This is a genomic window from Leucobacter triazinivorans (assembly GCF_004208635.1).
GTDB classification, from domain to species: Bacteria; Actinomycetota; Actinomycetes; order Actinomycetales; family Microbacteriaceae; genus Leucobacter; species Leucobacter triazinivorans.
In genome coordinates, this window is the sequence record NZ_CP035806.1 from 3,090,295 (window position 1) to 3,204,048 (window position 113,754).

Sequence of the window (113,754 nt, forward strand, 5' to 3'; positions counted from 1 at the left end):
GCGTGCGCGCAGCTCTCCTCTGAAGACGCAGCCGAGCGGGCTGACGGACGAAGGCGGCTCGAGGCGATCGCCGACTACAATCGCTACGACTGCCTGTCGACGCTGCGGCTGCGCGACTGGCTGCTGCGCCTCGCTGCCGAGCGCGGCGTCGCCCCCTACCCGCCCAACGAGGTCGCGGAGCGCCGCGACCCGGATCTCGAGCTCAGCGCGGTTGCCGCGGCACTGGCCCGGCGCAGCGGCGACGCGCTCCCGGAGCGGGATCGCACGGCCGCCGCGCTCGCCGCGAGCGCGATCGACTACCATCAGCGCGAGCAGAAGGCGTTCTGGTGGGCGCATTTCGCGCGGCTCGTCGATCCGGTCGAGGACTGGGCCGATGCCCGCGATGTGATGCTCGTCGATCCGGTGCTCAGCCGGATCGAGGACGACTGGTTCGTGCCGCCGCGAGCGCGCGCCGAGCGACGCCGTCTGCGCCTGCGCGGTGAGATCGCCCCGGGCAGCAGCCTGCGCGCGGGCGACGCCTTCGTGCTCTACGAGCACCCTGCGCCGTTCAGGCAGCCCGGGGCGGCGCCGGGCGCGCGCGGCGCCCGGCGAGTCAGGATCGTCGAGCGTTTCGACGACGGTGTGACGGTGGAGGAGTCCGCAGGCCCCGCCGATCGCACCGACGCGCTGCCCAGTGCGCTCGTTCCCGGGCCGCCCCCGCCCGCGGGCGCGCAGAAGGGTGCGATCGAGGAGTGGGGTGCGACGCTCTCCGAGGCGCTCGGCCGCGGCGGGTTCCCGGCCGACCCGGTCGTCGACCTGCTGCGGCGGGCGCCTCCGCGGCTTCTCGCGCACGCGCCGCTCGTCGCCCCCGATGCGCCGGAGGCGATCGATGCGGCGGGAGCTGCCGGGCCGGCCGGGGCGTCGGGCCTCGCGGGGGCCGTCATCGCGAGCCTGCGCCGGCTGGATCGCAGCTACGTCGCGCTGCAGGGGCCGCCCGGCACCGGCAAGACCTATCTCGCGGCCCGGGTGATCCGGACGCTCGTCGAACGCGATGGGTGGCGGATCGGGGTGGTGGCCCAATCCCACCGGGTGGTCGAGAACGTGCTCGACGGCGTGGTCGCCGCGGGTCTCGATCCCACGCTCGTGGGCAAGGTGCCTCAGGGCGGGTCGCTCGACCCGCACGCCGCCGAGCCGGTGTACACCGTGCTGCCGCGCAACGGTCAGCTGCGCTTCGCCTCCGGACACCGCGCCGCGGGGCGGGGGTGCGTGATCGGGGGCACGGCCTGGGACTTCAGCAACGAGGGCCGCTTCGAGCGCCGTGGCCTCGACCTGCTCGTGATCGACGAGGCCGGACAATTCTCGCTGGCGCCCACCATCGCGGCGTCGGTCGCGGCCGAACGGCTCCTGCTGCTCGGGGACCCGCAGCAGTTGCCGCAGGTCTCGCAGGGCACCCATCCCGAACCCGTCGACGCATCTGCGCTGGGCTGGCTGCTCGGCGAGCACGGCACGATGCCCCACGACCTCGGGTACTTCCTCGCCGAGACCCGGCGCATGCGCCCGGAACTCGCCGAGGTCGTGTCCGAGCTCGCCTACGAGGGGCGGCTCCGCGCGCACCCCGACGCGTCGGAGCGGCACGTCGAGGGCGCGGGCCCGGCGGGTCTCGTGTGGCACCCGGTGCGCCACGCAGGCAACGCCACGAGCTCGCCCGAGGAGGCCGCCGAGGTCGTGCGCATCGTGCGCGAGAGTCTGAGCGGCCGGCTCCGAAACCGCGCGCGGGAGCCGGGGGTAGGGAGAGGGCTGACCGAGGACGATCTGATCGTCGTGGCCGCCTACAACGCGCAGGTCGAGTGCATCGCCGAGGCGCTCGCCGCCGAGGGGCTCGGGCGCGTACGCGTGGGCACCGTCGACCGCTTCCAAGGTCAGGAAGCGGTGATCGCCATCGTCTCGCTCGCGGCCTCCAGCCCGGACGATGCGCCGCGCGGTCTCGAGTTCCTGCTCATGCGCAACCGGCTCAACGTCGCGATCAGCCGGGCCCAGTGGGCCGCGCATCTCGTCTCCTCGGACCGACTGGGCGAGGGACTGCCCAGCAGCCCCGAGGGACTCGCCGCGCTCTCGGCGTATCTCCGGCTCACGGAGCGGGCGACGCCGCCGCCGCGGTGACGCGACGAGCCCGATCGGCGCGGCGCAGGGGGAGCCGGCGCGGTGCCGATCGCACCGGCTCCCGCGCCCCGGGGGCTCGGGCGCACGAAGCGACGCGACCGCTCATCGGGGCGCGTGTCCGGCTAACGTGGAGGCATGATGAGACCCGGAGGACCGTTCAAGACCCCGCCGTCGCGCCGATTGGGTCACGAGACGCGCGTGTCGCCGCTCGCCGCCTCGAAGCGATCCCGCATCCCCGCCTTCGAGGTGATGCGCATCACCGACGAGATCGCCCGGCGCCGCGCCGCGGGGCACGATGTCGTCTCCCTCTGCGCGGGCGAGCCCGGTGCTCGACCGGCACCCGGCACCCTGCAGCCCGCCGGCTACACCGGCCCGCTCGGCACCGCCCCGCTGCGCGAGGCGATCGCGGGTCACTACCGCTCCTGGTACGACGTCGAGGTGGATCCCACGACCGTCGCCGTGACGACGGGATCCTCGGGGGCGTTCCAGCTCGTCTTCCTCGCGGCGTTCGATCCCGGCGACCGCGTCGCGCTCGCCAGCCCCGGCTACCCCGCGTACCGCAACATCCTCACGGCGCTCGGCGTGCACGTCGTCGAGATCCCCACCGGTCCGGCCACCCGCTACCGGCCGACGCCCGAACTGCTCGACGCGGCGGCCGCCGAGCACGGCCCGCTCGCGGGGCTGGTCATCGCCTCCCCGGCCAACCCGACCGGCACCATGCTCGGGCGCGGCGAGCTGTCGGCGCTCGTGACCTGGTGCACGGATCACGGAGCGCGCCTCATCAGCGATGAGATCTATCACGGCATCACCTTCCCCGCGGCAGGGGCCTCGGATCCGCGCGGCGTCACGGCGCGCGAGCTCGACCCGAACGCGGTGGTCATCAACTCGTTCTCGAAGTACTGGGGCATGACCGGTTGGCGGCTCGGGTGGGCGATCCTGCCGCCGGAGCTCGTCGGCCCTCTCGAAGCGCTCGCGTCCAATTTCGCGCTGTCACCGCCGGCGCCGGCCCAGGAGCTCGCGCTGACCGCGTTCACCGACGAGAGCTACGCCGAGCGCGATGCGGTCGTGGCCGGTTTCGCCCGCGCGCGGGCGCTGATCCTCGACGCCGCGCCGCGGCTGCAGTGGGGCACCGCCGCGCCGTCGGACGGGGCCTTCTACTACTACTCCGAGCTGGGGCCGCAGCTGGAGCGGTTCGGGGATTCCGTGCGGTACGCGCGGGCGCTGCTCGAGCGCGCCGACGTGGCGGTGGTGCCCGGTGTGGACTTCGACCCCGGCGCAGGGCCGAGTCGCGCCGGGGGAGGCCAGGCGGTGCGGCTCTCCTACGCGGCGGGTGAGGCCGCGGTCGCCGAGGCGGTCGACCGCATCGTGCGTTTCCAGGGCTGAGGACGCCCGCCGCCCGCCGCCCGCTGTCCGCCGCCCGCCGCCTGCACGGGAGGGCGCCTCTCGTGCAGGAGATCGGCGTTCGGACAGGACGGTATCTTGAAGAGGATCCTGCGCGAACGGTGATCTCCTGCACGGGCGGCGGGAGCTGCACGGGAGGCACGGTCGCCCCGAGGGTCAGTACTCGATGACCGTGCGGATCCCGCGGCCGCTGCGCATCTCGTCGAAGGCCTCGTTCACGCCCTCGAGCGGAATGCGCGCGGTGACCATGGAGTCGAGATCGACGCGGCCCTCGAGGTAGAGGTCGATGATCCTCGGGAAGTCGATCGACTGCCGGCTCGAACCGTAGTTCGAGCCGATCAGGCGCTTCTCCTGGTCGCTCATCACGAACGGATCGATCGAGATCTTCACGCCATCGGCGACCTGACCCACCACGACGGTCGTCCCACCGCGGCTCGTCGCCTCGTAGCAGGCCTCGATGGTGACGGGCAGGCCGATGGCTTCGAACGCGTAGTCCACGCCCCGCCCGTCGGTGAGCTCGTGCACGGCCGAGACCAGATCGACCTCGCGGCTGTTGACGGTGTGCGTCGCGCCGAATCGGCGGCCGAGTTCGAGCTTCTCCTCGCTCACGTCGGCGACGATGATCTGCCTCGCGCCGGCCAGGCGGGCCCCCTGCACCACGTTCAAGCCCACACCGCCGCAGCCCACGACGAGCACGGTGCTGCCCGGCTCGACGCGGGCGGTGTTCACCACCGCGCCGATGCCGGTCGTCACGGCGCAGCCGACCAGTGCGGCCTGCGCCAGCGGGGCGTCCTTCCGGATCTTGATCGCGGCGGAGGCGGGAACCATGGCGTGATCGCCGAATGACCCTACGGCGAGGAAGCTCTTCACTCCCTGATCGCCGTCGCGGAGCCGCGGGCGACCGTCGAAGAACACGTGCTGGTAGGCCGTCTCGTTCGCCAGCTGGCAGAGCACGGGCCGGCCCGAGACGCAGAACTCGCACTTCTGGCACGAGGGCGTCCACGAGAGGATCACGTGGTCGTCCACTTCCAGGTCGTCGACCTCGCTGCCGACCGCGACGACGACGCCGGCCCCCTCGTGCCCGAGCACCAGCGGGGCGGGAGTCGCCCATTCGCCGTCCAAGGCATGCAGGTCGCTGTGGCAGACGCCGGAGGCGGCGATCCGCACCAGCACCTCGTTCGGGCCGGGCTCCGAGTCGATCTGCAGCTCGCGGATCTCGAGGGGCAGTTCGGGGCCGACGAAGACTGCGGCCTTGACGTTGATCATGGGGGTCCTTTCAGAGGTGGAGAGGCATGCGGCGGGGAGCGATGCGACCTGACGACCGGACGACCGGACGCGGTCGGTCGACCGGACCCGACCGGAGGCCCGGACGGGGTCGAACGGCCGACGGACTAGGCGGCCACGGGAGCGGCCGAGCCGGCCCGCCACGAGGCCAGCGCTCGGATGAGGTCGAGGATGCGCTCGGGCTCGCCGGCGGGGAACGCCGTCGCGCTGAACACCGGCGGGATGAGCACCCACACGTACGACCCGCCCATGGGGGTGAGCACGACCCTGCGGCGCCCGCCTGCACCGGTGATCTTCGAACGGATCAGGTCGATCCCATCGAAGTGGGCCTGCAGCTCGCGGTTGAGCGCGTCGAGCTGCGCCCCGCCGGCCGCTGCGGCGCCCGAGCGCGCGTAGTGCGGGCTGCCGCCCCGGTGGGAGAGCACCACCTCTCCGGGCACCGCCGAGTCGGCCGGGAGATCGACCGCGATGGTGAGGTTGTACACCCGGGAGAAGATGTAGTTGCCCGGATCGTAGCTGAGTGCAAGCCGCAGCCCGTCTGCGGTGCGCACCTCGACGGACACGTCGTCAGCGCTGGTGATCTCTCCGAATTGCGCGGCGACTCGTCGGAGCGCCGCGCGGGCGCGGGTGACGATGACTCCCTGCCCCTCGAGCGCGTGGCGCCGCGGTCGCGACCTCACCGCAGGCCTCCCTCGGGCGCACGGGCCGCGGAGTCGAGAGCGATCTCCGGCTCCTCCTCGAGGCTCTCCGATCGCACCACGATGTTGTTCTGGGTGTGGACGAGATCGGTCGGCGCGAACAGCGGCAGGCGATTGCGCTTCAGCCAGATCACCGCGAACAGTGCGATGGCCCCCAGGATCACGCCGGCGCTGGACCAGACGATCAGGCGCTGCTCCATGTCGGGCACGATGAAGATGATCAGGTACGCGCAGGACGCGATGCCGAGGATCTGGGGCAGCGGATAGAGCGGCGTCTTGAAGGGGCGACGGGCGCGCGGGTACCGGCGCCGCAGCACGACGACGTCGATCTGAGCGATGATGTAGCTGATCAGCCAGGTCACGCAGGCCACGCTGATGAGGTTGAGGATCAGGTCGATCCCGCCCTGGGCGAAGGTCGAGTAGAGCAGCACGGCCGCCATGCAGCCCGCAGTGACGAGCATGCCCGCCCACGGCACCCGGCTGCGACGGCTCACCCGCGCGAACCACCGGGGCAGGAGCCCCTCGTTGGCGAGGCCGTAGAGCATGCGCGGGATCGCGGCGAGGTATGAGTTCCCGGTGGAGAACGACGCGAGAATCGTCACGCCGGTCATCACGAGGCCGCCGGTGGCGCCGAAGATCGCGGTGGCTCCCACGACGTGGGGAATCGAGGACGCGGCCATCTCGGCGAGATCCGCGTAGCGGGTCGCGCCCCACCCGAAGAGCACGTCGACGACGAAGATGGTCGAGACTCCCAGGATCATCGCCATCGGAATGGTCTTCCAGGGGCGCTTGACCTCCTCGGCGAGCGGTGCGACGAACTCCATGCCGATGTAGAGCCAGATCGCCACGGCACCCATCGACGCGAGGGTGCCCCAGTCGGTAGCGAGCAGCGGGTTGTCGACCCGCTCCTGCCCGGTGAATCCGAACACGCCGGCGAGCCCCATGATCGCGAGCACGGCCATCATGCCGAACACGATGGGGATCTGCACGCGCGCGAAGATGTCGACGCCGGAGATGTTGAGGACGAGCAGGATCGCGAGCAGGAGGAACGAGAAGGCCGCGGCGGGGAAGCCGGTGAGCGACTGGAACGATTCTCCGGCCACGAGCAGCTGCGTGCCGCCGTCTGCCGAGACGAGCACGAGGTACCCGCCCAGCACCGCGATGATGGCCATCAGGCGTCCCAGCGCGGGCAGCGTGTACTCGCCCACCATCCCGCCCCCGGGGAGCATCGACGCCAGCTCGCCGTAGGAGATCGCCACCATGACGATGATGACGAGTCCGATGAAGGCGGGGATCGCGAAGGCGAGTCCGCCCGTGCCGAACCCGTTGCCCAGCGAGACCATTGCCGTGCCGGAGACGACGAGCCCGGTCGAGGCGGCGTAGGCGGCCCCGAAGCCGAGGCTTCTCTTGAGTTTCGTCATGGTTCAGCTCCCTTGCTCATGACGGTCGGGGGTGTGGTGCTCCCCATCATGCAGCCTCGAGAGCGACCGGTGCATTCGACGAAATGGTCGGTGAGGCGACGGTATGCGACACTTCGATCACTGGCTGCGCGGCCACGCTTCGGCAGAATGTCGAAACGGAGTGAGGGAGATCGACGGTTTGCTAGGACTGGTAGTAGCGCAGAGCCAGAGCGAGCTCTGCCCGCGCCTGGAAGTCGTCGAGATCCGATGCGGTGAGCATCGAGATCTGCTCGAGGCGATGCGCGAGCGTGTGCCGGTGGATCTCGAGTTCTCGAGCCGCGGGGAGCGGACGGCCGTGGTGCCGCAGCCAGACCGCGAGCGTGCGGACGAGCTCGGTGCCGCTCTCGCGGTCCTGCGCCCCCAGCCGCCCGAGCAGGCGGCGGGCCACGTGCGCCGCGTCCGACGCGTCGATGAGATCTGAGACCCCTTCGCGCCAGATGTCCGGAAAGGCCGTGACCCCCGCGACACCGCGGCGCAGCCCGAAGTCCGCCGCCTTCTTCGCCTCCTCGAGCGCTAGGGCGAGGCCCTCCCAGCGCTCGCATCGCGAGCTCCCGAGCACCAGGGAGAACGGGCGCAGGTGCTCGATCAGCAGGTCGACGTCGCGCTCCTGCACCAGCAGTGCGGCGTCGCTGCGGTAGCGGGCGAAGAAGAGCGGGAACTCGGTGCCCGCCTGGAGGCCCTCGAGCGCCGGCATGAGGCGTTCGGCGTCGAAGTGCTGCGGGACGCCGATGAGCGTCACCAGCGGGGGAGCGGGGAGCGGCCCCCACACGCTCTCGACGATGTGGCGCGTGACCGAGACGCTGCCCGAGAGTACGAGCTGCAGCAGCGCCTCGCGGAGGGTGAGGTGCAGCGAGGCCAGAGCCTGGTTCTGCTCGAGCGAGACGCTCACCAGCGCCAGCACGCTGGAGAGCACGTTGCGCGACAGGTCGTCGAAACCTCGGCTCAGCGTCAGCACCAGCATGCCGCTCGGCGCGCCGGGCTCGCCGAGCATCTGCAGCACGGCCTCGACCTCCGGCGTCACCTGCGCCGAACGGAAGCGCTGTTCGCCCTCCAGCGTCGTCTGCACGATCGGCGTGAGCTCCGCCTCGCCGATCCGCGGGCCGTCGGGAGCCTCGACGACCGTGACGGGGCGCCCGAGCGGATCGTAGAGCGCGACGCCGCATCCGAGTTGACGCGCGGTCTCGCGCAGCGTGGCGTTGAGACCGTCGCGCCGGGTGGCGGCGTTGGCGATCGCCTTCTGCGCGCGCAGCGAGCGGGTGTACCGCTCGGTCTGGTCCCGCTGCAGCACGCGCGCGGCCTCCTGCAGCAGATCCATGAACGAGATCTCATAGGGCACGTCGAAGAGGATCAGGCCGTGACGGCGGCACGCGAGCGCCAGCTGGTGCGGCACCCCGCGGTGCACCACGTCGCTCCCGAAACCGATCCCGATCACGCCGTGCGCAGCGACGAGCGCCGCGTAGTCCTCGTAGATGCGCTCGAGCCGCTCGGGGGGAACACGCACCTCGGGCACGGAGGGGTCCGCCGAGTGCACCACCGGGAACTGCCAGCCGAGCGTCAGGATGACCTCCGCCGGCCCGAGGAACGGCGTGGGATCGATCATGTCCGTCGCGTGCAGCCACTCGAACTCCTGATCGAAGCTCTGCTCCGCGGTGGCCTCGTCCTCGCCTCCGACGATCAGGCGCAGGTGCAGCGAGGGGTTCTGGAGCAGCTTGCGCAGACTGAGAGACACCCGACCAGGTTACGTCACGGCTCCAGGCGGATCGGCGTGCCCGCGGCGATGCCGACGCGGCGCTGCAGGGCCGCATCCACCGCGGCCGGTTCGGCGGACGAGATCCCGAACTCGCCGAGCACCGCGGGGCCGTCGGCTCCCAGCCCCAGCACCACCGCGCTCACGGATTCGGCCAGCGGTCCTTCGAGTCCGGCGACGGCGCGCGACAGCGCCGAGCGCGTCGCTCGGGCGAGCGCGGCGGGATCGTCTCCCGCCGACACCTCGGCGTCGCAGTAGACCACACCGTCGCCCGACACCGCCTCTGCCACGAGCGCGCCGCCCGCACGGCGCACGCGCACCTCGAGCACGCTGCTCGTCGACGCGAGCGGAACGGTGGAGAACGGCAGCGGAATGCCCGAAGGGGCGTCACCGTGATCATGGGCCGCATGGCCTCGATCAGGTGACGCCCCTCCGAAGGTGAACTTCAGATCCATGGGATCCAGCGTACGCCCTGGTGGTTACGCGTTCGCCGCGAGCACGTCCTCGACGCTCGAGTAGGCGAGCTCGGGGAAGGCGTCGGCGACGCCCTTGAAGGTGAGGACCCCGTCGTGCGCGTTGAGGCCGAGGGCGAGTGCGGGATCGGCCTGCAGTGCGGACACCCACCCCTTATCGGCCAGTGCGACGACGTAGGGGAGCGTCGCGTTGGTGAGCGCCGCGGTCGAGGTCTCGGGCACGGCGCCGGGCATGTTCGCCACGCAGTAGTAGATCGAGTTGTGCACCGGGAAGGTGGGGTCGTCGTGCGTGGTGGGGCGGGAGTTCTCGAAGCAGCCGCCCTGGTCGATGGCGATGTCGACGAGCACCGAGCCCGGCTTCATCTGGGCAACCATCTCGTCGGTGACGAGCTTGGGGGCCTTCTCGCCCGGGATCAGCACGGAGCCGATCACGAGATCGGCATCCTTGAGCGCCTCGGTGATGTTGTGCGCGTTCGAGGTGCGGGTCTGGATGCGGCCGTCGAACTCGTCCTCGAGCTGCTTGAGGCGCGGGATGAAGATGTCGATGATCGTGACGTCGGCACCCATGCCGTAGGCGATGCGCGCGGCCTGCTCGCCGGCGGCACCGCCGCCGATGACGACGACCTTGCCGCGACGGGTCGCGGTGACGCCGCCGAGCAGCACGCCGCGGCCCCCGTTGGCCTTCATGAGCGCGTACGCGCCGACCTGCGCGGAGAGCCGGCCCGCCACCTCGGACATCGGGGCGAGCAGGGGCAGCGCGCGGCCCACCTGCACGGTCTCGTAGGCGATGGCGGTGGTGCCTGATTCGAGCACCTTCTCGGTGAGTGTCTTGTCTGCGGCGAGGTGCAGGTAGGTGAACAGCACCTGGCCCTTGCGCATCTTGTCGTACTCGGCCGCGATGGGCTCCTTGACCTTGAGGATCATGTCGGACTGCGACCACACCTCGTCGGCGCCCGCGACGATTGTCGCGCCGGCGGCCGTGTACTCGGCATCGGTGATGGCCGAACCGAGACCGGCGCCGGCCTGCACCAGCACCTCGTGGCCGCGGCGGGCGAGCTCGAAGACACCGGCCTGCGTGATGGCGACGCGGTTCTCGTTGTTCTTGATTTCGGTGGGAATACCGACGCGCATGATCTGCTCCAGAGATGTTGAATGCGGGGGTGTGCGTGTGCCCGGCAGCCGCCGCCGCGTGGCAGCGGGCGATGTCAGGATGCCTCCGATTGTGCAGCATATTCGCTTTCCGTAAAAAAAGCACGAATTCTCTTCGGATACAGTCGCTATTATGGAAGAAACTGAAGCGAAAGGTGGTGTTCGATGTCCGAAGGATCGAAGAATCTGCGCCCGGAGGCGGACCTCGACGACGTCGATCGGAAGATCGTGGACGAGCTGCAGGCGAACGGTCGCATCACCAACGCCGAACTGGCAGAGCGCGTGGGTGTCGCCGCATCCACCTGCATCGCGCGGGTGCGGAGCCTGGTCGCGCGCCGGATCATCACGGGGTTCACGGCGAGCGTGGATCCGAGGGCGATGGGGCTCGGGCTCGAGGTGCTGGTGAGCGTGACCGTGCGTTCGGGCGCGCGGCAGCGCATCGCCGAGCTGAGCGACGAGCTGCGCTCGCTGCCCGAGGTGATGCAGCTCTTCTTCCTCGGCGGTGTCGAAGACTTCATCATCCATCTCGCGGCCCGGGATTCCGACCACGTGCGCGATTTCGTCATGGAGCACCTGTCCGCGCACCCGGCGGTCTCATCGACCCGCACGAGCATCGTCTTCAGTCACCATCAGAACCCGGTGCGCGTGGAGCGCTGACCGCCGAGGAACGGCGCTCCGCTCCTGCTCGCTGCGCTCCTGCTCGCTGCGCTCCTGCTCGCCGGCGGGTGACCGGCCCGCGGTCAGTGCGGCGCCGGAGGGCTCAGCCGCGTCTCGTAGGCGTCGAGCGCCAGCTCGGCCGCCCGCAGCGACCGCGAGCTGTAGCGCCCGATCGCGCGCTCCTCGAGCAGCGCCTCCCGCTGCGCGTCGAGCGCGACCCGGGCGAGGCGCCGCTGCAGCTGCCCGGGGGACTCCGCACCCGGCAGGCCGACCGGCGCGGTCGGGTCTGCGGCCGGCGCGATGGGGAGAAGCGCGTGGCGTGCTCCGATCCTCGCCCGTCGCGCGGCTTCCTCCGTGATCGTCGCCCCTCGGGCGGTGCCGTCGCTGCGCGCCCCCTCATCGGCCTCGGCTCCGCTGGGCGCAGCGGGATCGCCGGCACGCGCCCCCTCATCGGCCTGCGCTGCGTCGCCGGGCCCGACGGGGGTCGCGGTCCGATCCGGCGCCTCAGCCCGCTCGGCGAGCGCCTCGTCGATTGCCTCGTCGGCGGCCGCGTTCAGATCGCGGCTCAGTGCGGTGAGTTCGGCGTGCTCGCCGCCCGTGCCGGCCCCGTGCGGCCAGAGCCTGCGGATGAGCGCCGGGAGCGTCAGGCCGTGCAGCAGCAGCGTGACGACCGCGACCGCGAAGGCGGCGAGCACGAGCTGCGGACGGTAGGGCACGGTCGTGGGGATCGACTGCGCCGCGGCCAGGGTGACCACGCCCCGCATGCCGCTCCACGACAGCACGACGCCGTCGCGCCAGCCCAGGCGCTGTTCCCGCTCGTGCGCGAGGTCGGCCGCCGACCGCCGGGCGCGCATATCGAGCCTGCGGAGGCGATCGATCATTCGGCGGTCGGCGCGTTCGGCCGCGCCTGAGCGCTGCACGCGTGCGTTGAGCTGCGAGTAGCCGGCGCTGCGGCGCTCGTACTGCCGGGTGGCGCCGCGCATGCCGGCGACGAGCGGGGTCACGAATGCGGCGCGGCACGCGATGAGGACGGCCACCAGCACGAGCGAGAGCGCCCCGATGTGCTCCAGCTGCAGCGTGCTCTCGCTCACCTGCTCCACGAGCGAGTGCAGCTGCAGGCCCATCACCAGGAATACGCCGTTCTCCAGGATGAACTGCACGGTGCGCCAATTGAGGCGCTCGTTCATGCGGGCCGCGGCGTTGAACCTGCGGGAGGCGTGATGCCCGGTGTAGAGGCCGGTCACGACAACCGCGAGCACACCGGACGCCTGCAGCTGCTCGGCGGGCACGAAGGCGATGAACGGCACGGTGAACGAGACGATCGTGTCGTGCACCGGGTTCGTGAGCTTCGATCGGACCCAGACGGTGATCACGCCGATGAGGAGGCCGATCGCGATGGCCACCGCTGCGGCGAGGGCGAAGGTTCCCGCCGCTGCGGACAGCGCGAAGCTCCCGGCGGTGGCGGCGATGGCCGTCTTGAGCAGCACCAGCGACGTGGCATCGTTCACCAGGCTCTCGCCCTCGAGGATCGTCACGACCCGCTCGGGCATGCCGAGCCGCTTGCCGATCGAGGTCGCCGCGACCGCATCGGTCGGACTGACGACCGCGCCGAGCGCCATCGCCGCCGGGAGCGGCACGACGGGCACGATCCAGTGCACCAGGAAGCCCACGGCCACGGCCGAGATGATCACCAGGATCACCGACAGACCGACGACCGGCCGGACGTTGCGCCGGAAGTCGACGATCGGCACGTTGACGGCCGCGGCGTAGAGCAGGGGAGGGAGCACGACGACGAGGATGACCTCGGGATCGATCTCGATGGGGGGTACGAAAGGGAGGTACCCGATGCCGATCCCGAGCAGCACGAGCAGCAGGGGAGCGGCGATACGGATCCTGCTGCCGAGGATCGAGGCGCCGACGAGGAGGATGACGGCGGCCACGGCGACGAGCTCGTATTCCATGACCGTATCCTAGAGGCCGTCGCGGCCGGCGGACGCCGCGTCGGCGTGCCGGATCGGGCCCGGCTCGAGACCGTGGAAGGCGGCCCAGCGCCCGGCCTCCGGAGCGAGCGCCTCGAGGTCGATGCGGGCACCGGGGAGCGCGGCGACCTCGATGCCCCCGCCCGCCCGCGCCGCCCGCTTCCACGTGCCCGCCACGCGCCCCCGGTGCAGCACGGTCGCGAGGAACATGCCGTTGCGCCCCGGCACGATGCGCTCGAAATGCGCCGGATCGAGCTGAGGGTCGCGCAGCGCGTAGCCGAGCAGATGCTCGTCGAATGCCGGCAGCAGCAGCCACTCGGGAACGGGACTCCCGGTTTCGAGTGCGTCGGAGGGCGCCCAGAGCGCGCCTGCGGCGCCGGTCGTATCTGCCAGACGCATGCGTGTCAGCCGGCCCTGCTCGACCGCGGCGTCGAGCCCCAGTGCCGCGTCGGCCGCGGGGATACCGGCCCACCAGGCCAGATCCTTCGCGCGCACCGGTCCGCGCCCCGCGGCATAGCGGGCGGCGAGCTCGGCCGCCGGATGCTCGGGCGTGCGCGCGTCGCGGATCCACTCCTCGGCGAGCACGAGCCGGGGCTCCGCGACGCCGTCGGTCGGCCCGAACACCGCGACGCCGTTCTGGCACAGCCACCAGATGACGTGGTAGCGCCAGTTGCTCCGCCACTCGATGCCGGCGTCCGTCCAGGTCTCGGCGAGCTGCCCGCGCGAGAGCCCGTCACCGCCGCGGAGCGCCTGCACCGAGACCTCGACGAGGCGCTCCAGCAGGGCATCGCTCAGCCCGAGCACGGCACGGCGCTTCGCAGCCCCGGCGAGCGGGCGCGCTCCCGCGATCGACTGCACCCACCCGATGTCCTCCGCGGGGACCACGTGGATGGTGCCCCGCATCGGCCAGGTGCGCACCACTCGCCCTTCGGTGAACGCGGCCGCCACGTGCGCGAGTGTCGTCTCGTCGCCGGCGAGGTGCGCCGCGCGCACGCCCAGCGCCCAGCGCGAGGAGCGCCAGTCCTGGCCCTGGAGCGCGAGCATGTGCCGTGCGACGGCGGCGATGCGATCGGCGCCCGAGTCGCTGCCGGATCCGGCGTCCGTCCCGGTCGCGCCGTCGGGCCCGGTCGCGCCGTTCGTGTCGGAGCCCGGCCGGCGTTCGACAGGTGCCCCGGGGACGAGCCCGAGCGCGCGCATGCGCATCGCCAGGACGTCTGCGGAGGTGAGCACCGGATTCATGCGGTCAGTGTAGCGACGGCCACCGACACCGTCCCGGCGCCGACACGCTCCCGGCTCCCGCCGCGCTTCGACTCGGGCGCTCTCCGATCCCGCATCGGCCGCCGGGCGCCGCGATCCCGCGCTGCACGCAGGAACCGCGCGCGTCAGAACCGCGCGCGGCGGTACTGCGGCGGCACGAGCTCCTCGGCCGTTGCAGCGCGGAGCTCGTGGGCCCAGCGGATCGGCAGGTGCGGGTCCGCGAGCAGCGGGCGCCCGAGCGAGACGACGTCTGCCTGACCGGTCGCGAGGATCCCCTCGGCCTGCGCCGCCGAGGTGATGAGCCCGACCGCGCTCACCGGCAGCGGACCGCGTCCCACGCGCTCCGCGAGCGCGACCTGGTAGGAGGGGCCGACGGGGATGCGCGCGTCGGGCACGTTGCCGCCGGAGGAGACGTCGAGAAGGTCGGCGCCGTCCTCCGCGAGCCACTCCGACACGACGGCGGCCTCCTCGACATCGAAGCCGCCGGCCACCCACTCGGTCGCCGAGAGGCGCACCACGAGGGGCAGCCGGGGATGCCGGCTCCGGATCGCGCGCACCACGTCGCGCAGCAGCCGCGCGCGTCCCGCGAGGTCGCCTCCGTACGCGTCGTCGCGCCGGTTCGACAGCGGCGACAGGAACTCGTGGATGAGGTAGCCGTGGGCGGCGTGCACCTCGACGAGGTCGATCCCGGCCTCGACCGCCCGATCGGCGGCCTCGGCGAAGGCGAGCACGACCCGTGAGACGCCCTCCGCGTCCAGAGCCCGAGGCGTTGCGAGGTCGCCGAAGGGAATCGGCGAGGGGGCCAGCGTCTCCCAGCCCCCCGACCCGACGGCCACCGATCCTTCGGAGAACCCGGGCAGCCAGGGCTGGGTGGAGGCCTTGCGGCCCGCGTGCGCGAGCTGCACGCCGAAGCGCGCGCCGTGAGCGTGCACCACGTCGGCGAGACGCGCGAACGCGGCCGTCTGCGCCGCGTTCCAGAGCCCGAGATCTCGCGGAGAGATGCGCCCCTCGGGCACCACGGCGGTCGCCTCGGCCATCACGAGCCCCGCCCCTCCGCGGGCGAGACCGCCGAGGTGCTGCACGTGCCAGTCGCGCGGCACGCCGTCCTCCTCCGCGACCGAGTACTGGCACATGGGCGCCACCCACACCCGGTTGCGCAGTTCGAGGTCCCGGAGGCGGATCGGGCGGAAGAGCTGGGGGTCGGCCATGGGTCGCGAGTCTACTCCTCTAGACTGCGGGGAAGAATCTGCGCTCGAAGACGTTGCACCCCGTGACGGCACCCCGTCGAACGCAGCCGCCCCACACCACTCGGAGCGGCATCTCCCGGAGGCACGACGCATTGAGCACGCTACTGCGCATCCTGAGGTTCACCCGATCCCTCACCCCGTACTACATCGGCATCATGATCGCGGCCGCGGTGGTCACCGCCGCAGGGCTCGCCGTGCCGTTCATCACCGGTCGCGCCACGGACGTGATCGTGAGCGCGGTGGATTCCTCGGTCTCGGGGCAGGAGACGGTGGCCGATGTCGCGGGTGAGGCGACACGCATCGTCGTGCTGCTGGCGATCGCCCTGCTGGCGGTGAGTCTCGTCGAGGCCGGCATCGGCAACGTGGGCGGCTACTGGGGCGACGTGATGAGCGCGAAGATGCGCACGATCCTCTCGACGCGCTATTTCGAGCAGCTCCTCGCACTGCCGCAGCGCTACTACGACAACGAGCTCACAGGCACGATCGTGGCGCGGCTCAACCGGTCGATCTCCGAGATCACGAACTTCATGAAGACCTTCTCGAACATGTTCGTGACGCTGCTGCTCACGACCGTCTCGGTGCTGGTGATCAGCGCCTGGTACTACTGGCCGCTCGCCGCGCTGCTGATCATCGCCTACCCGCTCTACCTGTGGCTGACCACGCTGACGAGCCGCAAGTGGCAGCGCCTCGAGGGCGAGAAGAACGTGCACGTCGACGTCGCGTCCGGGCGCTTCGCCGAGGTGGTCGGGCAGATGCGCGTGGTCAAGTCGTTCGTGCGGGAGCGCAGCGAGCTCGACGCCTTCAGCCGCCGCTTCGCGAGCACGGAGCAGCTCACGTCCCGGCAGTCGCGCCACTGGCACGTGATGGACGCGGTGCGTCAGGGCGTGCTGCACCTCATCTTCTTCGTGCTGTACGCGATCATCTTCGTGCGCACCGTCACAGGGCACTTTACGCCGGGCGAGATGGTGATGCTGATCCAGCTCATGGCCATGGCCCGGCAGCCCGTCATGAGCCTCAGCTGGGTGGTCGATTCGGCGCAGCGGGCGATCGCGGGATCGAAGTCGTACTTCGAGGTGATGGATCTCGATCCGACGCGGGTCGACGGCGGCGGGGCGCGCCCTGTCGCACCTCAGGCGTGGCGCAAACCCGAGTCCGAGGGCGCCCCGGATCGGCCGGCGGTGTCGTTCCGCGATGTGCACTTCGGCTACGACGACGGCGGGGATGTGCTCGAGGGCATCTCCTTCGACGTGGGGCCGGGGGAGCGGATCGCGTTCGTCGGCGAGTCCGGCGGCGGCAAGACCACGATCACCAATCTGTTGATGGGCCTCTACGGGGTGCGCTCGGGGCGCATCGAGGTGGTGGGCGCGGGCGACGACCTCGAGGCGCTGCGCCGCAGCGTCGGGGTCGTGTTCCAGGAGCCGAACCTGTTCTCGGGAACCATCGCCGAGAACATCGCCTACGGGCGTCCGGACGCGACGCGCGAGGAGATCGAGGCCGTGGCGCGACGCGCGGCGGTCGACTCGTTCGTCGAGCGCTTCCCGAAGGGCTACGACACGGTGATCGGCGAGCGCGGGATCAAGCTGTCGGGTGGGCAGAAGCAGCGGATCGCGGTGGCGCGCGCCATGCTGAAGGACGCGCCGATCCTCGTGCTCGACGAGGCGACCTCTGCGCTCGACACCAAGTCGGAGCGTCTCGTACAGGCCGGCCTGGAAGACCTGATGCGCGGGCGCACCAGTCTGATCATCGCGCATCGGCTCTCGACGATCGCCGAGGTGGACCGGATCGTGACGCTGCGCGACGGCCGCATCGACGAGATCGGCACGCCCGCGGAGCTGGCCGCGTCGGGCGGAATCTACGCCGAGCTGCTCGAGCTGCAGCACTCGACCGCGAAGGCGGATCGCAAGCGTCTGCGCGAGTTCGAGGTGGTGGGGTAGGCGCCCTGCCCTGCCCTGCCCTGCCCTGCCCTGCTGCCGCCGCTTACGCAGGAGAAAACCGTTCCCGCAGGAGGGCAATCGCGGATGCCTCCTGCATGACTGGCTTTCTCCTGCACGGGCGGCGCGGGATCGGCCGTGGCGCCGATCGACACCGATGTCCGAGGTCTGTGCCAGGGTTGAAGGGTCGCGCCGCGAGTTCAGGAGGAGGCCCCGATGCACGAGATCAACTGCCCGCACTGCGGGAGGGCGTTCGCCGTCGACGAGGCGGGCTACGCCGAGATCCTCAAACAGGTGCGCGACAGCGAGTTTGAGCAGCAGCTGCACGAGCGCCTCGAGCTCGCGGAGCGGGACAAGCTGAACGCGCTCGAGCTGGCGAAGACCGCCGCCGCGGCCGAGCTCGAGCGCGCGGCCGCCGCGAAGGACGCCGAGATCCAGCATCTGCGCGCCGAACTCGACGCGGGTGCGACCGCGCAGCGGCTCGCCGTCGCCGAGGCCCTCGGCACCGTGGAGAAGGAGCGCGACGCGCTCGCGAACGAGCTGGAGCAGGCTCGGCAGGACTCGCAGGCCGCGGGTGAACTGGCCGAGGCGAAGCTGGCGGCCGAGCTGCAGCGGGCGGCCGCGGCGAAGGACGCGCAGCTGCAGGAGCTGCGGGCGAAGCTGGAATCCGTCGAACTCGCTCAGCGGCTGGCGCTCGCCGAGGCCGTGGGCGCGGTCGAGCGCGAGCGCGATGAGCTGCAGAGCGGGCTGGCCCGGGCCGAGCTGGAGAAGCGGCTCGCCGAGCAGGCGCTGAAGGAGCGATACGAGACCCAGCTGCAGGACCGCGAGGTCGAGATCGAGCGGCTGCGCGACATGAAGGCGCGGCTGTCGACGAAGATGATCGGGGAGACGCTCGAGCTGCACTGCGAGAACACCTTCAACCGCTCCCGGGCGATGGCGTTCCCGAACGCCTACTTCGAGAAGGACAACGACGCGAGCTCCGGCAGCAAGGGCGACTACATCTTCCGCGACTACGATCCCGAGGGCATCGAGATCGTCTCGATCATGTTCGAGATGAAGAACGAGGCCGATACCACCGCCACGAAGAAGCGGAACGAGGACTTCCTGCGAGAACTCGACAAGGACCGCACGGAGAAGGGGTGCGAGTACGCGGTGCTCGTCTCGCTGCTCGAGCCCGACAGCGACTACTACAACGACGGCATCGTCGACGTCTCGCACCGGTTCCCCAAGATGTACGTCGTGCGCCCGCAGTTCTTCCTGCCCCTCATCACGCTCCTGCGCAACGGCGCGCTCAACGCCCTCACCTACAAGGCCGAACTCGAGCAGGTGCGGGCGCAGAACATCGACATCACGAACTTCGAGGACGAGCTCGACGCGTTCAAGGGCGCCTTCGGGCGCAACTACGAGCTGGCGTCGCGAAAGTTCCACAGCGCGATCGACGAGATCGACAAGGCGATCGCCAGGCTGCAGAAGGTGAAGGACGAGCTGCTGGGCTCCGAGCGCAACCTGCGTCTGGCGAACGACAAGGCGCAGGGCGTCACGATCAAGAAGCTCACCCGCAAGAACCCGACCATGGCGGCCAAGTTCGCCGAACTCGAGGCCGGCGCCGGCGCCGGCGCCGGCGCCGCTGCCGACGGGCGAGCAGAACGGAACACGCGCGCATGAATCTGGGATCGATCCTCGACGCCGGCTCCTTCGACGAGGCCGACGAGGCGTTCGCCGCCTTCGAGGAGTGGGCGTGGGAGGATCGCGGCCTGCGGCTCTACCCCGCGCAGGAGGAGGCGATCCTCGGTATCGCCCTCGGCAGCAACGTGATCCTGGCCACGCCGACGGGCACGGGCAAGTCGCTCGTGGCGATGGGCGCGCACTTCATCGCGCTCGCCGAGGGGCGCCGCACGGTCTACACCGCCCCGATCAAGGCGCTCGTCAGCGAGAAGTTCTTCGATCTGGTCGAGGTGTTCGGGGCCGAGAACGTCGGCATGGTGACCGGCGACACCTCGATCAACTCGGAGGCCCCGATCCTCTGCTGCACCGCTGAGATCCTCGCGAATCTCGCCATTCGCGATCGCACAGCCGGCGGCGTGACGCAGGTGGTGATGGACGAGTTCCACTTCTACGCCGAACCCGAGCGCGGCTGGGCGTGGCAGGTGCCGCTGCTGCTGATGCACGAGGCTCAGTTCCTGCTGATGTCGGCCACGCTGGGCGACGTGACGGAGCTCGCCGCAGATCTCACGCGGCGCACGGGGCGCGACACCGCGCTCGTCACGGGCGTCGAACGGCCGGTCCCGCTCAGCTTCGCCTACCGCGTCGCGCCGGTGCACGAGGTGGTCGAACAGCTGGTCGAGGATCGGGAGACGCCCGCCTATCTCGTGCACTTCAACCAGTCCCACGCGGTCGAACAGGCGCAGGCGCTCGCGAGCATCCGCATCGTCGACCGAGCCGGGCGCGACGAGATCGCCGAGGCGATCGGCGGCTTCCGATTCTCCACCGGCTTCGGCACCACCCTCTCCCGGCTCGTGCGCGGCGGCATCGGGGTGCATCACGCGGGCATGCTCCCGCGGTACCGCCGACTGGTGGAGCAGCTCGCCCAGCGCGGCCTGCTGCGCGTCATCTGCGGCACGGACACGCTCGGCGTCGGCATCAATGTGCCCATCCGCACCGTCGTCATCACCGCGCTCACGAAGTTCGACGGCGAGAAGATGCGGCGGCTCTCGGCACGAGAGTTTCACCAGATCGCCGGCCGTGCCGGTCGTGCCGGGTTCGACACCGAGGGCGACGTGATCGCCCTGGCCCCGGAGCACGAGATCGAGAACGCCAAGGCCTCCGCGAAGGCCGCTGCCAAGGCGGCAGGGGCTGGGGGCGGCAAGAAGGCGAAGCCGGCCAAGAAGAAGGCGCCGCCCCAGGGCTTCATCGCCTGGAGCGAGCAGACGCTCGAGAAGCTCGTCGCCGCTCAGCCAGAGCCCCTGGTCAGCCGCATGCGCGTCACGCACGCGATGGTGCTCGGTGTGATCGGACGGGGCGAGGAGCACGAGGGCGAGGCGCTGGCCACCATGCGCACCCTCGTGTTCGACAGCCACGAACCGCGTGCCGCCCAGTACGCGCACGCCCGCACGGCCATCGAGATCTTCCGCACGCTGCGCCGCGGCGGCATCGTCGAGGTGCACGAGGACGCGCGCGGGGAGCGCCGGCTGCGCCTCACCGTCGAACTGCAGGCGAACTTCGCGCTCAACCAGCCGCTCTCGCCCTTCGCGCTCGCGGCGATCGAGCTGCTCGATCCCGAATCCGTCGACTACGCCCTCGACGTCATCTCCATCATCGAGGCGACGCTCGAGAACCCGCGTGCGATCTTGCGCGCCCAGGAACACCGTGCGCGCGGAGAAGCGGTTGCCGCGATGAAGGCCGAGGGCATCGAGTACGACGAGCGCATGGAGCGCCTCGAAGAGGTGACCCACCCTCAGCCCCTGAAGGGGCTGCTCGACGAAGCGTTCCACGAGTACGCCCGCGAGGTGCCGTGGGCGCGCGACTACGAGCTGCGACCCAAGTCGGTGGTGCGCGACATGATCGAGCGCGCATTCGGCTTCCGCGACCTCGTCTCGTTCTACCAGCTCGGTCGTGCCGAGGGTACGGTGCTGCGCTACCTCAGCGATGCCTATCGCGCCATCGAGCGCACCGTGCCCGAGCACTCGAAGACCCCGGAGCTCGAGGAGCTCATCGACTGGCTCGGCGAACTGGTGCGGCAGGTCGACTCGAGCCTCATCGACGAGTGGGAAGAACTCGCGCACCCGGATCCCGAGGCGCATCGGCGAGCGCGAGAGCTGCTCGGGCTCGGCGGGGAGGGCGAGGTCGCCGCGCCGCCGACGCGATCCGTGCTCACCAATCAGCGCGCATTCCTGGTGATGCTGCGCAACGCGCTCTTCCGAAGGGTGCAGGCCGCTGCGTTCGAGCGCTACGACGAACTGGCCGAGCTCGACGGCCAGCACGCCGCGGCGCTCGGAGGGGCGACCGCATCCGGATTCGGGGAGCAGCGGTGGCGCGACGCGCTCGCCGGCTACTTCACCGAGTACGACGAGATCCGCATCGACGCCGACGCGCGTGCGCCGGGCCTGCTCGAGATCGACCGCGGCGCCGAGGCGGTCGCGGCAGGAGTGTGGCGCTTCCGTCAGGTGCTGCTCGATCCGCAGGGGGATCGGGACTGGGGGATCGAGGGCGCGGTCGACCTCGCGGCCTCCGAGGCCGAGGGCGAGCCCGTCGTGCGCGTGGAGCGGGTCGGCCCGCTGTCGTGAACCGTGCGGGCCGCTCGCGTCAGGCGTGCGAGCGGGCCGCACGTCCGTCCGCGTCGGCCGTGGGCGACCGCTGCGCCGCCGCCCGCCCGCCGTGCGTCGGGCCGATCACTCGCCCGACGGGTCCTCCGGATCCTCGTCGCCGCCGAGCACGGCGAGCACCTCGGCATCGGTGAGCTGGCGCCACGGGGAATCGTCGGGCCGAACGAGCGCCGCGTCGGGGCTGTCACCCTGTGTCCACCACTTCGCCACGTAGCCGGTACCGGCGAAGACGACGTGGCTTCCCCGCTCGTACTCCGTGGATTTCTGCCAGGCCGGATACGCATCCTCGGGGAGCTCCGGCCGATCCACCGGCGTCTCTCCCGGAAGCACCGGGCCGAGCAGACGCCACGGCTGGGCCCCGCTCTCGACCGGCATGTCCGGCTGCTCGCCCTGCGTCCACCACTTGGCCTCGTAGACGCTCCGGTGCCACACGACCTTGGTGTCGGCCGGATAGGCCGCATCGGTGTTCCAGATGGGGTAGGGACTCGTCTCGGGGTCGTCCTCGGGGATCTCGTCCGGCCGCACGGGCACCGCCTCCGCGAACTGGCTGATCTCGCCGGGGCGCTCTGTGCGCAGCGTGTTCGCGAACTCGCCGACTTTCTGATCGACCCCGCTGCACGAGTCGGAGATCACCTTCGGATCGGGCCAGTTTCCGCCGCACTGGCGGTCACGATTCTGCGACCACATGGACATGCGCACCATGCCGCGCTCCGCGGCGAACTCGGCGAGGCGCTGGGCATCGGCAAGGCCGAACACCTCGTTCCGCACGTCGTTCTGCCCGATCATCGGGGTGGCCGACACCCGGCTCCACGCGGTGGCGTCGCCGATGGGCGCGCCGACCTCCTGGTAGAGCGAGCGGATCTGGCCCTGCACAGCCTCGAGGCTGTCCTCGATCGTCGCGATCAGGCTCCTGCTCGAGCCGGAGTTGTAGTTCATGGTCATCGCGTTGATCCCGGCGAGATCGACCCCCGCGGCCAGATACGTGCGCACCGTGCGCAGGCCCTCGAAGGTGAGCCCATCCGGCGCGACCGGCAGCGTCAGCCAGACATCGAGGCCCCCGTCGGGTCGGCGGGAGTCCTGGACATCGGCGATGGCGGCGGCCTGGCGGGTGACCGCCTCTTCGTCTGCGAGCAGTCCGCCTTCGATGTCCATGTCGATGCTTCCGAGCTCGTAGCGCTCGACCACACTGGCGTATCCGTCCACGAGCGCGTCGTGATCCTGGCAGGTGAGCGAGAGATCGGAGTTGGCCTGGCCGCCGAACGACACCATCGCCGATCCGCCGAGCAGGCGGAGTCGAGCCAGTCGGCGATCGAGGTCCAGCGCACTCTCGGCCTCATCGAGCTGATACACGCCGCCCCATGCCGGTGCGCAGACGTCGTCGTGCGAGGCCACGATGAACGCGAGCACCACGTTGCGCTGCTCGTCGGTGTCTGGGGATTCGAAGGCGTAGCTCGGCGTCGCGGTGACGTCGACGTAGGCATCGAACCAGTGCTCCCGCTCGGTTGCGGTGCGCTCGTCCTGCCATCGCGTCCAGCCGTAGAGGCTGCCGCCGACGAGTCCCGAGATCACCACCACGAGCACGCTCAGTCTGAGCCACGAGAGCCGCCGTCCCGGAAACCACTTCGCCATACACTCCCCGTCCCCGAAAATCCCGCGAGCGCCCATCGATCGTCGCGACATAGCTATGCTATAGGACAGGTGGGAACTCGAAGTTCTCGACGTCAGCCTTCGGAGAGCGCAGCTCCGGGGCGTGAGCATGAATGGCTGTGGCCGTTCTCAATGGGGAGGCAACTGGTGTCGACACCGGTGAATGGGGAATCTGCGGCGCGCGAAAGCACGCGTCGTCGACAGTGGGGCGCGGAGCGGCGCGCCGAACCGCTCGCGATCATGCACTCCCGCCCGAGCGCGGCGGCGGTGGTCTGGGCGCGAGCGGCGATCGCGATCACCGTGGTGTCGTGGTTCGCGTACATGGTGACCACGATCATGCGCATGTCGATCGAGGGGCCGCGGGAGTCGTTCGCCTTCCACGTGCAGACCTGGATCTACGGGTTGACGGTGACGGCCCTGACATTCTCCGCCGTCATGTACCTCACCGCGCGGTACGGAGCACTCGTGCGTTTCAGGGAGCACCGACGCGTGGAGCGGGCGCTCCTCGACAGCCACTTCGCCGACTCGGACTCCACCGTGACCGTGCTCATCCCGAGCTACGACGAGGAACCGGAGGTGGTGCGCTACACGCTCTGGTCGGCCGCGCTGCAGGAGTTCCCCGCCGTGCGCGTGGTCCTGCTGCTCGACGATCGCGAAGAGGGGCTGACCGGCGCGGCACTCGAGCGGCTGCAGCGCACCCGCTCGCTGCTGCCGGAGATCTCGGAGGCGTTGCAGGAGCCGTTGGCGGCCGCACTGCGGGCGCTCGACGAGTTCCAGACGCGTACGCCGGAGCGACCGACGCCGGAGGATGCGAAGCGGGCGGCGGACGCCTACGGCGAAGCGGCGGCCTGGCTCGACCGGTTCGCGGCCGAGGAAGCGATCCACGACCACATGTCGGAGTTCTTCGCCGAGCAGGTGCTCCTCGGGCTCTCGAACGACCTCAGGCTCACCCGCCTGGCGCTCAACGCCGCCTCCGAGCAGGGCACCTCCCCGGATCGCGAGCGGCTGGAGCAGTTGCACCGGCGGCTCGTGTGGATCTTCGACGCCGACATGGACAGCTTCGAGCGCAAGCGCTACGCCTCGCTCTCGCAGGAGCCCAACAAGGCGATGAACCTCAATTCCTACATCTCGCTGATGGGGCACAGCTACCGCGTGTCGAGCGAGACGGGGGAGCGGTTGCTCGAAGAGCTCGCACAGCACGAGAGCGGCGACGCCGATCTGGTGATCCCCGACAGCAGGTACCTGCTGACGCTCGACGCCGACTCGCAGCTGCTGCGGGACTACTGCCTGCGCCTCGTCTACCTGCTCGAGCAGCCGGAGAACTCGCGGGTCGCCGTGACACAGACCCCCTACTCCTCGTTCAGGGGCGCGCCCACCCGTATCGAGCGCATCGCGGGCGCCACGACCGATTTGCAGCACATCCAGCACCAGGGACTCACGTACTTCAACGCGACCTTCTGGGTCGGCGCCAACGCGGTGATCCGCAAGGAGGCGCTCGCCGACATCGCGGTCACCGAGACCGTCGGCGGCTTCGAGATCACGACCTACGTGCAGGATCGCACGGTCATCGAGGACACCGAGTCGAGCATCGATCTCGGCGTGCACGGCTGGAGCCTCGAGAACTACCCCGAGCGTCTGAGCTACAGCGCGACGCCGCCCGACTTCGGGTCGCTCATCGTGCAGCGGCGACGGTGGGCGAACGGCGGCCTGCTGATCATGCCGAAGATGCTCGAGATGATCCGGATCAGGCGGGGGACGCCCGCGCGGGTGCGCATGACCGAGCGCATGTTGCGCACGAACTACATGGCTTCGCTCTCGTGGGCGAGCTTCGGCCTGATCTTCCTCCTGTTCTTCCCCTTCGACTCGCGGCTGCTGAGCCCGCTCGTGATCGCGGCGGCGCTGCCCTACTTCCTGTCGATGGGGCTCGACCTGCGCGCCAGCGGGCACCGCTACGGCGATATCTTCCGTATCTACGGTTTCAATCTCGTGCTGCTCCCGGTGAACCTCGCGGGGGTGCTGAAGTCGATGCAGCAGGGGGTGACGGGCGAGAAGATCCCGTTCGCGCGCACCCCGAAGGTCACCGGGCGCACGGCCGCACCCGCGCTGTACGTGGTGATCCCGTATCTGATCATCGGCTTCTCGGCGCTCACCGCCTGGCGGGACTTCACCGTCGGCAACTGGGGCAACGCGGCCTTCGCCGGCTTCAACGCGGTGATGGCGACGTGGGCCACCGTCTCCTACATCGGCGTGCGCGCCTCGATCGTCGACGCCGTGCTCGGGGTCGTCGGGTGGCTCTACGTTCCGGTCAAGCCGGTGAAGGCCGAGCGGGGCCGCACCGCGGACGGAGAGGCGCAGGTCAACTGGCAGGCGATCCTGTACCACGGCGACCGCCGTCTGCGTCGGGATCTCGCCCGCACGAGCGACCGTCGGCGACGCCTCAGCGCGGTGCGTGCCGGGAGCGGCTCCAGCGCCGGAAGCGCCGGAAGCGCCGGCAGCGCCGGCAGCCCGGCTCGGCAGTCTCAGATCGAGTCCCCGGCGGCCGCGAGCCCCCCGGCCGACGGCGCGAATATGCCGACCCGGACCGTGGAGACCGAGGATGTCGGGGCCGTCTGACGCTCGGTAGAGTGGGCGGCATGGCGACATCGAGAGGGCGCGGGAGGCCGAAGGGCGGATCCGATTCGCGCATGCGGATCATCGCCGCAGCCGTCGAGGAGTTCGGCGAGCGCGGCTACGAGGGCGCCACGATCCGCTCCATCGCCGAGCGCGCCGGTGTCGACTCGGCGCTGGTGCACCACTACTTCGGCACCAAGGCCGACCTCTTCGCCGAGGCCGCGGGCATGCCGCTGCGACCGGATGTCGCGGTGCCGGCCATTCTCGCCGGCCCGCGGGACGAGGTGGGCGCGCGCGTGGTGCGGTTCGTGCTCGAGTCGTTCGAGCGCGACGAGGTGCGTCGACGCGGCGTGATGCTGTTGCGCGCGGCGGTCGGCGGCAAGCTCGGCGCCCCCGTGCTCGTGGGGTTCCTCTCCCGGGAACTGCTGTCCCGGATCGCTGCGCACCTCGACGTCGCCGACGGCGAGCTGCGCGCCTCGCTCGCAGCGTCGCAGATCGGGGGACTGCTGATGACGCGCTACGTGCTGCGACTGGGGGTGCTCGCCGACGCGCCCATCGATGAGCTGGTGGCCCGGATCGGCCCGACGGTGCAGCGGTACCTCTTCGAGTGAGCCGCCGGCGGGTCGGCCGCGCCGCCGAGTTGCCCGGCGGACGAGGGTTGACGCGGGGACCGCCGCGACCTAAATTCATTGCATGATGAATAGTTCGAGCGGCGCCCACGCGGCGGAGCCCGGCAGCGGGCCCGCGGGTGCACCGCCGGGTGCAGAACCCGGTCCCGCGGTGGAGATCCGGGATCTGCACGTGCGCCGCGGCCGCACGACCGTGTTCGACGGCATCGACGTCGAGATCCCGCGCGGCGCGATCGTCGGCCTGCTCGGGCCCTCCGGGTGCGGCAAGACGACGCTCATGCGCGCGATCGTCGGTGCGCAGAAGCTCCGCTCGGGAACGGTGCGCGTGTTCGGCGAGACGGCCGGATCCCGACCGCTGCGCCGCGTCGTGGCCTACGGCACGCAGGGCGCCGCGGTCTACGGCGATCTCACCGTGCGCCAGAACGTGCGCTACTTCGGAGCGCTCGTCGGCGCGAGTCGTGCCGCGGCAGAGCGCCTGATCGAGCGCGTCGGGCTCGGGGAGCAGGCCGAGCAGCTGGTCGCCTCGCTGAGCGGGGGCCAGGTGACGCGCGTCTCGCTCGCCGTCGCGCTCGTCGGTGAGCCTCGGCTGCTCGTGCTCGACGAGCCGACGGTCGGTCTCGACCCGGTGATCCGCGCGGACCTGTGGGATCTGTTCGCCGGGCTCGCGCGGCAGGGCATCACGATGCTCGTCTCGAGCCACGTGATGGACGAGGCGCTGCACTGCGATCGATTGCTGCTCATGCGCGACGGGCGCATCGTCGCCGATACGACGCCGGATCGCCTGCTCGCCGAGACGGGGGCGCGCGACCCCGAAGCCGCATTCCTCGCGCTCGTGGCGCCGGAGCGCGCGGCCGGCGGTCGCCCGGCGCAGGATCCTCCCGCCGACCGGGCGGAGGCCGGGAGATGAGCCCTTCACCGACCCTCGCCACCGCCGCTCGCGTGCTGATGCAGCTGCGCCACGATCCGCGCTCCGTCATGCTGCTGCTCATCGCGCCCAGCATGCTCGTGGGGCTCTTCGCCTGGCTCTTCAGCGATCAGGAGGGCGTCTTCGACCGCGTCGGCGGCGCGATCCTCGCCCTCTTCCCGTTCATCGTGATGTTCCTCATCACGTCGATCACCACGCTGCGCGAGCGGCGCTCGGGCACGCTCGAGCGGCTCATGACGACGCCGCTCGGCAAGTGGCAGTTCATCCTCGGCTACGCGCTCGCATTCGGGCTGCTCGCCCTCGTGCAGGCCGTCGTGACGGTCGGCTTCGCTGTGCTCGTGTGCGGGCTGGAGGTGACCGGGCCGGTGTGGCAGCTGGCGCTCGTGGCGATCGTCGATGCGCTGCTGGGCACCGCGCTCGGGCTGCTGACGAGCGCCTTCGCGCAGACCGAGTTCCAGGCCGTGCAGTGGATGCCGGTGCTCGTGTTCCCGCAGATCATCCTCGGAGGAGTGTTCATGCCGCGCGACCAGATGCCGGACGTGCTCACCGCCGTCTCCGACTGGCTGCCGCTGAGCCACGCGATCGACGCGATGGAGGCGGTCACCGGCGGCGGAGAGGCGTGGGACGTGGCGGGCCCGCTGCTCGTCGTCGGCGTGTTCGCCGCCGCCGCGCTGCTGCTCGCGTCGGGCACGCTGCGCCGCCGCACGGCTTGAGCACCGGGCTCGCGCGCCTCTCCACGGACGCGCCCGAGCCGCTGCGGCCGTGCTGCGACAGCAGTGGCTAGCCTGGACTGCATGACCTCAGACGCCGCCCTCACCCCGTCCCAGTTCCTCTCCGCGGCCGATCACACCCTGCTCGCCCCGGGCACCACGAGGGTCGAACTGCAGGCCTTCCTCGCCGATGCCCGTGCCCTCGGTGTCGCGCGCGTGTGCATCAGCCCGTCGCTGCTGCCGGTCGGTGCGGGAATGCTCGGCGAGCTCGAGGTCGTCACGGTCGTCGGATTTCCGAGCGGCGCCCATCGCCCCGGCAGCAAGACGGCCGAGGCGGCACGGGCCATCGCCGACGGAGCGCACGAGATCGATATGGTGCTGGATCGCGGGCTCGTGCGCGCGGGGGACTGGGCCGGCGTCGAGCACGAGATCCGCGCCGTGCGGTCGGCCTGCCCGGGGCGCGTGCTCAAGACGATCATCGAGTCGGCCGCGCTGAGCGACGAGCAGATCGTGGGCGCCTGCCGGGCCGCCGAGGCCGCGGGCGCCGACTTCGTGAAGACCTCGACGGGCTTCGACGCGGCGGGCGGAGCGAGCGTGCACGCGGTGCGCCTCATGGCGGCGACCGTCGGGGGCGGGCTCGGCGTGAAGGCGTCGGGCGGGATCCGCACCGCGGCCGCCGTGCGCGAGCTGTGGGCGGCCGGCGCGACGCGCTTCGGGGTGTCGGGCACCGCCGCGATCCTCGCCTCGTGGGAGGAGCCGGCGGCGGATCCGGCGGCGGATCCCGCAGACGATCCCGCGGCGGATCCCGCAGGGGACTCCGCAGACGCGGCGTACTGAGGGAGGGGCGCGCCCCGCGACGGCGCCGGGCCCCCACGCCCGACTAGAATCTCCCCATGCGCCTCGGAGTGATCGACGTCGGATCCAACACCGTCCACCTGCTGGTGGTCGACGCCCACCCCGGCGCGAGCCCCGTGCCCTACCATTCGCAACGATCGGTGCTGCGGCTGATGCGCTACCTCGACGCAGACGGGGCGATCGTCGAGGAGGGTGCGCAGCGCATCGTCGAGGCGATCCGGGAGTCGGTCGAGACGGTGCGCGAGATCGGCGTGGACGACCTGATCGCCACGGCCACGAGCGCGATCCGGGAGGCCGCGAACGGCGAGGAGGTGCTCGCGCGCATCACCCGCGAGACGGGCGTGACTCTGCGGGTGCTCTCGGGCGAGGACGAGGCGCGCATCACGATGCTCGCCGTGCGCCGGTGGCTCGGCTGGTCTGCGGGGGAGATCCTGCTCTTCGACATCGGCGGCGGTTCGTTCGAGATCGCGCAGGGCGCCGACGAGTACCCCGACGTGCAGGTGTCGCTGCCGCTCGGCGCCGGGCGATCCACCATCAACTACCTGCCGGAGGATCCGCCCACGCGCGAGGCGGTGTCGCGCCTGCGCGCGCACGCGCGGGCCGAGTTCACCCGGGTGCGCGACGAGGTCTTCGCGGACCGCCCGAGGCCCAAGCGCGTGGTGGGCACCTCGAAGACCATCCGCTCGCTCGCGCGGCTCGTCGGCGGGCCCGCCGATCCGGTGACGGGCGACCTGGCGCAGCTGCACTACGTGGGCCTGCGCGAGTGGGAGCCGACGCTGCGCGACATGCCGGGATCGGTGCGCGAGTACCTGCCGGGCATCACCCCGGAGCGGGGCTACCAGATCATGGCGGGTGCCGTCGTGCTGCGCACGGCAATGAAGGTGTTCGAGGTCGACACGCTCACCATCTCGCCGTGGGCGTTGCGCGAGGGGATCGTGCTGCGCTACATCGACGCGCTCGACGGACGCGGTGCCGATCCCGTGCGCGAGGAGCGCCTCGTCGCGGGGTGAGCCGCACCGGTGCCCGGGATCCCGTCTCCGGACGCGGGAACGTCGGGACCGGATCGAAGCCGGGATGCGGCCTCGAGGGATCGCTGCAGGTGCTAGCCGAGCGCATCGACGGCGTGCCCGATCGCTGCCGCGAGCTGCCGCACCGCCGTCGACGGGCGCCGGCCCGGCCCCTCGGCCGGCGCGGCGAGCAGCACCGAGCGCACGAACGCCGGATCCTCGATCGGGCGCAGCGCGACCCCGGGATGGACGGGCCCGCTCGCGAGCTTGGGCATGAAGCTGATGGCCATGTGCGCGGCGACCATGCCGAGCATCACCTGGAAATCGTCGGTGCGGATGGTCACGTCGAGCGCGTGGCCGGCCTCGGCGAACGCGCGGACCACGATCTCGTCCATCGGATCGTTGCGGGAGGTGGCGAGCAGCCAGCGCTCGTCGTGCAGGCCGAGCAGAGAGGGGAGATCGATGGCGTCCCGCGCCGCGAGCGGATGGTCCTCGGGCAGTGCGAGCATGAGCGGATCCCGCAGCACCTCAGTGGTCACGACGTCGGGCCGGAACGGGAGCTCGTACCCCGGCATGGAGTAGACCAGCGCCGCGTCGAGATCGCGCCGGGTGACGCGGGCGACGAGCGGGCTCACCTCCTCGAGCACGACGTCGATGTCGATGCCGAGCTCGTTCACGTGCGCCACGATCGCCGGGAGCAGCTTCGCCGCTGCAGTGGGGAAGGTGCCGAAGCGCAGACGCACCTGCCCCATGCGGCCGAGATCACGTGCGTCTCGGAGCGTGCGGTCCGTGAGGGTGAGGATCTCCTGCCCGCGCTCGAGCAGCAGGTGCCCGACCGGGGTGAGCGTGCTGCCGCGCGCCGTGCGATGGAGCACGGGGACGCCGACGAGCCGTTCGAGGTTGCGCAGGTGGTAGTCGACCGTCGGCTGGCTCCATCCGAGCAGACGCGCCGCGCGGGTGACCGACCCCTCGCGGTGCACGGCGCGCACCGCCTGGAGCTGACGCAGGTCGATCATGCCGTCACCCCTTCCGTGCCGGGTATGCGAGGGATCCGGCGATCCGAGTCACATACATGATATGTGACTCCTGAGACATCTCGGGGATTCCGCATCCCCGGGCGCCTCGCCAGCATGGAGGGATGCTGTATGCCGACGCCACCACCGCCGTCACCGCCGTCACCGGAGCCGCCGCAGCCGGGCGCCCCGTCGACGACCGCGCGGCCTTCCGGCGCAGGCACGCCGAGACGCCGTACGCCGACGCCCTGGACCGCTACGTGGCACGCGGTCCCGTGCAGCTCATGGTGCCAGGGCACGGCGGCACCGACCGCGGCATCAGCGGCCGCCTCGCCGACTTCCTGGGGGAGCGCACGCTGCAGCTCGACATCCCCATGCTCATCGACGACGTGGATCTCGGCGAGCACTCGCCGCTCGATCGCTCGCTCGCGCTGGCGGCCGAGGCCTGGGGCGCTCGCCGCACCTGGTTCCTCACCAACGGCGCCTCGCAGGCCAACCGCACCGCCGCGCTCGCCGCCCGCGGACTGGGGACGCACATCGTCTCGCAGCGCAGCGCGCACTCGAGCTTCAGCGACGGGGTGCTCGCGGCCGGACTGATCCCCGATTTCGTCTTCCCCTCGGTCGACGAGCGGCACGGCATGGCCCACGGCGTCTCGCCCGCAGCGCTCGACGAGGCGCTGACCCGCGCCGAGCGCGAGGGGCGCCCCGCCGCGGCCGTGTACATCATCTCGCCGAGCTACTTCGGCTCGGTCTCCGACGTGCGCGGGCTCTCGGAGGTCGCCCACGCGCACGACGCCCCGCTCATCGTCGACGGCGCCTGGGGCCCGCACTTCGGCTTCCACCCGGAGCTGCCCGAGTCGCCCGCGCGACTGGGCGCCGACCTCGTGATCTCGAGCACGCACAAGCTCGCGGGATCCCTCACCCAGTCGGCCATGCTGCACCTGGGCCACGGCCCCTTCGCCGACCGCCTCGAGCCCCTCATCGAGCGGGCCTTCACCATGACCGCGTCCACGTCGACGAGCGCGATCCTGCGCGCGTCGCTCGACATCGCCCGTCACGCCCTCGCCACCGGGGAGGCGCAGATCGGCCGGTCGATCGACGGCGCGCGCCGCTTCCGCGAGATGCTGCGCGACGACCCGCGCTTCGCCGTGGTGAGCGACGACTTCGACCGCTTCGCCGACGTCGTGGAGACCGACCTGCTGCGCGTGCCCATCGACGTGTCGGCCGCAGGCGTGAGCGGGCACTGGCTGCGTCAGCGCCTCATCGACGTCGACGGCATCCACTTCGAGATGTCGACGGCCACATCGCTCGTCGCCGTGATCGGCGCAGGCAAGACGCCCGATCTCGAACAGGTACACCGTTCGATGGTCGCCGCCGTCGACTCGGAGGCCGCGCAGGAGGAACGAGCCGCGAACGCCGCGGCGGGATCCTTCCCCGCGCTGCCCGCCCCCGGCGCGCTGCGCATGATGCCGCGCGACGGCTTCTTCGCGGCGACCGAGGTGGTGCCCGCCGCTGCTGCCGTCGGTCGCGTGTCGGCCGACACGCTCGCCGCCTACCCGCCCGGCATCCCGAACGTGATCCCCGGCGAGGAGATCACCGCCGAGACCGTCGCGTTCCTGCAGGCCGTCGCCGCGTCGCCCACCGGCTACGTGCGTGGCGCGATCGATCCCCGCGTCGCCCGGTTCCGCGTGGTGCGGGCCGACTGAGCGGGATCCCGGTCCGCGGGGCACCGGGCCCCGGCGGATGAGAACATAGAACCACGACCCCAGAGACAAGGAAGTCGAACACCGATGGCACGCACACTCACGCAGCAGCTCTTCCGGGTGAAGCCGGTTCCCCGCGACGGGGGTGAGCAGGGCAGCACGCTGAAGCGCAGCATCGGCCTCTTCCAGCTCACCATGATCGGCGTCGGCGGCACGATCGGTACGGGCATCTTCTTCATCCTCTCCGAGGCCGTGCCGATCGCCGGCCCCGCCGTGATCTGGTCGTTCGTCATCGCGGGTCTCGTGGCGGGCCTCTCCGTGCTCTGCTACGCCGAGCTGGCGAGCAGCGTCCCGGTCTCGGGATCCTCGTACTCCTACGCCTACAGCACCCTCGGCGAGCTGCCCGCGATGGGCGTGGCGGCGTGCCTGCTGCTGGAGTACGGAGTGTCGACGGCCGCCGTGGCGGTCGGCTGGTCGCAGTACGTGAACCAGCTCATCAACAACCTCTTCGGCGTCGAGCTGCCGCACGCGCTGCTCTACGCGCCGGAGGAGGGCGGCATCGTCAACCTGCCCGCGATCATCCTCATCATGCTCTGCATGTTCCTGCTGATCCGCGGCACCTCGCACTCCGTCGTGGCCAACACGATCATGGTGCTCATCAAGATCGCGGTGCTGCTCTTCTTCGTGGCCGTCGGCGTCACCGGGTGGAACACCGACCACTTCGCCGATTTCGCGCCCTTCGGCTTCGCGGGTGTCATGACGGGCGCCGGCATCATCTTCTTCTCGTTCGTCGGCCTCGATGCCGTCGCCACCGCCGGCGACGAGGCGAAGAACCCGCGCCGCAATCTGCCCATCGCCCTCGTCGCCGCGCTCGTGATCGTCACCGGCGTCTACGTGCTCGTCGCGCTCACCGCTCTGGGCGCCCAGGCCACCGGAGAGTTCGAGGGGCAGGCCGCGGGGCTGTCCGCGATCCTCGAGAACATCGTCGGCGCCTCCTGGCCCGGCACCGTGGTCGCCGCGGGCGCCGTGATCTCGATCTTCAGCGTCACGCTCGTGGTGCTCTACGGGCAGACGCGCATCCTGTTCGCGATGTCGCGCGACGGCATGGCGCCCAAGATCTTCCAGCGCGTCAACTCCCGCACCATGACGCCGGTGGCCAACACCGTCATCGTCTCCATCGCGGTGTCGATCCTCGCGGGAGTGCTGCCCATCAACTTCCTCGCCGAGATGACGTCGATCGGCACCCTCGCCGCCTTCCTCGTGGTCTCGATCGCGGTCATGGTGCTGCGCAAGCGCGAGCCCGATCTCGAGCGCAAGTTCCGGGTGCCGCTGTACCCCGTGATCCCGATCCTCTCCATCATCGGCTGCCTCTGGATCATCAAGGATCTGCGTCCCATCACCATCTTCGTGTTCCTCGGCTGGACCGTGCTCGTGCTGGTGTGGTGGTGGTTCACCGGGCGCAAGAACTCGGTGCTGGGCGAGCAGATCAGGACCGGCATGATCGTGCTGGTGGGCCCCGGCAAATACCGGCTGTCGGACGCCGCCGCTGAGGAGCGCACGGGGCACGACGCGCTCGCGGGTGCGGAGGCGGACGGTGCGGGATCCGATCCCGCCCGCCCCGATTCCACCCCGCGCGATTCGTCGCAGCACGGAGAACCGCGATGAGCATCGTCGTCGGCATCGCCCCGGGTCACGAGCTGCGGGGGCCGCTGCAGCTCGGCGCCCTGCTCGCGCGCAGCTACGACCGGCGGCTCGTCGTCGCGGTGGTCAACTCGGCCGCGTGGCCGCCCAACCGCTCGCACGGCGTGGTCGACGGGGAGTACCAGGAGTTCGTGTCCGCCGAGGCGCGGTCCGTGCTCGACGAGGCGCGCGGGATCGTGCCCGGCGATCTCGCGGCCGAGTACCTGGTGCATCGCTCGTCGAGTGCGCGCCGCGGCCTGTTGGAACTGTGCGAGGCGCACGACGCGATGCGGCTGGTGGTCGGCGCGAAGGGCGAGGGCCCGGCGGGTGAGATCTCGCTCGGCTCCGTGGTGACCGGACTGCTGCACGGTGCGCGCGTTCCGGTGGCCGTGGCGCCACGCGGGTATACGGTCGCGGACTCCGCGCGCCTGGAGCGGATCACCGCGGCCTACAGCGGATCCGAGACGTCCGGCGAGCTGGTGCTGGGCGCGGCGGCCGTGGCGGCCGAGGCGGGCTGCGGGATCCGCATCGCGTCCTTCCACGCGCGCCCGCGGGCGTACGCCTCGGCCGCTGTGGGTCTCGACGCCGAGGACGGCGTGATCGCGGAGTGGGAGTCGGTGATCCGGGATGAGGTCGGGCAGTTGCTCGGCGACATCTCGCGCTTCGAGGCGCGGCCGGCATCGGTGTCGGTGGCGGTCGGCGCCAGCGCGGGCTGGCACGAGGCGCTGCGGGCGATCGACTGGCGTGCGGCGGAGGTGCTGCTGGTCGGGTCGAGCAGCCTCGGGCCGCTCGCCCGGATCTCGCTGGGCTCGCACGCCGTGAAGATCATGCGGCACTCGCCGGTGCCCGTGGTCGTGGTGCCGCGGCGCGCAACCGAGGAGTATACGGCGCAGGCCCCTGTCTCCGGTTGAGCGGGGCTGCGCCGGGTGAGTGAGGCTGCGCCGGGTGAGTGAGGCGCAGCCGAGTCGAAACCCTCCCCGTCATCCTGCGTCCGTGGGCCTCCCCGTCATCCTGCGGCCGCGGAGCGGATCGCAGGATCCACCACCCCGTCGAACACCCTTCGCTCACACGTCACCGTCCCAGGGGCCTTTCCACGAAGTCTCCACAGATTCGCCCTCGCGGCCGCCGCGCCGGGCATCGACCGCTCATGCTTGTTCGCATGACCGCCTCAGACCCCCGTATCGATCCCGACCGCGCCCTCGCCACCGACGCCGATCTGCAGGATCAGCTCGGTCTCCTGCTGGAGCGGGCGACCCACCGCCAGCTCTGGTTGCTGCTCCTCGACCACGAGCGCCGCCTCGCCGAGCCGCTCATGCCGATGGACGACCACCCGGCGTCGCCGCACGCGCTCTGCGACGTGAGCGACTTGGGGCTGGTGCCCTTTGCGCAGGTGCTCGTGCACCGCGCCCGCATCGTCTGCGGATTGGTGGGCGCTCGGGAGTTCGTGTTCGTCTGGGAGCGGTGCGGGTCGGAGCGCTTCACTGCAGACGACTGCGAGTGGGCTCGCGCGATCGCCGCAGAGGCCGGGGAATGCGGTGCCCCCTCGGATGACGCACCCGTCGCTCCGCTGCGCGCCCAGTTCGTGCTCCACGATACCGGCATCCGGCAGCTCACCCCTGACGACTACGCGTAGGCGACTCACCAGAGCAGCAGTGGTTGCCCCAGCGCGACCGTCTCCGCGGCCTGGAGCCATGAGGGCGGTGAAGATGCAGGTCGCGAAGACGCATCTCAACTCCCCGGAGTGGCGGTTCGATGGTGAGTTCTCGGATGCAAGCGTTGGCCGAACGCCGGGCCCGTAGCCGGCGTCGGCCGCGGGACCCGCCGGCCTGCGGCGTTTTGAGTTCCGCGCCGGGATCGGGTAAAGTTATCTCTCGGTGCTGATCTCCCCGGAGCTCAGATTTCCGCCTTGGGATATGGTGTAATTGGCAACACTACGGTTTCTGGTACCGTCATTCTAGGTTCGAGTCCTGGTATCCCAGCGATACAAGCCCTGATCTTCCGAGCGAAGGTCAGGGCTTTGTGCTGTGCCACGACACCGCTCTCACGGGTGAGGGGTGCCGGCGGGGTACCGGCGATACGAGTCGCCGGAGAAGCCGCTGCTCGCCGAGTACGAGAACGATCCTGGAATCCGGTCGACCCGTTCGGCCGCGCAGTGGACTCCCCGTCCATGGGTTCTTCTCTCGCTGACGAATCATACCCGTGAGATCCGCGACGATGCGTGGTTCTGACTCGTGGTCGGCCGGGAGTCGAACACGATGAGCCCGAGCCCGATGGACAGCACGGCGAGGCCGAGCCAGTCCTGACGGGTCGGCGCGGGCTCCGGAGCAGCCGATGCGGGGGCCATGATCAGGCCAGTGCGGCTTCGGCGGGTGCGGATACGGGCTGAGCCGTGCTGCGCATCACCGCACGGCGGAGCGCCACGAAGAAGACGATCATCCCGGCTGTGATTGCGATGTGGCCGAGGCCCGCGATTCCCGCGATCATCGCGCTCGACTCTCGGCCGAGCACGGTGAGACTGCCGTGCCAGATGAGCATGCCGGAGGTGAGGATCACGCCGGCGTTGTAGAGCCAGAGGAACCAGGCGAACAGCCTCGGGCTGCGGGAGATCGCGAAGACCTTCTCGAGGACGAGCACGATCAGCAGCACGATGAAACCGAGGGTGAGCAGATGCGTGTGGGCGAGGCCGAGCTGCGTGAACCGGCCCTCGGGGAAGTCGTTGAGCTTGGTGAACTCGCGGTAGAACAGGCCGGAGGCGACGCCTGCGATCATGTAGACGAATGCGGCGTTGAGGAGCTTCTTCACGGGGGATTCCTTTCGAACAGGGGGATCTGCGGGGCTAGATGAGGCCGGTTTCTTGTGCAAGGTGGATCGCGCGGGAGCGGCTGTCGACGCCGAGCTTCGTGAAGATGTGCGCGATATGACTCTTCACCGTCGCCTCCGTGACGAACAGTGCGCGGGCGATGTCCTTGTTCGCGGACCCCGTCGACATGAGTCGCAGCACCTCGAGTTCGCGACCGGTGAGGCGCGGCAGCGGATTCCGCATGCCCTGGAGCACTCGGCCGGCGAGGTCGGGAGCGAGGAACATCTCACCCGCGGCGGCCCGGTGAATGCCCTCGATGATCACCTCGGGTGCGACGTCCTTGAGCAGGTAGCCGGTAGCGCCGGCCTCGATCGCTCCGAGAATCTCGGCGTCGCGGTCGAACGTCGTGAGCATGAGCACGGCGGGGGCCGGATCGAGTGCGCGGAGCGCGGCGGTGGTCTGGATACCGTCGATCCCCGCACCGAGACGGAGGTCGCAGAGCACGACGGCGGGGTGGAGATGGGCTGCGAGCGCGACGGCCTCTTCGCCGGTGGCGGCTTCGCCGATGACGTGTACGGTGTCGGTCTCGAGCACGGCGCGAAGTCCACTGCGCACGACGGGATGGTCGTCGACGAGCAGGACGGTGGTGGTCATGGCGTCTCCTCTGCGGCCGGCTCGGTGCCGGAGGCTCGCGTCGTGGTGGTCTGATGGATCGGGAGGTGCACCGAGACCGCGGTGCCCTCGCCCGGGCTGCTCTCGACATCGAGGCCGCCGCCGAGCTCGCGCAGTCGAGCGCGCATGAACCTGAGTCCGTAGCTCGACGTCGCGGATCCGGGATCGGCGGCCCGTTCCCATGCGGAGACGTCGAAGCCGGCACCGTCGTCGATGAGATCGAGACGCACCGCGGAACCCGAATCGATGAGACTCATCACGACCCGGGTGGCGCCCGCGTGCAGGCGCACGTTCGCGAGCGCGGACTGCGCCGTGCGCAGCAGGGCGACCTCCACCTCGGTGGGCAGTGCGGGCAAGCCCTCGTCGACGTGCAACTCGGTGCGCAGGCCTGTCTCGTCATGGGCACGGGCGAGCATGCGGCTGAGCGCCGCGGCAAGCGCGTTGTCCTCGAGCTCTGCGGGGGCCAGCGCGGCGACGATGCGCCGCACATCGGAGAGGCTGTCGCCCGCCAGGGTCTCGACCTGTTCGAGGGTGCGCCCCGCATCGGCGTCGTCCGTGCGGCCGGCTCCAGCGTGGGCGAGCAGCCGGATCGAGGAGAGCGCCTGCGCGATCGTGTCGTGGATGTCCCGGGAGATGCGAGTGCGCTCCGCGACCGCGCCCGATTCGCGCTGCACGTGCGCCAGTTCGTCCTGCAGATCGGACATCTCTCGCTGAGCTCTCGTGAGGGAGGCCACCAGGCGCTCGCGTTCGGCGGCGTCCCGCAGGAGCTGGAGGTAGCCGCGGGAGATCCCGAATGTGAAGATCCCGCCGATGAGGGGCCCGAACACGTTCGCGTAGCTCGTGGTCCCGTGATGCAGGATCGGAGCGACGAGCACCACCGCGAGCACCGCGCCGGAGAACAGCAGCCCCCACGGGACGGGCAGCAGGTGCCCGGCGAGCAGCCAGAGCAGGAACGCGATCCACACGAACTCCGCGGACACCGCGACCGCGGCGACCCAGATCACCGCGAAGCCGACCAGCCACCAGACGACGATCTGCCGTGAACGAGTTCGAGACGGCAGGATCGTTCCGGCCGTGTGCCAGGCGAGGATCGCGAGGCCCGCGACGGTCGCGGCTGCGACCGGAGTGCCGTCGCCGATGGCGCGGATCGCTCCGATGAGGGTGAGGACGACGGCGATGAGGTGCTGCCCGATCTCCATCGCCCGCACGGTCGAGCCGGCGGTTTCCGGCCCGACCCGGTCAGTGCGCGTCAGCGGCGCGTTCACGAGGTTCATACGTCAATTCTCCCCGGCCCGGGCGCCCGGGCCACCAGATCCGGTCTCCGACCAGTGCGAAGATGGCCGGCACGATCACGGTGCGCACCACCAGCGTGTCGACGATCACGCCCACGCCCACGATCAACCCGAGCTGTCCGAGCGTGACGAGCGGCAGCACGCCGAGGGCGGCGAACACCGCCGCGAGCACGATGCCTGCGCTCGTGATCACGCCGCCGGTGTGGGCGACCGCTGCAACCATTCCCTCCCGGGTTCCGTGCATCGCGGCCTCGGATCGAGCGCGGTGCACGAGGAAGATCGTGTAGTCGATGCCCAGCGCGACGAGGAAGAGGAACGCCAGCAGCGGGACCTGCAGATCGAGCGCGGGCTGGCCGAGCAGCACCCGGCTCAGCCATGCGCCGGCACCGATCGCGGCGACCGCACTTGCGAGGTTGGCAGCCAGCAGCAGCACCGGGGCGATCAGCGAGCGCAGCAGGATGAGGAGTACGAGGAAGCTCACCGCGAGCACGAGCGGCGCGATCAGGCGGAGATCCTGCAGGTTGCCGGTGCGGGCGTCGAGATCGGTCGCGACCGCGCCGCCCACGACCGCATCCGCACCCGGCACCTCGTGCACGGCGTCGCGCAGTTCCGTGATCTGCGCGAGGCTGTCGGCGGAGCTCGGCGTGTACTCGCTCGTCACCATGATCTTCGTCAGCGACGCGTCGTCCGCTGTGCCGACGGGATGGGCGCGGACCACACCCTCCACGTCGCTCGCCGCCGCGACGACCGCGTCGGCCTCCGGGCTGTTGGCGACGATGAAGATGGGCTGTGCTTCTCCGGGTGGGAAGTGCTCCGAGAGCACCTCCAACCCCGTCGCGGACTCGGACTGCACGCGGAACTTCTCGATCTGGTCGAGACCGACCGAGGTGCCGAACAGGCCCGTCGTCATGACCGCGAGCAGTGCGAGGCCCGCGAGCAGACTCGCCGCGGGACGCCGCACGACGCGCGTCGCGATCCTCCGCCACGCACCGCCCGGTCGGCGAGCGCCGCCCGGTCGGGGAGCGTCGCCCGGTCGGGGCACGAACGGCCAGAACACCTTCCGCCCGCACACCGCCAGCAGCGGCGGCAGCAGGAACAGCACGGCGCCGAGCGCCACCAGCAAGCCGATCGCGGAGGAGACGCCGAGCCCGTGCGTCCCCGGAATCACCGCGAGCACGAGCGTGAGCAACGCGAGCACGACCGTGAGGTTCGAGGCGAGGATCGCCGGCAGGGTCTTGCGCCACGCCGCGCTGAGCGCCACTCGGTGGTGCTCTGTCGACTGGAGTTCCTCCCGGTAGCGGGAGATCAGCAGGAGTGCGTAGTTGGTGCCCGCGCCGAACACGAGCACGCTGATGATGCCCGCATCGAACTGCAGATTCCAGGCCGCGCCCGCCGCGGCGGTCAGACGCCCCGCGAGTCCGTCCGCGAGCCCGACGGCGACCAGCGGGATGAGCCACAGCACCGGCGACCGGTAGGTGACGATCAGGAGCGCGGCGACGATCAGGATCGTCACCAGCAGCAGCGTGACGTCGGCGCCCGCGAATGCGGCTGCGACGTCCGCCCCGAATGCAGGCCCGCCGGTCACCAGCAGTGACATCCCCGTCGGCGTATGGCCTGCGATATCCGTGCGCAGTTCTTTGATCAGCGCAGCCGTGTCGGTGTTCGTCTCACCGACCTCGATCGGTGTGACCAGGACCGCAGCCTTCCCGTCATCGCTCAGCATCGGCCCGGTCGAGCCTGCGTCGGCGTGGACATCGAGCACCGGGAGGAGATCCTCGAGATCCTCGACCTCGCCTTCCGAGACCGTCGCACCGTCGTCGCGGGATGCGACGACGAGCACGGACTGACGGTCTGCATTCGGGAACTCCGCCATCAACTCGCTCGCGCGCGTCGACTCCGCGGTCGCGGGGGCCTGATCGTTGCGTTCCGGGGCGTTCGCCGACCCGAATGCGCCGAACAGGGCCGCCATGACCAGCACGACGAGACCGAGCGACCCCCACGCCCCGCCGCGCGAGGTCAGCCGGTCGGAGAAGTGTCTGCGAAGAGGAACTGCCATGCCATCCACTTCACCAGGCACGGCTCCGCGCGGCATCGCGAACAGTATTGATGTGCATCTCCACCTTTTGGATGATGCACTCGCGCCTCAGCGCCTCAGCGCCTCAGCGCCTCAGCGCGTCGTCGCGTCGTCGCCGGCGCTCCGTCGCGGATCGAATCGTCGATCGTGGAGAGCGGTGCGCCGACCCGGTAGCCGGCGCCGCGGTGGTCGTCGGGCAGGCGATCTCCCGCGCCGAAGAGCTTGTCGCGCAGCGTGCCGGGGGCGTACTCGGTCGGGTAGACGCCGCGCCGCTGCAGCTCGGGCACCACGTGCTCGACCACGTCCTCGAAGGTGCCGGGGGTGACGGCGTAGGCCAGGTTGAAGCCGTCGACGCCGGTTTCGGCGATGATCCGCTCCATCTCGTCGGCGACGGTCGCCGCCGACCCCACGACGGTCGCGCCGAGGCCCGCGATGCCGTTGCGCTCGACCATGTCGCGCACGGTCCACGCGCGGCCGTCGGGATTGTCGGCCTGGAATGCCGCGACCGTCGACTGGATCGCGTTGCTCTCGACGTTGCCGAGGGGCTCGTCGAGGTCGTACTTCGAGAGATCCACCCCCATCCAGCCCGACAGGAACGTGAGCGCCCCCTCGGGGCTGACGTACGACAGGTACTCCTCGTGCTTCTTCTGCGCGAGCTCGTCGGTCTCGTCGACGATGATCGTGAGGAGCAGGTAGATCTTGGCCGCGTCGGGGGAGCGGCCCGCCTCGACGAGTCCGGAGCGGATCGCGTCGACGCTCTTCCTGGCGACGGCGTTCGTGGGCGACGCGATGAAGATCGCCTCCGCGTGCCGTGCGGCGAAGCGGATCCCGCGGGGCGACGCGCCCGCCTGGAACACGAGGGGAGTGCGCTGGGGAGAGGGCTCGGAGAGGTGGATCCCGGGAACCGTGAAGTGCGTGCCGTGGTGCCCGATGTGGTGCACCTTGTCGGGCTCGGCGAACACCCCGCGCTCCCGATCCCGCACCACCGCGTCGTCCTCCCACGACCCCTCGAGCAGTTTGTAGACCACCTCGAGGTACTCGTCGGCGTGGTCGTAGCGCTGGTCGTGCTCGAGCTGATCCGCCTGCCCCAGGTTGCGCGCCGCCGAGGGCAGGTATCCCGTCACCACGTTCCAGCCCACACGCCCCTTCGTGAGGTGGTCGAGCGTCGACAGCCGCCGCGCGAACGGCACCGGGTGCTCGAAGGCGGTGCCCGCGGTGATCCCGAAGCCGACGTGCTCGGTGACCGCCGCCATCACCGCCGCCAGCTGCACGGGATCGTTGACCGGGACCTGCGCGCCGTTGCGGATCGCCGCGACATCGTTGCCGCCGAACACGTCGTAGGTGCCGAGCACATCGGCGATGAAGATGCTGTCGAACAGCCCGCGCTCGGCGATTCGGGCCAGGTTCGTCCAGTACTCGATGTCCGTGTAGCGCCAGGCCTGGTCGTCGGGGTGGCGCCAGAGGCCGGAGCTCTGGTGGGCGACGCAGTTCATGTCGAAGGCGTTGAGTCTGATCTGCTTGCGCTGCTCTGGTGCGGACACGGGTGGTACTCCTTCGCGGACGGGAGGCCGGCGCAGCGGGTGCGCGGCCGGCTGCTCAGAAGCTACCTGAGCCCGTCGCGCGATGCATGCTGTGTTCCACTGTGTTGCATCACGAGACGTTATGTTTCATCGCGGCTTGCGCAGTCGACGACGGGCGCTGCGGGGTTCGGATCCGCTGCGCTCGACCGGCGCCGGCAACCGCTGATTGAGCGAGCGGAGCGAGTCGAGATCTGGGACCGGTGCGGTTGCGCTCGGTCACCCGGCGGAAGCGCCTAGTCTTCGGGCGTGAAGCTCAGCGACAGCGAGTTCATGCAGTAGCGCTGGCCGGTGGGCGTGCCGAAGCCGTCGGGGAAGACGTGGCCCAGGTGGCCGCCGCAGCGCGCGCAGCGCACCTCGGTGCGCTCCATGCCGAGCGATTTGTCCTCGAGCAGTTCGACGGCCTCGGGGCGCACCGAGTCGTAGAAGCTCGGCCAGCCGCAGTGCGAATCGAACTTGGTGCCGCTCTCGAAGAGCTCGTTGCCGCAGCCGGCGCAGGTGTAGAAGCCCGCGCGCTCCTCGTCGAGCAGCTCGCCCGTCCAGGCGCGCTCGGTCCCGGCTTGGCGCAGCACCGCGTACTGCTCCTCGCCGAGCTGCTCGCGCCATTCCTCTTCGGACTTCTCGACTTCGTAACCCATGCTCCCGATTCTACCGCGTCGCCCTGCGCCAGCGGGGGTGCGGGCGGGCTGCCGGCGCGCTTCATGACGCCCCGTGACACCGGCGCGGGATCCCGATCGCGACGCGCCCCTACGCTGGAGTGCATGACCGACTCGCGTTCGCAATCGACCTATCAGGTGCGTCTCGCGTGGGGATCCGACGGGCTCGCTCGGCTGGCCGAGGCGGGTGTCGTCGTGATCATCGACGCGATCCCCGACGCTCGCGGCTCCTCGGAGGCGCTCCTGGATCAGGCGGCCGCGCTGCCGCACGGCCCCGCCGTGTTCTCGGGATCGCTGCGCAACGCGACTGCGACCGCGAAGGCGATCACCCAGGAGCAGCTGACGCGCGGCGGCCGCACGGCGATCAACCTCGTGCTCGCGGGCGACGACGGTGTGTTTGCCGTCGAGGACTACCTCGCGGCGGGCGCCATCGGCGACGCGCTGTCGGCGCTCGGAATCGACCACTCCGCGCCCGACGTCGCGGTGGCGACCGAGGGGTTCCGCCCGCTCACCCGGGCGCTCAAGCACCTGCTGTCCGCGAGTGCCGCGGGCCTCGCCCTCACCGAGGCGGGCCGCCGCGACGAGGTCGCGGCGGCGGCGCAGCTCGACGCCGAGGACGAGGCGCGTCGGGTCGGCGGATAGACGGGTCCGTTCTCGGTCGTGCTGCGCGCGGCGAAGCAGGTCGTGCTGCACGCGGCGAAGCAGGTCATGCTGCGCGAGCGGAGCGAGTCGCAGCATCCACGGGCGCGGATCCTGCGACTCGTTCCTCACGCAGGATGACGCGGAGGAGATCGGGTTTCGACTCGGCTTCGCCTCGCTCGACCTGCGGCGCGCTTACCGCGCGACGACCTGGCGCTTCGACGAGATCACGCCGGTGTCGAAGCCGGCGAGGTGCAGGCCTCCGTGGAAGCGGGCGTGCTCGATCTTGATGCAGCGGTCCATGACCACCTCGAGGCCGGCCTCCTCGGCGATCGCGGCGGCCTCCTCGTTCCACGAGCCGAGCTGCAGCCACAGCGCCTTCGCGCCGACCTCGACGGCCTCGCGGGCGACGCCGGGCAGATCTTCGTCCCTGCGGAACACGTCGACGATGTCGGGCACGACCGGCAGATCCGCGAGCGAGGCGTAGGCGGGACGCCCGAGGATCTCGTCGGCGCGCGGGTTCACGAAGTACACCTCGTACGGCGAGCTCGACAGCAGGTAGGTGCCGACGAAGTAGCTCGCGCGCGCGGGGTTGCTCGACGCGCCGACGATCGCGATCGACGTCGCGCGGCTGAGGATCCCGAGGCGCGCGGCGGCCGTCGGACCCTGCCAGGTGCGCTCGGCGTGCGCCGGACCCGAAGGCTGCGCCGAGGGCTGCGCCGGGAGCGCGCAGGCGGAGCCCGCCGCGGACGGAACGGAATTCTGGGTGTCGCTCATCGCTGCTCTCCTGTCGCGAGGGTGAGGGCCTGATCCAGATCCCACACGATGTCCTCCGGATCCTCGATGCCCACCGAGATTCTGATGAGGTCTGCCGGCACGCCGGCGGCCTCGAGCTGTTCGGCGGTGAGCTGCTGGTGGGTCGTCGATCCGGGGTGGATCACGAGCGTGCGCGCGTCGCCGATGTTGGCGAGATGGCTCGCGAGCTGCAGCGACTCGATCAGCTTCTCTCCGGTGGCCCGGGCGGCCTGCAGGCGCTCGGCCTCCGAGGCGAAGGATCCCGACGGCCGCACGCCGAAGGCGAACACCGATCCCGGGCCGAGGGGGAAGTACTTCTGGGCGCGATCCCGGTGCGGATGCCCGTCGAGGCCCGCCCACGTCACGAACGACACCCGCGGATCGTTTGCCAGCCACTCGGCCACGACCCGGGCGTTCGCCACGTGGGCGTCGATGCGCTGGGGGAGCGTCTCGACGCCCTGCAGCAGGTTGAACGCGGCCTGCGGGCTGAGCGCCGGGCCGATGTCGCGCAGCTGCTCGCTGCGGAGCTTGGTGAGGAAGCCGTACTCGCCGAAGTTGTCCCACCACTTGATGCCGCCGTAGGACTCGACGGGCTCGGTCATCGTGGGGAACTTGCCGTTGCCCCAGTCGAAGGTGCCCGCCTCGACGACGATGCCGCCGAGGGTGGTGCCGTGACCGCCCAGGAACTTCGTGACTGAGTGGATCACGATGTCGGCGCCGTGCTCGATGGGACGCAGCAGGTACGGCGTGGCGAGCGTGGCGTCGACGACGAGCGGGATCCCGGCCTCGTGGGCGACGGCCGCGAGGCCCTCGAGATCCGAGATCTCGCCGCCGGGGTTGCCGATCGCCTCGACGTAGAGCACCTTCGTGTTCGCGCGGATCGCCTTGCGGAACTCCTCGGGATCGGAGCTCGCCACGAAGGTGGTGTCGACGCCGAAGCGGCGCAGCGTCACGTCGAGCTGCGTCACGGTGCCGCCGTAGAGCTGCGCCGAGGCGACGACGTGGTCGCCATGGCCCACGAGCGCGGCGAAGGTGATGAACTCTGCAGACATGCCGCTCGCCGTGGCGACCGCGCCGATGCCGCCCTCGAGCGATGCGATGCGCTCCTCGAGCGCGGCGACCGTGGGATTGCCGATGCGCGAGTAGATGTTGCCGTACTTCTGCAGCGCGAAGAGATTCGCGGCGTCCTTCGCGTCGTCGAACACGAACGACGTGGTCTGGTAGATCGGCACGGCGCGCGCGCCGGTGGTGGCATCGGGCGTGCCGCCCGCGTGGAGGGCTCGGGTGCGGAACCCGAACTGGTGCTCGCTCATGTGGTCTCCTTCGCTGAAACGTGGTGCTGCTGGGCCAGGCGCACGGCCTCGCGCACGCCGTCGACGGCCCAGGGGTTCTGCAGGCTGGTGGTATCGCCGAGCGTATCGCCCTGCCACAGCTGCGCGAGCAGCCGCCGCAGGATCTTGCCCGAGCGGGTCTTGGGCAGCTCGGGCACGCGCACGACGATCTTCGGCTTGGCGATCGGCCCGATGTCGCGCGCCACCTGTGCGCGCAGCTCGTCGTGGGCCGCCTCGCCCGCCGCGCCGTCGACCACGAAGGCGGCGACCGCCTGGCCGGTGAGCGGATCGGAGACCCCGGTCACGCCGGCCTCGCCCACCGCCGGGTGCGCCACGAGCGACGACTCGATCTCGATCGTCGAGAGGCGGTGGCCCGAGACGTTCACCACGTCGTCGAGGCGGCCGAGGATCCAGATGCAGCCGTCGGCGTCGATCGTCGCGCCGTCGCCCGCCACGTAGTAGGCGCCGTGCTCGCCGCGCCCCGCGAACGGAGCCCAGTACGAGTCGCGGTAGCGCTCGGGGTCGCCCCACACCGTGCGGGCCATGCCGGGCCACGGGCGGCGCGCGACGAGCGCGCCCGCGCGGCCGGGGGCGACGGGATCGCCGGCCTCGTCGACCACCGCGATGTCGATCCCGGGCAGCGCGACGGTCGCCGATCCGGGCTTCAGCGTCGTGACCCCCGGCAGCGGCGCGATCATCGCGGCGCCCGTCTCCGACTGCCACCAGGTGTCGACCACGGGCGTCTCGTCGCGCCCGAAGTTGCGGCGGAACCACACCCACGCCTCGGGGTTGATCGCCTCGCCGACGGTGCCGAGCAGGCGGATCGAGGAGAGGTCGTGGCTGCCCGGCTGTCCGGCACCCGGCAGCTCGTCGCCGAACCAGGTCATGAAGGTGCGGATGAGCGTGGGGGCCGTGTAGTAGACGGTGACGCCGTAGCGCTCGATGATCTCGAGGTGCCGCTCGCGGTGCGGGGCGTCGGGCGTGCCCTCGTAGATCACCTGGGTCAGCCCGTTCGAGAGCGGCCCGTAGATCTCGTAGGTGTGGGCCGTGACCCACGCGAGATCGGCCGTGCACCAGTGCACGTCGTCGGGCTTGGCGTCGAAGTGCGCCCAGTGCGCCCAGCTGGCGTGCGTGAGATAGCCGCCGGAAGTGTGCACGAGGCCCTTGGGCTTGCCGGTGGTGCCCGAGGTGTAGATGATGAAGAGCGGGTGCTCGGCATCGAAGGCCTCGGCGTCGTGCGTGTCGGGCTGCGCGTCGATCGCGTCGTGCCACCAGAGGTCGCGGCCGTCGGTCCAGGGCACGTTCTGGCCGGTGCGGCGCACGACGAGCACGTGCTCGAGCGCGGGCAGATCCCGCACCGCCTCGTCGGCGATCGACTTGACCTCGACCTGCGTGCCGCGCCGGTGCTGGCCGTCGCTCGTGACGAGCAGCTTGGCCCCGGTGTCCTCGAGGCGGAAGCGCACGGCCTCGGCAGAGAAGCCGCCGAAGACGAGCGAGTGCACGGCGCCGATCCTCGCGCAGGCCAGCGCGATGACGACGGTCTCGACGAGCACCGGCAGGTAGACGACCACCCGGTCGCCCGGCTCGATGCCGAGCGCGGTGAGTCCGTTCGCGGCGCGCGCCACCCGGCGCTGCAGCTCGGCGTAGGTGACCGCCTGCCGGTCGCCCGGCTCGCCCTCGAAGAAGAGCGCGACCCTGCCGCCCCGCCCGGCCGCGACGTGCCGGTCGAGGCAGTTCGCGGCGACGTTGAGCCGGCCGCCCGCGAACCAGGTCGCCTCCGGAATGGTCAGGCTGGCCGGCGCGCCGTTCGCTCCGGCAACGGCGACCGGAGGCGCCCACGTGTGCGCCGTGCGCCACCGCTCGGCCCAGTCGAGGCGCTCGGCCGCACGCTCCCAGAATGCGATCGGATCAGCGCTCGCGAGCTCGTAGACCGAGGCGTCGACGTTCGCCTGCGCGGCGAACTCGGGGGACGGCGCAAAGGAGCGCGTCTCGCTGAGACGCGCCTCGGCATCGGCCTCGGCCGCAGTGCCGGTCGTGACCGTGCCGCTCACATCCACCTCTTCAGCACGGCCTTCTCGAACAGCACGAGGATCGCGTTGGTGATGGTGCCGAGCAGGGCCAGAAGCACGATGGCGAGCAGGATCCGGTCCACGCGACCCGTCTGTTGCGAGTCGTTGAGCATCCAGCCGAGGCCCATCGACGCGGCGATCAGCTCGGCGGCGACCAGGAACAGCCAGGCCTGGGCGAGCGCGAGGCGCAGGCCCGAGACGACCGAGGGTACGACGGCGGGCAGCTGCACGGTGCGGAACAGCGACCAGCCGCGCAGCCCGAAGGTGCGGCCCGCCTCGACGAGCTGCGGGTCGACGTGGCGCAGGGCGTCGGCCACGGTGGTGTAGACCGGGAAGAAGGCGCCGATCGAGATGAGGATGATCTTCGACTCCTCGCCCACCTGGAACCAGAGGATCAGCAGCGGCACCCACGCGAGCGAGGGAACGGCGCGCAGCGCCACGAGCGTCGGGGCGAGCAGCACGGCGCCGGCGCGCGACAGGCCGACGATCGCCGCGAACGCCAGGGCGATGACCGAGCCGCACAGGAATCCGATGAAGACGCGCTGCACCGAGATGGCGATGTGCAGCCAGAGCTGGCCGCGCTCGATCAGGTCGATCGCCGCCTCGACCACCGACCACGGCCCGGGCAGCCGGTACGGCGGCACGATGCCGGTCGCCGTGACGAACTGCCACACCGCGAGGATGACGAGCGGAACGACGAAGCCGCCCGCGATTCTCACCCAGGTACGCGACCAGATGGGCAAACGCAGGGGTGTGCGCTGCTGCGCCACCCCTGCGGTGCCGGTCGCGCGCCCGGGAGCGCTCGCGACCGCGGTCGATCCAACGGTCATTCGGTCGCCTTGAGCGCGAACTCGTCGTGCACGATCGTGGCGATCGCCTCGTCGAGCGCCTCCTGGCCGCCGGCGACGTCGCCCGACTCGGCGATGATCGGCGAGATCTTGGTGAGCACGGCCAGCTGATCGTCGCCGGGCACGCCCGAGACGTCGAGGTTGGAGCGTTCGGCGATCACGGTCTTCGCGACCTCGAGGTCGATCGAGGCGGCATCGGCGAGCAGCTGCGCCACCTCATCGGGGTGCGCGAGCGCCCAGACCCGGGCATCCTCGTAGGCGTCGACGACCACCTGGGCCACGTCGGCGTGATCGGTGATGAACTCCTCGGTGGCGTTGAGGAAGCCGTAGGTGTTGAAGTCGACGTTGCGGTAGATGAGCTGCGCGCCCGACTCGGCCTCGGCCGCCGCCATGATCGGGTCGAGCCCGCTCCAGGCCTGCACCGATCCGCCGTCGAGCAGTGCGCGGCCGTCGGCGTGCTGCACGTTCTGCACCTCGACGTCGTCGACGCCGAGGCCGGCCTCCTCGAGCGCCTGCAGCAGGAAGAAGTAGGGATCGGTGCCCTTGGTCGCCGCGATGGACTGCCCCTCCAGCTGCGCCACATCGGTGATGCCGCTGTCGGCGCCGACCACGATGGCCGACCACTCGGGCTGGGAGTAGATGTCGATCACCTGGATGGGGGAGCCGTTGGCGCGGGCGAAGAGCGCGGCCGATCCGGCCGTCGATCCCACGTCGACCGAGCCGGAGCGCAGCATCTCGTTGGCCTTGTTGCTGCCGGCGGACTGCAGCCACTCGACCTCGACCGAGTCTCCCAGGGCCTCCTCGATGAGGCCCTGGTCCTTGACGACGAGGCTGAGCGGATTGTAGGTCGCCCAGTCGACCGCGAGGGTGCTGGTCGACCACTCGCCGCCCTCGGCGGCTGCGGCGTCGGCGTCGGTGCCGCCCTCGCCCGGCACGCAGCCGGTCAGGGCGAGTGCCAGCGCTCCAGCGGCGGCGATGGCGGGGGCGAGGCGTCGGGTGAGGGTGTGGGTGCTCATGCGTTCTCCTGTGTGGTGAGCTTGTGCACGCCCAGCCCGTCGAGCAGGCTGGTGCGCAGATCGGTGAAGGTGCGCGCCCCGCGGTCGCGCGGGCGCGCACCGGGAACGGACACGAGGCGGGCGATCGACCCCGTCGTGCGGGGGGCATCGGCCGCGGTCTCGGGTGCGAGATCGGGGGTGCGGGCCGAGCCCAGGGCGCCGAGGCCCGAGGTCGATCCGAGGGCGACCACCTGGGCGCGCGGGCGCTGCGGCTCGGCCTGGGCCGCGTGCAGGTTGCGCAGCAGCAGCACGTGGTCGGCGAGGTAGAGGGCCTCTTCGACATCGTGGGTGACGAGCACGATCGTGGTCGGCTGCGCGCGGTGGATGTCGAGCAGCAGGTCGTGCATCTTCAGCCGGGTGAGCGCGTCGAGGGCGCCGAACGGCTCGTCGAGCAGCAGCACGCGGGGGCTGCGGGCGAGCGCGCGGGCGAGCGAGGCGCGCTGCGCCATGCCTCCCGAGACCTCCCGGGGGCGCTGGTCGGCGGCGTGCGTCAGCCCGACGAGCTCGAGCAGCTCGGCGACGCGCTCCCTGCCCGGGCGGCCGCGGGTGCCGCGGGGCAGGCCGAGCGCGACGTTCTGGGCGATCGTGCGCCACGGCAGCAGGCGCGGCTCCTGGAAGGCGATCGCGGTGGAGTCGTCGTGAGCTCTGACCTCTTCATCGTCGAGCGCGATCGAGCCGGCGGTGGGGGAGTCGAGCCCGCCGATGAGGCGCAGCAGCGTCGACTTGCCGCACCCCGACGGGCCGACGACGGCGATGATCTCGCCGGCGGTCACGTCGAGGGTGAGATCCCGCAGCACGGTGCGGGCGCCGTCCTTCGTGGGGAACGTGCGCTCGACGCCGGCGACGTGCACCCGCCCCGCGGGCGGGGTCGCTGCCGAGGCCGTAGAAGCGGCCGCGGTCGTTCCGTGATGTTCCGGCATAGTTCACTACCCTGGCGAATCGCCTGCGGATCGCGAAAGACGCCCGTAACACAGTGACGTAATCGGTGCGGGTTCTCGGTCTTGCCGCGGTCGCTCCGGTCGTCCCCCGTCATCCTGCGCGCAGTCGCAGGATCCACGCGCGAGCGCCCCCGTGTCATCCTGCGCGCAGTCGCAGGATCCATACCCCAGGAATCCCACCGCCGCCGGCAGGATCCACACCCTCCGCGCGATTCCGTGTGCGGCGCTGCCGCGCACGCGAGCGCCGTTCGGTGCATTCGCCCCGAAACCTGCCAGACTGACCCCATGCCCTCCTCACGAACCCCGCTCTCGACCCTCACGGGCGTCGCGCTCATCGTCCTGCCGCTCCTCGCCTGGGCGTTGAAGCTCTTCTCCTTCGGCTGGATGATGGTGTTCATCCTCTTCGGGCCGATCCTGCTGCTCATCGCCGGGTATGTGCTGCAGATCGTGGTCGCCGCGCAGGGGTTCCTCTCGAAGCGGGAGCTGTTCAGGGCTGCGAAGCCCCGCGCGACGGTCGCAGCGTGGGTCACCTCGCTCGGCGTGCTCGCGCTCGGCGTCTTCATGCCCGACGGCGGCGACATGGACTACGGTTCGACCTTCCAGGTCTGGGCGGGCGCGTACGGGCCGAACAGCGAGGCGGTGCACGCCGCCACCGATGCGCTGAACTCCGTCGTCGCCACGGGCGCGGCTCTGCTGTGGATCGCAGGGTTCGTCTGGCTGCTGGTCGAGTGGATCGCGGCGCTCATCCGCCGGCGCCGCGCCGCCCGCCCCGCCGGTTGAGCGGAGCGCAGCGGAGTCGAAACCCGATCCAGCGCCCACCCCGTCATCCTGCGCGATGAGAGAGTCCTGTCATTCTGCGCGACGAAGGAGTCGCAGAATCCATATACCGAGCCGTCCGCCGGTTGAGCGGAGCGACGCAGGAGCGGAGTCGAAACCCGATCCCGCGCCCACCCCGTCATCCTGCGCGAAGTCGCAGGATCTACCCCCTCAACCGCTCGATCTCGGCGCTCACGTTCTCCCGCGCCCGCCGCTCCCAGAGGAGCTGCGCAGCGCCGGTGCGGTAGATGGCGGGCTGCTCGAGGTAGCTGCTGAGGATGCTGGATCGACCGGACGCGAAGTCGGCTTCGGGCACGTGCGCGTACTCGGCGCGCACCGCGACCGAGTACTGCTCGTAGCGGTGCGGGGGAGCGGCGAAGATGGAGAGGTCCGCGTCGAGCAGGTGGGCGAGCGGTGCTGCGGGATCCGGAACCTCACGCGCCGGGATCGTGGCGACGATGAACTCGCCCACCTGGCTCACCAGATCCGGGTCGATGCCGAGACCGCTGAGAGAAGTCGTGGCGAGGTGCGCCGAGCCCAACTCGTCGGACTCGGCGGTGCCGGTGTAGACGGCGTCGTGGAACCATGCCGCGAGCAGCGTGGCGGGGGAGAGGCGCTCGCCGCGGGTGGCGAGGTGGTCGAGGGCGAGCAGCACGTCTTCGAGGTGGCGTTCGTCGTGGTAGCTGCGGTGGGGTTCGTTCCAGCGGGCGATGAGGTGCTCGCCGAGGTGGTGCCAGTCGTCGGCGCGGTGGGAGTCGGCGGTGCCGAGCAGCGCGCCGAGCTCCGTCCACTCGGCGTGCAGGTACTGCCGGCGGCGCACCGGCGTGACGGTCTCGCGCTCGATCTGCCGCACGCGCAGGCCCGCACTGCGCAGTTCGTGTACGACGTCCTTGGCGGTCACGCTCTGCGCGCCGAGGGCGACGGCCTGCTCGTATCGCGCGGCGGGCACGTCGTAGTGGTCGAGGTCGAAGCTGCGGCGGGGGATCCCAAGGCGCTTGGCGAAGGCGTGCAACTCGTCGTAGTCGCTGTCGGAGACGAGGTGGCTCCACAGCGTGCCGTGCGCGGGCCACGCGGGCGGGTCGATGAGAATCGCCATCTCCACAGCGTACTGCGCCTAACCGCTGGTTGAGCGAGCTGAATCGGTCATCCTGCGCGCCCTCTCGTCATCCTGCGCGCCCTCTCGTCATCCTGCGCGACGAAGGAGTCGCAGGATCCATACGCGAGCTTCGCCGGTTGAGTGAGCGAAGCGAGTCGAACCCCGCCGCTGCCCTACCGCGGCGTATCCAACCCCCACCGATCCGCCACCCGGCCCCCGACCTCATCCCAACCCCTGGCATCCCACTCGAACCGAGCCACGGCACACGTCGGCATGTGCTCGATCCCGCCACCTGAAAAACGCGCCGCAAGATCGGAGATTCCGGGATTGTGCGCCACCACCATCACGGAACCCGCACCGGTCGCGACCGCTTTCGCCAGCAGCGTCGATCCAGGCGCGGCATACAGCTCCGGATCGAGCTCAACCTCGACCCCCAGCTCAACCCCGAACACGCCAGCCGTCGTCCGCGCCCGCACGGCCGTGCTCGACACGATGCGCTCTACCTCGACGCTCGTCTGAGCGAGCCGCTCGGCCATCAGGGGAGCATCGCGCTCGCCCCGCCCATTGAGCGGCCGCTCATGGTCGTCGAGCCCGGGAACGCCCCAGTCCGATTTCGCGTGCCGCACCAAGATGAGTTCGACCATTTCGTGACTCCCTCCGCTCCGAGGCCTTGCCACGACACTACGCCCTCAGTTGTTCTTGGTTCGAGTCCAGGTACCCCAGCCATAAATCTGGCGAGATTCCGCGGCTACACAGCCCATCCGCCCACTCCGTGGTTCGGCCCGTTTCGGGCATTTTTACCACTTTGGTCACCAGAAACCCTCCCGTTGCCTCCAACCGTGGGTTTCTCAGCGGGGGAGTGCCGGTTGCTGCCGGACGCTCCTGGTCGGAGACGTACCTGCCCGGTATAGATCTCCTGCCACCCCTCACCCCCGTCTTCCTTACCCAGCGTGAGGTCGCCGATCTTCTGCGCGTGCCCGTCCGCACAGTCGAGGATTGGCGACTCACCCGCTCCGGCCCGCCGTGGGTGAAGCTCGGTCGGCACGTCCGCTACGAGCAGGCGGAACTGCTCGCCTGGGTGAAGGAGCGTCGCCGTGGGTAGGCCCCGCATCCGCGCCGGAGAGGTCGGCAAGATCCAGATCACGAAGCTTGCGAAAGGCAAGATTCGGGCTCGCGCGAGAGCGAGAGATGACGCCGGGGTACTCCATCAGATCGTCGCCGTCGCCACAACCGAAGAAGCGGCGCGGATCGATCTGCGCCGCAAGGTCGAAGCACTCAGCACCTCGTCGTTCTTCGGGCTCACGGGTGCGAACACGATCGCCGAAGCCTCCGTGCCTTGGCTGGAACAGGTGAGAGCGCGAGCGGTTGCCGGATCGCTGACGTTCTCGACGTACGAGTCGTATTCGGGAACCGTGCGCTGCGTGCTGCTGCCGCAGTGCGGTGGAATCACCCTCGACGCATTGACCGTCGGGCGGTGCGACCGAATCATCCAGGCGATCATGCTGGGTCGCAGCGTCTCCGCCGCCCGCCGCGTCCGCGCAGTGCTTGGACAGATCTGCGGCTACGTGGTGCGGGATGATGCGATCCCGTTCAACCCGGTGCGAGATGTGCAGCGGCTGCCGTTGCCAGAGAAGAAGACCTCGATCCTCACGCCCGAGCAGATCGCCGGGATTCGCGAGCTCATGCAGCAGTGGCGCGTGAAGCCAGGGAACGGTCCGCGCCCCGACTACCGGGCGCTCATCGACGGCATGGACATCATGCTCGGCACCTCCGCCCGCGTGGGTGAGTGTATCGGCCTGCGGCGGTGCGATGTGGACATGACCGTGTCACCGCCGACGGTGCTCATCGGCGGCACGATCGTGCAGACCAAGGAGCAGGGCATCCATCGGAAGAACTCGCCCAAGCGCACGCGGCAGCGCCGTCGGGTGGCGCTCCCGGCACTGTCGGCGGGTGCGGTGCGTCGTCGTCTCGCGCTGGCGGGTCGGGGGAAGGAGGCACTGTTGTTCGCGACGAAGAACGGCAACCCGATCAGCGTCAGCAACTACGAACGCCTCCTGCGCTCCTTCGTCGACGACAACCGCGATGCCCTCGAAGAACTCGGCGTGGAGGTCGATCAATACTCGACGCACATCTACCGCCGCACGACCGCGACACTCGTCGAGCGCGCGGCGGGCCTCACGCTCGCGTCTCGACTGCTGGGGCATGCGAACGAGCAGATCACGCGAACCAGCTACGTCGTCAGCGCCGAGGAGGTCGACCCGATCACGGTTGACGTGCTCGACCAGATCCTGGGGAGTTGACCATGCGAAGGGAGCTCTTGCCCAGCCAGTATTTTCGTTATACATTAATGGCATGTGCGAGCGCGAGACGATCAACGGGGTTCCCGTCACCGAGGAACAGATCGCAGCCTGGGCCGCCGAAGCCGAAGCCGGCTATGACGTTGCGGCGTTGAAGAAGCGTGGTCGCGGACGCCCCGGTCGCGGGGCTGAGCCGTCTCAGGTGGTCGCGCTCCGGCTCACCCTTGAAGAGATTGCCGCGATCGATGAGCGCGCAGAGCGTGAGGGCAAGTCACGCTCAGAAGTCATCCGCGAAGCGCTTCATCTGTCGGCAGCGTGAACGTTCACGATTCGGCGTTGAAGCACGGTGTTCTCCGTGAAGACGCGATTCAGGCGGCGACATGGGCAGTGTGGATCGAGGATCTCGATGAGAACAGCCCGGCGCGTCAGTTGCGGCTCGGCTTCGACACTCGCGGTCGACTCTTAGAGACGGTCGTTCTCGTCTTCGATAGCGGTAATGAGCTGGTGATTCACGCAATGAAGGCTCGACCGCAGATGATCGACCTGCTGCCCTAATCGGGTACTTCATTCAGTATTCGTGCGAGCACTTGCCGTTGACGCGGCGTGCAGTCGTCAATGCTCTTCTTCTCGACGGTGAGCGCCCACCAGAGTGTCTGTTCGATGCCGCAATCGCCGCAGGTGCGCGGCGACACCACACCCCATGCGCCCATTCGGAGCGGGAAATCCCAGCCTGCATCGAAGGCCTCTTCGGAGGTCAGGATCGCAGTTGACCCACAGGCCTCGCACCAGTGCTCGAATCGCTCTTCTTCCATGGAGCGAGGTTAGCTCTGACGTCCGACAGTGATCCGTGCATTACACCGCTCTCTCCTGTCTCTTCACGGCGCTCGAAAGTGGCTACGGTGTCGATAACTTGCTGTTGACGTACTTTCGGAACGGAGCTAGGGTGCTGGAACCGCAACCGATTCAGGTTGCCCAGTTCCTCGAGTTTTCAGGGAGATCGGGTGGTTGTGTCGAATCGGCACCACCGCAGAAGGCTCAGATTCTAGCTTTCGGCGAGCAGAGTGCGGGTGTGCCGATTCGGCACCCCCGTGAACTCTCCAGAACCGATCCAAGGTGCGCAGATTTCTTCCTGTGCTCATCCTGGGAGTGTTCGCTTCATCAACGCGGGTACGGCCGATCTCGTCAGAGCCGCAGGGGTCATAGCATAGACGGCCCGGAACCTTGAAGCTCAAAATGTGCTCCCCATCGCTGAGCGCAATGAGAGCGGCCACTGTAGATACCGATCTGACGCACTTGAGTGCGCTGCATTCCTACCGGGTGCTCACTCGCGCATGGAGCGTCGGTCGCGCGCATCATCATGGTTCTGATCACTGCAAGAGATATTGCAACGAGGATTGCAGAGCTGGATGCGGCACACGCTGCACCGTACTCGCAAGGACAGGAGCTGGGGATGACCTTGCACGCGCAATGCACGCCGTAGGAAACGAGCAACCTCGCGCCGGGATCGAGTGAGCGTGCCGCCCTCGGCGGGGCAAGGGTCACCGAAGCCTGACCGTCGCAATCATCGAACGCTGTCGAACTCTCGACCAATGCTCCCGTCACTCGATCCACGCCGCCGGACTCGTTGGCGCGTACCTCGAGCCAGTTGAGAGCGCACAAACCCTAGCCGCCAGTTGGGTAGGCTTCACACTCTTGGAGTCCTCGGCTCCGAGGAATGCGCTCCGCTGGGCCGCTCGCGGCGACGTGCCGCGACGACACCCCGCGCACGAGGCCCAACGGCAGGCTCCGTCTTCTGACTCGACACAGCGGCACCTGTGCTCGCGTGCTCGCGGACGGATTCCTGCTGCTGAAGAGCGACCGCCGACTCCGGAAACTTTGCCGAGGTTCATCCTAGCGTTTCTCCCTCACACGATCGGCAATCATCGACCGTTCGGGCATTGCCGCGGCAAATATCACGTCTCACCCGCATCGGTCATGGCGCTGTCGGCTCTTCATACGAGAGTTCCTTCGCTGGGAGGAACCAAGTCCCGCGCCGTGGTGGGAGTTCGCCTACGGCAGTACCCGCCTCACTCACAGGTACCCTTGTGGCGGCGAGGATCTAACGAATGCCCGCGGCAGGCGAGAAGCCGACTTGGGAAGGGAAAGAGCCGAGTCGGATGTGGGGGAGACTCCGCAACTTATCGTGCGAGTTCTTCGATTCCCCAGCGGCTGACCAGATCGGAGCGCAAGCGCGCGATAGCCGTGGTGACCTCTCGACGAGGAAATGTCTGTGTATCATCGTTGCTCCTGGCTTGTAGTCTGCGCAATCGGCCCACCGCATCGAATACGTCGAATGCCTTCGACGGCCAATCTAAATCCCCTACGTCAGCGGTAGCTTGCAAGTTCCGGGGTGAGGTCGCACGTTGCCGCAGCGGAAAGCTGCAACGGGGCAACCGGGGCTCGCCCTCGAGCGCGATGCAGATAATGCAGCAGCGGTTGCGAAAACTGTAGCCATCGCATCTGATCAGCCATGTACTTAGGTTCAAGATGGAACTTCGACGTTCGCATGTGCCATGTGAGGAAGCCCTGGCGCGCGAGACCTGCTGGGATCATGAGGATGGTGCCTGACTCAAGGCGCGTTTCGTTGAAAGAGGCTTGCACTCGTGTCTATTCCGAGATCGTAGACGTGGCTTTCACGGTGCAACGACCCGAGGACGTACGCGTTTTAATCCACGAAAAGTTCGGCCATCACCATCTGGAGTGCGATCTGGACGACTACTGAGAGGGCGGGATCAAGTGCCAAACGTGACTCGCCGATAAACTGCATCAAGAAGGATCAACTGAGGTACGGAAGCGCCAAGGGCGCGAAGGAGTAGCACTCTGTGGCGCTGAAAAAGTCGGATCTGTACAGCTCGCTGTGGGCGGGCGCGGACGAACTCCGTGGCGGCATGGACGCCAGTCAGTACAAGGACTACGTCCTGACGCTGCTGTTCGTGAAGTACGTTTCGGACAAGGCCAAGGCCGACCCCTATGCGGATGTTGAGGTGCCCGAGGGCGGCTCGTTCGACGACTTGGTCGTGCTGAAGGGCAAGCCGGACCTTGGTGAGCAGGTCAACGTCGCCATCCGCAGGCTTGCCGACGCCAACGACCTGCAAGGCGTCATCAACAACGCTGACTTCGATGACCCGGACAAGCTCGGCAAGGGCAAGGAGCTCGTTGACCGCCTGACCAAGCTGATCGGTATCTTCCAGGACCTCGACTTCACCGGCTCCCGTGCTGAGGGCGACGACCTGCTGGGCGATGCCTACGAGTACTTGATGCGTCACTTTGCCAGCGAGTCGGGCAAGAGCAAGGGCCAGTTTTATACGCCGGCCGAAGTCTCGCGTGTCATGGCTGCGCTCGTCGGCATCAAGCCGGACACCCCAAAGTCGGCAACCGTCTACGACCCGACCTGTGGGTCTGGCTCGCTACTGCTCAAGGTGGCCGACGCCGCACCGAACGGGCTGACGATCTACGGCCAGGAGAAGGACAACGCCACTCGCGCTCTTGCGGTGATGAACATGCACCTCCACGGGAACGGGACGGCGGAGATCCGTCAGGGCGACACGATCACGAGCCCGCAGTTCCTCCGGGGCAACGAACTGCAGACCTTTGACTACCTCGTCGCCAACCCGCCCTTCAGTGTGAAGTCGTGGAACAACGGCCTGGAGAATGAGTACGGCCGATTCGACGGCTACGGGCGTCCGCCTGAGAAGAACGGCGACTACGCCTTCCTGCTCCACATGATCAAGAGCCTCAAGAGCACCGGCAAGGGCGCAGTCATCCTGCCGCACGGCGTGCTCTTCCGCGGCAACGCCGAGGCGACCATCCGCAAGGAACTGATTAAGCGCGGTTACATCAAGGGAATCATCGGCCTGCCGGCGAACCTCTTCTATGGCACTGGCATCCCGGCCTGCATCATCGTGCTCGACAAGGAGAGTGCCGTCGGTCGGACTGGCATCTTCATGATCGATGCGAGCAGGGGCTTTGCCAAGGATGGTAACAAGAACCGCCTTCGCCCGCGCGACATGCACCAGATCATCGACGCCTTTGTTTACCAGAAGGAGATCGAGCGCTACTCGCGCATGGTACCGTTGGCCGAGATCACCGACCCGAAGAACGACTACAACCTCAACATTCCTCGCTACATCGACGGCTCCGAACCCGAGGACATCCAAGACCTGCACGCCCACCTTAAGGGCGGGATTCCGAACCGCGACCTCGACGCACTCCAGCCCTACTGGAACGCCTTCCCGAGCCTGCGCACCGCTCTGTTCCAGCCGCTGCGCGATGGCTACAGTGAGCTGGCCATCGACAACGATGAGATTCAGACCGCGATCACCGGATCCGGCGAATACGCAGCGTTCGTGAGCAACACCAACGGCTCGGTCAATCGCTGGTGGAACGAGCACGAAGGAGCGTTACAGGGCATTACGCCCGCCACCCGCCCCTCAGAATTGATTGCGGAACTTGGCGACAGCCTGCTGGATGAGTTCCGCACACAGCCCCTCCTCGACGAGTACGGGGTGTACGAACAGCTGATTAGCTACTGGAACGACGTCATGCACGACGACGTCGCCCTGATCATGAGCGAGGGCTGGGACGGCGCGGCCAAGCCGCGCGCTGCCCGCATCCTCGGGTACGACAAGAACAAGAAGCCAAAGTACGAGTCGGCGCACATCACGTTCGGCACCGGCGTCAAAGCACAGCGCTGGGTGATGGACCTGGTACCGCCCGAGCTGATCGTTGCCCGCTACTTCGCCAAGGAGCAGGCCGACCTCGACGCGCTGGAGGCAACTGTGGAGGCTGCTGGTCAGGCGATCGAGGAGTACGTCGAAGAGCACGCCGTCGAAGAAGGACTCCTGCTCGACGCAACCGATGACGATGGCAAGGTCACCAACAAAACAGTCACTGACCGACTGAAGGCTGCCAAAGCAGAGGGCGCTGACAGCGACGAGATCAAGGCCCTTGCCCACGTTATCGGCCTGTTCAGGGCTGAGACCGCCGCGAAGAAGGCGGTCAAGGAAGCCCGGATCAAGCTTGACCAACTGACGCTCACGCGGTACTCGCAGCTCACCACTGCCGATATCCAGAGCCTCGTCATCCACGACAAGTGGGGTGGCCGCGTGGTTGCCGGAGTTCAGGCAGAACGAGCCGCGCTGATCCAGAAGCTCGTACAGCGCCTGAACGTGCTCGGCGCTCGCTACGAACAGACCGTGGGCGACCTTGACGCTGAGGTTGAGGCGTTGACCGCGAAGGTCGCGGCTCATTTGGCTGCGATGGGGGTCGGCGTATGACAGCGAGTTCGTTCCCAGTCAGGCGGCTGGCGGAAGTCGCAAACAAGATCCAAGATGGCACTCATTTCTCGCCCCGCTTGGGCGGAGGAGGCTTCAAGTACATCACGTCCAAGAACATCGGATTCGGTAAACTCCGACTCGATTCTGTGGACACGATCTCGTTCGAGGAACACGAAAAGATCTACCGGCGCGCGGACACCAGATTCGGTGATGTCCTGCTGACGAAGGACGGAGCAAATACGGGCAATGCCGCGCTCAACACGTTCAACGAAGAGATAAGTCTCCTTTCAAGCGTCGCCTTCATCCGAGCAAATCCGAAGCTCTCCGTAGAGCCGTTTATTCTGCAGTACTTCCTGTCCGGTGATGGGCAGCGTCAGATCACTGACGCAATGTCTGGAAATGCTATTACGCGTCTAACCCTGACAAAGATCAAAGACCTACTGGTTCCGGTGCCAGGTGTGGATGAGCAGCAAAGGATCGGCGCGGCCCTAGGAGATGTCGACTCCCTGATGTCTTCGCTGGAGCGGTTAATCGCCAAGAAGCGCGCGATCAAACAAGGCATGATGCAGGAGCTCCTGACTGGCAAGAGGCGCTTGCCTGGCTTCGCGGAGCCGTGGCGAGTCATAAGGCTCGGGGACCACGTCACCTATGTGAAGAACGTGGCGCTCTCACGTGCTCAGCTCGACTCGTCGTCCCCGCTCCGCTACCTGCACTATGGCGACATCCATACTCGAAGCGCCTCTACATTGGATGCTTCGGTGGAGCATATGCCTCGGGCACCTAGGCTCCTCGCGCGCAATGCTGGACTACTCCAGGTTGGTGACCTCGTATTCGCTGATGCTTCCGAGGATCCAGACGGTGTCGGCAAGTCGGTTGAGATCACAGGCGTTCCGGATGAGGGAGTGATTCCGGGATTGCACACGATCGCTGCCAGGTTTGATAAGCGCGTCTTTGCCGATGGGTTCAAGGCGTACTTGCAGTTTATGGCTGACTTCAGGGCGCAGCTCCTGGCGCTCGCTGCCGGTACGAAGGTTCTCGCGACTACTCGTGCATACATTTCCCGCATCGAGTTGAACTTGCCTGGCGTTGCTGAGCAGACAGCGATCTCCGAGGCGGTACGGGACGCAGAGATCGAGGTCGAAGCTCTCGCGCGCCGTCTCGAAGCTACCCGTGCCATCAAGCAGGGCATGATGCAGGAGCTGCTGACCGGGCGCACTCGCCTGCAGACCAGGGAGGAAGCAGCATGAGCACGGTTGGACAGGTCGAGCGCAAGACGCAGAACCGGGTAGTCACGTTCTTCCAGGAGCGCCTCGGCTACGAGTACGGAGGCAACTGGGAAGACCGCGCGGCGAACTCAAACATCGAGGAGACGTACCTACGGGACAACCTGCTGGCCCGTGGCTACGACGAGGAAATCATCGGCAAGACCATCAACGAACTCTCCAAGGCTGCATCGGTTGGTGGCGCCCGCACGCTGTACGAGGCCAATCGTGCGGTCTACGACCTGCTGCGCTACGGCGTGAAGGTCAAGCGTGGCGTGGGCGATCAGTTCGAGACCGTCTGGCTCATCGACTGGGAGAACCCCGAGGCCAACCACTTCGTCGTGGCTGAAGAGGTCGCGATCGCGGGCGAGCACAACAAGCGCCCCGACGTCGTGCTGTACGTCAACGGCCTGGCGCTTGGGGTCATCGAGCTCAAGCGCTCAAAGGTCAGCGTCACCGAGGGCATCCGCCAGAACATCGGCAACCAGCGGGCAGACTTCATCCGGCCGTTCTTCTCGACCGTTCAGCTCGTGTTCGCAGGCAATGACGTTGAGGGGCTGCGTTACGGCGTGATCGAGACGCCGGAGAAGTACTGGTTGGCCTGGAAGGAGCCCGAGCACAGCACGGTCGGCATCGATGTGGCCGAGCCGCTGGAAAAGGCCATCCTGCAGATGTGCTCGAAGGATCGCTTCCTCGAGCTGATCCACGACTTCATGGTGTTCGACGCGGGCAGGAAAAAGACCGCACGCCACAACCAGTTCTTCGGTGTGAAGGCCGCCCAGGAGCGCATCGCCAAGCGCGAGGGCGGCATCATCTGGCACACCCAGGGGTCGGGCAAGAGCCTGACGATGGTGTGGCTGGCCAAGTGGATCCGTGAACACCAGCCGGAGTCGCGCGTCCTGATCATCACCGATCGCACCGAGCTTGACGAACAGATCGAGAAGGTCTTCGGCGGGGTCAACGAGAGCATCTACCGCACGACCTCCGGCGCGGACCTGCTGACGCAGATCAACAAGCACGACCCGTGGCTGATGGCTTCCCTCGTCCACAAGTTCCGCGGTGGCGACGACGACCGCGACGTTGACCGGGACAGCCAGGACTTCATCGCCGAGCTGCGCTCGCGCGTGCCTGCCGGGTTCACGCCGAAGGGCAACCTGTTTGTCTTCGTCGACGAGGCGCACCGCACGCAGTCAGGCAAGATGCACCGGGCGATGAAGGAACTGCTGCCCGGAGCGATGTTCATCGGCTTCACCGGAACACCGCTGATCAAGGCCGATAAGGCGACCAGCATCGAGACCTTCGGCTCGTTCATTCACACCTACAAGTTCGACGAGGCCGTCGAGGACGGCGTCGTGCTGGACCTGCGCTACGAGGCGCGCAACATTGAGCAGGATCTGACCAGCCCGGGAAAGGTCGACAAGTGGTTCGAGGCCAAGACCAAGGGCCTCACCGACCTCAGCAAGGCCCGTCTCAAGAAGAAGTGGGGCACGATGCAGAAGGTCGTGTCCGCCGAGCCCCGGGCCAAGCAGATCGTTCAGGACATCCTGCTGGACATGGAGACCGAGCCTCGCCTGGTGAGCGGCCGCGGCAACGCGATGCTCGTGGGTGAGAGCATCTACCAAGCGTGCAAGTTCTACGAGATGTTCGTCAACGCCGGTTTCAAGGACAAGGTCGCCATCGTCACGAGCTACGTGCCGAACCCGAGCGACATCTCCAAGGAAGACTCCGGTGCGGGGGCGACCGAGAAGCTACGCCAGTACGACATCTACCGGCAGATGTTAGCCGACTTCTTCGGTGTGTCTGCCGACGAGGCTGTCGGACGGATCGAGGAGTTCGAGAAGGAGGTCAAGCGCCGATTCATCGAGGAGCCCGGCCAGATGCGCCTGCTCATCGTGGTCGACAAGCTCCTGACCGGGTTCGACGCCCCGAGCGCCACGTACCTCTACATCGACAAGAAGATGCGCGATCACGGCCTGTTCCAGGCCATCTGCCGAGTCAACCGCCTGGACGGAGACGACAAGACCTACGGCTACATCATCGACTACCGTGACCTGTTCAACTCGCTGGAGTCCGCGATCACCGACTACACCTCGGGTGCTCTGGACGGCTACGAAGAGAAGGACGTCGAGGGGCTGCTCAAGGATCGCGTCGAGCAGGGTCGCCAAGATCTTGACGAGGCGCTGGAGAAGATCCGCGCCCTGGTCGAGCCCGTCGCGCCGCCGAAAGGGACGCTGGAGTACCAGCACTACTTCGTGGCATCGGTGCCGGGAGATGCCGCTCAGATCAAAGCCAACGAGGTCAAGCGCGTCGAACTGTATAAGAGCGTCTCCAGCCTTGTTCGCGCCTACACGGCGCTCGCCAACGACATGGAAGCGGCGGGTTACTCGGTCGCTGAGGCTGCAGCAGTCAAGAACGAGGTGACTCACTTCGTGGCTGTTCGCGATGAGGTCGAGCTGGGTGCCGGCGAAAACATCGACGTCAAGCAATTCGAGGCAGGCATGCGCGCGCTGCTGGACACTTACATCCAGGCCGACCCTTCCGAGGTGGTCGCCACCTTCGACAAGGGACTCGTCGACCTGATCGTCGAGCGCGGCGAAGACGCTCTGAACACGCTACCGCCGAACATCCAGAAAAACCCCGAAGCGGCAGCGGAGACGATCGTCAATAACGTCCGTAAGACGATCGTCGACGAGCGCGCGCTGAACCCGCGCTACTACGACCGGATGTCCGAACTGCTCGACGCGTTGATCGAACAACGCCGTCAGGACGCCCTCAACTATGAGGCCTACCTGAAACAGATCCTCGAGCTTGCGGCCAAAGTCGGCAAGAAGGAGTCCGACACGGTCTATCCCGAATGGGCAAGGAACGGTGCACAGCGTGCATTGGTCGATTTCCACTTCGCTGATCCCAATCTCGCCATCGTGATCGACTACACCGTGACGCGCCAGAGAGAATACGGCTGGGTCGGCAACCGCATGAAGGAACGCGCCCTCGCCCGCGAGCTGCGTCGCGCACTCCCTGATGGGTTCGACCGCTTCGAGGAACTGTTTGAGCTGGTAAAGGCGCGCGATGAGTACCGCTAACGCCTACCTCACCGTCGCCGGGCTCGGGATCGATGTCGTCTACAAGGACATCAAAAACCTCCACATCTCCGTCTACCCACCAGTCGGACGTGTGCGTGTCGCGGCACCACACCGCGTTGATGAGGACGCAATCCGCCTGGCCGTCGTGCAGCGTCTGCCATGGATCAAGCGGCAACGCGAGCAACTCCAGAACGCAGAACGCCAGACTGAGCGCCGCATGCTCTCGGGCGAGACCCACTACGTGTGGGGTGAGCGCCTACGTCTCGACATCTCGCGGCATGGACGATCGAAGGTCGCCGTGGCCAGCAAGACCCTCTGGCTGACAACCCCGGCGGACTACGACGAAGACCAGCGCCGAGCAGTGCTTGACCATTGGTATCGCAAGGAACTCAAAGCCACTGCTCCGGCGCTGCTGACCAAGTGGCAGCCGCTCGTTGGCGTGGAGGACACCAAGGTCGTCGTGCGCCATATGAAGACCAAGTGGGGCACTTGCCACCCCGAGTCACGCTCCATCTGGCTCAACCCCGAACTGGCGAAGAAGAACCCGCGCTGCCTCGAGTACATCGTGGTTCACGAGCTGATCCACTTCATCGAGCGCACTCACGACGCACGCTTCATCGAACTCATGGATCTACACATGCCCGACTGGCGAGCGCGTCGGGACGAGCTGAACGGGGCACCGCTGGCGGCTGAAGAGTGGGATCGGAGGGAGAGTGAGTGAACTGGATCTGAGCCGAGCACCGAGAGGTGTCCTGGCCGCGCAGGCGCTTGTGCTGGCAGTTGCAGATCAAGGTGATCTGGCAGAGCGTCACTACCTCGAACTGAAGAGCACGCTCGACCTATCGACGAAGAGAGACAAGGAAAAGGTTGCCAAGTTCATCCTCGGTGCTGCGAACCGCATGCCGGATGTAGCGGCGGCTGCTTTCGAGGGTTGTGGCGTCATGGTCATCGGCGTGGCGAAGGATGCGATCACCGGCATCCATCCCGTCGAGATGATGGAGATATCCAAGGTCATCCAGCAGTACGTAGGTGCCGCAGGGCCTCGCTGGGACATCGTCTGGGTGCCGGTCGAGGGGTCGGACAACCAGGTGCTCGTGGTGGTGGTCGATCCTCCCGCGCCCGGACAAGGGCCGTTCCCCTGCCGTGCAAACGGAGAGTCTCTCACCGACGGACGCATCTATATTCGCGCCGACGGTGAGACACGGGAAGCGAAGTCCGAGGAGGTCGACCTCCTCATTCAACGAGGCTTGACGGGTGCTCCGTTGGAAGTCGACTTCGCTGTTGAAGTCATTGGGGAGGTTGCCTCCGTGATGTTCAACAAGGCGGCAACTATCGACGAGTACCTCGCCAGACAGAGGCAGCGTCTGGTTGCAGCGTTGCCCCTAAAGGAGCCAGCCCCTCAGCAGGGAACGACTGCTTCGATCAAGGGTATCAACGGGATCTCGGGATACCTGGCGGCGTTTGAGGGCCTGTCCTCCGTCGGAGGTGATCTGTTGGCTGAGCCCGAAGACCGGACGGAGGACGAGTATCTGGCGTCGATCGATCGCTGGGAGGAGAACTTCCGGCAAGCATGGGAGGCTGCTCTACCCAAGATTGCTGCGAGTCAGCTTGTCCCGACCGTTATTCGCGTTACGAACCGAACCACAACTTTCTTCCATGACGTCGAAATGAAACTTCATCTCGAAGGCGAAGTCTTTGCCTTCGACTACAGCGAGCCGGAGTGGGTGGACGACTTCTCCGACCTAGAGTTGCCGGCCCCTCCACGAGCATGGGGGCCGTGGCGACGGACCCTTGATATTCTGAACTACGCCCATTTGGCGAACTACGTCCCGTCGAGCGCGAGCCAATACAACCCACCATCCGTCAGTTACCGCAACGGTGGTTCTGTCGAACTCGATCTCGACGTTCGCGAGCTGCGGCCCCGCGGAACGTACGAGTCGGAGGAAGACGAGTTCGTGCTGATCGTGGCTGATCACTCGTTGACCTCGATTCACGGTACTTGGGAGCTGACTGCCCGCGACCACAACGATATCTACAGCGGTGAAATTGACATTGTTGTCGGAGGGAAACGGGACCTGACGGGCATCGCTCGCCAGATCCTCCGCTTAGACGAAGAGGAGAGCACCGAATGAGGCGACGCAGCCCGATTCGACATCCGCGACCACCGCGCGATGCTTCCGCCGTAGCTCCGGCTGCCGTCGAGCCTGCCCACCGCGGGGAGAAGTAGCGACAGATGGCCACGGTAGAAGAACAGGTACGTGCGGCGAGTGGTGCCATCGATAGCAACATCGCCTTGGTCACGACGGATCGCGGATTCTTGTCCCAGAACGTTTTGCAGTATCTGCGTGACCTAGTCGAGGGCCTGATTGTCTGGGCACACGTCCCAAGCCCCTCAGTCGCCTTCAACTATCAGACCCAGTTCGACACCGCGCGGGATGCCGCAAAGGCGAGTGCGCGCTTTCGTCTCCTCGCCCGGTTCCACGGAATGCTGCAAATCAGCGTCTCGCACTACACCCTCGACCGCGATCCCTCCGAGCGCCTAATGCTCAAGTACTACGAGTACCTACTGCGTACGCGCGATCTTGCAAAGCGTGAGTTGGGTATCGAGATCCTCCAGAACTTGGAGCAGTTCCCGCTCCACCAGGATCCTGCACTTACTGCTTACTACGAGCAGATCGCGGCTCGTATTGATGTCACGAAGAACGACCTGCTGACCGGAAGAACCGAGCGGTACTACATCAACAGCTCCCGACCGTTCTTCATCGACGGTCGCATCTACTATGAGGTCACGTTCAGTCTCGCCCACAACCGCACCAGCAAGTTCGATCGCGTCATTGGCTTCACAGACATCGACGTAACCAACAAGTACGCCGCCAAACTCGAGCTGGCAAGTGACTCCATCGACGTGCTCGGTCAGACAATGCCGATCATCATCATCCGGAGTTGGTCCGTTTCAATCCGGCCCTGTGAAGTTGATAACTTCGCGCGGCTCGTCGGGCAGCAGGGGAGAGTTCAATCGGGACACGTCGAGTATCGCAACCTGATGCAATACCTCACGAGCACCGGCCACAGCCTACTCGACCTCATAGATCTCCCGGATGCAGCATACGACAGCGTGAAGACCTGGGCGCTCACCAGCGCACAGCGCACGCCGCAGATCTTCCCAGTGCTCGACGCCGCACGAGAGATTGTCCGGCGCAATCGTCCCGGTACGCGCCTGCTGCGCTACCTGATGCTCAGGATGAATAACCAGATCCTGAAGGCGCAGTACGAGATGGACGAATGCGGGCCACTATCGAACTTGCATGTCTCACACGGTTGCCGTCCCTTCGACGCCATGCCGTTCTGCACATCACCGCGGAGCCACAACCCCCGGTTTGTGGACCTAGCGGAGAGTATCGACTCATCGACGCGGAAGCACGAGCTGCTAGCGAGACGCGTGCGCAACAATGTCGAGCAACACGGCATGATCTACACGCCCGAGACCGATCTCGATGACCTCGGTGACATCGATGATCTCATCAGTCGGCACAACAATTTGCTGCCGCCGACTGCGCGGCACGCGCCTCGAAAGTTGCAACGTGCCAATGGGCACGTCTTTATCACCGGCTACGAGGATGACACCGTCAGTATCATTGAGAAGCTGCAGGAAGTAGCTTCCGAGGGGATTGACAACTACACCGAGGATGTCCAGTCATGGCTCGACGTCAATTCCCGGCTCCCCGATGGCGACCCCAAGAAGGTCGACGACAGCCTCAAAGCCAATGCGCTCAAGGGCCTGTTTGCGCGATCAAAGGTAGCGCTGATCTATGGCGCAGCCGGTACGGGCAAGTCGACGATGGTCAACCACATCGCGAACTACTTCGAAAACGAACGCAAGCTCTTCCTCGCGCATACAAATCCAGCCGTCGATAATCTCAAACGACGAGTGGACGCACCGAACACGCATTTCAGTACCATCGCCAAGCACGTGAGAGGAGACTGGAGCTCTTCCGTTCATTTCGACGTGGTCGTCATCGATGAGTGCAGCACCGTCGGTAATGCCAGCTTCCTGCAGGTGCTGGAGAATACTTCCTTCGACCTGCTGGTGCTCGTCGGGGATGTCTATCAGATTGAGTCGATCGAGTTTGGGAACTGGTTTGGCGCGATCCGTTCGTACATCCCGCAGGGGTCCGTGCACGAGCTGACGCACCCGTTCCGTACCACTGACCAGGCTCTCCTGACCTTGTGGGATCGCGTCCGCAAGCTCGACGACAGCATCGAGGAGTCGCTGGCTAAGAACGGCTACTCGAAGGTGTTGGGTGCGTCGCTTTTCGCCCGGCATGGCGATGACGAGATTGTGCTCTGTCTCAACTATGACGGCCTCTACGGGATCAACAACGTCAACCGCTTCCTCCAAGCGAGCAACCCGAGTCCACCCGTGACCTGGGGAGAGGCTGTTTACAAGGTAGGCGATCCAGTACTTTTCAACGAGACGGATCGCTTCCGCCCTGTCATCTTCAACAACATGAGGGGCAAGATCGTCGACATTGACCGCGCGCCAGGACGGATTACGTTCGATGTGGACATCGAGCGAGACGTGACGGCGGCGGAAGTCTCATTCTCGGAACTCCGCTTGGTTAGTGGCTCGGTGGTGCAGTTCGACGTTTTCGAGCGAGGCGACACCGACGCCGATGATGACACGGTCAACACGCTCGTGCCGTTTCAGATCGCCTACGCGGTATCGATCCACAAGGCGCAGGGCTTGGAGTATGACTCCGTGAAAGTCGTCATCACAGACGCCAACGAAGAGAACATCTCTCACAGCATCTTCTACACGGCGATCACGCGTGCCCGTAAGCATCTCGAAGTGTATTGGACGCCAGAGACCGAGAAGCGGATTCTGAGCCGACTCGAAGTCCGCGAGAACACCAGGGATGAGAACCTTCTTCGTCAGCGACGCGGCGTTCAGCCTGTTGCTGGTCGACCCAAGCGCCAGAAGATGCGACAAGCGCCGTGAACGCAAGGCAACGGGATGTGGGGCAGCTTTGTAGCCCACTTGAGTTGGGTGTCGAAGTAGCGACAGTCTTAAGCGCTGGTATCTACCGAACTGCAATCACGGGTAACTGTGCTCACCAGAATGGTCACCAGAAACCCGTCCCGAGGTCACCAGATTGGCTGGTATCGGCCGGTAACAACCGGTAAACTGATGCCATGAAATCCGCAGAAACACGCGGTTTCTGGCCAGATTTTGGCAGGGGAGCGATTTTCCCGGAGCTCGTCAGTTGTTCTTGGCTCGAGTCCGGCGTTCAGGTGGCGGAACACGCTTGGCTTTGAACCCATTGCTGCAACCGGAAGCGTTCGCGCCTGACCTACCCGACTACTCCGCCGCGCCCGACTCCGAACTGCTTTCATCGTCACCATCGTCTGATCCCCTACGCTCCACTCCGATCGTGAGGCTCGTGGCGAGCGCAGCGACGGCGCCCACGGCGACGAGGATCGGGGCGAGCACGGCGCTCGCAGCCGTGACGGCGACGCCGGCGGTCAGCGGGATCTCGAAGAGCGTCTCGCCGCTCTCCCGCTTGATGTAGAGCCGGCGAGCGTTTCCCTCCTCGATGATCTCGCGCACCTTGGCCATGAGTTCGTCGCCCTTGACCTTGAACTCTTCGTACCAGTTGCTGTCGTTGCCGCTTGTATTGCCCGCGTTCTCGGTCATGAGCGTTCCTTTCTCGATGAAGCGTGGCTGCAGTGTATAGAGAGAACCACGATGTGCGCTGAGCGGTGTTGCCGCAGCCATGCTCGGGGTGGCGCGCTGCACGCTGCACCAGAAGCCGGGGGAGTCGCTGGGGATCCTCGCACCCTCACGCGTCGCTCCCGAACTCCCTACGATGGATCCATGACCGCACAGCAGTCCTCGCTTCCCGAGCTCCTCACTCTCTCCGACGCCGCCGCCTGGCGCGCCTGGTTGGACGCGAACGAGGATTCCTCCGACGGGGTCTGGCTGGTGCTCGCGAAGAAAGGAACGACCGAGCCGACCACACTCAGCTACGCGCAGGCCCTCGAGGAGGCGCTGTGCAGCGGGTGGATCGACGGGCAGAAGGGGAGCCTCGACGCCGCCACCTTCCGGCAGCGGTTCACCCCGCGGCGGCGCGCGTCGATGTGGTCGCAGCGCAACATCGGGCTCGTCGAAGAACTCATCGCGCAGGGGCGCATGCGCGAGCGCGGCCAGGCCGAGATCGACCGTGCCCAGGCCGATGGGCGCTGGGATCGCGCCTACGCCGGCTCCGCGAAAGCCGAGGTGCCCGAGGATCTCGCTGCCGCGCTCGCCGCATCGGAGACAGCCGAGGCCATGTTCGCGTCGCTCAACGGTGCCAACCGCTACGCGATCCTGCACCGCCTCATGACCGCGTCGAACGCCACCACCCGCGGCAACCGCCTCGCGAAGATCCTCACCATGCTCGAGAACGGGGAGACCCACCACCCGCAGTGAGGGAGTAGGGCGGCACGACAGTAAGGCTGCACGGCGGCAGATCAGCACTGTGCCAAGACGGGAAGGCAGGATCGCAGGAACGCAGGATCACGGGCTCGCAGGATCGCGGGATCGGCCCGATCTCGTCACCGATCCCGATCCACTGTCACGAGCCGCACATCGACGTCGCGTCCGTCGACCGTGAGCAGCATCATGGTGCAGCGCGGCTGGCGCCGGCGGTCGGTGGGGGAGCCGGGGTTCAGCAGCCGCATGCCGCCCGGCGACACCGTGTCCCAGGGGATGTGCGAGTGCCCGAAGACGAGCAGGTCGACGCCCGGGAACGCCTCGTCCATGCGCTCTTCGCGCCGCCTCGCCGCCCCGGTCTCGTGCACGACCGCCACCGAGAGCTCCTCGACCGTGAACCGGGCCACCTCCGGCAGCCGAGCTCGCAGCTCGGCGTCGTCGTTGTTGCCGTGCACGCCGTAGAGCACACGTGCCTGGGACTCGAGCAGATCCAACGTGGCGACGTTGACCCAGTCACCGGCGTGCACCACCGCATCCGCAGACGATACGGCGTCCAGCACGTCGGCAGGCAGGCGCCTCGCGCGCGCCGGCACGTGGGTATCCGCGATCAGGAGCAGCGAGGTGGTCACTCTCCCATCCTGCCGCGGCGCTGTGCACGACGGCAACGGCAACGGCAGCGGCAGCGGCAGCGGCAGCGGCACGCACCAACGTCGGTAGCACCCGCGACCGTGCTGCGCCACCCCACCCGCACCCCTTGCCCCACCGGCGCCGCCCCGGCAAGGATGGAGTGACGGAGCAGGAAGGCAGGCCCAGTCATGGTCACCGTCGCACAGAACATCGTCGATACCCTCGCCGCGAACGGGGTGCACCGCGTCTACGGCATCCCCGGCGACTCGCTCAACGGCTTCACCGACGCGCTGCGCACCTCGGACATCGAGTGGGTGCACGTGCGGCACGAGGAGGCCGCGGCCTTCGCCGCCTCGGGCGAGGCCGCGACGACCGGCGAGCTGGCGGTGTGCGCCGGCAGCTGCGGACCGGGCAACCTCCACCTCATCAACGGGCTCTTCGACGCCAACCGCTCGCGCGTGCCCGTGCTGGCGATCGCGGCCCACATCCCGAGCGACGAGATCGGCTCCAACTATTTCCAGGAGACCCACCCGCAGGAGCTCTTCCGCGAGTGCTCCGTCTACGTCGAGCACGCCTCCAGTCCCTCGCAGATGCCGCGCGTGCTGCGCATCGCGATGCAGACCGCGATCGAGAAGCGGGGTGTCGCCGTCGTGGTGATCCCGGGCGACGTCGCGCTGGCCGACGCCGCGGACGACACCGTCACGACCATCACCCCGTCGCAGCCGCGGGTGATCCCGAGTCGGGCCGAACTCGAGCGCGCCGCCGAACTGCTCGATGATGCGAAAAGGGTGACGATCCTTGCGGGCGCGGGGGTCGCGGGCGCACACGACGAGGTGGTCGCCCTCGCGGATCAGCTCGCCGCCCCGGTCGTGCACGCCCTGCGCGGCAAGGAGCACATCGAGTACGACAACCCGTTCGACGTCGGCATGACGGGACTGCTCGGTTTCGCCTCCGGCTACCGCGCCATGGAGCAGGCCGACGCGGTGCTCATGCTCGGCACCGACTTCCCGTACCAGCAGTTCTTCCCCGAGAAGGCGGTCAAGATCCAGGTCGACATCCGCGGCGAGAATCTCGGCCGGCGCACCCCGCTCGACCTCGGGCTGGTGGGCGACGTGGGGGAGACCGCCACGGCGCTCCTGCCGCTGCTGAAACACCGCCGCAGCCGCTCGCACGTCGACGGCTCCGTCGACCACTACCGCAAGACCCGCAAGCGGCTCGACGAGCTCGCGACGCCGGCGGGCGAGGGCAAGCCGATCCACCCGCAGTACGTGGCCCGGCTGATCGATGAGCTCGCCTCCGACGACGCGGTCTTCATCCCCGACGTGGGATCGCCCGTGGTGTGGGCCGCGCGCTACCTCACGATGAACGGCGCCCGCCGCCTCATCGGTTCTTTCAGCCACGGATCCATGGCCAACGCCGTCTCGCAGGCCATCGGCGTGCAGGCCGCGCACCGCGACCGTCAGGTGATCGCGCTCGCCGGCGACGGCGGCCTCGCGATGCTGCTGGGCGAACTACTGACCCTCGACCAGAACGCGCCGCTGCCCGTGAAGATCGTGGTCTTCAACAACTCCTCGCTCAACTTCGTCGAGCTCGAGATGAAGGCCGCCGGGTTCGTGAACTCAGCGACGGAGCTGAAGAATCCGGATCTCTCCGCCGTCGCCCGTGCCATCGGACTGCACGCGGTGCGGGTCTCGGAATCCGACGAGTTGGAATCGGCGCTGCGCGAGGCCTTCGCCCACACCGGCCCTGCGCTGGTCGAGGTGCTGACGGATCGCCAGGAGCTCTCGATGCCGCCCTCGATCTCGGCGGAGCAGGTGAAGGGCTTCACCCTGTATGCGCTGCGCACCGTGCTCTCGGGGCGAGGCGACGAGATCGTGGATCTCGCGAAGACGAACCTGCGCCAGATCCTGTAGGCGCTGCTGCGTAGCTGCGCAGCTGCGCAGCACCCGCGTGGTGCCGGACGACCTCGTGGAAGCGGGCCCGGTGGCTATTCATGTGCGGGGTGGGCGTGCTCCCCGTCTTCCTCGTCGACCCGCGTGAAGTCGGTGCGCTTCGCGAGGTGAGGATCGGATTTCGCGCACGCCGGATTCGAGCAGTGCGTCACCTCGGGCACGAGCACCTCAGCGGCTCGGGGGAGGGTGTTGCCATCGGGGGAGACGGTGACTGCGTCGGCGCCGCACAGGGTGCACACGTAGCGGGTCATGCGGAACTCCCCGACGAGGCGTGCTGCGCGATCTCCCTGAGCACCGCGAGCGTCTCGAGGAAGGAGCCGCCCGGCCCGTGGCCTGAGACGACGAACGCGGTGGCCGCCGAGAAGTCGTGCTGCATGAGGCTGACCCCCAGCTCGGGGAACCGCCACCAGTGCGGATCCTCGGCCACGACGGTGACCGCGTTTCCGCCGAGCAGGAAGCGCGTCGATGATTCCTCGGGCAGTTGCTCGGGGGATACGAGTTCGATCAGCTCATCCATACCGCCACGGTACGCGTGACCATCCTGGTACGACTACCCCCTGGACAAAGAAGCGCTCCGACGCAAGGGACTTCGCGATGTCAGTGCATCATTTCAGCGCGTGAGCATACGGGGAGGCTGAGCTCGCCCTTCGAGTCGGGCGATCGCGATTTTGACTTCGGTCACTTCGCCCTGCAACCCGTCGATCCGGTCGGTGAGCGTTGTGTTGACGGCGTCGATCCGATGGGCGAGTTTCGTCTCGCTCGCGTCGATCCGTCTCACTACCCATGCCAGCCCCGCGGCTGCTCCGCCGCCGAGCGTGATCAGCAGACCGAGTGCGCTCAGAATCACGGCGAGAGTCTCGTTCGACATTCCTGCTCCTCCTTCTGCGGCTCGATGCGTGCGCTGTTGGGTCGACTCTACGCGACAGGGAGGCGATAGGAACCAGGAACTGAGGAATCTGTGCACAACTGGGCGGGTAGACCGGTCTGTGAGCGAAGCGACACGGTCCGGAGACGCCATCGCGCAACGTTCCCGAGCCTCCGACACCAAGCCGCCGCGGGCCACTACCATGAGACCCACCGGCCTCGACGACGAGGCGGGCACGCCGAAAGGAGTCAGTCATGATCCCTGAGATCAACTACTGGGCGGTGATCGTCGCGACCATCTCCACTATGGTGGTCGGCTCGATCTGGTACACCCCGAAGGTGTTCGGCAACACGTGGGCGCGGCTCGCGAAGGTCGACCTGAGTGGCGACGCGAAGTCGGCAGTCGGGCCCATCGTCGTCACGGTGATCGTCAGCTTCATCACCGCGTGGGTATTCGCGGGCGCCATCTGGATCGCCTTCGAGTTCTACGGCGGATCCTTCGTGATGTCCGCGCTGTTGACCGGCGCAGTGCTCTGGGCCGGGTTCACCGCCGCTCGCTTCATCACCCACGATGCCTTCGAGGGGCGGCCCTCCGCGCTCACCATCATGAACATCGCCCACGAGCTCGTGACCGTGCTGGTCATGGCGCTGATCCTCGGCCTCTGGCCGCCGGCGGGCGTGTGAGCATGTCGCGAACACCGCAGAACACCCCCGTCATCCCCGGCTCCGTCGTGCTCATCACGGGGGCCGCGCGCGGCATGGGCGAGCTGTACGCGCGCCGTGCCGCGAAGGAGGGCGCCGGCGCGATCGCGCTGTGGGACGTCGACGAGGATCGAGCCACCGCGCTCGCCGCCGAGCTCGACGGCCCGCGCACCCGAGTGCGCGCCTTCGCCGTTGACGTCTCAGATCGCGCGGCGGTGCGCGCAGCGGTGCAGCGCACCGTCGACGAACTCGGCGATCCCGATGTCCTCGTCAACAACGCCGGCATCGTGCGCGGCGCCCTCTTCTGGGAGCACGATCCCGAGCGCGACATCGAACTCACCATGCGCATCAACACGCTCGCACCCATGTGGCTCACCCGCGAGGTGCTGCCCGCCATGATGGCCGACCGGTCGCGGCCGAAGCGGATCCTCAACATCGCCTCGGCCGCGGGCACGCTCGCCAATCCGCGCATGAGCGTCTACGCCGCCTCGAAGTGGGCGATGATCGGCTGGAGCGACTCGCTGCGGCTCGAGCTGGCCCGCGACGGGCACGGCCACGTCGCCGTCACCACCTTCTGCCCCAGCTACATCTCCACCGGCATGTTCGCGGGCGCCCGCGGCCCGCTGCTCACCCCGATCATGACGCCCACGAGAGCGGCCCGCGCCGCCTGGGAGGGCATGATCGCGGGCAGACCCATCGTCTCGAAGCCGTGGACGGTGAAGCTCGCCATGGCGCTGCGCGGGATCCTGCCCACGCGCGCCTGGGACGTGATCGCGGATCGCGTCTTCCACGTGTACTCGTCGATGGACCGCTTCACCGGGCGGCGGTAGCGGACGGCGCAGCGGGCTCGGGACCGAAGCGATCAGGAATCGAGAAGCGGCGCTGCTGCCGCCGCCGCTAGCGTGAAATGCATCACCCGTGAGACACCGGCTCACCCCGACCCCGGAGGAGACGACGAGCATGACGAAGAGGGACTCCACCGCAGGCGGATTCTCCGCGCAGGAGCGCGCCGCGATGCAGGAGCGCGCGGCCGAGTTGAAGGCCGAGGCGAAGCGCGCAAAAAGGGCCGAGAAGGCCGCCGCCAAAGCCGACGAGGTGCTCGCGAAGATCGCGCAGATGCCCGACGGCGACCGGGAGCTGGCCGAGCGCGTGCACGAGATCGTCACGACCGTCGCGCCGGATCTCGCGCCCAAGCTGTACTACGGGCAGCCCGGCTACGCGCGGGGCGGCAAGCCGGTGGTGTTCTTCCGCAGCGGGCAGATGGACAAAGAGCGGTACTCCACGTTCGGGGTGAGCGCGCTGGCCGGGCTCGATGACGCGAGCGGATTCTGGCCGACCTCCTACGCGCTCGTCGATCCGACCGAAGAGGCGTGGGAACAGCTCGCGGAGGTCGTGCGGCGCGCGGCGGAGGAGCGCTGAGCCGAGGGGTCGACGGCTGAGTCGGCTGGTTGAGCGGGCGCAGGATGACGGAAAGCGGCTACTCGAATGCCGGGTCGATCGGATCGGCGTAGGACTCGAGGATCGCCTGCACCCGTGCGAGCGCAGCGCCGTCGAGACCGCCGTCGTCGGTCACGCTCGTCCACGCGGTGAGCACGAGATCCCCGTAGTTGTGCCCGTGGCGGGCCGGCACCGACTCGCCCATGAACATGTCCACGACCAGCTGCACCGCCGTGATGCCGGGCATCCACCGCATCGCCGGGCTCACATCCTCGGCTCGCTGCTCCGCGTCGAGCCACTCGGGCGGCGCCCAGATCAGCTCGGGCCCCAGCCAGGTCACCGGGTCGGTGGCGTGCTGCAGATAGAGCACGCGGGGATCCTGCCACGGCGCGTCGATGAGCCGTTCGTCGCCCTCCCGCGACATCCACCGCACCGCCCGTCCGCCGTCGAGCACCGGCCGCCAGGCCGGCGATCCCGCGTCTCGTGCAGCCTGCAGCCCGCGCCACATCTCGGATCCGTTCGGGCTGCCCACCAGCAGCGCGCCGTCGGTGCGGGCGCGTAGGTCGTCGACGCCTGAGAACGCGGCCTGCGTGCCGTGCGCGCCGAGACTCAGACCGTACGCGACGAGCTTCGGCCGCTCGCTCTCCGGCAGCTCCGACCATCGCGCGTGCACCGCGTCGAACAGCGCGGTCGCCGATTCCACGGGGGCGTCCGGATCGAACACGAACGACACCCAGCTCGGCGTGTAGGCGTACTGCATCGACGCGATCGCCGTGTCGCCGCCGTGCAGGTACTCGAACGCGTCGACCGTCTGCGGTTCCAGCCAGCCGGAGCCCGTCGTCGTCGCGACGACCAACCACTCGCGCTCGAAGGCACCTGTGCGCTCCAGCTCCGCGACGACGAGTTCGGCCCGCGATGCCGCGTCGGGAGCCGAGGCGAGGCCCGCATAGACCCGGATCGGTTCGAGTGCAGGGGCACCCGTTGCCTTCTCGATCTCGGCCGCGGCCGGGCCGCCGCCCACGAACAGGGAGCCGTGACGCCCGAGATCCTGCCAGCTGATCCCGGATCCCTCGCCCGCGGAGCGGAAGGCGGAATCCGGCTCCTGTGCGTCCTCGGGCGGGGCGGTATTCCTCTCCGCGTATATGCGGTCGACCGCGGCCATGCCGAGCGCGCCGACGCCGACGGCCGCTGCGAGCACCGCCGCGACCGTGGCGAGCACGGCGAGCGGCGCAGAGATCCTCGCGCGGATCATGAGGAACAGGCCCCGGCACCCCTTGCCGATCACGAGGAGCAGCGCCGCCGTCACTCCGAAGCCCAGCAGGAATCGCCAGGGGTCCACGGCGTCGAGCGGTGGCATCTCCACGGCCGCGCGCACCCCGTTCTGCCAGGACAGCACCGCGAATCCGAGCGGCACCGCGGCCACCGCCAGTGCGCCCCCGACGCACCACCACACGATCCGTGTCGCGCGTGCGCTGGGCGCGGGCATGAACACGCGCAGCAAGAGGGCCGTGAGCAGCACGCCCAGCAGATAACCGAGTGCGAAGGAGACCCCGCCGATCGCCCCCTGGAAGAACGCCGGCCGCGGGAGGAGCGACGGCGTGAGCGAGAGCACCGTGCAGACGACCCCGAAGACCACCCCGCCAGGCGCGAGGCGCCACCAGTGTCTGTTCACAGCACCACGATACGGGGTGCGGAGCAGCTCGGCTGACCGCGAATGCCCGGGATCGTCAGGGGGGATGCCGCGGATGCGTGTGCGGAGACCGCGCCGCATAGGCGGATGATACGTCGGCGCGCTCAGTCCGCCGATCCGACCGCCTCGGCGGGGATCTCCTCAGGGCGGTACTTCGGCAGTCGCGAGGCGGGCAGCGCGGCGAGCGCGCTGATTCCTGCGAGCAGCAGGAAGCCGAGCTTCAGTGTGCGCAGGCGCTGCTCCTCGTTGAGGGCGACGGCCGCCTCCACCTGCGCGGCGTCGGCCGTGGTGTCCGCGAGCACCGTGCGCAACTCGTCGTTGCTGATGAAGTTCGCGTTGTCCAGGTCCACCTGCTCGGCGAGCTCCGGCGGCAGCTCCGGGTGGTCGGCGACGGCGCTGCCGATCCCGAGTCCCAGCGTGGTCACCAGCACCGCGCCCATCACCGCGGTGCCGACGGCCGAGGCGAGGTTCTGGGTGGTGCCGCGGATCGATCCCACGTCGCCCGCCAGGTGCTTCGGGGCGGCGGTGACCAGCACGTTGAACACGAGCGTCACGAGTGCGCCCTGCCCGATCCCGAACACGATGAGGCCGAGGATCGTGGGCAGCGTCTCCCAATTGTTGGTGACCACGAAGGCCAGCCAGACGAGCGCGGCCGTGGTGAGCCCGAACGCGAACAGGGCGATGGTGCGCGGCGCGTAGCGCTTGTAGAAGCGCACGATCAGCGTGGCGGTGACGAACACGGTGAGGTTGAAGGGCATCATCGCGAGCGACGTGTCGAACGGGGTGCGGCCCTGCACGATCTGGATGTAGGTGGGCACCGTGAAGTTCACGGCCGCCTCCATCGCGACGATGATGAACATGGCGTAGACGGCGGCGCGCTCGGTCGGCTCCTTCAGCACGCTCAGGTCGACGAGCGGCACCTTGCCCTGCGCCATGCGCTGGTTCGTCCACAGGAAGAAGGACTGCCCGAGGATCAGGCCGAGCACCACGAACACGGGCGCGGGCGACAGGCCGAGGATCTCGAAGGGCGCGCCCGGCTCGGCGAACAGGATGCCCCAGCCGTTGAGGTTGTTGAAGCCGAGCGTCAGCAGCACGATCCCCGCGCCGATGAGGAGCGACGCGACGAGGTCGATCTTGATCCCGGGGTTGCCGCGATCCGATCGCAGCCGGAAGCTGAAGACGAAGACGAGCACCGCGAGGCCGAGCGTGATCCCGAACACCGGCCGCCACCCCACCAACGTGCCGAGCGTGCCGCCGATGAGGAACGCGCTGACGCCCGAGAAGGCGCGCGCCGAGCCGAGCGATCCGACGGCGGTGGCCTGCTGGTCGCCCTGGTAGTTCTCGGCGATGAGCGCCACGAGCGCCGGCACGATGATCGCGGCCGAGGCGCCGGCCAGCACCTGCCCCGCGATGGCCCATCCGATGCTCGGCGAGAGGATCATCATGAGCGACGATCCCGCGAACACCACGACCACGATGCGGAAGATGAGCACCCACCCGACGCGCTGGCCCAGCTTCGCGCCGGTCATCACGAGTGCCGCGACGGCGATGCCGTAGACGACGATGGTGGTGCTGGCCACGGTGGGCGGCACGCCGAAGTCCTCGACGATGCCGCCGAGCGAGATGGGCAGCGCCGCCACGTTGAACGACATGAGCACCTGCGCGAGGAAGAGCCCCACCATCGGGGCCCAGGATCGCCGCTGCGCGGGATCGGGTGCGGTGCGAGCGGGAGCGGACTGCTCAGCCATGCGATTCCTCCGGTTCGGACGTTTCGGACGTGCCGCCGCGCACGGAGGCGAAGAGATTGAGGCCGAGCGAGCGCGAGAGGTGCGCGCACGCGCGCTGCCCGCGCACGCTGTTGCCCGCGGTGTCGAGCCGGGGGGAGTAGGCGCCGACGGCGCCCTTGCCGGGAGCGACGGCGACGATGCCGCCCGACACCCCGGATTTGGCGGGCAGCCCGATCTCGAACAGCCACTCGCCCGAGCGCTCGTACATGCCGCACGAGGCGAGCACCGCGAGCGTGTCCCGGCAGACCTCGGCTGACACGACCTGCTCGCCGGTCACCGGGTTGACCCCGCCGTCGGCGAGGGTCGCGCCCATGACCGCCAGGTCGTGCGCGGTGACCGCGAGCGAGCACTGCCGCGTGTAGACGTCGACCGTCTCGAGCGGGTCGGGATCCAGCCGCCCGTAGCTCTGCAACAGCTTGCCGATGGCGCGGTTGCGGAGGTTGGTGCGGCTCTCCGAGAGGTACACGTCCTCGTCGAGCGACAGCTCCCGGCCCGCGAACCGGGACAGACCCCGCTGCACCCGGGCCCAGCGTTCCTCCGCCGAGGACGCGCCCACGAGCGCGGTGGTGGCGATGGCTCCGGCGTTCACCATCGGGTTCATGGGGCTGCCGCCGTTGAGCTCCATCGCGATGAGCGAGTTGAACGCGAGGCCCGTGTTGTTCACGCCGACGCGCTCGTGCACTGCCTCGTGCCCCAGTTCCTCGCACACGAGCGCGAAGACGAAGGCCTTCGAAATCGATTGGATCGAGAAGGGGATGTCGACGTCGCCGGCTTCGTGCAGCGAGCCGCCGACGCTCACCACGGACAGGCCGAAGTGCGACGCGTCTGCCGCGGCGAGCACCGGGATGTAGTCGGCCACCGCGCCGTCGTCGACGCTGGCATAGCGCTCATACGCCTCGCTCACCAGCCGGTCCACGCGGGATCTCGGGGGCAGCGCCCCGGTCGATGCCCGCTGCTCGATGTCCAGCGCGTCGTGCTCGAACACGCGACCTCCTTCTCCGCAGCGCTCCGATGAATCTCACAGTACAGGCATGGCGGACGCGGCGGGAAGTGACAGTCTCGATACGCCGGCGATAGGCGCGGGCTCGTAGCATGGAGGGCATGCGCGTGCTGGTGGTGGAGGACGAACCGCTCGTGGCGGGGCCATCCGCCACGGGCTCCGTCTCGAGGCGATCGCGGCCGATATCGCCGGTGACGGCAGACACAGAATGGAGGATGGGATGGAGGACCTGAAGCCGATCGAGGGACTCGCGAGGCCGAGGACGCAGCGCGGATCCGCGCCGCGCAGCCGCACACCGGTCGTCGCGCTGTTCGCGGTCTACCTCGCGCTGCTCGTCTGGATCGTGCTGTGGAAGCTCGAGGTGCCGCACATCGGAATCGCGGGGGTGCGGCAGCTCAAGCTCGTCCCCTTCGGGGCGGGTGCCGGGTTCGGAGCGAATGCTCCCCTCGAGATCGCCGCGAATGTCGCGCTCTTCCTCCCGTTCGGCTTGTATCTCGGTCTCATCGCTCCCGCGTGGTCGTGGGGCCGGGTCGCGTGGGCATCGGCGGGAGCGGCCCTGGCGCTCGAGACCGCGCAGTACGTCCTGGCCATCGGGGTCTCCGATACGACCGACCTCATCGTCAACACCGCAGGCGGCCTCATCGGCTTCGGGCTGGCCGCGCTGGCGCATCGCCGGTTCGCTGCAGCGGCGCCGAGGGTGCTGTTCCGCGCCTGCGCGGTGGGCACCGCAATCGCGCTGATCGCGAGCGTGCTGTTCTTCCTGTCGCCGTTGCACTACGCGCAGCGAGACGTGGTCGTCGAGCCGCCGGCCTCCGCAGCGCACCGCTGGGACGCGCCGGAAGCGCGGGTGCCGACGGCGCAGGGGGACGGCATGCGCATCGACGGGGCCGGCGGAGCGGCGGCGCCGTGAACGGCCGGATCATCGACCGGGTCGCCACCCCCGCCGAGCATGCGGCCCTCGCCGCAGCCGTGGGATGGCAGGCGCACTTCGACGACCACGTCCGGGCGGCGTCGCTCGCGGCGTCGCTCGCCGGGGTCGTCTATGCGGCCGACGGTGGAATCGTCGGCATGGCGCGGGCCGTCGGCGACGGCCTGCAGTACGCATATGTCCAGGACGTCATCGTGCACCCCGATCACGATGGCGAGGGGATCGCGACGTCGCTCGTCGAGCGACTCATCGAACTGCTGCGGCCTGCCCCGGGAGCGGAGCTCTTCGTCGGCCTCTTCGCGAGCGACGAAGCCGTCGGCGTCTACGAGTCCCTCGGTTTCGCGCGCGAGGGCGCGATCGGGATGCATCGGCGCCTCTCCACGGCCGGCTCCGGGTGACGGCCCGCATCGGCGTCGCGGTTCGCTGCAACCCGGGTCACGGCGACGGGGTGCCGCCGTTGACGTTGAGGGTCTCTCCGATGACGTAGCTCGACTCGGGCGACGTGAGGAACACGAACGCCGGCGCGAGTTCGGTCGGCTGGCCCGCCCGGCCGATGGGGGTGTTCGTGCCGAAGTCGGGCAGCGCCTCCTTCGGCTGCCCGTCCGACACCTGCAGCGGCGTCCAGATCGGGCCCGGTGCCACCGCGTTGACGCGGATCCCGCGCGGGGCGAGCTGCTGACCCAGACCCTTCGTGAAGTTGTTGATCGCGGCCTTGGTCGAGGCGTAGTCGAGCAGGTGCGGGGAAGGTTTGTAGGCCTGGATCGAGGTCGTGTTCACGATCGTCGAGCCGGCGGGCAGATGGGGCAGCGCGGCCCGGCAGATCCGGTAGATCGCGTGGATGTTCGTGTCGAACGTCGCGGTCCACTGCTCATCCGGCAGGTCCGCGATATCCTCCACGGAGATCTGCCGGCCGGCGTTGTTGATGAGGGCGTCGAGGCCCCCGAGGCACTCTGCTGCCTCCGCGACGAGCCGCTCGCAGAAGTCGCGGTCGGAGATGTCGCCGGGCAGCAGCACGGCCCGTCGGCCGGCGTCCTCGATGAACGACCTGATCTCCTGGGCGTCCTCCTCCTCTGCGGGGAGGTAGGACAGGGCCACATCGGCGCCCTCGCGGGCGAACGCGATCGCCACGGCGGCGCCGATCCCCGAATCGGCGCCGGTGATCAGGGCCTTGCGCCCCGTCAGGCGGCCGATGCCGCGGTAGGAGTGCTGGCCGCGGTCGGTCTGCGGCACGAGCTCCTGATCGAGACCGGGCTCGGGTTGGTGCTGCACCGGCGGCGAGATCACGGGGAACCGCGTCACCGGGTTTTGGAACGTCAGCTGATCGGTCGAGTGCTCTGACACTGTGCGCCTCCTTCGGTCTGCATGGTGATGTCCCCACCCTCGCCCACGGGGCGGGGCGTGTCGACGGGGTTGCGCTCGTCGCCCGCGGCGGTCTTCGATCCTCGCTCCGCCGGTCGCGCCGCCCGGTCCAGCACCACTTTGATGCGGCCGTCCGCCTGCTGCTGCGACATCTCACACGCCCGCGGCGCCTCGTCGAGCGGCGCGCGGTGCGTCGCGGTCGAATCCCATCGCGTAAGCGCGGGCGGCGAGTCGCACGAGGGGCCCCGCCGCCGCAACGCTGATCGCAGCGATCAGCGCGGCGTGGGAGTGCGGCGAGCGGGCGCGGCCGAGCGCGGTGTTGAGACCGGCGAGACGAGCTGCCGTGCGCGCGGATGCCAGGCGGCGGTGCTCCCATCGCGCCAGTACCCGCTCGGGCTCCGGGTCGCCCTCCGTTCGCCGCAGCCACCGGGCCAGGAGCGGGGCGAGCGTCACCGCGTCGAGCAGACCCAGGTTCATGCCCTGTCCGCCGATGGGGCTCACCTCGTGCGCCGTATCGCCGATCGCGAAAACGCGCCCCGCGCGCATGCGGTGCAGCAGTGAACGCCGGATCCCGAACGCCGTCGCCGATTGCACGCGGGCCGCTAAGCCGACGTCGCCCGTGCGCTCGGTGACCGCCCGGCGGAGACGGTCCGCGTGCTGCTCGTGCGAGACCGCTGTGCGCGAGGAGTCCGCGCCCCCGGCGTCCCAGGCGACGAGCCGCCGGCCGCCCCCCGGCAACGGGAACGACTCCAGCACGCCGTGCGCGTCGAGCGTGACGATCGCGGTGTCGGCCGGCTGCCCCGGGGCGTCGGCGAGGTCGGCCATGAGGTAGCGGTCGGCGCAGGCGCGCGCGGACCCGCTCAGACGGGGGAGCACGAGCCCTCGCCCGGCGGCGCCGGCGGCCACGACGACCGCGCGTGCGCGCACCTCGGTGTCTTCCGTCCCGACCCGGGCCCGGAGGAGCGCGCCTCCGGGCTGCTCGACGACCCCCAGCACCTCGGCGCCGCGCATCGGCTCCGGGGATCCCGCGCTCACGGCCGCCTCCGTCACGGCCTGCGGAACCGCCGCGACGAAGGGGAACGGGCCGCCGAGCCGGTCGAAGCGCACCTCGCCGATCGCACGCCCTCCCGAGCGCGCGATCCCGCGCGGAATCCGGGCGGCCTCGGCGAGGATGCGCTCGGCGGCTCCCGATGGCGCGAGCGCCGCCAGCGCGGGCGGATGCACGCCGATTGCGCGGGTGCCCGGCTCGGGAGCGCTGCGGCGCTCGAGCACCACGACGTCGACGCCCCGGCGCGCGAGCTCGGCGGCCAGGCAGAGTCCGGTCGGGCCGGCGCCCACGACGGCGACCTCGTGCGTCGCGGCCCTCACGCGGGCGCCTCCTCGTCGGGCCGCACCCCGAAACGCCAGGTCCGGTGCACCGCGAGCAGGCGGAACGCAGCCGGCTGCTCGGCCAGCCAGCCGCGCGGCAGCCGCGCGGCGAGCTCGTCGCGGGTGTAGCTGCGCCGGATGCTGCGCAGGCCGTCGACCCGCAGGAAGGTCCCCGGAGCGATCGGCGCCGCGCACACGGCGAACGCCGCATAGGCGAGCCGGCTGCGCGCGATGTCGGAGTGCACGCACACCCGCGTCGCGAGAGTCTGCGAATCGGCGAGCACCGCCTCCAGCGACACCGCGTCCAGGTGATGGAGCAGGTGGTTCGAGACGACCGCGTCGAACCGCTCTCCCGCGGCCACCAGCTCGCCGCTGGCGGCCGCGCGGAATGAGACGCCGTCGACGGGCGCGCCGCTGCTCGCCGCCGCCCAGGCGCGGGGATCCGGATCGATGCCCACGCCCTCCACTGCGAAGCCGTCGCGCCGCGCGAGCCGTACCAGCCGCCGCAGCACATCGCCGCCGCCGCACCCGATATCGAGGATGCGCACCGGGCCTGTGCTCCGCGCGAGCGCGGGCCGCACGTGGTTGCGGTAGACGCGCCCCCAGCGCGAGACGGCGCCGTTCACCGCCCAGAACCGCCGCAGCGTGCGATGCAGGCGCACCGGGTCGCAGTTCGGATCGTCCATCACTTCGAGGAGTCGCTCGTCTCGCGCGGCGAGCGACACCCGCGACCGCGGCATCAGGCCGGTGCGGCGGCCGCGGCAGGCTCCTGCGCCGCCACGGCCGCGGTCGGCTCCGTCTCCGCCGCGACCCCGGTCGGCTCCGTCTTCGCCACGACCGCCCCCGCCGGTTCCCGTCTGCCCGCGCGCATGACGAGGCGCGCGGTTTCTACGGTGAGCCCGGGCCCGAAGCAGAGACCCGCGATGCGCGCGCCCTCGCCGAGCGACTCGTCGGCCAGGATCCGCTGCAGGATGAAGAGGATCGTCGCGCTCGACATGTTGCCGAAATCGCGCAGCACGGCGCGCGAGTGCGCCATCGCCTCGTCCGGCAGCTCGACTCCGCCCTGCACCCGGTCAAGCACGCTGCGACCGCCCGGGTGCACCGCCCACGCCTCCACGTCGGTGCGCGGATCCGCGCCGTCCAGCATCGCCTCGACGACCCCCGAGATCTCGCGTCCGATGATGCGCGGCACCTCCGCGGTGAGACGCATCTCGAATCCGCGATCGCCGATGGTCCAGTCCATGTCGCGCTCGCCCTCCGAGGTGATCGCGGTCGAGAAATCGACCGCTTCCAGGGCGGCTCTGCCGTCGCGAGGCTCGGCCGACGACACGATCGCCGCACCCGCTCCGTCGCCGAACACCGCGGACGCCACGATCTGCTCGGGGTCGCTGGACGAGCGGATGTGCAGCGAGCAGAGTTCGGCGCAGACGACCAGCACCACCGCACCGGGGCGGGCGTCGCTGATCGCGGTCGCCGTGCGCAACGCGGGGAACGCCGCGGCGCAGCCCATGAAGCCGATGTGCGTGCGCTCGGCCGTCACGGAGATGCCGAGCTGCTTCACCAGCAGATAGTCGGGGCCGGGAGCAAAGAACCCCGTGCACGACGCCGTGACGACGTGGGTGACCTCCTCGGCGACGAAGCCGGAGCGCTCGAGCGCGTCGCGGGCGGCGGCTGCGTACAGGCGCGGCGCCTCCCGGCGGTAGATGAGGTTGCGCTCACCGGTGCTTGGCGCGCTCAGCCGGGCGCCGTCCTCGGAGAACAGCGTCTCGCTCGAGCCGATCTCGCCGATCACCGAGTACCGGTTCTCGATGGCCGACTGGTCGAACGCGGCGCCGATGAGGCGGGCGGTGAGCCGGGTCACGCCGGGCTGAGCCGCGAAGAAGTCGCGGGTCTTCGGCTGCGAGAGCCGCGCAGGGGGCACGGCCGTGCCGATGGAGAGGATCTTCGTTGACATGTCCCCATGTAACCCGATCCTTCCGCTGCAGGGGGAGGGGCTTGACACGATCGTGATGGGCCGGCGCCGGGAGCAGGTGCGGGAGCGGATGCCGGATCGCTCCTGCTCGGCGGTGAACTTAGTGCACGTTCGTACTCTCCGCAAGCACCTTTCCGCTTCCGGCGACGGCGCCCACAGTGGGTTGCAGGTGCGCGGACGGCCTGGTCCGGCACCGGCGGCATCGCCGTCGCGACTGCACGTTCGATCGAAGGAGAAGCATCGTGAAGAACTCACCCAACCGAATCGTCGGCATCGTCTTCGGCGTCGTCTATCTACTCGTGGGCATTCTGGGCTTCGCGGTCACCGGCGGCGTGGGGTTCCTCGCCACGGAGGGCGGCCTGCTCATCGGCGTGTTCGAGGTGAATCCGCTGCACAACATCGTTCACCTGCTGGTCGGCGCAGCGCTGCTGGGCGGCGGGATTGCGGGCGTGGGCGCCGCGAAGGGGATCAACGGCACCGTCGGCGTGGTGTATCTGCTCGTCGGCGTGATCGGCTTCTTCATCGCCGGAACCGCCGCCAACATCCTGGCGCTCAACACGGCCGACCATATCCTCCACCTGGGCAGCGCGCTCATCCTGCTGGGCGTGAGCCTCGGCGCTGACCGCGATCGCGCGGTCGCGGCGCGACCGGCGGTGTGACGCAGACGCAGGTCCCGGTGTTGTCGAGCTGGTGCGGTTTCGCCGCCCTGGGTTCCGGGCTCATCCTCTGCGCCGTCGCGGCCGGCCTCGACCCGCCGCTCGCCGTGCCGCTCGTCGTCGCCGGTGGTGCTGAGCTGCTCTGGGGCGGGATCGCGCTGCGCCTCGGCCGCGTCCCCGCGCCGCGGGCAGTGCTCTGGGCGACCGCCGCCGTCGCAGCGGCGGCGGTCGTGCTGCTGTTCCAGGGGCTCGTCGGGATCCTCCCGGCGCTCGCGCTGCTCGCGCTGCACTGGTCCGCGGCCATGGCCGCGGTGGCGGTCCTGCGCCGGCGGGCCGGTACCCTTGCCGCGCGCGGCCCGCGGGATGACGACCCGGTCGGCGAGCACGGGCGCGCTGCGGGAGTGCGGGCGCTCCGGGGCGGGTGGAATCGTGGGCCGGCAGCGTTCGTCGTGATCCTGGCCGCGCAGGCGATGCTGGTCGCGGCGATCACCACCCCGGCGCTGGCCCACACCGCGCCGGGGGCATCGGCGGTGCCGCACGGCACCCTGCACGGCACCCTGCACGGCGCCCCCCACGCGCACTGACTGGCGAAACCGACCCCGTTGCTCGAACACGAGGCTTCCAGCGTGGATATTTCGCGCGGAATGGAACAAACGGCGCGGTTTCGAGCAGGGAGCGGGCGGGAGCGTGCGGGAGCGGCACGGAGCGGGCGGCGGGCGCGCGCGGCCGCCCGCGCGTCACCCGCGCGTCACCCGCGCAGGTGCTCCCGCAGAGTTGCCCCGGAGTACTCCGTGCGAAACACGCCGCGTCGCTGCAGTTCGGGCACCACCCCGGCGACGAAGTCTTCGAACGACGAGTGGTAGAGCGCGGGGAAGACGACGAAGCCGTCGGCCGCCTCGCCGCGGAACAGGTGCTCGAGGTGCTCGGCCACCGTCGCGGGGGATCCCACCACCTGCGGGTGCAGCTGGTTGAGCGCCTGTTCGACCGCCAGCTCGGCCACGGTGAAGCCGCGCCGCGCGCTCACCGACGCCAGCATGTCCTCGAAGCCGACGCTGCCCGTCGCACCGCGGTGCGCGGCGAGCGCGTCGACGGCCGGGGCGTCGGGATCCAGCTCGTCGGCGTGCAGCAGTCGAGCCAGCTTGGTCAGCGCCGCGGGCAGGTCGATGCGCTCCCGCAGTGCGCGCAGCTTCGCCTGCGCGTCGGCATCGGTCCACCCCACCACCGGCTGCACCCCCTGCAGCACGCGGATCGAGTCGGGATCCCGGTCGTGGTCGATCCGCGCGCGATCGCGCAGTTCCCGCCGCAACTCGCGCATTCCCTCCTCGGTGTCTCCGATCGCGAAGACCACCTCGGCCCAGCGCGCCGCGAACGCCCGCCCGCGCGGCGACGACCCGGCCTGCATCAGCACCGGGTGCCCCTGCGGGCTGCGGGGAAGCGTGAGCGGTCCGCGGGACAGCCCGCCGGGTACGCGGTGCACGCGCTTCGGGTCGGCGAACAGTCCCGACTCCCGGTCGTGCACGAGCGCGCCGGGCTCCCACGAGCGCCACAGGTCGAGCACCGTCTGCACGACCGCGTCGGCGCGGTCGTAGCGCTCTCCCGGCGGGTCGATGCGATCGCGACCCATGTTGCGCGCCTCGGCATCGGTGGTCGAGGTGACGATGTTCCAGGCAGCCCGTCCGCCGGAGAGGTGGTCGACGGAGAGCAGTTGGCGAGCGATCGCGTACGGCGGCACGAAGCTCGTCGACACCGTGGCTCCGAGGCCGATGCGGCTCGTTGCTCCCGCGGCCAGCGAGACGACGGTGATCGGATCGAGGTAGATACTGCCCTTGCCGGCCGTGCGCAGCGTGGTGGCGTAGTCGCCGTCGCCATCTTCGGGCACCGCGAGGGCGTCGGCGAAGAACGCCATGTCGAAGAGCCCGCGCTCGAGGGTGCGCGCCAGGTCCGCGTGGAAGCGTCCGCTCAGCCAGTCCGCTCGTCCCAGCGGATCCCGCCAGTTCTCGGCATACTGGCTCGTGGGTGGATTCACCATGCCCACGAGGTGCATCTGTCTCGACGTCATCGCGGATCCCTCGTCCCGTTCGTGCAGCGCATCGATCAGTCCCGCAGGGGCGACGGGCTGTTGATCGAGACCGTGAGGTGCGTCACCACGTGCTGCACGCTCTCGCCGACGCCGATCCACGCGTTCGCCGCGGTCTGCAGCACAGCGGCGAGGTCTCCATCGAGCCGGGTCGCGTAGTGGTCGGAACCCGAGTAGACGCCCGCGGATCTCGCCTGCTCGATCGCCGCGTAGATGGGAGCCATGTGGTCGGCGGGGGCATCGGCCGGGCCGCCGCCACCGGCCGATCCGCCGCCGTGCCGCGCTCCGCAGCCTCGCCCGGTGCCGCCGTCGAGCAGCGGGTACAGCGACCAGTGGGCCCGGGCGCGCACCCCGGTGCCGGCGAGCGACACGGGATCCGCGCCGAGTGCCGCGACGCCCGCGGGGAGCGCGCACTGCAGCTCGCCCGGGCAGCCCCGCGAGAGCAGGATCGACGCCGAGAGGTGCGCTCCGCTGCGCGCCGCCGCCGCGATGACGTCCCGGAGGTAGGCGAGCACCCGCTGCTCGCCGCCGGCGACGAACGTCGAGATGTCGCCGGTCTCGACGAGCAGGTCGGTCGCGTCGGCCTCGCCGAGGGCACCCAGGATGATCGCGACATAGTCGGAGTCGTAGACGGACAGCGTGAAGCGGGCGCCCACGCCGTACTGCTGCGGCGTCATCGGCGCTGTCGCGGTCTGCAACGGGCCGGGTGACGCGGGTGCGGGCGGGCGCGCCGGATCGGACGGGCGCGCCGGATCGGGCGGGAGTGCATCGTTCGACAGGGGAGTCACGCCCACCACCATAGGGGATCGCCTCGCGTGCGACGGCGGAGTGTTGCTAACATGTGGGGCACACGGGAGTCCGGTAGGCCGGGCTGAGAGGAAGGTCATCAACCTTCGACCGTCGAACCTGATCTGGATCATGCCAGCGCAGGGAGACACTCTACGAACCCGTGCCCATCCATCATCGAAGGGGCACGCTTCAATGCGCCACCACATCATCACCCATGCCCGTACCGCTCATCAGGCCGGTACCGGCGCCCTCCGCTCCGTGCTGCGGCGCGTCGTCACCGCCGGGGCCGCGATTCTCGCCGGCAGCCTCGCGCTCACCGCGTGCGCGGGGGCGGCACCCGCCGATGACGCCGCGGCGCACGACGAGCTCACGCCCGTCAGCTTCGCGCTCGACTGGGCGCCCAACACCAACCACATCGGCGTGTATGTCGCCGACGAACTCGGCTACTTCGCCGAGGTCGGGCTCGACGTCGAGATCCTGCCGTACGGCTCCACGTCGGCCGTGCAACTGGTCTCGGCGGGCGAGGCCGACTTCGGCATCGGCGGCCAGTCCGGGGTGCAGATGGCGCGCACGGCCGGGCTCGACGTGATGTCGGTGTACCGGGTCACGCAGACCGACACCGGGAGGCTGGTGACGCTGGGGGATCGCGAGGATCTCACCCGCCCGGCCGATCTCGACGGTCTCGTCTTCGGCGGCTTCGGGGCTCCGCTCTACTCGGCGCTCGCCGCGTCGACGATCCGCGGCGACGGCGGGCAGGGCGAGTTCGAGGAGGTGGTGCTCGACACCGGCGCCTACGAGGCGCTCTCGCAGGGGCGCATCGACTTCACGCTGTCGGTGTCGACGTGGGAGGATCTGCAGACGCAGATCGACGGGCACCCCTACCGCACCTTCCGCTACCAGGACTTCGGCGTGCCCGAGCAGCAGTCCACCGGCATCGTGTCGAGCGAGTCGTACCTCGAGGCGCATTCGGAGGACGCGACCGCCTTCGTGCAGGCGGTCGCCCGCGGGTACGCCTACGCCGCCGACCACCCCGAGGAGGCCGCGGATCTGCTCATCGCAGCGAACCCCGACACGCTCGGCACCGCCGAGGAGCTCGTGCACCGCAGTGCGGAGCTGATGGCGGGCGACGGGTACCTGGTGTCGGAAGAGCGGCCGATCGGGGCCGCTGATCCAGAGGCGTGGGAGGGGTTCGGCGCATTCCTGTTCGACGGCGGGTTCCTCACGGATTCCGAGGGCCGGCCGCTTGCCGAGGAGCCCGACTGGACCGAGTACTACACCGACGAGTACCTGTGACCTGCGCACGGGGCGTCGGAGCCGGGGGAGCCGCAGTGTCGCGCATCGCACGCGGCGCGGTGCCCCCGATCCTCGCGTTCCTCGTGCTGCTCGGCCTCTGGCAGGCGGTAGCGGGCGCGGGCCTCGTGCCCGCCGACATGCTGCCCGGCCCGACCCGAATCGTCTCCGCGGGGATCGGAGAGCGCGAGGCTCTGCTGCGCCACACCGTCCCGACGCTGCTCGCAACGCTGATCGGGTTCTCGCTGTCGGTCGCGGTCGCGTTTCTCACGGCGACGCTGCTCGACTTCTGGGCGCCGCTCAGGCGGGCGCTGCTGCCGCTGCTCATCGTCAGCCAGACGCTGCCGCTCATCGCCCTCGCGCCGCTCGTGGTGCTCTGGTTCGGCTTCGGGCTGCTGCCGAAGATCCTGCTCGTCGCCTTCGTCACGTTCTTCCCGATGGTCGTGGGGTTCTTGCGGGGATTCTCGTCGGCGGATCCCGAGGCCGAGCACCTGCTGCGCTCGATGGGTGCCGGGCGCTCCACGGTGTTCCGCATGATCCGTCTGCCCGCGTCCACGCCCTCCTTCTTCGCGTCGCTGCGCATCTCGATCACCTACGCGGTGGTCGGTGCGATCTTCGCCGAGTACGCGGGCGCGGTCGCCGGGTTGGGCGTCTACATGCAGTCGGCCAAGAACGTCTTCCGCACTGACCTCGTGCTGTCGGCGGTGCTCATGAGCACGCTGCTCACGCTCGCCCTGTACGGTGCCGTAGTGCTGATCGAGCGGCGGTGCGTGCCATGGCTGCGCGTCGAGCAGGGGGCCGAGCGGTGAGCGCTGCGGGCGCTGGGGGCGCTGCGGGCGCTGGGTTGGAGGTGCGTGGAGTCGGCAAGCGTTTCGGTTCCCGGAGGGTGCTCGAACAGGTCTCCTTCGGGGTGGGGCAGGGGGAAGTCGTGGCGCTCGTCGGCGCGAGCGGCAGCGGCAAGTCGACGCTGCTCTCGATCCTCACCGGCGCCCTGCAGCCCGACGTCGGCGAGATCCGCTTCGACGGTTCGCCCGTGCTTCCCGGCAGGCGTCCCTTCGCATACATGCCGCAGCGCGACGTGCTGCTGCCGTGGCGACGCATCGTCGACAACGCGGGCATCGGACTCGAGGTCGCGGGGATTCCTCGGGGCGAGGCGCGCGAGCGAGTGGGGAGACTGCTGGAGCCGTTCGGGCTCGCGGGCACCGAGCGGATGTTCCCCCGCCAACTCTCGGGCGGCATGCGCCAGCGCGTGTCGTTCCTGCGCGCGGTGGTGCAGGAGCGTGCGATGCTGTTGCTCGACGAGCCGTTCGGGGCGCTCGACGCCATTACCCGGGACGAGCTCCAGCGCTGGCTGCTGGACATCCGGCGGGCCAATGGCTGGACCATCCTGCTCATCACCCACGACATCCGCGAGGCGGTGCGCCTGGCCGACCGGGTGCTCGTGCTCCCCAGGACGCCCGGGCCGCTGGCCGGGGAGGTGCTGGTGAGTCGGGAAATTCCGCGCCTCGACGGGTTCCTCACGGATCCGCGAGTGCCGGTGCTGGAGGAACGGCTGCACGGACTGCTCGTCGCGGCATCCACGCGGGGCGGGGGCGGTCCCTGATCCTCTGCGAGAAGTCAGCGCGTCACGAGCCGTGGCGGTCGTGACGGCCCTTCGAGCCGCGCGATGGCGATCTTGATGTCGGTCACGTCCTCGTGCATGGCGTCGATCCGCTGGGTGAGCTTGACGTCGACCGCGTCGATCTTCAGAACCAGGGTGTCAACGCGTTGTCCGAGCCGGGCCTCGACGGTGTCGACCTTGAGGTCCACGGCATCGATCCGCCGGGTGAGTCGGGCATCGAGGTCGCTGATCTGTCCGGTGAGTCGGGCATCGAGGTCGCTGATCTGTCCGGTGAGTCGGGCATCGAGCTCACTGATCTGTCCGGTGAGTCTGGTGTCGAGGTCGCCGATCTGCCCGGTGAGCTTGGTGTCGAGGTCGCCGATCTGCCCGGTGAGCTTGGTGTCGAGGTCGCCGATCTGCCCGGTGAGCTTGGTGTCGAGCGCGCTGGTCTGCCCGGCGAGCCTCATCTCGACCGCGTCGATGCGTCGCACCACCCACGCCAGGCCCGCGGCCGCTCCGCCGCCGAGGGTGATCAGCAGGCCGAGTGCGCTCAGGACGACGGTGAGTGTCTCGGGCGACATGCGCAGCACTCCTGCCTGTTCCGGGGGTCGAATGGCTGTGGGTATGACTGTACGTCACGCGCAGCATCTCCGGGGAGGCGCGACAAGAACTGTGGACAGCGGGCGGCAGCGCGCTCCTTGTGAGCGAAGCGCCGCGGGTGCGAGGGGCGGAGCGCGCGCTGCGCGACGCGCCGGTCCGCGCCGCACCCGGTGCTACGAGTCCTGCGTCTCGCGCCATCCCACGGTGACGTCGACCCAGCCCTCGGCCCCGCTCAGCGACTCGAGCGCTTCGACGGGCACCAGCACCGCCGACGTCGCGGTGCCCGCGGCCGGGAAGACGATGTCGAATCGGCGCAGCGACTCGTCGAGGAAGACGCGGGTGCCGTCGGGGTTGGCGAACGGGCAGACTCCGCCGATCGGGTGCCCGGTCAGCGCCGCCACATCATCGCCCTGCAGCATGCGCGGCTTCCCTCCGAAGCGGCGCTTGAACATGCCGCTGTTCACCTTCGCATCGCCGGCCGCCACCACGAGCACGGCCCGCTCGGGCGCGTCGGGGTCGTGGAAGCCGAGGGTCTTCGCGATCCGCTCCGGCTCCGTGCCCACCTTCTCGGCGGCCAGCTCGACCGTGGCGCTCGACTCGGCGAACTCGAGGATCTCTCCCGACCATCCGCGTCCGGAGAGGTGCTCGCGTACCCGTGCGGTTCCCATTCGACGTCCATTCTGCAGTGATGCGATGCGACCGGGCTCCAGACTACCGGCGCCGTGCTCAGGCCAGCACGGTGAAGTCGGCGCGCTCGTGGCGCACACCGTTGACCTGCAGCGCGATCCCGTACGCCCCGGTGAAGTAGCGGCGCGTGGTGATGGGGCGGAACGAGTGCGCAGCCTCGACCGACGTGCGCTCGCCCGGCCCGACATCGCGCCGCGCGAGCTTGAACACCTTCGTCCGCTCCTCGCCCCGGGCGCCGGGGAAGAAGAGCACGTAGTCGACCATGAGCGCAGCGGGGCCATCGCCCGGGTTCTCGATCGTGGCGCCGAAGCGGACGGTGCCGCCGGCCTCCACCCGATCGGGCGACACATAGAGGGGGGACACGGTCACGTGCGCCGGCGGGAAGCCGAGCAGGGTGAGCGCTTCCGGATCCCCGCGTTTCACGAGCGTGCGCAGGGCGTGCCGCGCGGTACGGGGCGTGTGCTCGCCCCCGCGTCGCTGCCACCCGCGCACGGTGTCGAGTGCGAAGGCGGTGTGGGCGCGGCTGTGGTCGTTGAGGTGGTTGGCGACGGAGCGGCGCACCGAATCAGACGGGTCGTCGAAGAGGGCGTCGAGGATCGGCCGGCTCGGCGCAGGGTCGGCCACGAGCGCCGGGATCCGCTCGCCCCAGGGCAGCAGAGGGCGGCTGCCCTCCGAGGCGAGACGGCGCACGTTCCAGTCGTCCTCCCGCGTCCACTCTGCCAGGTGGTCGAGCGCTCGATCCAGATCGTGCAGCAGCAGCGGGCGGATCGCGAACTCCGAGGTGAATCGCGGCGTCAGCTCGCGCAGCACCGACATCGCATCGTCGAAGGCGGCCCGCGAGTCCTCGTGCACGGCGCGCCGCGCCACCGACAGCCCCACCGGCCAGAGCAGCCACCCCTTGAAGCCAGGGTGCGGCATCGCCGAGCGCACCACCTCGGCGAGCGCCGCGTGGTCGCCGGCAACATCCTCGAGGATCCCGCCTGCAAGCGCTCGTGCCCGCCCGCTCAGCGTCAGCGCGTCCAGTGCGTCCGCAGCGCCACGGGTCGCTCGCATCGGGTTGCCGGGGACAGCATCGCCGAGCGCCTCGAGCAGCGTCTCCGTGGCGGCACTCCCCAGGAGCTCATCCGTCATCGACATGCGGCCCTCCATCCCGCACACAGCATACGGTCCCCACCCACACTTCGCGCGTCAGTAGATGTCGTCAAAACTGAGAATTCATGACAACTACTGACGCGCGTAGATGGGAGGCGCGGGCTCGGGTCGGATGCGACCGCTGGGCACCCAGCGGTTGATCCGCGATCGCCCCGGCAGTAGATTGCTGCGTACCACCCGCTGGAAGAACGAGTACCGACAGGCCGAACGACAGGGGGAGATCATGACACCGGATCGCATCGAGCCGAGCGCCGAGGCCTCGGAGGCAGACATTCTGGACCAGCTGACCGCGGCGGATCCGACCGACGAGGATCCGGATCCGGCGCCGCTCGCCGCCGCGAGACAGCCGGTGAGCGAGGCCGATTGGGCCGAGCAGCAGCGGCCGGTGCCGCTCGACACCGAACTCGACGCGGATGAAGCGGACGACGCGGACGCCTGACCAGGGGGTCATCGCGCGGGAGCGCGAGGCGCAGGCGGGGCCGGGAAGTCCCGGATGTCCGGCAGGGCCCGGATGTCTGGCACGGCCCGGATGGCCCGAAGTGCCGGGCCGGATCCGCTCACATAGCCGATCGCGGCGCCGAACGAAAGGCCTCGCAGGCCAGGGCGAAGCGTCACTAGGGTGGAGGCATGGCGAGCGAGGAGACGACGGGCCCGGCCGGTGCGGTGCAGCGACTCATCGCGCGCGCACTCCAGCTGCGTCTCGTGCGCGCGTACCTGCGCTACTCCGAGCACCGCGGCGCGATGCTCGCCGACAGCATCACCTACCGTGCGCTGTTCAGCCTCTTCGCCGCGGTGCTGCTCGGCTTCTCGCTCGCGGCGCTGTGGCTCGCCGGCAATCCGGAGGCCATGCGCGCGCTCACCGACGCGCTCAGCACCGCCGTGCCGGGAATCACCGACGTCGTCGACCCGACGAAGATCGACGCGCCCGCCGGGTTCACCGTCGTGGGGACGATCTCGCTCCTGGGGCTCGTCGGAGCGGCGATCAGCGCGATCGGCAGCCTGCGCACCGCGCTGCGGGTGCTCGCCGACGAATTGCACGACGACGGCTTCTTCCTCTGGGTGGTGCTGCGCAATCTGCTGGTCGCCGCAGCGTTCGGCGGGCTGCTGGTGCTCGCCGCCGTGCTGAGCGTCGCGGGCTCGTTCGGCATCTCGGCCGTCGCGTCGTGGCTGGGGCTCGGTTCGATCGGGGGAGTCGCCGACGCGCTCACGCGCGGATTCGGCATCGTCGTCGTGTTCGTGATCGACGCACTGGCCCTGGCGCTCGTGTTCCGGCTGCTCTCCGGAGTCGCGGCGCCCGCCCGCGCCCTGTGGAGCGGTGCGATCCTCGGGGGTATCGGACTCACCGTGCTCCAGGAGCTCTCGGGGCTGTTCGTGCGGGGCGCGACCTCGAACCCGCTGCTGGCCACGTTTGCCGCGCTCATCGCCCTGCTGCTGTGGGTCAATCTCTCGGCGCAGGTGATCCTGCTGGCGAGCAGCTACATCATCACGGCCACGGCGGAGGCGAAGGACCGGGTCCGTGAGCGCTACGGCGCCGAGACGCTCGCGCAGCACCGGCGCCGGCGCGCCGAGGACGTGCTGCACGCGGCGACGAGGGAGTTGCGGGCCGCGGAGGCTGCAGAGTCCGAGGAGCGCGACACGGCGCGGTCGTGAGGCGTTGCGAAATCGGTCGGGACTCGCCGATCGTCGCGAATGCCGTCGCGTACGCCGTCGCTCACACGGCCGCCCCCCACCGCCGCCACCCGGCCCCGGATCGGCCTCGGATCGTCCCCGATAGGCTGAGCGCGGGATCGGGCCCGGACGGGCCCCATGACTCGTGCACGTAAAGGAGTACACATGGCCGAGCAGGCGGAGCAGAGCGATGGGACTGCGGCGCGCGAGGAGGCGCTCCGCACCGAGGTGGCGGGGCAGTTCGACCGCACGATGGACGACCTGGCGCGCCTCGTACGCATCCCCTCGGTGTCGTGGCCCGCATTCGATCCCGAGCACGTCACCGCGAGCGCCGAGGCGATCGCCGGGCTGCTGCGCGAGACGGGCATCTTCGACGTGGTCGACATTCGCCGCGCACCCGTCGCCGGCGCGGAGGGGAGTGACGACCCAGAACTCGGCCATCCCGCAGTAGTGGCCCGCCGCGAGCCCCGCAGCGGCCGCCCCACGGTGCTGCTCTACGCCCATCACGACGTGCAACCTCCCGGCAAGGACGCCGACTGGGATACGCCGCCCTTCGAGCCGACGCTGCGGGGCGGGCGCCTCTACGGGCGAGGCGCGGCCGACGACAAGGCCGGGGTGATGGCCCACCTCGGCGCGGTCCGGGCACTCGCCGCCACGGCGCAGGCCGAAGGCCGCGAACTCGACCTGGGCATCGCGCTCTTCATCGAGGGCGAGGAGGAGTGGGCCTCGCAGTCCTTCGGCAACTTCCTGCGCGAGAACCGGGATCTGCTCGCCGCCGACGCGATCATCGTCGCCGACTCGGGCAACTGGGATGCGCAGACCCCGGCGCTCACGGTCGCGCTGCGCGGGGCCGTCGCCTTCAACCTGCGTGTCGACACGCTCGCCCATGCCTCGCACTCGGGCATGTTCGGCGGCGCGGTGCCCGACGCCATGCTCGCGACCGTGCGCCTGCTCGACACGCTCTGGGACGCCGACGGCGCGGTAGCGGTCGAGGGGCTGCGCTCCGTCGAGCTGCCGTCGCCCGAGTACGACGAGGATCGTCTGCGGCAGGAGGCCGGTCTGCTCGACGGTGTTAGCCCGATCGGTCGCGGCGAGATCCTCTCCCGCATCTGGGCGCAGCCCGCCATCTCGATCACCGGCATCGACGCCCCCGACGTCGCCAACGCCTCGAACACCCTGATCCCGAGCGCGCGCGTGCGGGTGAGCGCCCGGATCGCTCCCGGTCAGGAGCCGGAGGAGGCCTTCGACGCGATCAAGGCGCACCTGCTTGCCCGTGCGCCGTTCGGGGCCCGTCTGACGTTCGAGGACGAGGGGCTGGGCCAGGCGTTCCTGGTCGACACGAGCGGCTGGGCGGTCGCCGAGGTGCGTGCCGCGATGGCCGATGCCTGGGAGCGGGAACCCATCGATATGGGCGTCGGCGGCTCCATTCCGTTCATCGCCGAGCTCGTCGAGGAGTTCCCCGGAGCGCAGATCCTCGTCACGGGCGTCGAGGACCCTGACGGCCGCGCGCACAGCCCCAACGAGTCGCTGCACGTCGAGTCATTCCGCAAGTCGGTGCTCACGGAGGCGCTCTTCCTGTCGCGTCTCGACGGACGGGGGCAGTAGGGCGAGGCACAGCGGTGGCTTACCCTTACGGGCGCCGCCGAGCTCAGTGCTTGTGGGGCGGCTCCGGCTGCGCGCCGCCGCCGCCCGTCTGCGCCTGCAGCAGGTCCCGGATCTCCGTGAGCAGTTCCTGCTCGGTCGGCACGGGCGGCTCACCGCTCTCGGGCGCGGGCTTGCGCAGACGGTTCATCGGCATGACGAAGACGAAGTAGACGACTGCGGCGACGATTACGAAGTTGATGATCGCTCCGATCACCGCCCCCAGCGCGATCGTGCCGCCTCCCGGAAGGCTGATCTGCAGCGCTCCGTCGAGCGAGTCGGCTCGGAACACCATGCCGATGATCGGGTTGATGAGCGAATCGACGACCCGCTCGACCACCGAGTTGAATGCGGCACCGATGACCACGGCGACCGCAAGATCGACGACGTTTCCGCGGAGCAGGAACTCCTTGAACCCCTTGAACATGTGCACTCCCTCTATACACTTCTTCCTGGCGGCGCCGACGAGCGACTGCAGGTGGTTCGGACGGTCGAACAGCCTACAGACAAGCCAGCCCGTCGGCCATCGCGGCCTCGAAGTAGTCGTTCATCAACGCTTCGATATCGCCGTTCTCATCGGCGAGCGGGTTCTGCACATACGCGTAGAAGCGCTGGTAGACGCTCTGATTGGGGCTCTCGATCTCGGCGAGCTTGCGGAACGCCTCGAGCGCCTGCGCGTCCGCCGTGCCGTCAGAAGCGCCGTAGTCGCTGAGCTCCGTGAACACGGCGCAGAATTCGGCTGAGCGCTCGTCCCCGCCCGCCGAGTCCGAGCCGTCGAGGAACTCGTCGGGCAGCGCCGTGCCGTCTTCTGCGAACTGGTCCCCGGTTCCGGGAAGCGAGTCGAGCTCTTCGAGCTGGCGCTCCAGCTGCTCGATGCTGGAGTCGCTGAGATCCGATGCGTACTTCACCGCCGCACCGGCGACGGCGATGCCCACGATGACGGCGAGAATCGTGCCCGCGAGTGCGACGTAGCCGATGATCGTGCCGGCGAGCGCGAAGCCCCGGCCGCGTTCACCCCTCCTCTTGATCTGGCTGAGGGCGATGTGGCCGCAGATGATGCCCACCAGGCTCACGAAGAACGAGCCGATGAACGAAACGAGCGCCAGCGCGTTGAGGGGCGCCTGCGGGGCGCCGACGGGCTGGGGATATGCGTTCGGCGGGCCCGCGACGGGCGGCTGGGGCGGTGCGCCGCCCACCGGGGGCGCCGCCGCGAAGCCGGGCTGCTGGCCGGGCTGGGGCGCTGGGGGCACCGCTGCTGCGTGGGGCGCGTGCGGTTGCGCCTGCGCGGGCTGCGTCGGCTGCGCGGGCTGCGTCGACGGGAGGGGGGTCGTCGGCTGCTCGGGCGTCTCGCTGTTGCCGGGGTTGGTCGGATCGGACATGGCCGGTGCTCCTCGCTGCTTCCTATCGGCGTCCCGGGCAGGCACCCGCTGGGGCGCTGCGTCCGGGCGCTGCTCCACGCGCGACTCATGAATGACCCCCGCGCTGACATCCTATGGGAATCTCGGGATTCAGCGGGGAGAACGCTCGGGTGGCGGTAGCGTAGGGGTATGGAGTTCATCGGCGCGATGCCCGCGGTAGACCTCACGTATTCCGACGTCTTCCTGGTGCCACGGCACTCGGACGTGGGCAGCCGGCTCGGCGTCGATCTCGCGCCGACCGACCATACGCCCGCGACGCTGCCGCTCGTCGCGGCCAATATGAACTCGGTCACCGGGCCGCGCCTGGCCGCGGTCCTCGCGCGCAGAGGCGGTCTTGCGGTGCTGCCGCAGGATCTCTCCGCCGACGCGGCCGCACGCGCCATCCGTTGGATCAAGGCTCAGCCGACCGCCGTCGACACACCGATCGTGCTGCCGACGGACGCGACCGCTGACGACGGCCTGCGGCTGATCCCCCGCGCCGACGGGCAGGTGATCGTGGTCGTCGACGGGGGACAGGGCGGCTCAGCACCCGCGGAAGCGGACGAGCCGATCCTCGCCTCCGCGATCAGAGGTGTGCTCTCCGCGACCCGCCTCGCCTCGGTGCCGCCCGATGCGCGGCTGGGCGACCTCGTGCACGGACCGGCTCCGGTGCTCGGCGCGGGCGAGGTCGAGGATCCCCGCGCGGCGTTCGACACCGTTGCCGCGCTCACCGGCGCGGCGATGACCGGCCAGGGGGCGGGGGTCGCTCACGGGGTGGAGGCCGTCTGCGTCGTATCGGAAGGGGTGCTCGTCGGCACGCTCTCAGCGCGTTCGGCGCTGCGACGCTCCATCTACCGGCCGGCGGTCGATGGCGACGGCCGGTTGGCTGTGGCGGCGGCGGTCGGCATCACCGGCGACGCCGTCGCGCGGGCGCGCGAGCTCGCGGCCGCCGGCGCCGATGTGCTGGTGGTCGACACCGCGCACGGCCACCAGGCGGGCATGCTGCGTACCCTGCGCGCGATCTCGGCGCTGCGCCTCGGACTGCCGATCGTCGCCGGCAACATCGTGACCGCCGACGGTGCGGGGGATCTCGTCGCCGCGGGGGCGTCGATCCTCAAGGTGGGCGTCGGGCCGGGCGCGATGTGCACGACGCGCATGATGACGGCGGTCGGACGGCCGCAGTTCTCGGCGGTGCTCGAGACGGCGCAGGCGGCGCGCGAGCTCGGCGCGCACGTGTGGGCGGATGGCGGCGTGCGCTATCCGCGCGATGTGGCGCTCGCGCTCGCGGCGGGCGCTGCGTCGGTGATGATCGGCTCGTGGTTCGCGGGCACCGCGGAGTCTCCCGGCGAGCTGCGCACCGACGAGCAGGGGCGGCAGTTCAAGGAGTCGTGGGGGATGGCGTCGACCAAGGCGGTGCAGGGCCGCTTCGGGGAGCTCGACGCCTACGAGCGGGCGCGCAAGGAGCTCTTCGCCGAGGGGATCTCCTCCTCGAAGATCTACCTCGACCCGCAGCGGCCGGGCGTGGAGGACCTGATCGACATGATCACCTCGGGCGTGCGCTCGTCGTTCACCTACGCCGGCGCCCAGAACCTGCGGGAGTTCCACGTGCGCGCCCGCGTCGGGCTGCAGTCGGCGGCCGGATACGAGGAGGGCAAGGCGCTGCCGGTCTCCTGGTAGTCCCGCGCCGTGTCGGCCCGTGCCCCGGCCGCACCGCCGGGGCGGGGCCGTGCGCGGATGGGCGGCGCGACAACGCCGAATAGAATGGTCGGGTTGGCCTCGACGAAGGAGCATCGGTGAAGTACATCTCGACCCGCGGCGGCATGGAGCCGGCACCCTACAGCGAGATCCTCCTGGAGGGGCTCGCCACCGACGGCGGGCTGGTGGTGCCCGAGGCGGTACCGCGGGTGTCGGCGCAGCAGCTCGAGTCCTGGCGCACGCTCGCCTATCCCGAGCTCGCGGCCGAGGTGCTCGCTCTCTTCGCCACGGACATCCCGCGTGATGAGCTCGCCGCCATGTGCCGTGCCGCCTACAGCGCTGAGAACTTCGTGGCCGAGGAGGTCGTCCCGATCACGGCGCTCGAGCCCGGGATCTCGCTCGTCGGCCTCTCGGAGGGCCCGACCCTCGCGTTCAAGGACATGGCGATGCAGTTCCTCGGCCAGTCGCTCGAGTACGTGCTGGCCCGCAGCGACCGCGCGCTCAACGTCATCGGCGCCACGTCGGGCGACACGGGATCTGCCGCCGAGTACGCCCTGCGCGGCAAAGACGGCATTGCGGTGTTCATGCTCTCGCCGCAGGGGCGCATGAGCGACTTCCAGCGCGCTCAGATGTACTCGCTCCTCGACGACAACATCCACAACATCGCGGTCGAGGGCGTCTTCGACGACTGCCAGAACCTCATGAAGGCGCTGTTCGAGGATCTCGAGTTCAAGCGCGCCCACCATCTCGGCGCGGTGAACTCGGTCAACCTCGGCCGCGTCAGCGCGCAGTCCGTCTACTACTTCTGGGCGTGGCTGCGCGCCACCGACGCTCTGCCGGAGTCGGAGCGCGCCGGCTTCGAGGTCTCCTTCACCGTGCCCTCGGGCAACTTCGGCAACATCCTGTCCGGCTACACCGCGAAGACGATGGGCGTGCCGATCCGCCGCCTGGTGCTCGCGGCCAACGAGAACAACGTGCTCGACGAGTTCTTCCGCACCGGCGTCTACGCGCCGCGCAGTGCGGCCGACACGCACGCGACGTCGAGCCCGTCCATGGACATCTCCAAGGCCTCCAACCTCGAGCGCTTCGTGTTCGAGGTGCTGGGCCGGGATCCCGAGCGGCTCGCGGCGGCCTGGACCGAGCTCGCGCAGACGGGTCGGATCGACCTGTCCTCCGAGCAGCCGCGATTCGAGTCGGAGTTCGGGTTCCTGAGCGGGGCGAGCACGCACGCGGACCGCGTGGCCACGATCCGCTCGGTCTTCGAGCGCAGCGGCGTCGTCATCGATCCGCACACGGCGGACGGCGTGAAGGTGGCGCGGGAGCACGTCGAGCCCGGAGTGCCGATGCTCGTGCTCGAGACCGCGAAGCCCGCGAAGTTTCCCGAGATCGTGTTCGAGGCGACGGGCGAGCGCATCGGCATCCCCGAGCACCTCGCGGGCCTCCTCGAGCGGCCGCAGCGGGTCACCGAGATGGCCGACGACGAGGCGGAGCTGCGCGCGTTCATCGCGGCTCGCGCGGTGCAGCGCTAAGCATCGGCGCCGTCCGCGTCGGCGGCCCGATCACCGACCGGCCGTCCCGGATCCGCGAGACGGCCGCCAGTGCTCCTAGTCTGGATGACGACGTACGGAGGTTCGAGATGTTCGGATGGTGGGGGAGGCGCGGGATCGAAGACCGCGTCGCACGGCTCGAGGCGCGCGCGACGTCGAACCCGAGAGCCGTCGCGGAGATGACACGGGCGAAACGCGTCTGGGGGGACGGGTTCGGCCTGCTCGCCACCCGCTCGCTCCAGATCATCATCGTGCTCGTGCTGACGGCCGGTGTGGTGATCGGCATGCGCACGCTGTCGACCGTGGTGATCCCGATCCTGCTCGCCCTCATCTTCGCGAGCACGTTCTCGCCGGTCATGGCCTGGATGCGTGCGCACCGGGTGCCGGCCGCCCTCGCCACGGTGCTCGTGCTGCTCGCGATCGTGCTGCTGCTGACGGGGATCGGCTGGCTGATCGTGTGGGCGGTCAGGGATCAGTGGGACGACCTCTCGACCCAGGCGCAGGAGGGGTTCACCCAGGTGATCGACTGGGCCCACACGCTGCCGTTCCTCCCCGAGGACGCGCAGCTGCAGGAGTGGTGGGATCAGAGCGTGGCGTTCCTCACGGACTTCGTCACCAGCTCCCAGTTCGGCTCCGGGGCACTCGCGGGAGTGGGGGCCGTGACGAGCTTCGTCACCGGCCTCATTCTCATGATCGTCGTGCTGTTCTTCTTCCTGAAGGACGGGCCGCGCATCTGGCGCTTCCTGCTGCGTCCCTTCGAGGGTGAACCGCTCGCGCGCGCCGAGCGCGCCGGGGAGAAGACGGTGGCGACACTGGGGTCGTACGTCCGCGGCACCGCGGCCGTCGCATCGGTCGATGCGATCGGCATCGGGGTCGGCCTGGTCATCCTGCAGGTGCCGCTCGCGCTCCCGCTCGCGGTGCTGGTGTTCGTGCTCTCGTTCATCCCGCTCGTGGGGGCGACGCTCGCCGGCATCCTCGCAGCGCTCGTGGCGCTCGTGGCAAACGGGCCGCTGAGCGCCGTGCTCGTGGTCGGCGTCGTGGTGCTGGTGAACCAGCTCGAGGGCAACTTCCTGCAGCCCGTGCTCATGGGTCGCGCGCTGAAGCTGCACCCGCTCGTGATCCTGCTGGCGTTGACGATCGGCACCGTGCTGAGCGGCATTCTGGGGGCCGTGCTCGCGGTCCCCATCGCCGCCGTCGCATGGGGCATCATCCAGGTCTGGGACGGTCCCGGGCTCCCGGCGCGCGCGTTCCGCCCCAAACCGGGGGAGACCGAGGCCGACGCCTGAGGTCCGGAATGGGACGTTCGAGCGGCCCCGGGGTCGTGGCTGCGCTACGCTGAGTGCAATCGTGCGGGGCGGCCGACTGCGCCGTCCCCGAGTCCGTCGTGAGGAGCGAATCGTGCGTCTGCTGTTCCAGATCATCTCCCAGGTGGTGCTCGCCGCGATCGGGCTCGTCATCGTGCACTTCGCGCTTCCCGGCTTCGAGCTGCACCTCGGCGGCTTCCTCACCGCGCTCGGCGTCTTCACGATCGCCCACGCGGTGCTCGGCCCATTCGTGCTCAATCTCGCGCAGCGCTACGCGGCCCCGCTCGCCGGCGGCGTCGGCCTCGTGGCGACGCTGCTCGCGCTGTGGATCGCGTCGCTGTTCCAGGGAGGCATCGAGATTCACGGCGTCGAGACCTGGGTGCTCGCCCCCATCATCGTGTGGGTGATCACCGCGCTGGGCGGCTGGCTCTTCATGGCGTTCATCATCGACAAGTGGCTGAAGCGCCGTGCCGCGCAGAAGGCGATGCGACAGGCGAAGCCCTGAGCCCGGCTCGGCAGGGGCAGAGGGCGCGCTCGATGAGCGCCGGAGAGAGCTGCGGGCGCACGTGGCCGCCCTGATCGATCCTCCGGCGCTGTGCCCCGATCTCACGATTCGGGATCTCCTCGCGCTCGTCGAGGCCGCGTGGGGCGGGGTGCGCGCCGCAGATGCGCCGAGATGGGCCGGCATGGGTGCTGCCGCGCTCCAGTGCCTCGGCCTCGCGCCCCTCGCCGAGCGCTTCCCGCACGAGCTGTCGAGCGGGAAGCGGCTGCTGGTGGCGCTCGCGGTGACGCTCGCCCGCCACTGCTCCCGGCGTCCCCGGCAGGTCTCGCGGCGGTCCCGGAGGTGATGCTTCCGGTCGCGGGAGGGCGGGCGGCTCCGCCGACGCGGGGGGAGATGATCCGGAGCTCGCCGTGCCTCTTCCAGCGCCGAATCATGCGGGACACACCCGGGATGATCGACCCGATTTTGCGTGATGCGCGCTCGTGTGCCAAGATATATGAGTTGCCACGGCAGCGAGGTGAGAATCTCGAGGCCTGGAAGCGTCCGGCCCCATCGTATAGCGGCCTAGTACGCCGCCCTCTCACGGCGGTAACGCGGGTTCGAATCCCGCTGGGGTCACCGGAAGCAGAAGCCTCACCCTCGGGTGGGGCTTCTGCCGTTTCCGGAGCGGGCGGCGGCCCCTGTGCCCCCTTGCCCCCTTGCTCCCCTGCGCCCCCCCCCGCTACGCGCGTCAGTAGTTGCTACCTCGCCTCGGGTTTGGTGACATCTACTGACGCGCGAATTCCGGGAGGGGCGGGTAGGCCGGCCGAGCTGTGTGGGCCGGCGCCCGGAACGGCTGAAACAGGATCCCGCCCGCACCTTCTGGCCGATAGCCCGAGGCGGGCCACCGCGCGAGTAAGCTGGAGACGCTCAGTCCCCAGCACGAAGAGGAGCGTTCAGTGACCCGCACCATCAAGCTCGCCGTCATCCCGGGCGACGGCATCGGACCCGAGGTGATCGAGCAGGCGAACCGCGTGCTCGACGCGGTACTCGCGGGCGGCGACGCGGTGCTCGAGCGCACCGAGTTCGCGCTCGGCGCCGAGCGCTACCTCGCAACGGGCGACACGCTCCCCGCCGACGAGCAGGCCGAGATCGCCGCGCACGACGCCATCCTCTTCGGCGCGGTCGGGGGCGTGCCCGGCGACCCGCGCCTCGCGGGCGCGAACATCGAGCGCGGGCTGCTGCTCAAGCTGCGCTTCGACTTCGAGCACTACGCGAACGTGCGACCCTGCACGCTCTTCCCCGGCGTCGAGTCGACGCTCAAGCACCCCGGCGAGGTCGACTTCGTCGTGGTGCGCGAGGGCACCGAGGGCCCCTATGCGGGCAACGGCGGCCGCCTGCGCCCCGGCACCCCGAACGAGGTGGCGACCGAGGTGTCGGTCAACACCGCCGTCGGCATCGAGCGCGTGGTGCGCTACGCCTTCGAGACCGCGCGGAAGCGCCCGCGCAAGAAGCTGACCTGGGTGCACAAGACGAACGTGCTCGTGCACGCGGGCGCGACGTGGCAGCGCATCGTGCAGGCCGTCGCAGCCGAGTACCCCGACATCGCCGTCGACTACATGCACGTCGACGCGGCGACGATCTTCATGGTGCAGGATCCAGCGCGCTTCGACGTCCTGGTGACTGATAACCTGTTCGGAGACATCCTCACGGATCTGGCCGGCGCCATTGGCGGCGGCATCGGGCTCGCGGCCAGCGGCAACATCAATCCCGACGGCGCGTTCCCGAGCATGTTCGAGCCCGTGCACGGATCTGCGCCCGACATCGCAGGGCAGCAGAAGGCAGACCCGACCGCGGCGATCCTCTCCGCGGCCATCATGCTCGACCACCTCGGTCTCGCATCAGAGAGCGAACGCGTGCGCGAGGCAGTGCGTGCCGACCTCGTCTCGCGCGGCGACGCCCGCCGGGGCACGGCCGAGATCGGCGACGCCGTGATCGCGCAGCTGCCGCCGCGAGGCGTCTGATCGCCCGGCACTCCATTCAGAGAACCCTCCGACGCAAGAGAGCGAACCCATGACTGATCTGGCCTTCACCCGCACCGCCGCCGAGCGCCTGCCCGCCGCGGAGCGCGAGGCGATCCTGCGCGACCCCGGCTTCGGCAACCACTTCACCGACCACATGATCTCGATCGTGTGGACCGTGGACGCGGGTTGGCACGATGCCGAGGTGGTGCCGTACGGCCCCATCGCCATGGACCCGGCCTCGTCGGTGCTGCACTACGGTCAGGAGATCTTCGAGGGCCTCAAGGCGTACCGCCGCCCCGACGGGTCGATCGTCACTTTTCGCCCCGAGGCCAATGCGCGCCGCCTCAACGAGTCGGCGCACCGCCTTGCGCTGCCGGAGCTCCCCGAGGAGCTCTTCGTGCGCGCGATCCGCGAGCTCGTGACCGTCGACGCCGACTGGGTGCCGAACGGTCAGGATCAGAGCCTCTATCTGCGCCCCTTCATGATCGCCGACGAGAGTTTCCTCGGCGTGCGCGCGGCCGAGCGGGCCCGGTTCCTCGTCATCGCGAGCCCGGCGGGCCCCTATTTCGCCGGCGGCGTGAGGCCCGTGTCGATCTGGCTCTCGGAGGGCCTCGCCCGTGCCGGCCGCGGCGGAACGGGGGCCGCCAAGTGCGGCGGCAACTACGCCGCTTCGCTGCTGCCGCAGCGGATCGCCGCCGCGAACGACTGCCAGCAGGTGCTCTTCACCGACTCGGCGACGGTCGACACGATCGATGAGCTGGGCGGCATGAACCTGTTCCTCGTGCGCGCGGACGGCACGCTGCTCACGCCGCAGCTCAACGGCAACATCCTCGACGGCGTCACCCGGCGCAGCCTGATCCAGCTCGCGCGGGATCGCGGGCACGCGGTCGAGGAGCGCGACCTCACGGTGACCGAGTGGCGCGCGGGGGTCGCCGACGGCAGCATCACCGAGGCGTTCGCCTGCGGCACCGCCGCGGTGATCACCCCGATCCGCCGCTTGGCGGGCGAGGGCTTCGAGATCGATTTCGGCGACGGCGCGCCCGGCGCGCTGACGATGTCGCTGCGCGAGGAGCTCACCGGCATCCAGGGCGGGATCCGCGAGGATCGGCACGGCTGGCTCGAGGTGCTCGTCGGAGCGGAGGCGGCAGCATGAAGGTCGCGCGCTACCAGCACGATGGCGAGATCTCCTTCGGCGTCCTGGACCGTTCGGAGGACGGGACCGGTGTCGAGCTCGTCGAGCTCGCGGGCGACCCGATGATCGCCGGCTTCGAGACGACCGGGCGGCGCATCCGCCTGGAGCAGGCGCGGCTGCTCGCGCCGGTGATCCCGCGCTCCAAGGTGGTCTGCGTGGGCAAGAACTACGCCGATCACGTCGAGGAGATGCAGGGCGAGACCGGCGGGGAGGTCCCGGAGGAGCCGCTGCTGTTCCTCAAGCCCAACACGGCCGTGATCGGTCCGGGCGAACCCATCGTGCGGCCCGCGATCTCGGACCGCGTCGAGCACGAGGGCGAGCTCGCGATGGTCATCGGCGCCGTGACGAAGGACGTGTCCGAGGAGGACGCGCTGCAGCACGTCTTCGGCTTCACCTGCGCCAACGACGTCACGGCTCGCGACCTGCAGATCGCGGACGGGCAGTGGACCCGCGGCAAGGGCTTCGACACGTTCTGCCCGCTCGGACCGGTGATCGAGACGGATCCGGATCTCGGCGACGCGCGTGTCGTCACCCGGGTCAACGGCGAGGTGCGCCAGGAGGGCAGCACGGCGCAGCTCATCCACTCGCTCGCGCGCATCGTGGCCCATGCTTCCCAGGCGTTCACGCTGCTGCCCGGCGACGTGATCCTCACGGGAACGCCCGCCGGTGTGGGACGTCTGGAGGCCGGCGACACCGTCGAGGTGGAGATCGAGGGGATCGGGATCCTCAGCAACCCGGTGCTGTAGCCCGCGCGGGATCCGCGCGCCGGAACGTTCGCGGGTAGCGCGCGTGTCGCGTGCGGGGTGTGTGCCACACTGGAACCCCGCGAGAAGGGCAGGTGGCGGAATGGCCGCAGATTCCACCCGAGCGCCGAGGTTCGGCGTCGAAGAGGAATTCATGCTGCTCGACGCCGGATCGGGGCGTCCCCGCGACGGCGCCGAGAAGATGATCGGGGCGCTTCCGGGCCTGCGCGCCGAGCACGAGTTCTTCCACAGCCAGCTCGAGACGGCGACCCCCGTGTGCGAGTCCGGGGAGGAGGCGCTCGACTCGCTCGAGGAGTTCAGGGCCGGCGCAGCGCTCGCGGCCGACGGAATGGGACTGGTGCTCGCGGGAACCGGCCTGCCGCCGATCGGGGGAGACGAGCCGGGCCGCGTCGTCGCGAAACCCCGGTACCTCGAGATCGCCGAAGCGTCGCGAGGATCCGTCGCCCGCTACTACTCGACCGGAGCGCACTTCCACGTCGAGGTGCCGTCGCGCGACGCCGGGGTCGGGGTGATCGCCCGGTTCGCCCGCTGGTCGCCCGTGCTCGCGGCGCTCGCGGCGAACTCGCCCGTGCACATCGGCGAGCGCACCGGCTACGCGAGCTGGAGATACCTGCTCACCCAGCAGTGGCCCACCGCGGGATACCCGCCCGCGTTCGCCGACGGTGCCGCATACGACCGAGTCGTCTCGGGACTCGTGCACGCGGGCGCGCTCGTCGATACTGCGCTCGTGAACTGGGCGATCCGGCTCTCGGAGCGCTTCCCCACGATCGAGCTGCGCACCGCGGATGCGCAGCTGCACGCCGAGGATTCGGTGGCGCTCGCGCTCATCTTCCGCGCGCTGGCGGCGCGCGGGCTGCGCGAGCACGAGCTGGCCGAATCCCTCGTGCACCCGCAGCCCGATCTGCTGCGCGGCGCGCACTGGCGCGCCGCGCGCGACGGCGTCTCCGGCGATCTCTTCGACCCGATCGAGGGCGAGCCGCGACCGGCCTTCCACCTGGTCGACGAGATGATCGAGCACGTCTCCGATGAACTGGACGCCTCCGGCGACGCGGAGGCGGTGCAGCGATACATCGAGCGCCGACGCCGCGACCGCGGTCCGGCGCAGCAGCAGCTCGACGCCTGGGATGCCGAGGGCATGGCGGGCCTGCTGACGCTCTACCGCGCAGCAGCGTAGCCGCCACGAGCGCATCGCTCGTGGCCGGCGGGGTTCTCGGCTACGCTCTCACTGAGCGGAGACGCGGCTGCGAAGGAGGAGCCAGAGTGGCGAGCGAATGGCGCGCACTGCGCAGTGGCGAGTCGGCCCGTGACCGGCGGCAGCGGCTCGCGCACGCGCACGACGCGTTCGTCGCGGGCGCGGTGGCGGCGGACGATCCCGCCGCGATCGAGCGGTTCGCGGCGCAGGCCGAGCTCCGACCCGTGGTCGTGGAATCGTGGCTGCGCTCGCAGCAGCGCACGATCGATCCCTTCCGCGCGCCGCAGCAGCCGGCCCTCTCGGACGATGAACTCGCCGAGTTGAGACGCATCCACCCCATCGCTCGGGTGCTCCCCGTCGTGCAGCGCCTGCTCTTCGAGGAGGCCGGCGATTCCGGCCTGATCGTGGCGGTGGGAGATGCCGCCGGGCGGCTCCTCTGGCTCGATGGCGACTCGGCGCTGCGGTCGCGCGCCGAGGAGATGGGGTTCCGGGAGGGGATGGACTGGTCCGAGGACGCGGTAGGCACGAGCGCCCCCGGGAGTGCGCTCGCGCTCGACCACGCCATTCAGGTGCTGGGCGCCGAGCACTACAACCGGGCCGTGCACCAGTGGAGCTGCACGGCGGCGCCCGTGCACGATCCGGCGAGCGGAGCCATCATCGGGGTCATCGACGTCACGGGCGGCGATACGGCGGCCTCGCCGCACCTCCTCCCACTGCTCGAGGCCACGCTCGCCGCGGTGGAGGCCGAGCTGAAGCTCGAGTCGCTGCGGGCACTCGTCGAGTCGCGCCGCCCCGAACGGCGAACCGCGGCCGTGCGCCGCGCGGCGCCGCGCCTGGTGCTGCTCGGGCGAGATCCGGCGCTCCTGGAGCACGACGGGGGGTCGGCGGTCGTGTCGGGCCGTCACGCCGAGATCCTCGCCGCGCTCGCCGCCGCTCCGGGCGGGCTCGCCGCAGCGGCGCTGGCCGAGCAGGTCTACGGAGCCGCGGGCTTCGAGCAGACGCTGCGCCCGGAACTGGTGCGCCTGCGGCGCTGGCTCTCGGTGCAGGGCGCCGGGATCGACCTGCTGTCGCGGCCCTACCGGTTGAACCGTCCGCTGCGCGTCGACGCGGTCGAGACCCTGGAAGCCCTCGGCCGTGGCGCGCATCGACTGGCGCTCGCGGCCTACGAGGGCCCGGTGCTGCCCGGATCGAATGCGCCGGTGATCGAGCGGCTGCGTGCCGAGGTGGACGGCACGCTGCGCGAATCCCTGCTGCAGGCGTCGGCCGCGGAGCCGCTCTTCGACTACGCGCAGAGCTGGGCCCCGGACGACGGGCAGGTCTGGGAGACGCTTCTGCAGGTGCTGCCGCCGCTCTCGCCCAAGCGGGCCCGGGTGGTGGCGCGCCTGGAGCAGATCGCGCGCGAGCGGTGATCCCGCGCGGAGGACACCGCCCGGAAACGCCCGTGCAACCTTCGTGCAACGGTGGCGGGCGTAGCGTCGGGACCGCCGGCCCGCAGCGGCGGAGCCGGCCCGACAACGACGTCAAAGGAGAGCCGCCATGGCCGTATACGCAGCCCCGGGCCAGCCGGATGCGCTGGTGCAGTTCAAGAGCCGGTACGAGCACTACATCGGAGGGGAGTGGGTGCCGCCCGCCTCCGGACAGTATTTCGAGAACGTCACGCCGGTGACCGGCAAGGCGTTCTGCGAGGTGGCCCGCGGCACCGCGGCAGACATCGAAGCGGCTCTCGACGCGGCCCACGCCGCTGCCCCCGCGTGGGGGCGGACCAGCCCCGCCGAACGTGCGGTGATCCTGAACCGGATCGCCGACCGCATGGAGGCGAACCTCGAGATGCTCGCGGTCGCCGAGACCTGGGATAACGGCAAGGCGGTGCGCGAGACGCTCAACGCCGATCTGCCGCTGGCCATCGACCACTTCCGCTACTTCGCGGGCGCCATCCGCGCGCAGGAGGGAGCGCTCTCCCAGATCGACGACGACACCGTCGCCTATCATTTCCACGAGCCGCTGGGCGTGGTCGGGCAGATCATTCCATGGAACTTCCCGATCCTCATGGCGACCTGGAAGCTCGCCCCCGCGCTCGCCGCGGGCAACGCCGTGGTGATCAAGCCCGCCGAGCAGACGCCGGCCTCGATCCTCGTGCTCTTCGAACTGATCGGCGATCTCCTGCCGCCCGGAGTCGTGAACATCGTCAACGGATTCGGCGCCGAGGCGGGCAAGCCGCTCGCCTCGAACTCGCGCATCCGCAAGATCGCCTTCACCGGCGAGACGACGACCGGCCGCCTCATCATGCAGTACGCGTCGGAGAACATCATCCCGGTGACGCTCGAACTCGGCGGCAAGAGCCCGAACCTCTTCTTCTCGGACGTCATGGCCGAGGACGACGCCTACTGGGACAAGGCGCAGGAGGGCTTCACGATGTTCGCCCTCAACCAGGGCGAGGTCTGCACGTGCCCCTCTCGCGCGCTGATCCAGGAGTCGATCGCGGGCGACTTCCTCGACGCGGTCGTCGAGCGGACCGAGCGCATCACGCGCGGCAACCCGCTCGACACCGACACGATGGTGGGGGCCCAGGCCTCGAACGACCAGTTCGAGAAGATCAGGTCGTACCTCGACATCGGCCGTCAGGAGGGCGCTCAGGTGCTCACCGGAGGAGAGGTGGCAGATCTGGGCGGCGAGTTCGCCGGCGGCTTCTACATCCAGCCGAC

101 protein-coding genes, 2 tRNA genes and 1 riboswitch (2 of these 104 cut by a window edge) are annotated in these 113,754 nt (G+C 69.4%); of the genes, 56 read left to right on the forward strand and 47 right to left on the reverse strand.

Features of this window, described 5'->3' with window-relative positions:
* Both EVS81_RS13960 and EVS81_RS13965 read left to right on the forward strand, forming a co-directional pair.
* Positions 1 to 2,139, forward strand: partial view of a TM0106 family RecB-like putative nuclease gene (locus EVS81_RS13960; RefSeq protein ID WP_420813232.1) — the 3' portion only. 1,806 nt of this gene lie to the left of the window's left edge; only the last 2,139 of its 3,945 coding nucleotides appear in the window; its start codon lies beyond the left edge, outside the window; it ends in the stop codon at positions 2,137 to 2,139.
* Positions 2,140 to 2,274: 135 nt separating this feature from the next.
* Positions 2,275 to 3,522: a pyridoxal phosphate-dependent aminotransferase gene (locus EVS81_RS13965; RefSeq protein ID WP_130110907.1), complete on the forward strand. Its 1,248-nt coding sequence runs from the start codon at positions 2,275 to 2,277 to the stop codon at positions 3,520 to 3,522.
* A 174-nt stretch (positions 3,523 to 3,696) separates the two neighbouring features.
* Here the strand turns inward: EVS81_RS13965 and EVS81_RS13970 are convergent, their stop codons facing one another.
* The 6 genes from EVS81_RS13970 to ald all read right to left on the reverse strand — a co-directional run bounded on the left by EVS81_RS13970 (position 3,697) and on the right by ald (position 10,333).
* A complete protein-coding gene (locus EVS81_RS13970; protein ID WP_130110908.1) occupies positions 3,697 to 4,806 on the reverse strand; it encodes a Zn-dependent alcohol dehydrogenase in 1,110 nt (369 codons plus the stop codon).
* Positions 4,807 to 4,931: 125 nt separating this feature from the next.
* The gene (locus EVS81_RS13975; protein ID WP_130110909.1) at positions 4,932 to 5,504 is read right to left on the reverse strand and encodes a DUF3156 family protein; all 573 of its coding nucleotides are present in this window, start codon (positions 5,502 to 5,504) and stop codon (positions 4,932 to 4,934) included.
* On the reverse strand, positions 5,501 to 6,943 hold the full coding sequence (locus EVS81_RS13980; RefSeq protein ID WP_130110910.1) for an APC family permease: 1,443 nt from the start codon (positions 6,941 to 6,943) through the stop codon (positions 5,501 to 5,503). Before EVS81_RS13980 ends, EVS81_RS13975 begins: the two co-directional genes overlap by 4 nt.
* Before the next feature lie 181 nt (positions 6,944 to 7,124).
* Positions 7,125 to 8,711 carry a helix-turn-helix domain-containing protein gene (locus tag EVS81_RS13985; RefSeq protein ID WP_130110911.1) on the reverse strand — a complete coding sequence of 529 codons (1,587 nt, stop codon included), beginning with the start codon at positions 8,709 to 8,711 and terminating at the stop codon, positions 7,125 to 7,127.
* 14 nt (positions 8,712 to 8,725) lie between these two features.
* Positions 8,726 to 9,184, reverse strand: a complete 459-nt coding sequence (locus EVS81_RS13990; protein ID WP_130110912.1) for a hypothetical protein — start codon at positions 9,182 to 9,184, stop codon at positions 8,726 to 8,728.
* A gap of 24 nt (positions 9,185 to 9,208) precedes the next feature.
* Positions 9,209 to 10,333: an alanine dehydrogenase gene (ald, locus tag EVS81_RS13995; RefSeq protein ID WP_130110913.1), complete on the reverse strand. Its 1,125-nt coding sequence runs from the start codon at positions 10,331 to 10,333 to the stop codon at positions 9,209 to 9,211.
* Between the two features lie 183 nt (positions 10,334 to 10,516).
* On the opposite strand from ald, the gene EVS81_RS14000 reads away from it, so the two are divergent.
* Positions 10,517 to 11,008, forward strand: a complete 492-nt coding sequence (locus EVS81_RS14000; RefSeq protein WP_130110914.1) for an Lrp/AsnC family transcriptional regulator — start codon at positions 10,517 to 10,519, stop codon at positions 11,006 to 11,008.
* Positions 11,009 to 11,091: 83 nt separating this feature from the next.
* Here the strand turns inward: EVS81_RS14000 and EVS81_RS14005 are convergent, their stop codons facing one another.
* The 3 genes from EVS81_RS14005 to EVS81_RS14015 form a co-directional block, all read right to left on the reverse strand.
* Positions 11,092 to 12,969 (reverse strand): cation:proton antiporter, encoded by a 1,878-nt coding sequence (locus EVS81_RS14005; RefSeq protein WP_130110915.1) that lies wholly within the window; start codon positions 12,967 to 12,969, stop codon positions 11,092 to 11,094.
* A 9-nt stretch (positions 12,970 to 12,978) separates the two neighbouring features.
* Positions 12,979 to 14,226, reverse strand: coding sequence for a winged helix DNA-binding domain-containing protein (locus EVS81_RS14010; RefSeq protein WP_130110916.1), 1,248 nt, complete (start codon positions 14,224 to 14,226; stop codon positions 12,979 to 12,981).
* 143 nt (positions 14,227 to 14,369) lie between these two features.
* Entirely contained in the window at positions 14,370 to 15,452 is a 1,083-nt protein-coding gene (locus EVS81_RS14015) for an NADH:flavin oxidoreductase/NADH oxidase (protein WP_130110917.1), read from the reverse strand.
* A gap of 131 nt (positions 15,453 to 15,583) precedes the next feature.
* Between EVS81_RS14015 and EVS81_RS14020 the strand changes: the two genes are divergently transcribed.
* From EVS81_RS14020 to EVS81_RS14030, 3 genes are all read left to right on the forward strand, one after another.
* Positions 15,584 to 17,425: an ABC transporter ATP-binding protein gene (locus tag EVS81_RS14020; RefSeq protein WP_130110918.1), complete on the forward strand. Its 1,842-nt coding sequence runs from the start codon at positions 15,584 to 15,586 to the stop codon at positions 17,423 to 17,425.
* Positions 17,426 to 17,638: 213 nt separating this feature from the next.
* Positions 17,639 to 19,087, forward strand: coding sequence for a DUF2130 domain-containing protein (locus EVS81_RS14025; protein ID WP_130110919.1), 1,449 nt, complete (start codon positions 17,639 to 17,641; stop codon positions 19,085 to 19,087).
* On the forward strand, positions 19,084 to 21,705 hold the full coding sequence (locus EVS81_RS14030; RefSeq protein ID WP_130110920.1) for a DEAD/DEAH box helicase: 2,622 nt from the start codon (positions 19,084 to 19,086) through the stop codon (positions 21,703 to 21,705). The genes EVS81_RS14025 and EVS81_RS14030 overlap by 4 nt, the downstream gene beginning before the upstream one ends.
* A gap of 105 nt (positions 21,706 to 21,810) precedes the next feature.
* On the opposite strand, the gene EVS81_RS14035 is transcribed toward EVS81_RS14030, so the two are convergent.
* A complete protein-coding gene (locus EVS81_RS14035; RefSeq protein ID WP_165384276.1) occupies positions 21,811 to 23,373 on the reverse strand; it encodes a chitinase in 1,563 nt (520 codons plus the stop codon).
* Positions 23,374 to 23,631: 258 nt separating this feature from the next.
* Here EVS81_RS14035 and EVS81_RS14040 point away from each other — a divergent pair, with 258 nt between their 5' ends.
* From EVS81_RS14040 to EVS81_RS14065, 6 genes are all read left to right on the forward strand, one after another.
* Entirely contained in the window at positions 23,632 to 26,004 is a 2,373-nt protein-coding gene (locus EVS81_RS14040; RefSeq protein ID WP_240739866.1) for a glycosyltransferase family 2 protein, read from the forward strand.
* A 20-nt stretch (positions 26,005 to 26,024) separates the two neighbouring features.
* On the forward strand, positions 26,025 to 26,612 hold the full coding sequence (locus tag EVS81_RS14045) for a TetR/AcrR family transcriptional regulator (protein WP_205879345.1): 588 nt from the start codon (positions 26,025 to 26,027) through the stop codon (positions 26,610 to 26,612).
* Positions 26,613 to 26,694: 82 nt separating this feature from the next.
* On the forward strand, positions 26,695 to 27,537 hold the full coding sequence (locus tag EVS81_RS14050) for an ABC transporter ATP-binding protein (RefSeq protein WP_240739867.1): 843 nt from the start codon (positions 26,695 to 26,697) through the stop codon (positions 27,535 to 27,537).
* Positions 27,534 to 28,268, forward strand: a complete 735-nt coding sequence (locus EVS81_RS14055; RefSeq protein ID WP_130110923.1) for an ABC transporter permease — start codon at positions 27,534 to 27,536, stop codon at positions 28,266 to 28,268. The genes EVS81_RS14050 and EVS81_RS14055 overlap by 4 nt, the downstream gene beginning before the upstream one ends.
* Positions 28,269 to 28,349: 81 nt before the next feature.
* Positions 28,350 to 29,102, forward strand: coding sequence for a deoxyribose-phosphate aldolase (deoC, locus tag EVS81_RS14060; protein WP_130110924.1), 753 nt, complete (start codon positions 28,350 to 28,352; stop codon positions 29,100 to 29,102).
* Positions 29,103 to 29,158: 56 nt separating this feature from the next.
* The gene (locus EVS81_RS14065) at positions 29,159 to 30,130 is read left to right on the forward strand and encodes a Ppx/GppA phosphatase family protein (protein WP_130110925.1); all 972 of its coding nucleotides are present in this window, start codon (positions 29,159 to 29,161) and stop codon (positions 30,128 to 30,130) included.
* A gap of 92 nt (positions 30,131 to 30,222) precedes the next feature.
* On the opposite strand, the gene EVS81_RS14070 is transcribed toward EVS81_RS14065, so the two are convergent.
* A complete protein-coding gene (locus EVS81_RS14070) occupies positions 30,223 to 31,143 on the reverse strand; it encodes a LysR family transcriptional regulator (protein WP_130110926.1) in 921 nt (306 codons plus the stop codon).
* Between the two features lie 122 nt (positions 31,144 to 31,265).
* Here EVS81_RS14070 and EVS81_RS14075 point away from each other — a divergent pair, with 122 nt between their 5' ends.
* The 5 genes from EVS81_RS14075 to EVS81_RS14095 all read left to right on the forward strand — a co-directional run bounded on the left by EVS81_RS14075 (position 31,266) and on the right by EVS81_RS14095 (position 36,502).
* Positions 31,266 to 32,846 (forward strand): aminotransferase class I/II-fold pyridoxal phosphate-dependent enzyme, encoded by a 1,581-nt coding sequence (locus EVS81_RS14075; RefSeq protein WP_130110927.1) that lies wholly within the window; start codon positions 31,266 to 31,268, stop codon positions 32,844 to 32,846.
* Positions 32,847 to 32,930: 84 nt separating this feature from the next.
* Entirely contained in the window at positions 32,931 to 34,508 is a 1,578-nt protein-coding gene (locus tag EVS81_RS14080) for an amino acid permease (protein ID WP_240739868.1), read from the forward strand.
* Complete coding sequence (locus tag EVS81_RS14085; RefSeq protein WP_130110928.1) at positions 34,505 to 35,434, forward strand: universal stress protein; 930 nt, start codon at positions 34,505 to 34,507, stop codon at positions 35,432 to 35,434. The genes EVS81_RS14080 and EVS81_RS14085 overlap by 4 nt, the downstream gene beginning before the upstream one ends.
* Positions 35,435 to 35,682: 248 nt before the next feature.
* Positions 35,683 to 36,156, forward strand: a complete 474-nt coding sequence (locus EVS81_RS14090; protein ID WP_130110929.1) for a hypothetical protein — start codon at positions 35,683 to 35,685, stop codon at positions 36,154 to 36,156.
* 274 nt (positions 36,157 to 36,430) lie between these two features.
* A tRNA-Gln gene (locus EVS81_RS14095) sits at positions 36,431 to 36,502 on the forward strand.
* A gap of 212 nt (positions 36,503 to 36,714) precedes the next feature.
* Here EVS81_RS14095 and EVS81_RS15840 read toward each other — a convergent pair.
* The 7 genes from EVS81_RS15840 to msrB all read right to left on the reverse strand — a co-directional run bounded on the left by EVS81_RS15840 (position 36,715) and on the right by msrB (position 43,576).
* The gene (locus EVS81_RS15840) at positions 36,715 to 36,867 is read right to left on the reverse strand and encodes a hypothetical protein (protein ID WP_165384155.1); all 153 of its coding nucleotides are present in this window, start codon (positions 36,865 to 36,867) and stop codon (positions 36,715 to 36,717) included.
* 2 nt (positions 36,868 to 36,869) lie between these two features.
* Positions 36,870 to 37,325: a DUF2871 domain-containing protein gene (locus tag EVS81_RS14100; protein ID WP_130110930.1), complete on the reverse strand. Its 456-nt coding sequence runs from the start codon at positions 37,323 to 37,325 to the stop codon at positions 36,870 to 36,872.
* A 34-nt stretch (positions 37,326 to 37,359) separates the two neighbouring features.
* Positions 37,360 to 37,977: a response regulator gene (locus EVS81_RS14105; RefSeq protein ID WP_130110931.1), complete on the reverse strand. Its 618-nt coding sequence runs from the start codon at positions 37,975 to 37,977 to the stop codon at positions 37,360 to 37,362.
* Positions 37,974 to 39,269, reverse strand: a complete 1,296-nt coding sequence (locus tag EVS81_RS14110) for a sensor histidine kinase (protein WP_130110932.1) — start codon at positions 39,267 to 39,269, stop codon at positions 37,974 to 37,976. The genes EVS81_RS14105 and EVS81_RS14110 overlap by 4 nt, the downstream gene beginning before the upstream one ends.
* Positions 39,235 to 41,343 carry an MMPL family transporter gene (locus tag EVS81_RS14115; protein ID WP_240739869.1) on the reverse strand — a complete coding sequence of 703 codons (2,109 nt, stop codon included), beginning with the start codon at positions 41,341 to 41,343 and terminating at the stop codon, positions 39,235 to 39,237. The genes EVS81_RS14110 and EVS81_RS14115 overlap by 35 nt, the downstream gene beginning before the upstream one ends.
* 95 nt (positions 41,344 to 41,438) lie before the next feature.
* Entirely contained in the window at positions 41,439 to 42,854 is a 1,416-nt protein-coding gene (locus EVS81_RS14120; protein ID WP_130111548.1) for an LLM class flavin-dependent oxidoreductase, read from the reverse strand.
* 320 nt (positions 42,855 to 43,174) lie between these two features.
* Positions 43,175 to 43,576 (reverse strand): peptide-methionine (R)-S-oxide reductase MsrB, encoded by a 402-nt coding sequence (gene msrB, locus EVS81_RS14125; RefSeq protein WP_130110933.1) that lies wholly within the window; start codon positions 43,574 to 43,576, stop codon positions 43,175 to 43,177.
* A 123-nt stretch (positions 43,577 to 43,699) separates the two neighbouring features.
* On the opposite strand from msrB, the gene EVS81_RS14130 reads away from it, so the two are divergent.
* Positions 43,700 to 44,236, forward strand: coding sequence for a 2-phosphosulfolactate phosphatase (locus EVS81_RS14130; RefSeq protein ID WP_130110934.1), 537 nt, complete (start codon positions 43,700 to 43,702; stop codon positions 44,234 to 44,236).
* Between the two features lie 192 nt (positions 44,237 to 44,428).
* On the opposite strand, the gene EVS81_RS14135 is transcribed toward EVS81_RS14130, so the two are convergent.
* The 6 genes from EVS81_RS14135 to EVS81_RS14160 are packed head-to-tail and all read right to left on the reverse strand — an operon-like array spanning position 44,429 to position 51,251.
* Complete coding sequence (locus EVS81_RS14135) at positions 44,429 to 45,010, reverse strand: CoA-binding protein (RefSeq protein ID WP_130110935.1); 582 nt, start codon at positions 45,008 to 45,010, stop codon at positions 44,429 to 44,431.
* Complete coding sequence (locus tag EVS81_RS14140) at positions 45,007 to 46,341, reverse strand: O-acetylhomoserine aminocarboxypropyltransferase/cysteine synthase family protein (protein WP_130110936.1); 1,335 nt, start codon at positions 46,339 to 46,341, stop codon at positions 45,007 to 45,009. Before EVS81_RS14140 ends, EVS81_RS14135 begins: the two co-directional genes overlap by 4 nt.
* Positions 46,338 to 48,410 (reverse strand): acetate--CoA ligase, encoded by a 2,073-nt coding sequence (acs, locus tag EVS81_RS14145; protein ID WP_130110937.1) that lies wholly within the window; start codon positions 48,408 to 48,410, stop codon positions 46,338 to 46,340. Before acs ends, EVS81_RS14140 begins: the two co-directional genes overlap by 4 nt.
* Positions 48,407 to 49,258: an ABC transporter permease gene (locus tag EVS81_RS14150; protein ID WP_130110938.1), complete on the reverse strand. Its 852-nt coding sequence runs from the start codon at positions 49,256 to 49,258 to the stop codon at positions 48,407 to 48,409. Before EVS81_RS14150 ends, acs begins: the two co-directional genes overlap by 4 nt.
* Positions 49,255 to 50,292, reverse strand: a complete 1,038-nt coding sequence (locus EVS81_RS14155) for an aliphatic sulfonate ABC transporter substrate-binding protein (protein ID WP_130110939.1) — start codon at positions 50,290 to 50,292, stop codon at positions 49,255 to 49,257. Before EVS81_RS14155 ends, EVS81_RS14150 begins: the two co-directional genes overlap by 4 nt.
* The gene (locus EVS81_RS14160) at positions 50,289 to 51,251 is read right to left on the reverse strand and encodes an ABC transporter ATP-binding protein (protein ID WP_130110940.1); all 963 of its coding nucleotides are present in this window, start codon (positions 51,249 to 51,251) and stop codon (positions 50,289 to 50,291) included. The genes EVS81_RS14155 and EVS81_RS14160 overlap by 4 nt, the downstream gene beginning before the upstream one ends.
* Before the next feature lie 303 nt (positions 51,252 to 51,554).
* Here EVS81_RS14160 and EVS81_RS14165 point away from each other — a divergent pair, with 303 nt between their 5' ends.
* The gene (locus EVS81_RS14165; protein WP_130110941.1) at positions 51,555 to 52,049 is read left to right on the forward strand and encodes a hypothetical protein; all 495 of its coding nucleotides are present in this window, start codon (positions 51,555 to 51,557) and stop codon (positions 52,047 to 52,049) included.
* 199 nt (positions 52,050 to 52,248) lie between these two features.
* Here EVS81_RS14165 and EVS81_RS14170 read toward each other — a convergent pair whose 3' ends face one another.
* Positions 52,249 to 53,181: a DUF4031 domain-containing protein gene (locus EVS81_RS14170; RefSeq protein WP_130110942.1), complete on the reverse strand. Its 933-nt coding sequence runs from the start codon at positions 53,179 to 53,181 to the stop codon at positions 52,249 to 52,251.
* Between the two features lie 173 nt (positions 53,182 to 53,354).
* Positions 53,355 to 53,825 (reverse strand): SixA phosphatase family protein, encoded by a 471-nt coding sequence (locus tag EVS81_RS14175; RefSeq protein WP_130110943.1) that lies wholly within the window; start codon positions 53,823 to 53,825, stop codon positions 53,355 to 53,357.
* Between the two features lie 329 nt (positions 53,826 to 54,154).
* Here EVS81_RS14175 and EVS81_RS14180 point away from each other — a divergent pair, with 329 nt between their 5' ends.
* Genes EVS81_RS14180 through EVS81_RS14195 form a run of 4 tightly spaced genes read left to right on the forward strand, consistent with a single transcriptional unit; the run spans position 54,155 to position 56,033 of the window.
* Positions 54,155 to 54,283: a helix-turn-helix domain-containing protein gene (locus EVS81_RS14180; protein ID WP_240739870.1), complete on the forward strand. Its 129-nt coding sequence runs from the start codon at positions 54,155 to 54,157 to the stop codon at positions 54,281 to 54,283.
* Positions 54,276 to 55,481 carry a tyrosine-type recombinase/integrase gene (locus EVS81_RS14185; protein ID WP_130110944.1) on the forward strand — a complete coding sequence of 402 codons (1,206 nt, stop codon included), beginning with the start codon at positions 54,276 to 54,278 and terminating at the stop codon, positions 55,479 to 55,481. The genes EVS81_RS14180 and EVS81_RS14185 overlap by 8 nt, the downstream gene beginning before the upstream one ends.
* A 52-nt stretch (positions 55,482 to 55,533) precedes the next feature.
* Positions 55,534 to 55,797, forward strand: a complete 264-nt coding sequence (locus EVS81_RS14190; protein ID WP_130110945.1) for a ribbon-helix-helix domain-containing protein — start codon at positions 55,534 to 55,536, stop codon at positions 55,795 to 55,797.
* Positions 55,794 to 56,033 carry a toxin gene (locus EVS81_RS14195; protein WP_130110946.1) on the forward strand — a complete coding sequence of 80 codons (240 nt, stop codon included), beginning with the start codon at positions 55,794 to 55,796 and terminating at the stop codon, positions 56,031 to 56,033. Before EVS81_RS14190 ends, EVS81_RS14195 begins: the two co-directional genes overlap by 4 nt.
* On the opposite strand, the gene EVS81_RS14200 is transcribed toward EVS81_RS14195, so the two are convergent.
* Positions 56,030 to 56,290 carry a hypothetical protein gene (locus tag EVS81_RS14200; RefSeq protein WP_130110947.1) on the reverse strand — a complete coding sequence of 87 codons (261 nt, stop codon included), beginning with the start codon at positions 56,288 to 56,290 and terminating at the stop codon, positions 56,030 to 56,032. The two genes, EVS81_RS14195 and EVS81_RS14200, sit on opposite strands and share 4 nt — an antisense overlap.
* A 2,049-nt stretch (positions 56,291 to 58,339) precedes the next feature.
* Between EVS81_RS14200 and EVS81_RS14205 the strand changes: the two genes are divergently transcribed.
* The 6 genes from EVS81_RS14205 to EVS81_RS14230 all read left to right on the forward strand — a co-directional run bounded on the left by EVS81_RS14205 (position 58,340) and on the right by EVS81_RS14230 (position 70,137).
* The gene (locus EVS81_RS14205) at positions 58,340 to 60,793 is read left to right on the forward strand and encodes a type I restriction-modification system subunit M (protein WP_130110948.1); all 2,454 of its coding nucleotides are present in this window, start codon (positions 58,340 to 58,342) and stop codon (positions 60,791 to 60,793) included.
* Positions 60,790 to 62,040, forward strand: a complete 1,251-nt coding sequence (locus EVS81_RS14210; protein ID WP_130110949.1) for a restriction endonuclease subunit S — start codon at positions 60,790 to 60,792, stop codon at positions 62,038 to 62,040. The genes EVS81_RS14205 and EVS81_RS14210 overlap by 4 nt, the downstream gene beginning before the upstream one ends.
* Positions 62,037 to 65,138, forward strand: a complete 3,102-nt coding sequence (locus tag EVS81_RS14215; RefSeq protein ID WP_130110950.1) for a type I restriction endonuclease subunit R — start codon at positions 62,037 to 62,039, stop codon at positions 65,136 to 65,138. Before EVS81_RS14210 ends, EVS81_RS14215 begins: the two co-directional genes overlap by 4 nt.
* Entirely contained in the window at positions 65,125 to 65,859 is a 735-nt protein-coding gene (locus EVS81_RS14220) for a M48 family metallopeptidase (RefSeq protein WP_130110951.1), read from the forward strand. Before EVS81_RS14215 ends, EVS81_RS14220 begins: the two co-directional genes overlap by 14 nt.
* Positions 65,852 to 67,270 (forward strand): hypothetical protein, encoded by a 1,419-nt coding sequence (locus tag EVS81_RS14225; protein ID WP_130110952.1) that lies wholly within the window; start codon positions 65,852 to 65,854, stop codon positions 67,268 to 67,270. The genes EVS81_RS14220 and EVS81_RS14225 overlap by 8 nt, the downstream gene beginning before the upstream one ends.
* Positions 67,271 to 67,371: 101 nt before the next feature.
* Entirely contained in the window at positions 67,372 to 70,137 is a 2,766-nt protein-coding gene (locus EVS81_RS14230) for an ATP-dependent DNA helicase (RefSeq protein WP_130110953.1), read from the forward strand.
* Between the two features lie 360 nt (positions 70,138 to 70,497).
* On the opposite strand, the gene EVS81_RS14235 is transcribed toward EVS81_RS14230, so the two are convergent.
* Positions 70,498 to 70,833 carry a DUF4342 domain-containing protein gene (locus tag EVS81_RS14235; protein ID WP_130110954.1) on the reverse strand — a complete coding sequence of 112 codons (336 nt, stop codon included), beginning with the start codon at positions 70,831 to 70,833 and terminating at the stop codon, positions 70,498 to 70,500.
* A 180-nt stretch (positions 70,834 to 71,013) separates the two neighbouring features.
* Here EVS81_RS14235 and EVS81_RS14240 point away from each other — a divergent pair, with 180 nt between their 5' ends.
* Positions 71,014 to 71,607 (forward strand): YdeI/OmpD-associated family protein, encoded by a 594-nt coding sequence (locus EVS81_RS14240; RefSeq protein WP_130110955.1) that lies wholly within the window; start codon positions 71,014 to 71,016, stop codon positions 71,605 to 71,607.
* 125 nt (positions 71,608 to 71,732) lie between these two features.
* Here EVS81_RS14240 and EVS81_RS14245 read toward each other — a convergent pair whose 3' ends face one another.
* A complete protein-coding gene (locus tag EVS81_RS14245) occupies positions 71,733 to 72,239 on the reverse strand; it encodes a metallophosphoesterase family protein (protein WP_130110956.1) in 507 nt (168 codons plus the stop codon).
* 186 nt (positions 72,240 to 72,425) lie between these two features.
* Between EVS81_RS14245 and poxB the strand changes: the two genes are divergently transcribed.
* Complete coding sequence (gene poxB, locus EVS81_RS14250) at positions 72,426 to 74,150, forward strand: ubiquinone-dependent pyruvate dehydrogenase (RefSeq protein ID WP_130110957.1); 1,725 nt, start codon at positions 72,426 to 72,428, stop codon at positions 74,148 to 74,150.
* Positions 74,151 to 74,224: 74 nt separating this feature from the next.
* Here poxB and EVS81_RS14255 read toward each other — a convergent pair whose 3' ends face one another.
* The 3 genes from EVS81_RS14255 to EVS81_RS14265 all read right to left on the reverse strand — a co-directional run bounded on the left by EVS81_RS14255 (position 74,225) and on the right by EVS81_RS14265 (position 75,057).
* Positions 74,225 to 74,440 (reverse strand): hypothetical protein, encoded by a 216-nt coding sequence (locus tag EVS81_RS14255; RefSeq protein WP_130110958.1) that lies wholly within the window; start codon positions 74,438 to 74,440, stop codon positions 74,225 to 74,227.
* On the reverse strand, positions 74,437 to 74,706 hold the full coding sequence (locus EVS81_RS14260; RefSeq protein WP_130110959.1) for a hypothetical protein: 270 nt from the start codon (positions 74,704 to 74,706) through the stop codon (positions 74,437 to 74,439). The genes EVS81_RS14255 and EVS81_RS14260 overlap by 4 nt, the downstream gene beginning before the upstream one ends.
* A gap of 93 nt (positions 74,707 to 74,799) precedes the next feature.
* Positions 74,800 to 75,057 (reverse strand): hypothetical protein, encoded by a 258-nt coding sequence (locus EVS81_RS14265; protein WP_130110960.1) that lies wholly within the window; start codon positions 75,055 to 75,057, stop codon positions 74,800 to 74,802.
* Positions 75,058 to 75,308: 251 nt separating this feature from the next.
* Here EVS81_RS14265 and EVS81_RS14270 point away from each other — a divergent pair, with 251 nt between their 5' ends.
* The 3 genes from EVS81_RS14270 to EVS81_RS14280 all read left to right on the forward strand — a co-directional run bounded on the left by EVS81_RS14270 (position 75,309) and on the right by EVS81_RS14280 (position 77,174).
* Positions 75,309 to 75,737 (forward strand): DUF1761 domain-containing protein, encoded by a 429-nt coding sequence (locus EVS81_RS14270; RefSeq protein WP_130110961.1) that lies wholly within the window; start codon positions 75,309 to 75,311, stop codon positions 75,735 to 75,737.
* Between the two features lie 2 nt (positions 75,738 to 75,739).
* Positions 75,740 to 76,585, forward strand: coding sequence for an SDR family NAD(P)-dependent oxidoreductase (locus EVS81_RS14275; RefSeq protein ID WP_130110962.1), 846 nt, complete (start codon positions 75,740 to 75,742; stop codon positions 76,583 to 76,585).
* A 130-nt stretch (positions 76,586 to 76,715) separates the two neighbouring features.
* Entirely contained in the window at positions 76,716 to 77,174 is a 459-nt protein-coding gene (locus EVS81_RS14280) for a DUF1801 domain-containing protein (protein WP_130110963.1), read from the forward strand.
* 58 nt (positions 77,175 to 77,232) lie between these two features.
* On the opposite strand, the gene EVS81_RS14285 is transcribed toward EVS81_RS14280, so the two are convergent.
* The 3 genes from EVS81_RS14285 to glsA all read right to left on the reverse strand — a co-directional run bounded on the left by EVS81_RS14285 (position 77,233) and on the right by glsA (position 81,654).
* On the reverse strand, positions 77,233 to 78,864 hold the full coding sequence (locus EVS81_RS14285) for an alpha/beta hydrolase (RefSeq protein ID WP_165384277.1): 1,632 nt from the start codon (positions 78,862 to 78,864) through the stop codon (positions 77,233 to 77,235).
* A 122-nt stretch (positions 78,865 to 78,986) separates the two neighbouring features.
* Positions 78,987 to 80,630 (reverse strand): MFS transporter, encoded by a 1,644-nt coding sequence (locus EVS81_RS14290; RefSeq protein ID WP_130110965.1) that lies wholly within the window; start codon positions 80,628 to 80,630, stop codon positions 78,987 to 78,989.
* A complete protein-coding gene (glsA, locus tag EVS81_RS14295; RefSeq protein ID WP_130110966.1) occupies positions 80,623 to 81,654 on the reverse strand; it encodes a glutaminase A in 1,032 nt (343 codons plus the stop codon). Before glsA ends, EVS81_RS14290 begins: the two co-directional genes overlap by 8 nt.
* 235 nt (positions 81,655 to 81,889) lie before the next feature.
* Here glsA and EVS81_RS14300 point away from each other — a divergent pair, with 235 nt between their 5' ends.
* Both EVS81_RS14300 and EVS81_RS15845 read left to right on the forward strand, forming a co-directional pair.
* A complete protein-coding gene (locus EVS81_RS14300; protein ID WP_130110967.1) occupies positions 81,890 to 82,579 on the forward strand; it encodes a VanZ family protein in 690 nt (229 codons plus the stop codon).
* Positions 82,576 to 82,995 carry a GNAT family N-acetyltransferase gene (locus tag EVS81_RS15845; RefSeq protein ID WP_165384278.1) on the forward strand — a complete coding sequence of 140 codons (420 nt, stop codon included), beginning with the start codon at positions 82,576 to 82,578 and terminating at the stop codon, positions 82,993 to 82,995. Before EVS81_RS14300 ends, EVS81_RS15845 begins: the two co-directional genes overlap by 4 nt.
* Before the next feature lie 37 nt (positions 82,996 to 83,032).
* Here EVS81_RS15845 and EVS81_RS14310 read toward each other — a convergent pair whose 3' ends face one another.
* Genes EVS81_RS14310 through EVS81_RS14330 form a run of 5 tightly spaced genes read right to left on the reverse strand, consistent with a single transcriptional unit; the run spans position 83,033 to position 87,278 of the window.
* Positions 83,033 to 83,938 carry an SDR family oxidoreductase gene (locus tag EVS81_RS14310; RefSeq protein WP_130110969.1) on the reverse strand — a complete coding sequence of 302 codons (906 nt, stop codon included), beginning with the start codon at positions 83,936 to 83,938 and terminating at the stop codon, positions 83,033 to 83,035.
* Entirely contained in the window at positions 83,911 to 84,108 is a 198-nt protein-coding gene (locus EVS81_RS14315) for a hypothetical protein (RefSeq protein WP_165384156.1), read from the reverse strand. Before EVS81_RS14315 ends, EVS81_RS14310 begins: the two co-directional genes overlap by 28 nt.
* 1 nt (position 84,109) lies before the next feature.
* Positions 84,110 to 85,324, reverse strand: a complete 1,215-nt coding sequence (locus EVS81_RS14320) for an FAD-dependent oxidoreductase (RefSeq protein ID WP_130110971.1) — start codon at positions 85,322 to 85,324, stop codon at positions 84,110 to 84,112.
* Positions 85,321 to 86,010, reverse strand: coding sequence for a methyltransferase domain-containing protein (locus EVS81_RS14325; protein WP_240739871.1), 690 nt, complete (start codon positions 86,008 to 86,010; stop codon positions 85,321 to 85,323). The genes EVS81_RS14320 and EVS81_RS14325 overlap by 4 nt, the downstream gene beginning before the upstream one ends.
* A gap of 53 nt (positions 86,011 to 86,063) precedes the next feature.
* Positions 86,064 to 87,278, reverse strand: a complete 1,215-nt coding sequence (locus tag EVS81_RS14330; protein ID WP_130110972.1) for a type III polyketide synthase — start codon at positions 87,276 to 87,278, stop codon at positions 86,064 to 86,066.
* 260 nt (positions 87,279 to 87,538) lie between these two features.
* Here EVS81_RS14330 and EVS81_RS14335 point away from each other — a divergent pair, with 260 nt between their 5' ends.
* Positions 87,539 to 87,955 (forward strand): DUF4383 domain-containing protein, encoded by a 417-nt coding sequence (locus EVS81_RS14335; RefSeq protein ID WP_130110973.1) that lies wholly within the window; start codon positions 87,539 to 87,541, stop codon positions 87,953 to 87,955.
* A complete protein-coding gene (locus EVS81_RS14340) occupies positions 87,952 to 88,536 on the forward strand; it encodes a hypothetical protein (RefSeq protein WP_130110974.1) in 585 nt (194 codons plus the stop codon). The genes EVS81_RS14335 and EVS81_RS14340 overlap by 4 nt, the downstream gene beginning before the upstream one ends.
* A 164-nt stretch (positions 88,537 to 88,700) precedes the next feature.
* On the opposite strand, the gene EVS81_RS14345 is transcribed toward EVS81_RS14340, so the two are convergent.
* Both EVS81_RS14345 and EVS81_RS14350 read right to left on the reverse strand, forming a co-directional pair.
* Entirely contained in the window at positions 88,701 to 90,011 is a 1,311-nt protein-coding gene (locus EVS81_RS14345; protein WP_240739872.1) for an NtaA/DmoA family FMN-dependent monooxygenase, read from the reverse strand.
* A gap of 35 nt (positions 90,012 to 90,046) precedes the next feature.
* The gene (locus EVS81_RS14350; protein WP_240739873.1) at positions 90,047 to 90,706 is read right to left on the reverse strand and encodes a Ykof family thiamine-binding protein; all 660 of its coding nucleotides are present in this window, start codon (positions 90,704 to 90,706) and stop codon (positions 90,047 to 90,049) included.
* Between the two features lie 163 nt (positions 90,707 to 90,869).
* Positions 90,870 to 90,979, forward strand: a riboswitch (TPP riboswitch).
* Between the two features lie 31 nt (positions 90,980 to 91,010).
* On the opposite strand from EVS81_RS14350, the gene EVS81_RS14355 reads away from it, so the two are divergent.
* From EVS81_RS14355 to EVS81_RS14365, 3 genes are all read left to right on the forward strand, one after another.
* On the forward strand, positions 91,011 to 92,111 hold the full coding sequence (locus EVS81_RS14355; RefSeq protein WP_130110976.1) for an ABC transporter substrate-binding protein: 1,101 nt from the start codon (positions 91,011 to 91,013) through the stop codon (positions 92,109 to 92,111).
* Between the two features lie 35 nt (positions 92,112 to 92,146).
* Positions 92,147 to 92,917, forward strand: coding sequence for an ABC transporter permease (locus tag EVS81_RS14360; RefSeq protein ID WP_205879346.1), 771 nt, complete (start codon positions 92,147 to 92,149; stop codon positions 92,915 to 92,917).
* A gap of 77 nt (positions 92,918 to 92,994) precedes the next feature.
* Positions 92,995 to 93,711 carry an ABC transporter ATP-binding protein gene (locus EVS81_RS14365; RefSeq protein WP_240739874.1) on the forward strand — a complete coding sequence of 239 codons (717 nt, stop codon included), beginning with the start codon at positions 92,995 to 92,997 and terminating at the stop codon, positions 93,709 to 93,711.
* Between the two features lie 14 nt (positions 93,712 to 93,725).
* Here the strand turns inward: EVS81_RS14365 and EVS81_RS14370 are convergent, their stop codons facing one another.
* The 3 genes from EVS81_RS14370 to EVS81_RS14380 form a co-directional block, all read right to left on the reverse strand.
* Positions 93,726 to 94,289, reverse strand: coding sequence for a hypothetical protein (locus EVS81_RS14370; protein WP_130110978.1), 564 nt, complete (start codon positions 94,287 to 94,289; stop codon positions 93,726 to 93,728).
* A 192-nt stretch (positions 94,290 to 94,481) separates the two neighbouring features.
* Entirely contained in the window at positions 94,482 to 94,976 is a 495-nt protein-coding gene (locus EVS81_RS14375; RefSeq protein WP_130110979.1) for a YbaK/EbsC family protein, read from the reverse strand.
* A gap of 58 nt (positions 94,977 to 95,034) precedes the next feature.
* Positions 95,035 to 96,132 (reverse strand): DNA alkylation repair protein, encoded by a 1,098-nt coding sequence (locus EVS81_RS14380; RefSeq protein ID WP_130110980.1) that lies wholly within the window; start codon positions 96,130 to 96,132, stop codon positions 95,035 to 95,037.
* A 178-nt stretch (positions 96,133 to 96,310) separates the two neighbouring features.
* Here EVS81_RS14380 and EVS81_RS14385 point away from each other — a divergent pair, with 178 nt between their 5' ends.
* The 3 genes from EVS81_RS14385 to EVS81_RS14395 all read left to right on the forward strand — a co-directional run bounded on the left by EVS81_RS14385 (position 96,311) and on the right by EVS81_RS14395 (position 99,420).
* On the forward strand, positions 96,311 to 96,586 hold the full coding sequence (locus EVS81_RS14385; RefSeq protein WP_130110981.1) for a hypothetical protein: 276 nt from the start codon (positions 96,311 to 96,313) through the stop codon (positions 96,584 to 96,586).
* A 188-nt stretch (positions 96,587 to 96,774) separates the two neighbouring features.
* Positions 96,775 to 97,797 (forward strand): YihY/virulence factor BrkB family protein, encoded by a 1,023-nt coding sequence (locus tag EVS81_RS14390; RefSeq protein WP_130110982.1) that lies wholly within the window; start codon positions 96,775 to 96,777, stop codon positions 97,795 to 97,797.
* 183 nt (positions 97,798 to 97,980) lie between these two features.
* Entirely contained in the window at positions 97,981 to 99,420 is a 1,440-nt protein-coding gene (locus tag EVS81_RS14395) for a dipeptidase (RefSeq protein ID WP_130110983.1), read from the forward strand.
* Between the two features lie 43 nt (positions 99,421 to 99,463).
* Here the strand turns inward: EVS81_RS14395 and mscL are convergent, their stop codons facing one another.
* Together mscL and EVS81_RS14405 are read right to left on the reverse strand one after the other, a co-directional pair.
* Positions 99,464 to 99,883 carry a large-conductance mechanosensitive channel protein MscL gene (mscL, locus tag EVS81_RS14400; protein WP_130110984.1) on the reverse strand — a complete coding sequence of 140 codons (420 nt, stop codon included), beginning with the start codon at positions 99,881 to 99,883 and terminating at the stop codon, positions 99,464 to 99,466.
* 73 nt (positions 99,884 to 99,956) lie between these two features.
* Positions 99,957 to 100,835 (reverse strand): DUF4190 domain-containing protein, encoded by an 879-nt coding sequence (locus tag EVS81_RS14405; protein ID WP_130110985.1) that lies wholly within the window; start codon positions 100,833 to 100,835, stop codon positions 99,957 to 99,959.
* Between the two features lie 168 nt (positions 100,836 to 101,003).
* Here EVS81_RS14405 and guaB1 point away from each other — a divergent pair, with 168 nt between their 5' ends.
* The 12 genes from guaB1 to adh all read left to right on the forward strand — a co-directional run.
* Positions 101,004 to 102,530: a GMP reductase gene (gene guaB1, locus EVS81_RS14410; protein ID WP_130110986.1), complete on the forward strand. Its 1,527-nt coding sequence runs from the start codon at positions 101,004 to 101,006 to the stop codon at positions 102,528 to 102,530.
* A gap of 116 nt (positions 102,531 to 102,646) precedes the next feature.
* Positions 102,647 to 104,077, forward strand: a complete 1,431-nt coding sequence (gene thrC / locus EVS81_RS14415; protein ID WP_130110987.1) for a threonine synthase — start codon at positions 102,647 to 102,649, stop codon at positions 104,075 to 104,077.
* A 107-nt stretch (positions 104,078 to 104,184) separates the two neighbouring features.
* Positions 104,185 to 105,381: an AI-2E family transporter gene (locus EVS81_RS14420; protein WP_130110988.1), complete on the forward strand. Its 1,197-nt coding sequence runs from the start codon at positions 104,185 to 104,187 to the stop codon at positions 105,379 to 105,381.
* A gap of 112 nt (positions 105,382 to 105,493) precedes the next feature.
* The gene (locus EVS81_RS14425; protein WP_130110989.1) at positions 105,494 to 105,904 is read left to right on the forward strand and encodes a phage holin family protein; all 411 of its coding nucleotides are present in this window, start codon (positions 105,494 to 105,496) and stop codon (positions 105,902 to 105,904) included.
* 61 nt (positions 105,905 to 105,965) lie between these two features.
* Positions 105,966 to 106,247, forward strand: a complete 282-nt coding sequence (locus EVS81_RS14430; RefSeq protein WP_130110990.1) for a P-loop NTPase family protein — start codon at positions 105,966 to 105,968, stop codon at positions 106,245 to 106,247.
* 199 nt (positions 106,248 to 106,446) lie between these two features.
* A tRNA-Glu gene (locus EVS81_RS14435) sits at positions 106,447 to 106,519 on the forward strand.
* A gap of 320 nt (positions 106,520 to 106,839) precedes the next feature.
* Complete coding sequence (locus tag EVS81_RS14440; protein ID WP_130110991.1) at positions 106,840 to 107,904, forward strand: 3-isopropylmalate dehydrogenase; 1,065 nt, start codon at positions 106,840 to 106,842, stop codon at positions 107,902 to 107,904.
* A 49-nt stretch (positions 107,905 to 107,953) separates the two neighbouring features.
* A complete protein-coding gene (locus tag EVS81_RS14445; protein WP_130110992.1) occupies positions 107,954 to 109,057 on the forward strand; it encodes a branched-chain amino acid aminotransferase in 1,104 nt (367 codons plus the stop codon).
* Complete coding sequence (locus tag EVS81_RS14450; protein ID WP_130110993.1) at positions 109,054 to 109,842, forward strand: fumarylacetoacetate hydrolase family protein; 789 nt, start codon at positions 109,054 to 109,056, stop codon at positions 109,840 to 109,842. Before EVS81_RS14445 ends, EVS81_RS14450 begins: the two co-directional genes overlap by 4 nt.
* A gap of 100 nt (positions 109,843 to 109,942) precedes the next feature.
* Positions 109,943 to 111,034 (forward strand): carboxylate-amine ligase, encoded by a 1,092-nt coding sequence (locus EVS81_RS14455; protein WP_130110994.1) that lies wholly within the window; start codon positions 109,943 to 109,945, stop codon positions 111,032 to 111,034.
* Between the two features lie 86 nt (positions 111,035 to 111,120).
* Positions 111,121 to 112,461, forward strand: a complete 1,341-nt coding sequence (locus tag EVS81_RS14460; RefSeq protein WP_130110995.1) for a GAF domain-containing protein — start codon at positions 111,121 to 111,123, stop codon at positions 112,459 to 112,461.
* A 127-nt stretch (positions 112,462 to 112,588) separates the two neighbouring features.
* Positions 112,589 to 113,754, forward strand: partial view of an aldehyde dehydrogenase gene (gene adh, locus EVS81_RS14465; RefSeq protein WP_130110996.1) — the 5' portion only. It continues 358 nt past the right edge of the window; only the first 1,166 of its 1,524 coding nucleotides appear in the window; it begins with the start codon at positions 112,589 to 112,591; the stop codon falls past the right edge of the window.

Excerpts from the sequence above, each read along its gene's own strand:
- EVS81_RS13965 (WP_130110907.1), top strand. The coding sequence starts at position 2,275 with ATGATGAGACCCGGAGGACCGTTCAAGACCCCGCCGTCGCGCCGATTG.
- EVS81_RS13970 (WP_130110908.1), bottom strand. The coding sequence starts at position 4,806 with ATGATCAACGTCAAGGCCGCAGTCTTCGTCGGCCCCGAACTGCCCCTC.
- EVS81_RS13980 (WP_130110910.1), bottom strand. The coding sequence starts at position 6,943 with ATGACGAAACTCAAGAGAAGCCTCGGCTTCGGGGCCGCCTACGCCGCC.
- EVS81_RS13990 (WP_130110912.1), bottom strand. The coding sequence starts at position 9,184 with ATGGATCTGAAGTTCACCTTCGGAGGGGCGTCACCTGATCGAGGCCAT.
- ald (WP_130110913.1), bottom strand. The coding sequence starts at position 10,333 with ATGCGCGTCGGTATTCCCACCGAAATCAAGAACAACGAGAACCGCGTC.
- EVS81_RS14000 (WP_130110914.1), top strand. The coding sequence starts at position 10,517 with ATGTCCGAAGGATCGAAGAATCTGCGCCCGGAGGCGGACCTCGACGAC.
- EVS81_RS14005 (WP_130110915.1), bottom strand. The coding sequence starts at position 12,969 with ATGGAATACGAGCTCGTCGCCGTGGCCGCCGTCATCCTCCTCGTCGGC.
- EVS81_RS14010 (WP_130110916.1), bottom strand. The coding sequence starts at position 14,226 with ATGAATCCGGTGCTCACCTCCGCAGACGTCCTGGCGATGCGCATGCGC.
- EVS81_RS14015 (WP_130110917.1), bottom strand. The coding sequence starts at position 15,452 with ATGGCCGACCCCCAGCTCTTCCGCCCGATCCGCCTCCGGGACCTCGAA.
- EVS81_RS14025 (WP_130110919.1), top strand. The coding sequence starts at position 17,639 with ATGCACGAGATCAACTGCCCGCACTGCGGGAGGGCGTTCGCCGTCGAC.
- EVS81_RS14030 (WP_130110920.1), top strand. The coding sequence starts at position 19,084 with ATGAATCTGGGATCGATCCTCGACGCCGGCTCCTTCGACGAGGCCGAC.
- EVS81_RS14035 (WP_165384276.1), bottom strand. The coding sequence starts at position 23,373 with ATGGCGAAGTGGTTTCCGGGACGGCGGCTCTCGTGGCTCAGACTGAGC.
- EVS81_RS14040 (WP_240739866.1), top strand. The coding sequence starts at position 23,632 with ATGCACTCCCGCCCGAGCGCGGCGGCGGTGGTCTGGGCGCGAGCGGCG.
- EVS81_RS14045 (WP_205879345.1), top strand. The coding sequence starts at position 26,025 with ATGGCGACATCGAGAGGGCGCGGGAGGCCGAAGGGCGGATCCGATTCG.
- EVS81_RS14050 (WP_240739867.1), top strand. The coding sequence starts at position 26,695 with ATGATGAATAGTTCGAGCGGCGCCCACGCGGCGGAGCCCGGCAGCGGG.
- EVS81_RS14055 (WP_130110923.1), top strand. The coding sequence starts at position 27,534 with ATGAGCCCTTCACCGACCCTCGCCACCGCCGCTCGCGTGCTGATGCAG.
- deoC (WP_130110924.1), top strand. The coding sequence starts at position 28,350 with ATGACCTCAGACGCCGCCCTCACCCCGTCCCAGTTCCTCTCCGCGGCC.
- EVS81_RS14065 (WP_130110925.1), top strand. The coding sequence starts at position 29,159 with ATGCGCCTCGGAGTGATCGACGTCGGATCCAACACCGTCCACCTGCTG.
- EVS81_RS14070 (WP_130110926.1), bottom strand. The coding sequence starts at position 31,143 with ATGATCGACCTGCGTCAGCTCCAGGCGGTGCGCGCCGTGCACCGCGAG.
- EVS81_RS14075 (WP_130110927.1), top strand. The coding sequence starts at position 31,266 with ATGCTGTATGCCGACGCCACCACCGCCGTCACCGCCGTCACCGGAGCC.
- EVS81_RS14080 (WP_240739868.1), top strand. The coding sequence starts at position 32,931 with ATGGCACGCACACTCACGCAGCAGCTCTTCCGGGTGAAGCCGGTTCCC.
- EVS81_RS14085 (WP_130110928.1), top strand. The coding sequence starts at position 34,505 with ATGAGCATCGTCGTCGGCATCGCCCCGGGTCACGAGCTGCGGGGGCCG.
- EVS81_RS14090 (WP_130110929.1), top strand. The coding sequence starts at position 35,683 with ATGACCGCCTCAGACCCCCGTATCGATCCCGACCGCGCCCTCGCCACC.
- EVS81_RS15840 (WP_165384155.1), bottom strand. The coding sequence starts at position 36,867 with ATGGCCCCCGCATCGGCTGCTCCGGAGCCCGCGCCGACCCGTCAGGAC.
- EVS81_RS14105 (WP_130110931.1), bottom strand. The coding sequence starts at position 37,977 with ATGACCACCACCGTCCTGCTCGTCGACGACCATCCCGTCGTGCGCAGT.
- EVS81_RS14110 (WP_130110932.1), bottom strand. The coding sequence starts at position 39,269 with ATGAACCTCGTGAACGCGCCGCTGACGCGCACTGACCGGGTCGGGCCG.
- EVS81_RS14115 (WP_240739869.1), bottom strand. The coding sequence starts at position 41,343 with ATGGCAGTTCCTCTTCGCAGACACTTCTCCGACCGGCTGACCTCGCGC.
- EVS81_RS14120 (WP_130111548.1), bottom strand. The coding sequence starts at position 42,854 with ATGAACTGCGTCGCCCACCAGAGCTCCGGCCTCTGGCGCCACCCCGAC.
- msrB (WP_130110933.1), bottom strand. The coding sequence starts at position 43,576 with ATGGGTTACGAAGTCGAGAAGTCCGAAGAGGAATGGCGCGAGCAGCTC.
- EVS81_RS14130 (WP_130110934.1), top strand. The coding sequence starts at position 43,700 with ATGACCGACTCGCGTTCGCAATCGACCTATCAGGTGCGTCTCGCGTGG.
- EVS81_RS14135 (WP_130110935.1), bottom strand. The coding sequence starts at position 45,010 with ATGAGCGACACCCAGAATTCCGTTCCGTCCGCGGCGGGCTCCGCCTGC.
- EVS81_RS14140 (WP_130110936.1), bottom strand. The coding sequence starts at position 46,341 with ATGAGCGAGCACCAGTTCGGGTTCCGCACCCGAGCCCTCCACGCGGGC.
- EVS81_RS14150 (WP_130110938.1), bottom strand. The coding sequence starts at position 49,258 with ATGACCGTTGGATCGACCGCGGTCGCGAGCGCTCCCGGGCGCGCGACC.
- EVS81_RS14155 (WP_130110939.1), bottom strand. The coding sequence starts at position 50,292 with ATGAGCACCCACACCCTCACCCGACGCCTCGCCCCCGCCATCGCCGCC.
- EVS81_RS14160 (WP_130110940.1), bottom strand. The coding sequence starts at position 51,251 with ATGCCGGAACATCACGGAACGACCGCGGCCGCTTCTACGGCCTCGGCA.
- EVS81_RS14165 (WP_130110941.1), top strand. The coding sequence starts at position 51,555 with ATGCCCTCCTCACGAACCCCGCTCTCGACCCTCACGGGCGTCGCGCTC.
- EVS81_RS14170 (WP_130110942.1), bottom strand. The coding sequence starts at position 53,181 with ATGGCGATTCTCATCGACCCGCCCGCGTGGCCCGCGCACGGCACGCTG.
- EVS81_RS14175 (WP_130110943.1), bottom strand. The coding sequence starts at position 53,825 with ATGGTCGAACTCATCTTGGTGCGGCACGCGAAATCGGACTGGGGCGTT.
- EVS81_RS14190 (WP_130110945.1), top strand. The coding sequence starts at position 55,534 with ATGTGCGAGCGCGAGACGATCAACGGGGTTCCCGTCACCGAGGAACAG.
- EVS81_RS14200 (WP_130110947.1), bottom strand. The coding sequence starts at position 56,290 with ATGGAAGAAGAGCGATTCGAGCACTGGTGCGAGGCCTGTGGGTCAACT.
- EVS81_RS14210 (WP_130110949.1), top strand. The coding sequence starts at position 60,790 with ATGACAGCGAGTTCGTTCCCAGTCAGGCGGCTGGCGGAAGTCGCAAAC.
- EVS81_RS14215 (WP_130110950.1), top strand. The coding sequence starts at position 62,037 with ATGAGCACGGTTGGACAGGTCGAGCGCAAGACGCAGAACCGGGTAGTC.
- EVS81_RS14220 (WP_130110951.1), top strand. The coding sequence starts at position 65,125 with ATGAGTACCGCTAACGCCTACCTCACCGTCGCCGGGCTCGGGATCGAT.
- EVS81_RS14230 (WP_130110953.1), top strand. The coding sequence starts at position 67,372 with ATGGCCACGGTAGAAGAACAGGTACGTGCGGCGAGTGGTGCCATCGAT.
- EVS81_RS14235 (WP_130110954.1), bottom strand. The coding sequence starts at position 70,833 with ATGACCGAGAACGCGGGCAATACAAGCGGCAACGACAGCAACTGGTAC.
- EVS81_RS14240 (WP_130110955.1), top strand. The coding sequence starts at position 71,014 with ATGACCGCACAGCAGTCCTCGCTTCCCGAGCTCCTCACTCTCTCCGAC.
- poxB (WP_130110957.1), top strand. The coding sequence starts at position 72,426 with ATGGTCACCGTCGCACAGAACATCGTCGATACCCTCGCCGCGAACGGG.
- EVS81_RS14255 (WP_130110958.1), bottom strand. The coding sequence starts at position 74,440 with ATGACCCGCTACGTGTGCACCCTGTGCGGCGCCGACGCAGTCACCGTC.
- EVS81_RS14260 (WP_130110959.1), bottom strand. The coding sequence starts at position 74,706 with ATGGATGAGCTGATCGAACTCGTATCCCCCGAGCAACTGCCCGAGGAA.
- EVS81_RS14265 (WP_130110960.1), bottom strand. The coding sequence starts at position 75,057 with ATGTCGAACGAGACTCTCGCCGTGATTCTGAGCGCACTCGGTCTGCTG.
- EVS81_RS14270 (WP_130110961.1), top strand. The coding sequence starts at position 75,309 with ATGATCCCTGAGATCAACTACTGGGCGGTGATCGTCGCGACCATCTCC.
- EVS81_RS14275 (WP_130110962.1), top strand. The coding sequence starts at position 75,740 with ATGTCGCGAACACCGCAGAACACCCCCGTCATCCCCGGCTCCGTCGTG.
- EVS81_RS14280 (WP_130110963.1), top strand. The coding sequence starts at position 76,716 with ATGACGAAGAGGGACTCCACCGCAGGCGGATTCTCCGCGCAGGAGCGC.
- EVS81_RS14290 (WP_130110965.1), bottom strand. The coding sequence starts at position 80,630 with ATGGCTGAGCAGTCCGCTCCCGCTCGCACCGCACCCGATCCCGCGCAG.
- EVS81_RS14300 (WP_130110967.1), top strand. The coding sequence starts at position 81,890 with ATGGAGGACCTGAAGCCGATCGAGGGACTCGCGAGGCCGAGGACGCAG.
- EVS81_RS14315 (WP_165384156.1), bottom strand. The coding sequence starts at position 84,108 with ATGTCGCAGCAGCAGGCGGACGGCCGCATCAAAGTGGTGCTGGACCGG.
- EVS81_RS14325 (WP_240739871.1), bottom strand. The coding sequence starts at position 86,010 with ATGGACGATCCGAACTGCGACCCGGTGCGCCTGCATCGCACGCTGCGG.
- EVS81_RS14330 (WP_130110972.1), bottom strand. The coding sequence starts at position 87,278 with ATGTCAACGAAGATCCTCTCCATCGGCACGGCCGTGCCCCCTGCGCGG.
- EVS81_RS14345 (WP_240739872.1), bottom strand. The coding sequence starts at position 90,011 with ATGACGTCGAGACAGATGCACCTCGTGGGCATGGTGAATCCACCCACG.
- EVS81_RS14350 (WP_240739873.1), bottom strand. The coding sequence starts at position 90,706 with ATGACGCCGCAGCAGTACGGCGTGGGCGCCCGCTTCACGCTGTCCGTC.
- EVS81_RS14355 (WP_130110976.1), top strand. The coding sequence starts at position 91,011 with ATGCGCCACCACATCATCACCCATGCCCGTACCGCTCATCAGGCCGGT.
- EVS81_RS14370 (WP_130110978.1), bottom strand. The coding sequence starts at position 94,289 with ATGTCGCCCGAGACACTCACCGTCGTCCTGAGCGCACTCGGCCTGCTG.
- EVS81_RS14375 (WP_130110979.1), bottom strand. The coding sequence starts at position 94,976 with ATGGGAACCGCACGGGTACGCGAGCACCTCTCCGGACGCGGATGGTCG.
- EVS81_RS14380 (WP_130110980.1), bottom strand. The coding sequence starts at position 96,132 with ATGTCGATGACGGATGAGCTCCTGGGGAGTGCCGCCACGGAGACGCTG.
- EVS81_RS14390 (WP_130110982.1), top strand. The coding sequence starts at position 96,775 with ATGGCGAGCGAGGAGACGACGGGCCCGGCCGGTGCGGTGCAGCGACTC.
- EVS81_RS14395 (WP_130110983.1), top strand. The coding sequence starts at position 97,981 with ATGGCCGAGCAGGCGGAGCAGAGCGATGGGACTGCGGCGCGCGAGGAG.
- mscL (WP_130110984.1), bottom strand. The coding sequence starts at position 99,883 with ATGTTCAAGGGGTTCAAGGAGTTCCTGCTCCGCGGAAACGTCGTCGAT.
- EVS81_RS14405 (WP_130110985.1), bottom strand. The coding sequence starts at position 100,835 with ATGTCCGATCCGACCAACCCCGGCAACAGCGAGACGCCCGAGCAGCCG.
- guaB1 (WP_130110986.1), top strand. The coding sequence starts at position 101,004 with ATGGAGTTCATCGGCGCGATGCCCGCGGTAGACCTCACGTATTCCGAC.
- EVS81_RS14420 (WP_130110988.1), top strand. The coding sequence starts at position 104,185 with ATGTTCGGATGGTGGGGGAGGCGCGGGATCGAAGACCGCGTCGCACGG.
- EVS81_RS14445 (WP_130110992.1), top strand. The coding sequence starts at position 107,954 with ATGACTGATCTGGCCTTCACCCGCACCGCCGCCGAGCGCCTGCCCGCC.
- EVS81_RS14450 (WP_130110993.1), top strand. The coding sequence starts at position 109,054 with ATGAAGGTCGCGCGCTACCAGCACGATGGCGAGATCTCCTTCGGCGTC.
- EVS81_RS14455 (WP_130110994.1), top strand. The coding sequence starts at position 109,943 with ATGGCCGCAGATTCCACCCGAGCGCCGAGGTTCGGCGTCGAAGAGGAA.